At 62.4% G+C, this 111,998-nt stretch carries 98 protein-coding genes, 1 pseudogene and 1 riboswitch (1 of these 100 running past the window's edge); of the genes and pseudogenes, 67 read left to right on the top strand and 32 right to left on the bottom strand.

What is annotated here, in order from left to right:
* Positions 1–280: 280 nt before the first annotated feature.
* Positions 281–640, bottom strand: a complete 360-nt coding sequence (locus LNV09_RS19950; RefSeq protein ID WP_263558830.1) for a DUF2237 family protein — start codon at positions 638–640, stop codon at positions 281–283.
* A gap of 168 nt (positions 641–808) precedes the next feature.
* On the opposite strand from LNV09_RS19950, the gene LNV09_RS19945 reads away from it, so the two are divergent.
* Together LNV09_RS19945 and LNV09_RS19940 are read left to right on the top strand one after the other, a co-directional pair.
* Positions 809–2,218 (top strand): ABC1 kinase family protein, encoded by a 1,410-nt coding sequence (locus LNV09_RS19945; RefSeq protein ID WP_263558821.1) that lies wholly within the window; start codon positions 809–811, stop codon positions 2,216–2,218.
* 123 nt (positions 2,219–2,341) lie between these two features.
* Positions 2,342–3,442 carry a Gfo/Idh/MocA family protein gene (locus LNV09_RS19940; protein ID WP_263558820.1) on the top strand — a complete coding sequence of 367 codons (1,101 nt, stop codon included), beginning with the start codon at positions 2,342–2,344 and terminating at the stop codon, positions 3,440–3,442.
* Between the two features lie 174 nt (positions 3,443–3,616).
* Here the strand turns inward: LNV09_RS19940 and LNV09_RS19935 are convergent, their stop codons facing one another.
* Complete coding sequence (locus LNV09_RS19935) at positions 3,617–3,826, bottom strand: hypothetical protein (protein ID WP_263558819.1); 210 nt, start codon at positions 3,824–3,826, stop codon at positions 3,617–3,619.
* A 334-nt stretch (positions 3,827–4,160) separates the two neighbouring features.
* Here LNV09_RS19935 and LNV09_RS19930 point away from each other — a divergent pair, with 334 nt between their 5' ends.
* Genes LNV09_RS19930 through LNV09_RS19890 form a run of 9 tightly spaced genes read left to right on the top strand, consistent with a single transcriptional unit; the run spans position 4,161 to position 13,526 of the window.
* Positions 4,161–6,494, top strand: coding sequence for a bifunctional salicylyl-CoA 5-hydroxylase/oxidoreductase (locus tag LNV09_RS19930; protein WP_263558818.1), 2,334 nt, complete (start codon positions 4,161–4,163; stop codon positions 6,492–6,494).
* 5 nt (positions 6,495–6,499) lie between these two features.
* Positions 6,500–7,273 (top strand): SDR family NAD(P)-dependent oxidoreductase, encoded by a 774-nt coding sequence (locus LNV09_RS19925; RefSeq protein WP_263558817.1) that lies wholly within the window; start codon positions 6,500–6,502, stop codon positions 7,271–7,273.
* 5 nt (positions 7,274–7,278) lie between these two features.
* Complete coding sequence (locus tag LNV09_RS19920) at positions 7,279–7,827, top strand: MarR family winged helix-turn-helix transcriptional regulator (RefSeq protein ID WP_263558816.1); 549 nt, start codon at positions 7,279–7,281, stop codon at positions 7,825–7,827.
* A complete protein-coding gene (locus LNV09_RS19915) occupies positions 7,824–8,678 on the top strand; it encodes an enoyl-CoA hydratase family protein (RefSeq protein ID WP_263558815.1) in 855 nt (284 codons plus the stop codon). Before LNV09_RS19920 ends, LNV09_RS19915 begins: the two co-directional genes overlap by 4 nt.
* Entirely contained in the window at positions 8,678–9,832 is a 1,155-nt protein-coding gene (locus LNV09_RS19910) for an acyl-CoA dehydrogenase family protein (RefSeq protein ID WP_263558829.1), read from the top strand. Before LNV09_RS19915 ends, LNV09_RS19910 begins: the two co-directional genes overlap by 1 nt.
* Complete coding sequence (locus LNV09_RS19905) at positions 9,832–11,454, top strand: AMP-binding protein (protein WP_263558814.1); 1,623 nt, start codon at positions 9,832–9,834, stop codon at positions 11,452–11,454. Before LNV09_RS19910 ends, LNV09_RS19905 begins: the two co-directional genes overlap by 1 nt.
* A gap of 3 nt (positions 11,455–11,457) precedes the next feature.
* Positions 11,458–11,904 carry an acyl-CoA thioesterase gene (locus LNV09_RS19900; protein ID WP_263558813.1) on the top strand — a complete coding sequence of 149 codons (447 nt, stop codon included), beginning with the start codon at positions 11,458–11,460 and terminating at the stop codon, positions 11,902–11,904.
* Positions 11,901–12,311: a RidA family protein gene (locus tag LNV09_RS19895; RefSeq protein ID WP_263558812.1), complete on the top strand. Its 411-nt coding sequence runs from the start codon at positions 11,901–11,903 to the stop codon at positions 12,309–12,311. The genes LNV09_RS19900 and LNV09_RS19895 overlap by 4 nt, the downstream gene beginning before the upstream one ends.
* Positions 12,312–12,350: 39 nt before the next feature.
* Positions 12,351–13,526 (top strand): acyl-CoA dehydrogenase, encoded by a 1,176-nt coding sequence (locus tag LNV09_RS19890; RefSeq protein ID WP_263558811.1) that lies wholly within the window; start codon positions 12,351–12,353, stop codon positions 13,524–13,526.
* Positions 13,527–13,681: 155 nt separating this feature from the next.
* Here LNV09_RS19890 and LNV09_RS19885 read toward each other — a convergent pair whose 3' ends face one another.
* Positions 13,682–14,014, bottom strand: a complete 333-nt coding sequence (locus LNV09_RS19885) for a DUF6172 family protein (protein ID WP_263558810.1) — start codon at positions 14,012–14,014, stop codon at positions 13,682–13,684.
* Between the two features lie 247 nt (positions 14,015–14,261).
* Between LNV09_RS19885 and LNV09_RS19880 the strand changes: the two genes are divergently transcribed.
* Together LNV09_RS19880 and LNV09_RS19875 are read left to right on the top strand one after the other, a co-directional pair.
* The gene (locus LNV09_RS19880) at positions 14,262–16,376 is read left to right on the top strand and encodes a diguanylate cyclase domain-containing protein (RefSeq protein WP_263558809.1); all 2,115 of its coding nucleotides are present in this window, start codon (positions 14,262–14,264) and stop codon (positions 16,374–16,376) included.
* Positions 16,373–18,448, top strand: coding sequence for a GGDEF domain-containing protein (locus LNV09_RS19875; protein ID WP_263558808.1), 2,076 nt, complete (start codon positions 16,373–16,375; stop codon positions 18,446–18,448). Before LNV09_RS19880 ends, LNV09_RS19875 begins: the two co-directional genes overlap by 4 nt.
* Before the next feature lie 29 nt (positions 18,449–18,477).
* On the opposite strand, the gene LNV09_RS19870 is transcribed toward LNV09_RS19875, so the two are convergent.
* On the bottom strand, positions 18,478–18,759 hold the full coding sequence (locus tag LNV09_RS19870; RefSeq protein WP_263558807.1) for a hypothetical protein: 282 nt from the start codon (positions 18,757–18,759) through the stop codon (positions 18,478–18,480).
* Positions 18,760–19,573: 814 nt separating this feature from the next.
* Here LNV09_RS19870 and LNV09_RS19865 point away from each other — a divergent pair.
* The 3 genes from LNV09_RS19865 to LNV09_RS19855 all read left to right on the top strand — a co-directional run bounded on the left by LNV09_RS19865 (position 19,574) and on the right by LNV09_RS19855 (position 24,552).
* Positions 19,574–21,394, top strand: coding sequence for an FAD-dependent oxidoreductase (locus LNV09_RS19865; RefSeq protein ID WP_263558806.1), 1,821 nt, complete (start codon positions 19,574–19,576; stop codon positions 21,392–21,394).
* Positions 21,391–23,253, top strand: a complete 1,863-nt coding sequence (locus LNV09_RS19860; RefSeq protein ID WP_263558805.1) for a 2-oxoacid:acceptor oxidoreductase subunit alpha — start codon at positions 21,391–21,393, stop codon at positions 23,251–23,253. Before LNV09_RS19865 ends, LNV09_RS19860 begins: the two co-directional genes overlap by 4 nt.
* A gap of 243 nt (positions 23,254–23,496) precedes the next feature.
* Positions 23,497–24,552, top strand: coding sequence for a 2-oxoacid:ferredoxin oxidoreductase subunit beta (locus LNV09_RS19855; protein ID WP_263558804.1), 1,056 nt, complete (start codon positions 23,497–23,499; stop codon positions 24,550–24,552).
* A gap of 10 nt (positions 24,553–24,562) precedes the next feature.
* On the opposite strand, the gene LNV09_RS19850 is transcribed toward LNV09_RS19855, so the two are convergent.
* Together LNV09_RS19850 and hppD are read right to left on the bottom strand one after the other, a co-directional pair.
* Complete coding sequence (locus LNV09_RS19850; protein ID WP_263558803.1) at positions 24,563–25,108, bottom strand: VOC family protein; 546 nt, start codon at positions 25,106–25,108, stop codon at positions 24,563–24,565.
* 39 nt (positions 25,109–25,147) lie between these two features.
* Positions 25,148–26,197, bottom strand: coding sequence for a 4-hydroxyphenylpyruvate dioxygenase (gene hppD / locus LNV09_RS19845; RefSeq protein ID WP_263558802.1), 1,050 nt, complete (start codon positions 26,195–26,197; stop codon positions 25,148–25,150).
* A gap of 111 nt (positions 26,198–26,308) precedes the next feature.
* On the opposite strand from hppD, the gene LNV09_RS19840 reads away from it, so the two are divergent.
* Together LNV09_RS19840 and LNV09_RS19835 are read left to right on the top strand one after the other, a co-directional pair.
* Positions 26,309–27,199 carry a LysR family transcriptional regulator gene (locus LNV09_RS19840; protein ID WP_263558801.1) on the top strand — a complete coding sequence of 297 codons (891 nt, stop codon included), beginning with the start codon at positions 26,309–26,311 and terminating at the stop codon, positions 27,197–27,199.
* Positions 27,200–27,231: 32 nt separating this feature from the next.
* Positions 27,232–27,624, top strand: a complete 393-nt coding sequence (locus LNV09_RS19835; RefSeq protein ID WP_263558800.1) for a VOC family protein — start codon at positions 27,232–27,234, stop codon at positions 27,622–27,624.
* Between the two features lie 3 nt (positions 27,625–27,627).
* Here LNV09_RS19835 and LNV09_RS19830 read toward each other — a convergent pair whose 3' ends face one another.
* A complete protein-coding gene (locus LNV09_RS19830; RefSeq protein ID WP_263558799.1) occupies positions 27,628–28,068 on the bottom strand; it encodes a GyrI-like domain-containing protein in 441 nt (146 codons plus the stop codon).
* Between the two features lie 11 nt (positions 28,069–28,079).
* On the opposite strand from LNV09_RS19830, the gene LNV09_RS19825 reads away from it, so the two are divergent.
* Both LNV09_RS19825 and LNV09_RS19820 read left to right on the top strand, forming a co-directional pair.
* The gene (locus tag LNV09_RS19825; protein ID WP_263558798.1) at positions 28,080–28,265 is read left to right on the top strand and encodes a hypothetical protein; all 186 of its coding nucleotides are present in this window, start codon (positions 28,080–28,082) and stop codon (positions 28,263–28,265) included.
* Between the two features lie 155 nt (positions 28,266–28,420).
* On the top strand, positions 28,421–28,693 hold the full coding sequence (locus LNV09_RS19820) for a hypothetical protein (RefSeq protein ID WP_263558797.1): 273 nt from the start codon (positions 28,421–28,423) through the stop codon (positions 28,691–28,693).
* Positions 28,694–28,768: 75 nt separating this feature from the next.
* Here LNV09_RS19820 and LNV09_RS19815 read toward each other — a convergent pair whose 3' ends face one another.
* From LNV09_RS19815 to LNV09_RS19805, 3 genes are all read right to left on the bottom strand, one after another.
* Positions 28,769–30,358, bottom strand: a complete 1,590-nt coding sequence (locus LNV09_RS19815; RefSeq protein ID WP_263558796.1) for a methyl-accepting chemotaxis protein — start codon at positions 30,356–30,358, stop codon at positions 28,769–28,771.
* 215 nt (positions 30,359–30,573) lie between these two features.
* Positions 30,574–31,737, bottom strand: a complete 1,164-nt coding sequence (locus LNV09_RS19810) for an Acg family FMN-binding oxidoreductase (protein WP_263558795.1) — start codon at positions 31,735–31,737, stop codon at positions 30,574–30,576.
* Positions 31,738–31,747: 10 nt separating this feature from the next.
* A complete protein-coding gene (locus LNV09_RS19805) occupies positions 31,748–31,996 on the bottom strand; it encodes a DUF3562 domain-containing protein (protein WP_263558794.1) in 249 nt (82 codons plus the stop codon).
* Between the two features lie 203 nt (positions 31,997–32,199).
* Between LNV09_RS19805 and LNV09_RS19800 the strand changes: the two genes are divergently transcribed.
* Both LNV09_RS19800 and LNV09_RS19795 read left to right on the top strand, forming a co-directional pair.
* Positions 32,200–33,255, top strand: a complete 1,056-nt coding sequence (locus LNV09_RS19800) for an alkene reductase (RefSeq protein WP_263558793.1) — start codon at positions 32,200–32,202, stop codon at positions 33,253–33,255.
* A gap of 140 nt (positions 33,256–33,395) precedes the next feature.
* Positions 33,396–35,453, top strand: coding sequence for a M13 family metallopeptidase (locus LNV09_RS19795; RefSeq protein ID WP_263558792.1), 2,058 nt, complete (start codon positions 33,396–33,398; stop codon positions 35,451–35,453).
* A 25-nt stretch (positions 35,454–35,478) separates the two neighbouring features.
* Here LNV09_RS19795 and LNV09_RS19790 read toward each other — a convergent pair whose 3' ends face one another.
* Complete coding sequence (locus LNV09_RS19790; RefSeq protein WP_263558791.1) at positions 35,479–36,237, bottom strand: substrate-binding periplasmic protein; 759 nt, start codon at positions 36,235–36,237, stop codon at positions 35,479–35,481.
* A 335-nt stretch (positions 36,238–36,572) separates the two neighbouring features.
* Positions 36,573–36,677: riboswitch (cyclic di-GMP riboswitch) on the top strand.
* Positions 36,678–36,924: 247 nt separating this feature from the next.
* Between LNV09_RS19790 and LNV09_RS19785 the strand changes: the two genes are divergently transcribed.
* Complete coding sequence (locus LNV09_RS19785; RefSeq protein ID WP_263558790.1) at positions 36,925–38,952, top strand: methyl-accepting chemotaxis protein; 2,028 nt, start codon at positions 36,925–36,927, stop codon at positions 38,950–38,952.
* Between the two features lie 91 nt (positions 38,953–39,043).
* Here the strand turns inward: LNV09_RS19785 and LNV09_RS19775 are convergent, their stop codons facing one another.
* Positions 39,044–40,882, bottom strand: a complete 1,839-nt coding sequence (locus LNV09_RS19775; protein ID WP_318023310.1) for a M4 family metallopeptidase — start codon at positions 40,880–40,882, stop codon at positions 39,044–39,046.
* A 275-nt stretch (positions 40,883–41,157) separates the two neighbouring features.
* On the opposite strand from LNV09_RS19775, the gene LNV09_RS19770 reads away from it, so the two are divergent.
* Both LNV09_RS19770 and LNV09_RS19765 read left to right on the top strand, forming a co-directional pair.
* Positions 41,158–42,753, top strand: coding sequence for a M20/M25/M40 family metallo-hydrolase (locus tag LNV09_RS19770; RefSeq protein ID WP_263558789.1), 1,596 nt, complete (start codon positions 41,158–41,160; stop codon positions 42,751–42,753).
* Positions 42,754–42,865: 112 nt separating this feature from the next.
* Positions 42,866–44,251: an esterase-like activity of phytase family protein gene (locus LNV09_RS19765; RefSeq protein WP_263558788.1), complete on the top strand. Its 1,386-nt coding sequence runs from the start codon at positions 42,866–42,868 to the stop codon at positions 44,249–44,251.
* A gap of 82 nt (positions 44,252–44,333) precedes the next feature.
* Here the strand turns inward: LNV09_RS19765 and LNV09_RS19760 are convergent, their stop codons facing one another.
* Both LNV09_RS19760 and LNV09_RS19755 read right to left on the bottom strand, forming a co-directional pair.
* Positions 44,334–44,900 (bottom strand): GGDEF domain-containing protein, encoded by a 567-nt coding sequence (locus LNV09_RS19760; RefSeq protein ID WP_263558787.1) that lies wholly within the window; start codon positions 44,898–44,900, stop codon positions 44,334–44,336.
* Between the two features lie 101 nt (positions 44,901–45,001).
* On the bottom strand, positions 45,002–45,880 hold the full coding sequence (locus tag LNV09_RS19755; RefSeq protein WP_263558786.1) for a LysR substrate-binding domain-containing protein: 879 nt from the start codon (positions 45,878–45,880) through the stop codon (positions 45,002–45,004).
* Positions 45,881–46,071: 191 nt separating this feature from the next.
* Between LNV09_RS19755 and LNV09_RS19750 the strand changes: the two genes are divergently transcribed.
* The 20 genes from LNV09_RS19750 (at position 46,072) to LNV09_RS19655 (ending at position 69,909) form a co-directional block, all read left to right on the top strand.
* Positions 46,072–47,100: a putative 2-aminoethylphosphonate ABC transporter substrate-binding protein gene (locus LNV09_RS19750; RefSeq protein WP_411969326.1), complete on the top strand. Its 1,029-nt coding sequence runs from the start codon at positions 46,072–46,074 to the stop codon at positions 47,098–47,100.
* Between the two features lie 40 nt (positions 47,101–47,140).
* Complete coding sequence (locus LNV09_RS19745; RefSeq protein ID WP_263558785.1) at positions 47,141–48,238, top strand: ABC transporter ATP-binding protein; 1,098 nt, start codon at positions 47,141–47,143, stop codon at positions 48,236–48,238.
* Positions 48,235–49,905: a putative 2-aminoethylphosphonate ABC transporter permease subunit gene (locus LNV09_RS19740; RefSeq protein ID WP_263558784.1), complete on the top strand. Its 1,671-nt coding sequence runs from the start codon at positions 48,235–48,237 to the stop codon at positions 49,903–49,905. The genes LNV09_RS19745 and LNV09_RS19740 overlap by 4 nt, the downstream gene beginning before the upstream one ends.
* A gap of 32 nt (positions 49,906–49,937) precedes the next feature.
* Positions 49,938–51,050, top strand: a complete 1,113-nt coding sequence (locus LNV09_RS19735; RefSeq protein WP_263558783.1) for a TIGR03364 family FAD-dependent oxidoreductase — start codon at positions 49,938–49,940, stop codon at positions 51,048–51,050.
* Between the two features lie 6 nt (positions 51,051–51,056).
* Positions 51,057–51,878 carry a phosphonoacetaldehyde hydrolase gene (gene phnX / locus LNV09_RS19730; protein WP_263558782.1) on the top strand — a complete coding sequence of 274 codons (822 nt, stop codon included), beginning with the start codon at positions 51,057–51,059 and terminating at the stop codon, positions 51,876–51,878.
* A gap of 34 nt (positions 51,879–51,912) precedes the next feature.
* Complete coding sequence (locus tag LNV09_RS19725; protein ID WP_263558781.1) at positions 51,913–52,425, top strand: YbaK/EbsC family protein; 513 nt, start codon at positions 51,913–51,915, stop codon at positions 52,423–52,425.
* A complete protein-coding gene (locus LNV09_RS19720) occupies positions 52,422–52,658 on the top strand; it encodes a DUF1289 domain-containing protein (RefSeq protein ID WP_263558780.1) in 237 nt (78 codons plus the stop codon). Before LNV09_RS19725 ends, LNV09_RS19720 begins: the two co-directional genes overlap by 4 nt.
* A gap of 16 nt (positions 52,659–52,674) precedes the next feature.
* Positions 52,675–53,331: a 2-hydroxychromene-2-carboxylate isomerase gene (locus LNV09_RS19715; protein WP_263558779.1), complete on the top strand. Its 657-nt coding sequence runs from the start codon at positions 52,675–52,677 to the stop codon at positions 53,329–53,331.
* Positions 53,332–53,525: 194 nt separating this feature from the next.
* Positions 53,526–55,214 (top strand): MFS transporter, encoded by a 1,689-nt coding sequence (locus tag LNV09_RS19710; RefSeq protein ID WP_263558778.1) that lies wholly within the window; start codon positions 53,526–53,528, stop codon positions 55,212–55,214.
* Positions 55,215–55,374: 160 nt separating this feature from the next.
* A complete protein-coding gene (locus LNV09_RS19705) occupies positions 55,375–55,563 on the top strand; it encodes a hypothetical protein (RefSeq protein WP_263558777.1) in 189 nt (62 codons plus the stop codon).
* 79 nt (positions 55,564–55,642) lie between these two features.
* Positions 55,643–57,583 carry a type IV pili methyl-accepting chemotaxis transducer N-terminal domain-containing protein gene (locus tag LNV09_RS19700; RefSeq protein ID WP_263558776.1) on the top strand — a complete coding sequence of 647 codons (1,941 nt, stop codon included), beginning with the start codon at positions 55,643–55,645 and terminating at the stop codon, positions 57,581–57,583.
* Positions 57,584–57,601: 18 nt separating this feature from the next.
* Positions 57,602–58,261 (top strand): response regulator, encoded by a 660-nt coding sequence (locus LNV09_RS19695; protein ID WP_263558826.1) that lies wholly within the window; start codon positions 57,602–57,604, stop codon positions 58,259–58,261.
* 200 nt (positions 58,262–58,461) lie between these two features.
* Positions 58,462–59,775, top strand: coding sequence for an MFS transporter (locus tag LNV09_RS19690; protein ID WP_263558775.1), 1,314 nt, complete (start codon positions 58,462–58,464; stop codon positions 59,773–59,775).
* Between the two features lie 29 nt (positions 59,776–59,804).
* Positions 59,805–61,457, top strand: a complete 1,653-nt coding sequence (locus tag LNV09_RS19685; protein ID WP_263558774.1) for an MFS transporter — start codon at positions 59,805–59,807, stop codon at positions 61,455–61,457.
* Between the two features lie 43 nt (positions 61,458–61,500).
* Complete coding sequence (locus LNV09_RS19680; protein ID WP_263558773.1) at positions 61,501–65,289, top strand: nitrate reductase subunit alpha; 3,789 nt, start codon at positions 61,501–61,503, stop codon at positions 65,287–65,289.
* Between the two features lie 103 nt (positions 65,290–65,392).
* The gene (narH, locus tag LNV09_RS19675) at positions 65,393–66,916 is read left to right on the top strand and encodes a nitrate reductase subunit beta (RefSeq protein ID WP_263558772.1); all 1,524 of its coding nucleotides are present in this window, start codon (positions 65,393–65,395) and stop codon (positions 66,914–66,916) included.
* Positions 66,917–66,923: 7 nt separating this feature from the next.
* Complete coding sequence (gene narJ, locus LNV09_RS19670) at positions 66,924–67,610, top strand: nitrate reductase molybdenum cofactor assembly chaperone (RefSeq protein ID WP_263558771.1); 687 nt, start codon at positions 66,924–66,926, stop codon at positions 67,608–67,610.
* Positions 67,607–68,329 (top strand): respiratory nitrate reductase subunit gamma, encoded by a 723-nt coding sequence (gene narI / locus LNV09_RS19665; RefSeq protein ID WP_263558770.1) that lies wholly within the window; start codon positions 67,607–67,609, stop codon positions 68,327–68,329. Before narJ ends, narI begins: the two co-directional genes overlap by 4 nt.
* A gap of 14 nt (positions 68,330–68,343) precedes the next feature.
* Complete coding sequence (locus tag LNV09_RS19660) at positions 68,344–69,192, top strand: peptidylprolyl isomerase (protein WP_263558769.1); 849 nt, start codon at positions 68,344–68,346, stop codon at positions 69,190–69,192.
* Between the two features lie 15 nt (positions 69,193–69,207).
* Positions 69,208–69,909, top strand: a complete 702-nt coding sequence (locus tag LNV09_RS19655) for a carbonic anhydrase (RefSeq protein ID WP_263558768.1) — start codon at positions 69,208–69,210, stop codon at positions 69,907–69,909.
* Between the two features lie 12 nt (positions 69,910–69,921).
* On the opposite strand, the gene LNV09_RS19650 is transcribed toward LNV09_RS19655, so the two are convergent.
* Together LNV09_RS19650 and LNV09_RS19645 are read right to left on the bottom strand one after the other, a co-directional pair.
* Entirely contained in the window at positions 69,922–71,487 is a 1,566-nt protein-coding gene (locus tag LNV09_RS19650) for a sensor histidine kinase (RefSeq protein WP_263558767.1), read from the bottom strand.
* 175 nt (positions 71,488–71,662) lie between these two features.
* Entirely contained in the window at positions 71,663–72,775 is a 1,113-nt protein-coding gene (locus tag LNV09_RS19645; protein ID WP_263558766.1) for a GGDEF domain-containing protein, read from the bottom strand.
* A gap of 272 nt (positions 72,776–73,047) precedes the next feature.
* Here LNV09_RS19645 and LNV09_RS19640 point away from each other — a divergent pair, with 272 nt between their 5' ends.
* Positions 73,048–73,947 (top strand): DMT family transporter, encoded by a 900-nt coding sequence (locus LNV09_RS19640; protein ID WP_263558765.1) that lies wholly within the window; start codon positions 73,048–73,050, stop codon positions 73,945–73,947.
* A gap of 103 nt (positions 73,948–74,050) precedes the next feature.
* Complete coding sequence (locus tag LNV09_RS19635; RefSeq protein WP_263558764.1) at positions 74,051–74,839, top strand: SDR family oxidoreductase; 789 nt, start codon at positions 74,051–74,053, stop codon at positions 74,837–74,839.
* Here the strand turns inward: LNV09_RS19635 and LNV09_RS19630 are convergent.
* Positions 74,833–76,155, bottom strand: a complete 1,323-nt coding sequence (locus LNV09_RS19630) for a M1 family metallopeptidase (RefSeq protein ID WP_263558763.1) — start codon at positions 76,153–76,155, stop codon at positions 74,833–74,835. The two genes, LNV09_RS19635 and LNV09_RS19630, sit on opposite strands and share 7 nt — an antisense overlap.
* 32 nt (positions 76,156–76,187) lie before the next feature.
* A complete protein-coding gene (locus tag LNV09_RS19625) occupies positions 76,188–76,946 on the bottom strand; it encodes an MgtC/SapB family protein (RefSeq protein ID WP_263558762.1) in 759 nt (252 codons plus the stop codon).
* 208 nt (positions 76,947–77,154) lie between these two features.
* On the opposite strand from LNV09_RS19625, the gene gcvPA reads away from it, so the two are divergent.
* The 18 genes from gcvPA (at position 77,155) to LNV09_RS19535 (ending at position 100,057) form a co-directional block, all read left to right on the top strand.
* A complete protein-coding gene (gene gcvPA / locus LNV09_RS19620; RefSeq protein ID WP_263558761.1) occupies positions 77,155–78,558 on the top strand; it encodes an aminomethyl-transferring glycine dehydrogenase subunit GcvPA in 1,404 nt (467 codons plus the stop codon).
* On the top strand, positions 78,555–80,270 hold the full coding sequence (locus LNV09_RS19615; protein ID WP_263558760.1) for a glycine dehydrogenase subunit 2: 1,716 nt from the start codon (positions 78,555–78,557) through the stop codon (positions 80,268–80,270). Before gcvPA ends, LNV09_RS19615 begins: the two co-directional genes overlap by 4 nt.
* A 1-nt stretch (position 80,271) precedes the next feature.
* On the top strand, positions 80,272–81,414 hold the full coding sequence (locus tag LNV09_RS19610) for an ATP-NAD kinase family protein (RefSeq protein ID WP_263558759.1): 1,143 nt from the start codon (positions 80,272–80,274) through the stop codon (positions 81,412–81,414).
* A 64-nt stretch (positions 81,415–81,478) separates the two neighbouring features.
* Positions 81,479–82,279, top strand: coding sequence for an SDR family NAD(P)-dependent oxidoreductase (locus LNV09_RS19605; RefSeq protein WP_263558758.1), 801 nt, complete (start codon positions 81,479–81,481; stop codon positions 82,277–82,279).
* Between the two features lie 179 nt (positions 82,280–82,458).
* The gene (locus LNV09_RS19600; protein WP_263558757.1) at positions 82,459–84,501 is read left to right on the top strand and encodes an aldo/keto reductase; all 2,043 of its coding nucleotides are present in this window, start codon (positions 82,459–82,461) and stop codon (positions 84,499–84,501) included.
* On the top strand, positions 84,498–85,604 hold the full coding sequence (locus tag LNV09_RS19595) for a Gfo/Idh/MocA family protein (RefSeq protein ID WP_263558756.1): 1,107 nt from the start codon (positions 84,498–84,500) through the stop codon (positions 85,602–85,604). The genes LNV09_RS19600 and LNV09_RS19595 overlap by 4 nt, the downstream gene beginning before the upstream one ends.
* Positions 85,601–86,377: a sugar phosphate isomerase/epimerase family protein gene (locus tag LNV09_RS19590; protein WP_263558755.1), complete on the top strand. Its 777-nt coding sequence runs from the start codon at positions 85,601–85,603 to the stop codon at positions 86,375–86,377. Before LNV09_RS19595 ends, LNV09_RS19590 begins: the two co-directional genes overlap by 4 nt.
* Positions 86,378–86,401: 24 nt before the next feature.
* Positions 86,402–87,529: an ABC transporter ATP-binding protein gene (locus LNV09_RS19585; protein ID WP_263558754.1), complete on the top strand. Its 1,128-nt coding sequence runs from the start codon at positions 86,402–86,404 to the stop codon at positions 87,527–87,529.
* Positions 87,526–88,791, top strand: coding sequence for an ABC transporter substrate-binding protein (locus LNV09_RS19580; protein WP_263558753.1), 1,266 nt, complete (start codon positions 87,526–87,528; stop codon positions 88,789–88,791). Before LNV09_RS19585 ends, LNV09_RS19580 begins: the two co-directional genes overlap by 4 nt.
* Before the next feature lie 10 nt (positions 88,792–88,801).
* Positions 88,802–89,815 (top strand): carbohydrate ABC transporter permease, encoded by a 1,014-nt coding sequence (locus LNV09_RS19575; protein WP_263558752.1) that lies wholly within the window; start codon positions 88,802–88,804, stop codon positions 89,813–89,815.
* Positions 89,812–90,645: a carbohydrate ABC transporter permease gene (locus LNV09_RS19570; protein WP_263558751.1), complete on the top strand. Its 834-nt coding sequence runs from the start codon at positions 89,812–89,814 to the stop codon at positions 90,643–90,645. Before LNV09_RS19575 ends, LNV09_RS19570 begins: the two co-directional genes overlap by 4 nt.
* A gap of 5 nt (positions 90,646–90,650) precedes the next feature.
* Positions 90,651–92,363 carry an amylo-alpha-1,6-glucosidase gene (locus LNV09_RS19565; RefSeq protein WP_263558750.1) on the top strand — a complete coding sequence of 571 codons (1,713 nt, stop codon included), beginning with the start codon at positions 90,651–90,653 and terminating at the stop codon, positions 92,361–92,363.
* A 16-nt stretch (positions 92,364–92,379) separates the two neighbouring features.
* On the top strand, positions 92,380–93,450 hold the full coding sequence (locus LNV09_RS19560; protein ID WP_263558749.1) for a LacI family DNA-binding transcriptional regulator: 1,071 nt from the start codon (positions 92,380–92,382) through the stop codon (positions 93,448–93,450).
* A gap of 5 nt (positions 93,451–93,455) precedes the next feature.
* Positions 93,456–94,514, top strand: coding sequence for a sugar phosphate isomerase/epimerase family protein (locus LNV09_RS19555; protein WP_263558825.1), 1,059 nt, complete (start codon positions 93,456–93,458; stop codon positions 94,512–94,514).
* Complete coding sequence (locus tag LNV09_RS19550) at positions 94,511–95,728, top strand: Gfo/Idh/MocA family protein (protein WP_263558748.1); 1,218 nt, start codon at positions 94,511–94,513, stop codon at positions 95,726–95,728. The genes LNV09_RS19555 and LNV09_RS19550 overlap by 4 nt, the downstream gene beginning before the upstream one ends.
* Entirely contained in the window at positions 95,725–96,834 is a 1,110-nt protein-coding gene (glk, locus tag LNV09_RS19545; protein ID WP_263558747.1) for a glucokinase, read from the top strand. The genes LNV09_RS19550 and glk overlap by 4 nt, the downstream gene beginning before the upstream one ends.
* Before the next feature lie 188 nt (positions 96,835–97,022).
* Positions 97,023–99,662, top strand: a complete 2,640-nt coding sequence (locus LNV09_RS19540; RefSeq protein WP_263558746.1) for a TonB-dependent siderophore receptor — start codon at positions 97,023–97,025, stop codon at positions 99,660–99,662.
* An 11-nt stretch (positions 99,663–99,673) separates the two neighbouring features.
* Positions 99,674–100,057 (top strand): cupin domain-containing protein, encoded by a 384-nt coding sequence (locus LNV09_RS19535; protein ID WP_263558745.1) that lies wholly within the window; start codon positions 99,674–99,676, stop codon positions 100,055–100,057.
* A gap of 25 nt (positions 100,058–100,082) precedes the next feature.
* Here LNV09_RS19535 and LNV09_RS19530 read toward each other — a convergent pair whose 3' ends face one another.
* The 5 genes and pseudogenes from LNV09_RS19530 to LNV09_RS19510 form a co-directional block, all read right to left on the bottom strand.
* The gene (locus tag LNV09_RS19530) at positions 100,083–101,000 is read right to left on the bottom strand and encodes a LysR substrate-binding domain-containing protein (protein ID WP_263558744.1); all 918 of its coding nucleotides are present in this window, start codon (positions 100,998–101,000) and stop codon (positions 100,083–100,085) included.
* Between the two features lie 33 nt (positions 101,001–101,033).
* On the bottom strand, positions 101,034–101,381 hold the full coding sequence (locus tag LNV09_RS19525) for an FKBP-type peptidyl-prolyl cis-trans isomerase (protein WP_263558824.1): 348 nt from the start codon (positions 101,379–101,381) through the stop codon (positions 101,034–101,036).
* A gap of 30 nt (positions 101,382–101,411) precedes the next feature.
* Positions 101,412–101,756 (bottom strand): annotated as a pseudogene (locus tag LNV09_RS19520) (FKBP-type peptidyl-prolyl cis-trans isomerase); the annotation flags it as partial.
* Positions 101,757–101,775: 19 nt separating this feature from the next.
* Positions 101,776–102,705, bottom strand: coding sequence for a tRNA glutamyl-Q(34) synthetase GluQRS (gene gluQRS / locus LNV09_RS19515; RefSeq protein ID WP_263558823.1), 930 nt, complete (start codon positions 102,703–102,705; stop codon positions 101,776–101,778).
* A gap of 26 nt (positions 102,706–102,731) precedes the next feature.
* Positions 102,732–103,718 carry a LysR family transcriptional regulator gene (locus LNV09_RS19510; protein ID WP_263558743.1) on the bottom strand — a complete coding sequence of 329 codons (987 nt, stop codon included), beginning with the start codon at positions 103,716–103,718 and terminating at the stop codon, positions 102,732–102,734.
* A gap of 147 nt (positions 103,719–103,865) precedes the next feature.
* Between LNV09_RS19510 and LNV09_RS19505 the strand changes: the two genes are divergently transcribed.
* Both LNV09_RS19505 and LNV09_RS19500 read left to right on the top strand, forming a co-directional pair.
* Complete coding sequence (locus LNV09_RS19505) at positions 103,866–104,579, top strand: pirin family protein (RefSeq protein ID WP_263558742.1); 714 nt, start codon at positions 103,866–103,868, stop codon at positions 104,577–104,579.
* Between the two features lie 33 nt (positions 104,580–104,612).
* The gene (locus tag LNV09_RS19500; protein WP_263558741.1) at positions 104,613–105,332 is read left to right on the top strand and encodes a DUF599 domain-containing protein; all 720 of its coding nucleotides are present in this window, start codon (positions 104,613–104,615) and stop codon (positions 105,330–105,332) included.
* A gap of 16 nt (positions 105,333–105,348) precedes the next feature.
* Here LNV09_RS19500 and LNV09_RS19495 read toward each other — a convergent pair whose 3' ends face one another.
* The 9 genes from LNV09_RS19495 to LNV09_RS19455 form a co-directional block, all read right to left on the bottom strand.
* The gene (locus LNV09_RS19495) at positions 105,349–106,119 is read right to left on the bottom strand and encodes an ABC transporter ATP-binding protein (RefSeq protein WP_263558740.1); all 771 of its coding nucleotides are present in this window, start codon (positions 106,117–106,119) and stop codon (positions 105,349–105,351) included.
* A gap of 1 nt (position 106,120) precedes the next feature.
* The gene (locus LNV09_RS19490; RefSeq protein ID WP_263558739.1) at positions 106,121–107,236 is read right to left on the bottom strand and encodes a succinylglutamate desuccinylase/aspartoacylase family protein; all 1,116 of its coding nucleotides are present in this window, start codon (positions 107,234–107,236) and stop codon (positions 106,121–106,123) included.
* A 29-nt stretch (positions 107,237–107,265) separates the two neighbouring features.
* Positions 107,266–107,952, bottom strand: a complete 687-nt coding sequence (locus LNV09_RS19485) for an ABC transporter permease (protein WP_263558738.1) — start codon at positions 107,950–107,952, stop codon at positions 107,266–107,268.
* Positions 107,949–108,653: an ABC transporter permease gene (locus tag LNV09_RS19480; RefSeq protein WP_263558737.1), complete on the bottom strand. Its 705-nt coding sequence runs from the start codon at positions 108,651–108,653 to the stop codon at positions 107,949–107,951. The genes LNV09_RS19485 and LNV09_RS19480 overlap by 4 nt, the downstream gene beginning before the upstream one ends.
* Positions 108,654–108,706: 53 nt before the next feature.
* Complete coding sequence (locus LNV09_RS19475; protein WP_263558736.1) at positions 108,707–109,501, bottom strand: lysine/arginine/ornithine ABC transporter substrate-binding protein; 795 nt, start codon at positions 109,499–109,501, stop codon at positions 108,707–108,709.
* A gap of 73 nt (positions 109,502–109,574) precedes the next feature.
* Positions 109,575–110,531, bottom strand: coding sequence for an alpha/beta fold hydrolase (locus LNV09_RS19470; RefSeq protein ID WP_263558735.1), 957 nt, complete (start codon positions 110,529–110,531; stop codon positions 109,575–109,577).
* Positions 110,528–111,325 (bottom strand): sulfurtransferase, encoded by a 798-nt coding sequence (locus LNV09_RS19465; RefSeq protein ID WP_263558734.1) that lies wholly within the window; start codon positions 111,323–111,325, stop codon positions 110,528–110,530. Before LNV09_RS19465 ends, LNV09_RS19470 begins: the two co-directional genes overlap by 4 nt.
* A gap of 109 nt (positions 111,326–111,434) precedes the next feature.
* Complete coding sequence (locus tag LNV09_RS19460) at positions 111,435–111,713, bottom strand: hypothetical protein (protein ID WP_263558733.1); 279 nt, start codon at positions 111,711–111,713, stop codon at positions 111,435–111,437.
* Positions 111,714–111,909: 196 nt separating this feature from the next.
* On the bottom strand, positions 111,910–111,998 hold the final stretch of the coding sequence (locus LNV09_RS19455) for a DUF3667 domain-containing protein (RefSeq protein WP_263558732.1). It continues 352 nt past the right edge of the window; the window shows 89 of its 441 coding nt (coding positions 353–441); its start codon lies beyond the right edge, outside the window; the stop codon is at positions 111,910–111,912.

The following is a 111,998-nucleotide window of genomic DNA, read 5'->3' as shown; positions in this document are numbered from 1 at the left end:
TTCAGCCAATGTGTTGCATTGACCGGTTGAATCCGCCGCACTGAGTTGCCTCACAGTCAGTGCCCTCGAAATGTTCAGGCCTGTGCGAGGCTAAAAGTTCGAACAAGCGCCGATAGCTGAAGTTCGGTTCAACACCGCACCGGGAGACCTACTTGTGAATTAGTGGCCCTTGAGGTCGAGATCGCCCTGGGGTAGGGCGCCAAGGAAAGCCACTTGGGCGTAGTCCATGCCGCCGCGTCGCGCCCGTATGACGCGAAGTGATCCAACGACCCTGCACCCGCTACAGCGCGTGCAGTTGAAGCTGACTCAAAGCCAAAAAGTCCAACGCTTTTGCATGAGTTGCTTCCAGAATCACAGGCGGCGCCTTTCCGGCGGCCAACGCCTCCTTCCAACGCAGTGCGCACAGGCACCACCGATCACCCGGTTTCAGGCCAGCAAAACGATGCTCGGGTCTGGGTGTGGTCAGGTCATTGCCTTGCGATAGCGAGAAGTCTAAAAACTCGGCGGTCACCCTCGCGCAAACCACATGGGTACCTCGGTCGACTTCATCGGTATTGCAGCAGCCGTCACGAAAGTAGCCCGTCAATGGCGAATAGGAACAGGCCTCCAGAGTCCCTCCCAAAACGTTCAGCGCTGTCATTGTCATTGCAGTCAATATCTCCAAACCTAAGGACAAAAATCGCCGTTAACAACGGTCGTCAATCACTCGTGCATGATCATCGACCAAAGCATGTAAACGTGTCGGACTTCTATGCAATGGCCTCACCCACTGCCCACAAAACCGACAACCCCATCTACTTTGTGCACCATGACCGCCAAGATCAACCCCCGCCATAGCTCTGCCGTACCCAGTAGTCGCCTTGGACGTCTATTGCGTTTGGGGTCGATGGCCTCGGGTGTTGCCGGCAATATGCTGATAGCCGGCGCTCAGCAGCTCGTTCAGGGTAAGCGCCTGAAACTCAGTGATCTGCTGCTCACACCGGCCAACGCGCTCAAGATCACCCAGCAACTGTCTCAAATGCGTGGTGCGGCCATAAAGGTGGGTCAGCTCCTCTCCATGGACGCTGGAGATTTGTTACCGCCCGAATTGGGCGACATACTTGCGCGCTTGCGCTCCGATGCGCACGCCATGCCGCAGCGCCAAGTGCAAGCAGTGCTCTCGGCCAATTGGGGTGCAGGGTGGCAGCAGCGCTTCGAGTCGTTCTCTTTCGTACCGATCGCAGCGGCTTCCATCGGCCAAGTGCACCGAGCGACTACCAAGGATGGACGAGATCTGGCCATCAAGATTCAGTACCCGGGTGTGCGCAAGAGCATCAGCAGTGACGTGAACAATGTGGCATCGCTTTTGCGCATGTCGGGCTTGCTGCCCAAAACAATGGATATTGCGCCGCTGCTCTTAGAGGCCAAACGCCAATTGCGCGAAGAAGCTGACTACCATGCTGAAGCTGCGCACCTAGTGCGTTTTGGCCAACTGCTGGCCAATGACCCGAGGTTCGTCGTACCTGGTTTACACGCAGACTTTACGACCAAAAATGTCCTGGCTATGTCATACGTGGAGGGAGTAGCCGTGGAGTCCATGGACAGCGCTCCGCAGGCCGAACGCGACCAGATGCTCACTCGGCTCGTGGACCTCTTGGTTCGCGAGTTGTTTGAGTTTGGACTGATGCAAACAGACCCCAACTTTGCAAACTACCGCTATGACCCGTTGAGCCAGCAAATGATCCTGCTGGATTTTGGTGCCACCCGCAGCTTCACACCGCAATTTGGGCAGGCCTACAAAGACTTGATGGCAGCGACCATGGAAGGCAACCAAGAGGCCATGGCGCAGGCAGGGTTGGCGATAGGCTATTTTGATGGACACACGCAACAGCGGCACTCAGCTGCCGTGCTTGACCTGTTTACGATGGCACTGGAACCATTGTGTATTGACGGCGCCTTTGACTTTGGCTCCACCGACATGGCGCAACACCTGCGCGATGCTGGAATAGCCTTGGGATTGGATCCAGACTTCAGGCATATACCGCCCGTCGACAGCCTGTTCTTGCATCGCAAACTTGGCGGTCTGTTCTTGCTGGCATCGCGGCTGAGGGCGCGCGTCAATGTGCGGGAGTTAGCGTTGCCATATTTAACTGCTGTCGGTGCTTTGGGTGCCCGTGATGGGCACCCTGCAGCCGCCCACAAAGCGCATCCGATTGACAGGCTCAACCCGGAAGCGTGAGGCCGCAACATCACCAGTAAGCCGCCATTGATCAAAACGGTCGGCGAACCGAACTTCAGCAAGTTGGCGTTGGTTCTAACTGCCCGCTATGTCATGTTTCTATCCATCGAAAAGTAGACCGCCATGAAATTATTGAGAGTATTGCTGCCCTTGTTGCTCTGTTCATTCTCGGCTGTCGCCAGCGCCGCAAGTGCGGCGCCTGTGCCGCTGCGCATCGGCATCATCGGTTTGACCCACACCCATGTTCATTGGCTTCTTGATCGCGAGAAATTGGGCGATATTGAGATTGTCGGGATCGTTGAAAAAAACCGTGAACTGGCGCAGCGCTACACCCAGAAATATGGCATCAGCATGGCCATCGTGTTCGACACCATGGCGGAAATGCTGGACCAGAAAAAACCCACCGCTGTCGCCGCGTTCGGCAGTATTTTCGAGCACTTAGCCGTGGTCGAAGCAGCCGCGCCGCGCGGTATTCATGTGATGGTTGAAAAGCCGCTGGCCGTCAGTTTGAATCACGCCAAGAAGATGAAGCAGTTGGCCGACAGGCATCAAATTTCTTTGATGGTGAATTACGAAACCACTTGGTATCCGACTGTCTATCAGGCCTATGACTTGCTGCGCAGCGACCAAATTGGGGGGCTGCGCAAAGTGGTCGTGCACGACGGCCACAAGGGGCCGAAGAAAATCGGCGTCAACCAAGAGTTTCTCGATTGGTTGGGTGACCCAGTGCTCAACGGCGGTGGAGCCATGACCGATTTTGGCTGTTATGGCGCCAACTTGATGACTTATTTGATGCAGGGTATTCGGCCGACTTCAGTGACGGCAATTACCCAGCAGTTTCAAGCCCAGGACTATCCAAAGGTAGACGACGAGGCAACGATTATATTGACTTACCCCGGTAGCCAGGCCGTTATTCAAGCCTCCTGGAACTGGCCGATTGCTAGAAAGGATATGGAGATATATGGTGTGCGCGGCTATATCATGGCTGACAACCGCAACGATATTCGGGTTCGCCGCTCAGAAGCCGAGCCAGAGCGTGCGCAGTCCCTGGCAGAATTGGCCTATCCGTTCAACGACCCCTTTGCCTATTTCAAGGCCTTGATCGAAGGCAAGCTGAAACAGGGCAAGTTCGACCCTTCAGCGCTCGACAATAATATGATCGTGATGGAGATACTCGATGCTGCCGCCCGCAGCGCCAAGCTAGGTCACACCATCAAATTTTAGGCAAAGATCTTGAACGGGTGAGCGTTCCGTCAAAGTTCCAAACATGCGCAATTCACGCAGTCCGCTCCCACCATGAGTATTTGACGGCAAACCATGCGTCAGACATCGGATGAAGAATTCCTGGACGCGGCAAATGTCCCACCGTGCTCTTGTCCATGTGCTCGCGAATGGCTCTTAATCTTTGAGATCTATCCCGAGCTCTTTCAATTTCTTTGCATACGAATCCCTGCGCTTCGCAGCCTTTGTCGCTGTTTCTGCGGCCGCCTGAATGGCCTTGGGACCTTTATGGGACAAGGCTTTGATTAGTCCGAACTTGTGCGCCGCTTCTGCCTCCGCCCTTCGGAATGTGGCAATGAGTTCGGCATGTGCAGCGTATTGATTCACAGAAACCTCATTGTTAAAAGCCCTATTTTCTGCGCTTTCTTGATCTCAAAACCGTTGACGATAAATGTCATCTATAAATCGAGTTTGGCCACCTCGACGACGCCATGCCCTCAATCAGTCATCTGTTTCACCGCCTTGGCTTTGAACTCCGGGCCAAATTTAGCTCGACTCATTTTCTCTTCTCCGTTTCAAGTTCGACCGTGTTGGATGTCTACTGAAACGGATGCAGTCCATGGCCGATCGTTGAGCCCTTCGTGAATTTGATTGTTTGACATCTAAACTATTAAGGCCTAAAGTTGTACGCAGGCATGAAGCTCTATTTGGGAGGTGTGCAATGCGCATCAGCTGTATCGGTGGTGGCCCCGCCGGCCTGTATTTCGCGCTGCTGATGAAGCAGCAAAACCCGGCGCATGAGATTGAAGTGCTGGAACGCAACAAGCCCGGCGACACCTTTGGCTGGGGCGTGGTGTTCTCGGATCAGACGCTGACTGCCATGCGCGAAGCCGATGCCAAGACGGCTGAGCAGATCCTCGATGCATTCAATCATTGGGACGATATCGAGGTGCATATCAAGGGCCAAACGCTGCGCTCGGGCGGCCATGGCTTTTGCGGCATCGGCCGCATGAAGTTGCTGAATATCTTGCAGGCGCGCTGCCTTGAGCTTGGCGTCAATCTACGTTACGAGAGCGATGTGCAGGACGATGTGGGTCTGGACGCTGACCTGATCATCGCGGCCGATGGGCTCAATAGTCGCGTGCGCCAGAAGTACGCAGCGACCTATCAGCCCGATATCGATCTTCGCCAATGCCGTTTTGTCTGGCTCGGCTCGGCCAAATTGTTCGAGGCCTTTACCTTCGACTTTCAGCAGACGCAGTGGGGCTGGTTCCAGGCGCACGCCTATCGCTTTGATGACACGACCTCGACCTTTATCGTCGAGGCGCCCCAGTCGGTCTGGGAAGCGGCCGGCATCGAGGCAATGAGCAAGGAAGAAGGCATCGCTTTTTGCGAGCGCCTGTTCGCCAAGGTGCTGGATGGCCACAAGCTGATCTCTAATGCCGCGCATTTGCGCGGTTCGGCCCAGTGGATACGCTTTCCGCGCGTAGTCTGCAAGAACTGGATTCACCACAACGGCAAAGCGCCGGTGGTGTTGATGGGCGACGCCGCTCACACGGCGCATTTCTCCATCGGCTCCGGCACCAAGCTGGCGCTGGAGGACGCGATCGCTTTGGCGCGCGATATAGGCGAAGCCCAGGGGGACTTAGGTCTAGCTTTGCCGCGTTATGTCGCCAGCCGCTCCATCGAGGTCTTGCGAATCCAGAACGCAGCGCGCAACTCGACCGAGTGGTTCGAGAACATTGAGCGTCACGCCAAGCTGGAGCCTGAGCAGTTCGCCTACTCTTTGCTGACCCGCTCGCAGCGCATCTCGCATGAAAATCTGCGTCTGCGTGACTCTGCTTATGTGGATCGCTTTGAGGCCTGGCTGGCCGGAGGGCAAGCGGTGCCGCCAATGTTCACGCCATTCAAGCTGCGCGGCCTCACGCTGAAGAACCGTGTGGTCGTGTCGCCGATGGCGCAGTATTCCTGTGTGGACGGCCTGCCCGGCGACTATCACCTGATGCATCTGGGCGCGCGCGCTGCCGGCGGCGCGGGGCTGGTGTTTGCCGAGATGACCTGTACTTCGGCCGACGCGCGCATCACGCCGGGCTGCCCGGGTCTGTACACCGATGAGCAGGGCGCGGCTTGGGCCAGCATCGTCGGCTTTGTGCACGCGAACAGCAGCGCCAAGATCGCGATTCAGCTCGGCCATGCCGGCGCCAAGGGCTCGACCCGGCGGGCTTGGGAAGGCATTGATCAGCCGCTTGTCGACGCTGAACAAAACTGGCCCCTGATATCCGCCTCACCGCAGCAGTATCTGGCCGGGCTCAGTCAGGCCTCGCGGGCCATGACGCGCGCCGATATGGACCGCGTGCTGGCCGACTTCTGCGCCGCCACTGTGCGCGCGGCTGGCGCCGGATTTGACTGGCTGGAGCTGCACTGCGCGCATGGCTATTTGCTCTCGAGCTTTATCTCGCCGCTGACGAACCAGCGCAGCGACGAATATGGCGGCAGCTTGGAAAACCGTCTGCGCTATCCCTTGGAGGTCTTCAAGGCAATGCGGGCGCTTTGGCCGGCGGAAAAACCAATGTCGGTGCGGATTTCAGCGCATGACTGGGTCGAGGGCGGCACGACGTCGGATGACGCGGTGCTGATCGCGGCTGCCTTCAAAGCCGCCGGGGCGGACTTGATCGATGTGTCCTCGGGTCAAGTCAGCAAGCTGGAGAAGCCGACCTATGGGCGCATGTGGCAAACGCCGTTTTCGGAGAATATTCGCAATCGCGTCGGCATCGCCACGATTGCGGTCGGGGCGATCTCCGAGGCCGATCATGTCAACAGCATCATCGCTGCTGGCCGTGCCGACCTCTGCGCCGTTGCCCGGCCGCATTTGGCCAACCCGGCCTGGACGCTGAGCGAAGCGGCGCGGATTGGCTACAAAGGCCCGGCCGGCCTGGACTGGCCGCTCCAATACTTGTCGGCCAAGCCGCAACTGGAGAAGGAATTCGAGCGCCAGCGTGCGCAAGCGGGCCAGGGTGCGGCCAGCGAAGCAGCGAACAAGGCCTTGGGAGTTTGATGGCCATGGAGCAGCAAGGTCATGAATTGAAGGGCTTGCATGCGGCCGTGACCGGTGGCGGCAGCGGCATTGGTGCGGCGGTGGCGCGGCGTTTGGTGGTAGCGGGTGCGAGGGTCAGCTTGCTGGGGCGCAAGCTTGACAAGTTGCAGGGCCAAGCGGCGGCGCTGGCTCCACTGGGCCAAATCGATGTGTGCCAAGTGGATGTGGCAGACGAGACCAGCGTCAAGGCAGCGTTTGCGCAAATCGGGCGAGTTGACATCTTGATCAACAACGCCGGTCAGGTCGAAAGCGCGCCTTTGACCAGAACCTCGCTGGCGCTTTGGCAGGCGATGCTCAATGTCAACCTCACCGGCACCTTTTTGTGTTCACGCGAGGTGGTGGGTGGTATGAGCGAGCGCGGCTTCGGCCGCATCATCAATGTGGCCAGCACCGCAGCGCTAACAGGTTATGCCTATGTGGCTGCCTATTGCGCGGCCAAGCATGGCGTCTTGGGTCTGACGCGGGCGATGGCGCTGGAGTTTGCCAAGAAGGGCGTGACCATCAATGCCGTCTGCCCTGGCTATACCGAGACCGACATCGTCGCACAGGCGCTGGACAAGATCGCCGACAAGACTGGCCGCAGCCTTGATGAGGCACGCGCCGCGCTGGTGGCGGCCAATCCACAGGGCCGGCTCGTGCAGCCGCAGGAAGTGGCCGACACGGTCTTGTGGCTGGCCCAGCGTGGCAGCGGCGCGCTGACGGGCCAGGCCATTGCCGTTTGCGGCGGGGAGTTGATGTGATGGTGATGGACGCCAGCCCACTGCAGGACTTGGCCGCTGTGCCGCCCGACTTCGATCTGGAGTCGCGCGCCACGGCGGATGATCATCAGGCGCTGCGCCTTTGGCTGCGCTTGCTGGCTTGCACGACGCGGGTCGAGGGCGTGATCCGCAACCGTCTGCGCCAGGACTTTGCCACCACCTTGCCGCGCTTTGATTTGCTGGCGCAGCTGGAGCGTAATCCTGACGGACTGCCCATGCGCGAGCTGTCCAAGCGCTTGATGGTCACCGGCGGCAATATCACCGGCATCACCGATCAGCTGGAGAGCGAAGGCTTGGTCGTTCGCGAGGCACACGCGAGTGACCGGCGTTCCTTTACGGTCAAGTTGACGCCCTTGGGGAAACGCCAATTCAAGCGCATGGCGGCTACCCATGAGCAATGGGTGGTCGAGCTGCTGGCGGGCTGGTCCGTGGAGGAGAAGAGTCAGGTCTATGGCCTGCTGGCGGGCTTGAAATCGCATTTGACCGATCTTGGCGCCGCTGATGCGGCCACAGCAAACAAGGGGAAGAAGAAATGAATCAGCGCAAGATGGACAGCCACTTGGAGGCCGGCAACCGGCAAAGCCTGGCGGACTTCGCCCCCCAGCATTTCAGCTGGGCTCAGCATGGCGCGGTCGGTGTGATCACGCTGAACCGGCCCGAGCGCAAGAACCCCTTGACCTTTGCCTCCTATGCCGAGCTGCGTGATCTGTTCCGCAAGCTTGGATCTGTAGATGAAGTGCGGGCCATCGTCGTGCAAGGTGCGGGCGGCAACTTCTGTTCAGGCGGCGATGTGCATGAAATCATCGGCCCCTTGACGAAGATGAGCATGCCCGATCTCTTGGCTTTCACGCGCATGACGGGTGACTTGGTCAAGGCGATGCGGGCCTGCCCGCAGCCGGTTTTGTCGGCCATCGACGGCGTCTGCGCAGGCGCCGGCGCGATTGTGGCGATGGCCTCGGATCTGCGTGTCGGCACGGCCCGCTCCAAGACGGCCTTCTTGTTCACCCGGGTCGGCCTAGCGGGCTGCGATATGGGCGCTTGCGCGATTCTGCCGCGCATTATTGGCCAGGGCCGAGCCTCGGATCTGCTCTATAGCGGGCGCAGCCTGGGCGGCGAAGAGGGCCTCAATTGGGGCTTCTTGAACCGACTGGTGGAGCCGGATGCTTTGTTGCAAGAGACCCTCGATTGGGCGCAGCAGATTGCCAGCGGCCCCAGCTTTGGCCACGCGATGACCAAAAAAATGCTGCACCAGGAATGGGCCATGGGCGTCGACGAGGCGATCGAATCCGAGGCGCAGGCCCAGGCGATTTGCATGATGACGCAGGACTTTCACCGCGCTTATGAGGCTTTTGTGGCCAAGGAGCGGCCTGAGTTCAAGGGAGACTGATCGTGCATCTCAAACATCTCGAATGGCCATTTTTTGAGCCCAGACATCGGCAGCTGGCAACAGAGCTGGACGCCTGGTGCGCGGAGCATCTGCAGGCGGCGCATAGCCATGACGTCGATGCGGAATGCATTGGTCTGGTCAAGGCCCTTGGGGTAGCCGGCTGGTTGAGCCATGCTGTCGCTGGAAAGGCGCTGGGCGGTTCGGCCGAAGTGATCGACACACGCGCCATCTGCATCTTGCGTGAAACGCTGGCTCGCTACAACGGCTTGGCCGACTTTGCTTTTGCAATGCAGGGCTTGGGCTCGGGCGCGATTTCGCTTGCGGGTACTGACGCTCAACGTCAGCGTTACTTGCCGGCTGTGGCCAAAGGCGATGCGCTGGCCGCGTTTGCGCTCTCCGAGCCCGACGCCGGCTCCGATGTGGCGGCCCTGCAGTGTAGTGCCGTCGCTGACGGTGACAGCTATGTCTTGAATGGTGAAAAGACTTGGATTTCCAACGGAGGCATTGCCGATTTTTATGTGGTGTTCGCCAGAACCGGAGAAGCTCCGGGTTCGCGTGGCATTTCAGCCTTCATTGTTGATGCCGGCCTGCCCGGATTCGAGATTGCCGAGCGTATCCAGGTGATCGCGCCTCACCCCTTGGCCAGGTTGCGCTTCAACAATTGCCGTGTCGCCAAGAGCCAGATGATTGGCGCGCCCGGCGAAGGCTTTAAGGTGGCGATGCGCACGCTGGATGTGTTCCGCACCTCGGTGGCGGCGGCCGCTTTGGGCTTTGCACGGCGTGCCTTGCAAGAAGGCCTGCAGCAGGCGAAAAGCCGCCAGATGTTTGGTGGCACCTTGGCCGAGTTGCCGCTGACGCAGGCGAAGTTGGCCAAGATGGCCTGCACGGTCGACAGCTCGGCCTTGCTGGTTTACCGTGCCGCCTGGCAACGCGACCAGGGGCAGGTCGTGACCCGCGAGGCAGCCATGGCCAAGCTGATGGCGACCGAGGGCGCGCAGCGCGTCATCGATGCGGCCGTGCAGCTGTTTGGCGGGCGCGGCGTGCAAAGCGGCGAAATGGTGGAGTCGCTTTACCGCGAAATTCGTGCCTTGCGCATCTACGAAGGTGCGAGCGAGGTGCAGCAACTGATCATTGGACGGGACTTGCTCAAATGATGACTTCGGCTCACCTGGATACATTCACCCGCGACAACTTGCCTCCGCCCGAGCAATGGCCCGAGCTGATTTTCGAGCTGCCCGAGCTGCAGTTTCCGGATCGACTCAACTGCGCGACCGAGCTTTTGGACAGTTGGATCGCAAAGGGCGAAGGCGGGCGCCTGTGCCTGCAAGGCTCGGACGGCTCGCGCTGGACCTATGCCGATCTGCAAGCTCAGGCCAACCGCATCGCCCATGTGCTGGTATCCGAGATGGGCGTGGTGCCGGGCAACCGCGTCTTGCTGCGCGGCGCCAACACGCCAGAGATGGTGGCGTGCTGGTTTGCGGTGCAAAAGGCGGGCGCCGTCGCGGTGGCCACCATGCCTTTGCTGCGCGCCAAGGAATTGACCCAGGTGATCCAGAAGGCCGAGATCAGCCATGCGCTGTGCGATATCCGGCTGGCGGATGAGTTAGCGGCAGCTTTGCCGGCCTGCCCGCAGTTGCGCAGCCTGCTGCATTTTCATAGCGAGGCAAGCGATGGCCTGGAGGCGCACGCCGCTAGCCACAGCAGCGAGTTCAACAATGTCGATACCGCCGCCGATGACTGCTGCTTGATCGCCTTCACCTCCGGCACAACCGGCGCGCCCAAGGGCACCATGCATTTTCACCGCGATGTGTTGGCGATCTGCTGCTGCTGGCCGGCCCATGTGCTAAAACCGCAAGCGGACGACATATTTCTCGGCAGCCCGCCGCTGGCCTTCACCTTCGGTCTGGGCGGCTTGGTGCTATTCCCGATGAGCGTCGGCGCCTCGGCCGTGCTGCTGGAGAAAGCCTCGCCCGAGACCTTGTTGCCCGCAATTGCCAAATACGGCGCCACGATTTTGTTCACGGCGCCCACCTCGTACCGTGCAATGGCGCCGCTCGTCGGTCAGCATGACTTGAGCAGCCTGCGCAAATGCATCAGCGCCGGCGAGGCGCTGCCGGCAGCGACGCGCAAGCTGTGGAAAGACGTCAGCGGTATCGAATTGATTGACGGCATAGGCGCGACCGAGTTGTTGCACATCTTTATTTCGCATGACGAGCAGCATGCCAAGCCCGGCGCGACCGGCCTGCCGGTGCCCGGCTACCAAGCTTGCATCCTGGGCGACGAGGGTCAGGTCTTGCCCGCGGGTCAGGTGGGTCGGCTGGCGGTCAAGGGCCCGACTGGTTGCCGCTATCTGGCCGATGCGCGCCAAGCCGGCTATGTCTTGAACGGTTGGAACCTGACCGGCGACGCCTATCTGCAAGACGCCGAGGGATATTTTTTCTACCAGGCACGCACCGATGACATGATCATCTCGGGTGGCTACAACATCGCCGGTCCCGAGGTGGAGTCGGCCCTGCTGGCCCATCCGGCGGTGGCCGAATGCGGCGTGATCGGTGTCGCCGACGAGGAGCGCGGCCAGATCGTCAAGGCCGCGGTGGTACTGAGAATCGGCTTCGAGTCCGGCCCAGAGATGGCCAAAGAGCTGCAAGACTTCGTCAAGGCGAATATTGCGCCCTACAAATACCCGCGCGCGATCGAGTTCAGGTCTAGCTTGCCGCGCACCGAGACCGGCAAGCTGCAACGCTTTCGGCTGCGCACACAGCCAGGGGAGGGCTAAGCGATGACACATTGGGTGTTTGAACGCCAAGAGTTGGTGCGCTTTGGCCACTGCGACCCGGCCGGCATCGTGTTCTATCCGCGCTATTTCGAGATGCTCAATGCGCTGGTGGAGGACTGGTTCACGCAGGGTTTGGGTGTTGACTATGCCCAGCTCTTGGGCCCGCGCCGTGTTGGCATGCCCTCGGTGCGCCTGAGTGCCGACTTCAAACGCGTCAGCCGCATGGGTGATCAGCTGACGCAGCGCATTGCTATCAACAAGCTGGGCCGCAGCTCGCTGTGGCTGACGATACAGTTCGACGGGCCTGGCAGCAATGCAGACGACTGCCGGGTTGCCTTCGAGCAGGTCTTGGTCTGCACCTCGCTGGACACCCACAAGGCCGAGGCCTTCCCACCAGATTTACGCGCCGCCTTGGAGCGAGTAGCGGGAGTAGCAGGAGCAGCAGTATGAGCACAAGCAACAAACAAATTTTGCAGCCCGATGGCTGGGCGCAGCCACGCGGTTATGCCAATGGTGTGGCGGCGAGCGGGCGCACGGTCTTTGTGGCCGGCCAGATCGGTTGGAACAGCGCTTGCCAATTCGACAGCGATGATTTCATCGATCAGGTGCGCCAGACCTTGCTGAACATCAGGGCGGTCTTGCAGGAGGCCGGCGCCACGCCCGCGCACATGACGCGCATGACCTGGTACCTGCTGGACAAAAAAGAGTACCAGGCGCGTGGCCGCGAGGTCGGCCAGGTCTACCGCGAGGTGATGGGGGCCGAGTACGGTGTCGCCATGGCGGCGGTGGTGGTGGCCGGTTTGATGGAAGATAGGGCCAAGGTCGAGATCGAGGTGACGGCCGTTGTGCCGAACTGATCGCGCGTTAGCAATTCATTTTTGAAGTCGAGAACCATCATGAGCAAAGCCAATTTTCACTGGGATGACCCGCTGCTTTTGAACGAGCAACTCAGCGATGAGGAACGCATGATCCGCGACGCCGCGGCCGCGTATTGCCAAGAGCGTCTGGCGCCGCGCGTGCTGGAGGCCTTCCGGCACGAGCGCACCGATCTGGAAATCTTCCGCGAGATGGGTGCCATCGGCCTGCTCGGCCCCACCATTGCGCCCGAGTATGGCGGGCCTGGCCTGAGCTATGTGGCCTACGGCCTGATCGCCCGCGAGGTCGAACGGGTCGATTCGGGCTACCGCTCGATGATGAGCGTGCAGAGTTCTTTGGTGATGGTGCCCATCAATGACTTCGGCACGCAAGCGACCAAGCAGAAATACCTGCCCAAGCTGGCCTCGGGCGAGTGGATTGGCTGCTTCGGCCTGACCGAGCCCAACCACGGCTCCGACCCTGGCTCAATGATCACGCGGGCCAAGGCGGTCCCCGGCGGCTATTCACTCAGCGGCTCAAAGATGTGGATCACCAACAGCCCGGTGGCCGATGTTTTTGTGGTCTGGGCCAAGGACGATGGCGGGCAGATCCGCGGCTTCGTGCTGGAGAAGGGCTGGCAAGGCCTGACGGCGCCGGCCATTCACGGCAAGGTCGGCCTGCGCGCCTCCATCACCGGCGAGATCGTGATGGATGAGGTCTTCTGCCCCGAAGAAAACGCTTTTCCTGAGGTGCGCGGTCTCAAAGGCCCGTTCACTTGCTTGAACAGCGCCCGCTACGGTATCGCCTGGGGCGCCCTGGGTGCGGCCGAAGATTGCTGGCACAAGGCGCGCCAGTACGTGCTTGACCGCAAGCAATTTGGCAAGCCGCTGGCTGCCAATCAGCTGGTGCAGAAAAAGCTCGCCGATATGCAGACCGAGATCACCTTGGGCCTGCAGGGCTGCTTGCGACTGGGGCGCATGAAGGACGAGGGCACGGCTGCTGTCGAGATCACCTCGATCATGAAGCGCAATAGCTGCGGCAAGTCACTGGAGATTGCCCGTACGGCCCGCGACATGCTGGGCGGCAACGGCATCTCGGATGAGTTCGGCATCGCCCGCCATCTGGTCAACCTGGAGGTGGTCAACACCTATGAAGGCACGCATGACATCCATGCGCTGATCTTGGGCCGGGCGATGACGGGGATTGCCGCTTTCTAGGCACAGGGGTCAGACCTTGATTTTTGTATTCAAAAATCGAGTTCTGCCTTACCGCTTGCAGGCTGCAAGTCCTTGGCTTGGCACAAGTCAGGCCGCAGGGACTGCCTTGTGTCCGAGCCAAGACCCCTGCTGATTGAGCGGGTTTTGATCGGGTACTAGGCGTCCGACGTGTCGTCGGTTTCAGCGATGGGCGCTGGAGCCGGTGGCCGGGGCTTTTTCACTCCCGGCTTGGCCAGCAGTTCCAAGTAAAAAGCATCGGCCTTGTCGGCTGCATAGGCATTGATGCGTGCCGTGATGTCGGCAAATTCGATCACGGCGGCAGTGGCCTCGCTGCTGCCGAAGCGGCAATCAAAATCCCAGAAGTCCACGCCTTCGGGGCGGGCCTTGTTCTGCTCGCGCTTGATGTACTTACGGATCTCGTGCTTGATCGCTTCAAGCAGGCGGTCCGGGTGTTTGCCTTCAACTTGCAATTGGAATGTTTTTTTCATGTTTTGCCTTGGTGAGCGCAAGCGCTGTGGGCTGGATTATCCGGTGTTTGTGAAGCCGTGATGTAAGGCGCTGCCGCCGGCGCAAATATCAGGCGATACTGGCCTTCTTCCCTTGCGGTTTAAAGGGTCAAAAGGTATTGAACGATTGACATAGACAGCAGCCCAGCGAGCCTCGGCCATCTGGGGCTAGCGAGCCAACAATTAAATCCAGGACATGATCGCGCCTTTGCCTCCTGCCCAGACAACAATGTTGAAAAAGCTTGCTCGTGCCGCTTTGATTCAGCCGCAAGCTGTCCCGGTGCTGGCTTGGCTTTTGCTGGCTCTTTGTTCGGGCAGCTTTCAGGGGGCACAGGCCGCAATAGGCGAGCGTACTGCTGCGGAAATCAAGACCTCGCAAGACCCGGCGAAGCCGTCCTCCGCGCAGGTGTGGGCGGCTTTGGACCGCATCGAGCGCACCGGCAGCAGTCGTCCGGCGGAAAGTGACCTGGCCTTGCTGGCTTTGTTGGCGCAAGTCAAGCCAGGCAGCGCCGAGCATATCGAAGTGTTGGCGCTGCGCGGTAGCGTCAATGGGCGCTTGCCTGGCAAGCGTCGGCTGGTGGAAAAGCTGATCGCCGAGTTGGATGCTTGGCCGAACCCTGAGCAACGTGGTGCCGCACGGCTGGCCGCTGCCCATATGAGGGCGCAGATTTTGCTGCGCGAAGGCAAGGCCGCCCAGGCCATCAAAGAGCTGGAGTTGGTGGATAGCGTGGCCGAGAACGAAGCCAGCATCAGGGCGCGTCTGCGTAGCCTTGGCCTGTTGGCGAGCCTCTTGTCGGAATCTGGCGAAGTAGACGCAGGCATCAATACCGGTGCGATGGCGCTGAAGCTGGCCGAGCAAAGCGGCTCCGCTTGGCAACACGCGCAGGCCTTGTCCGGGCTGGCGTTCAACTACATGCGAGCGCAGCAGTTGGAGCGCGCCAAACAATTGATTGCCGAAGCCCAGCGTGTGGCCGCACTCGATCCCGACCCGATTTTGATGTCCATTCTTCAAAACAGCCGCGGCATGATTTATTCGGAGCTGGGGGATGTGCACACGTCGGTCGAGGCGATGCAGTTGGCCCTGGGCTATGCGCGCAAAACCGGCTCGCCAGCGATGCTGGCCCTGGCCTTGGGCAACGCGGCAGATTCCCAACTGCGCTTGGGGGAATTCCAGAAGGCGCGCAGTCTGTCCGAAGAGGCGCTTGCCTTGGCCCTGAGCAGCCAGGACTTGGACAGCGAAACCTTGGCGCGTCAGAACATTGGCATGGCCAAGATTGGCTTGAAGCAAATCGATGAGGGCAAACGCGAGGTTATCAACGCTATCAGCGTTGCCGAGAATCAGGGGCAATTGGCGCCGGCCTCGGATGGCTGGTTGGAATTGGCTCAGCTGTTGGAGAGAGTCGGGGACCTTGGCGGGTCGGTGCAGGCTTATCACCATTACCGCAAACTCAATGATCAAGTCCTGCGCGAGGACAGCCGCAAGGCAGTGTTGGAGGCGCAGGCCCGCTTTGACAATGAACGTCAGGCGAAGGAAATCAACCTGCTCAATCAAGGCAATCAACTCAAGTCTGAGCAGGTGCGAGCCGGGGATCTGAAGCTCAAGCTGTGGGCCGCCTTGGGGGGCTGTGTGCTCTTGTCAGGCGTCTTGATGGGCCTGGCCTATCAGCGCATTCGCAAGACCAATCGGGCGCTGGCGCTCAGCAATGCCGCCCTTAAAAGCCAAGGGGAGAGTGACCCGTTGACGGGCTTGGCCAATCGACGCCACTTTCAATCGGCGATCAAGCGACTGGCCGACAAGGGCAAGTTCAGCGGCACCGTGTTCTTGATCGATATTGATCACTTCAAACTGGTCAACGACAAGTATGGACATGCGGCCGGGGACAGCGTCTTGATCGAGGTGGCGCAACGATTGCGGGGGGTGTTGCGGGACGAAGATCTGGTGGTGCGCTGGGGCGGCGAGGAGTTCTTGATCGTCGTGGATGGCCGCCAAGCAGACGCGGCCAGCCTGCTTGCGCAGCGTTTGCTCGACCAGATAGCCCTAACACCTGTGCGACGCGGCGAGACATTGATCCCTGTTACCGCTTCGATTGGTTTTGCAAGCTTTCCCTTGGCTCCGCATGGGCTGGCCTTGGCCTGGGAGCGGGCTATCGACTTGGTCGACATCGTGATGTATATGGCCAAAGCTCATGGCCGCAACCGGGCATATGGAATAGTGTCGATGGACGCCCAAGACGAGGCGAGCTTGTTGGCCTTGGCTGGACGCCTGGAAGCTGCTTGGCACGAGGGCAAAGTCAGTTTGCTGGCGTTGCAGGGTAAAACTGCGGCGCAGGAGAGCGGTACATGATGGAGGGATGGAAGTTGCCCCTGCTGCTGTTGCGGACGTCGCTGCTGGCTTTGCTGCGGGCGCTGCTGTTGGCGAGCCTGGCTTCGAGCTTGGTCTCGATCCTTGGTTTGGCCTCATTGCGGGCAGCGGAGCCTGAGTTGGAGGCGCAGTTGGCTCAGCTGCTGCGCAGCGGTTTCGATCGGCCGCAGCAAGCCTTGCTGGCCTTGCAAAAATTGCCGGCAGCGCAAAGCCCGAGTGCCGCAACCCAGCTTAGGCTGCGTTTGACCGAGGGGCGCTTGCAAGTGATGGCCGCAGACATCGACGCGGCGCAGCGCTCGGCTGAGAAGCTGGCTGCGGACCCCAACGCGGCGCAGTTGCTGTTGTTGCTGCGTGCAGAAATCGCTGATCGCTTGGGCCAATCCGAGTTGGCCGCAGATTTTGCGAGCCAGACCCTGGAGGCCTTGGCGCAGGACTGCCCGAGGGATGGATTGACTCAGGCCGTGCAACAGCAGGGCTGCGATTACCGCGCTGCTTGGAGCGCCTTGCGTGTGTTGGGGCGAACCCAGTACAAGGAAGGCGCGCTGCCCTTGGCGCAGGCCTCCGCGCAATATGCGCTGGCGCTTGCTCAGGCCGGGCGCGATGCCAGCCTGTTGGCGCAGAGCCTGGGGCAACTGGCCTTGCTGGCGCAGGCCCAGGGTCTGAGTGAACAGGCCGATGCCTATTTGGCTCAAGCAATCAAGGCGGCGCAGGGCGACGTGCTCAACCAGGCCTTTGCGAAGAACTATCAGGGCGCGGTAGCGGGTTTGCGCGCTGATTCGGTGGCGCAGTTGCGGGCCTTGGAGGAGGGCCTGGCCTTGGCGAAGCTGGCCGATGCACCGCGACTGGCGGCGCATTTACAGGGCAATATCGCGGATGCCTATTTGCGCCTGGCCCAGCCGGCTCAAGCGCTGAAGGCAGCGAGGCAAGCGCTGCCGGTGGTGCTGGGCTTCAAGGATTTGCGCATCGAGCGCAGCGTGCGCCAGAACATTGCGATCGCGCTGATTCAGCTTGGGCTTTTCGACCAAGCCCGCCATGAGTTGGCGCGCACCAATGAGCTTCGCGGGGAGTCGGCCGACCAGGGTTTGCGCGCCGAAGAACTGCGTGAGCTGGGTGAGGCTTGGGCCCAGGCCGGCCAAGCCAAAGAGGCGATTACGCTCTTCCATGCCGAGCGCAAGCTCAGTGCCGAGCTGACCGCACGCAACCGCGAGGTCTCGTTGCAGCAACTCAAGATCAAGTACGACAGCGACCGCAAGCAGGCCGATCTGGACTTGCTGCAGCGTGAGCGCAACTTGGTCGATCAGCAACTGTCCAACCGTGGCCTGGCGCAGCAGGCCGGCGTGGCGGTGGCGGTTTTACTGGGGCTAACCTTAATTTTTGTGGTCTTGATGGTGCGCAAGGTGCGGGCCGCACGCCAGCACTTGCAAGCCAATGAGCTGCTGCTGCGCGCACAAAGTGAGCGTGATCCCTTGACCGATCTGGCCAACCGGCGTCATCTATTGGGCGTGATGGCCTTGCAGCCCAAAGCCGAGTTCACCGGCGCCTTGTTGATGATAGACATCGATCATTTCAAACACATCAACGATCAGCATGGCCACGGTGTCGGAGATCAAGTGATCTGCGAAGTGGCGCGTCGCATCAGCCACGCGGTGCGGGCCGAGGACTTGGTGGTGCGCTGGGGCGGCGAGGAGTTCTTGGTGTTTGCGCCCGATGTCGATCAGGCGGCGCTGCATCGCTTGGCCAAGCGCATCTTGATGGAAGTCGGCGCGCTGCCCGTGCAGGCGCAGGACGGGCCTTTGCGCGTCACCGTGTCGATCGGCTTTGCGCATTTTCCGCTGCCTCCGGCGATGCTGGATCTGCATTGGGAGCAGGCGGTCAATTGGGCCGATATGGCGCTCTACACCGCCAAATCGCGCGGCCGCAACCAAGCGATGGGCATCGCCACGGTTGATGCAGGAGACGCCGAAGCGCTGATGCAAATCGAAGCCGACTTCGACGCTGCCTGCTCCTCCGACCGGGTCAGCTTGCATCAGGTGCTAGGGCCGGCGGCGCTTTAGTCTAAAGCCCTGCAGCCCCAGCGGCTTTTTCAGTCGTTCTTCTTGGGGCGGCCGGCCTTGATGGGCGTCAGCGCCGTCAGAATCGCCGCCAATTGCTTGTCGGTCAAATCCATCAAGGCTTGCAGGCCGGCACGCAGCAACTCGCTCTTTTTGGTCGAACGCTTGAAGCCGATGGCACGGTCCTTCAGGCGTGCGATCAGTTCAAAGTCAGCGCGTGGCATGGTGAAGCTGTCACGTACCAGCTTGAGCTTGGGCTTGGCTTCGCTGCTGATGGCTGGCTTGGCAGCGACTGCCTTTGGCAGGGCGGGCACAGCCGGCTTGGCGCTAGGCTTGGCTGCAGCCTTGATCGGTGCTTTGGCGGCTGACTTGGGCGCTGGCTTGCTCGCTGGCTTTGCTGCAACTTGCGCGACTGCTTTGACTGCAGCTTTGATCGGCGCTTTTGCCACAGCCTTCACGGGCGCGCTGGCTGCAACTTTGGCGGTGGGCTTGGCGGGAGACTTAGCAACCGCTTTGACAGCTGATTTGGCTGGTGATTTGGCTGGTGATTTGGCTGGTGATTTTGCCGGAGCTGTGGCTGCAGCCTTAGCGAAAGGAGTCGCCGCTGCAGCTGAGATGCTTGTCGGTGCAGGCTTGGCAACTGACTTGGCTGCAGGCTTGGCGGCGGCTGTATCGGCAACGCGAGCGATCGGCCAAGCGGCGGCCTTGCTCAGCGCCTTGGGTGCGCGCGTTGCAGTAGCTTTGGCAGTCGGCTTCGTAGCAGGCTTCGCAGCAGGCTGAACCTCAGGCTCTGCGAGCGGCTTGGCCTCGATAGCGGCGGGCGTGGTTGCTACCGTGGGGGTGGTCTCTTGGCTTGTAGCTGCCGGGATGCTGGCTTCGCTGACTGGCGCGGATGGGTTGTTTTGCATGGTGCTCCTCTTGGTAAATCGTATAAACAATTTACATCTTAATCGCAGTGTGCGGCTGAGGCAAATCAGCGTCGTCGTTTCAAGCCGCTCCCAAGGGTCAGCGCCTATACCGATGGGCTTCAGCAAAGCGTAGGATTTTGTTGGCGATACATAAATCAAGGGTCTGGGCCGGCAGCTGAAAAAGCAAACCGCAGCCCAAGGTCCCACAAAGGAGACAGCCTTGCGCGCGACCGAAGCCAACCCCGGCTACTTTCACAAAGTAGTGGATTGCCAATGGGCATGCCCCGCCCACACCCCCGTGCCCGAATACATACGCATGATTGCGGCCGGGCGCTACGCCGATGCGTATATGGTCAACTGGACCTCTAACGTCTTCCCCGGTGTGCTCGGGCGCACTTGCGACCGGCCCTGCGAGCCGGCTTGCCGCAGGGGCCGGGTCGAGGAAAACAATGGTGAGAAGCCCGAACCGGTAGCGATTTGCCGACTCAAGCGCGTTGCCGCCGATCTCAAGGGCGACGTCAAAGCGCGCATGCCGGCGCTGCAGCCGCGCAACGGCAAACGCATTGCCTGCATTGGCGCCGGGCCGTCCTCGCTGACGGTCGCGCGCGACCTGGCTCCGCTCGGTTACGAGGTCACGGTGTTTGACGCCGAGGCCAAGGCGGGCGGCTTTATTCGCACGCAGATCCCGCGTTTTCGCCTGCCCGAAAGCGTCATCGACGAGGAGACCGGCTACATCCTCGACCTGGGTGTCAAGTTCCGCGCCGGAGAGCGTGTCGGTTCGATGGCGGCCTTGTTGGCCGAGGGCTTCGATGCGGTTTTTGTCGGCTGCGGTGCGCCGCGTGGGCGGGACTTGCAGATTCCGGGCAGGCTTGAAGCCGCCGCGCAAATTCACATCGGCATTGACTGGCTGGCCTCGGTGTCCTTCGGCCATGTGACGCAGGTCGCGCCGCGCGTGATTGTGCTGGGCGGCGGCAACACCGCGATGGATTGCTGTCGCTCGGCCAGACGCTTGGGCGCCAAAGAGGTCAAGGTGGTCGTGCGCAGCGGCTTCGATGAAATGAAGGCCTCGCCCTGGGAAAAAGAAGACGCCCAGCATGAGGGCATCCCCATCCTGAACTTCCATGTGCCCAAGGCCTTTGTCCATGTCGAGGGCCGGCTGGTCGGCATGAGTTTCGAGATTATTGAGGCGAAGCTGGACGAGCAGGGCCGGCGCCAGTTGCTGCCGACCGGCGCCCCCGATGTCTTCATCGATTGCGACGAGGTCTTGCTGGCGGTCGGCCAGGAGAATGCCTTCCCTTGGATCGAGGCCGACTGCGGCATTGACTTCAACCGCTGGGGCTTGCCGGTGCTGGATGAAAAAACCTTTCAGTCCAGCCGGCCCGAGGTCTTTTTTGGCGGCGATGCGGCCTTCGGCCCCAAGAACATCATCACAGCGGTGGCGCATGGCCATGAGGCGGCCGTGTCTATGGACCGTTACTTGCACGGCGAGACTTTGAGCCAGCGGCCGCCGCCGCAGTTCAATTTGTTGTCGCAGAAGATGGGCATCCATGAGTGGAGCTATGACAACGGGGTCTCCAATGACGAGCGCTTCAAGGTCCCATGGGCGGCAGCCGAAAAAGCGCTGGCCAGCATCAAGGTCGAGGTGGAGCTGGGCTTTGACGGGGCAACCGCTTTCAAGGAGGCGCAGCGCTGCCTGAACTGCGATGTGCAGACGGTGTTCAGCCCACCGGCCTGCATCGAGTGCGATGCCTGCGTGGACATCTGCCCGACCGATTGCATCACTTTTACCGGCAATGATGATGAAGCCGAGCTGCGGCACAAGCTCAAGGCCCCGGCGCTCAACCTAGAGCAGGAGCTCTATGTCTCGACCGAGCTGAAGACGGGCAGGGTGATGGTCAAGGACGAGGATGTTTGCCTGCACTGCGGCCTGTGCGCCGAGCGCTGCCCGACCGGTGCCTGGGATATGCAGAAGTTCTTGCTCAACACCACACAGGCGGGTCCGGCCTGCCGTGACTCTGCGAGCAAAGGAGTCTCAGCATGAAGCGCCTCGAAGCCCTGAATGATTTCGTCATCAAGTTCGCCAATGTCAACGGCTCCGGCTCGGCCTCGGCGAACGAGTTGTTTGCCAAGGCGATCCTGCGCATGGGCGTGCCGGTCAGCCCGCGCAATATCTTCCCCAGCAATATCCAGGGCCTGCCGACCTGGTACGAGGTGCGCGTCAGCGATGCCGGCCATCAGGGCCGCAGGGGCGGCATCGACATGATGGTCGCGATGAACCCGCAAACCTGGACGCAGGATGTGGCCGAGATCGAGCCCGGCGGCTATCTGTTTTACGACAGCAGCAAGCCGCTGCCGGCCAGCGCTTTTCGTGCCGATGTGCATGTGATCGGCATGCCCTTGACGACGATCTGCAACGAGAACTACAGCGACCCGCGCCAGCGCCAGTTGTTCAAGAACATCGTCTACGTCGGCGCCTTGTCAGTCTTGCTCGGCATCGATGCCGCGCAGATCGAGCGTTTGTTCGGCGAGCAATACGCGGGCAAGGAAAAGTTGCTGACGTCCAATCTGCGCGCGCTGCAGCTGGGGCGCGACTATGCGGCCCAGCACTTGAGTGGCAGCGTCGGTTTGCGGGTCGAGACGCGGGATGCCGTCGGGGACAAGATCTTTGTCGACGGCAATAGCGCGGTGGCCTTGGGGCTGGTTTACGGCGGCGCGACCGTGGCGGCCTGGTACCCGATCACGCCGTCGAGTTCGGTGGCCGAGGCCTTCCAGAAATACTGTGCCAAGTTCCGCGTCGACAAAGCCACCGGCGAGCAGCGTTATGCGATCGTGCAGGCAGAGGACGAAATCGCCTCGATCGGCATGGTCTTGGGTGCGGGCTGGAATGGCGCACGCGCCTTTACTGCGACCTCGGGGCCGGGCGTTTCGCTGATGACCGAGTTCATCGGCCTGGCCTACTTTGCCGAGATCCCGGTCACCATCGTCAATGTGCAGCGCGGTGGGCCGTCCACCGGCATGCCCACCCGCACGCAACAGGCCGACCTGATGTCTTGCGCCTACGCCTCGCACGGCGACACCAAGCATGTGCTCTTGTTCCCCGAGGACCCGACCGAATGCTTTGAGCACGCGGCCGCCGCGCTCGACCTGGCCGACCGCCTGCAGACGCCGATCTTCGTGATGACCGATCTGGACATCGGCATGAACCAGCGTCTGTGCGCTCCCTTCGCCTGGGATGACGCCCGGCAGATGGACCGCGGCAAGGTGATGACGGCGGCCGAGTTGGAGGCCGGGCGCGACTTTGGGCGCTACAAGGATGTGGACGGCGACGGCATCCCTTGGCGCACGCTGCCGGGCACGCACGCGAGCAAGGGTGCCTACTTCACGCGCGGCACCACCCGCGATGCCTATGCGCGCTACTCGGAAGCTGGAAGCGACTATCTCTACAACGTGCGCCGGCTGCTGGATAAATTCGCGACGGCCGCCAAGCTGGTGCCGCAGCCGATTCAGCGGGCGGCGGCCAAGCCGACCCGGCTGGGCGTGCTGTATTTCGGCTCCACCAGCCCGGCGATGAGCGAGGCGCTTGATTTGCTGGCCGCCGACGATATCCATCTCGACGCGATGCGCTTGCGCGCCTTTCCCTTCCCAGACTCGGTGGATGCCTTCATCAAGGCGCATGACGCCGTCTTTGTGGTTGAGCAAAATCGCGACGCGCAGTTGCGCTCAATGCTGGTCAACGAGTTGGAGATCGACCCGGCGCGGCTGCTGCCGGTCTTGCACTTCGACGGCACGCCGATCACCGCGCGTTTCATCACCGCAGCGATCACGCGCGCCGTGCACGCGATGGCGGTCAAGCCGCTGCGCGTGGTGGGGCAAGCCAGCCAAAGCGGACAGGATGATTGAGCCTAGATTCGGCAGTGGATCGCTCCCCAATGTGAATGGACATCGATGAAGACTAGGAACATTCATGTTTACAAGACTCACCAATTGGGTGAGAACGCTAATCGCCCGCCTGAGCCGCGCCGGAACTCGCTGAACTGCGTTGCTCCTCCTCGTGGGCAAGAGCCCACTTCGTCGTCGCGCCTTGCCAGCAAGCCCCGGCACGACTCCTTCGGGCGCTTTCAACTGCCGAATCTAGGCTGAGCCATGACTTACATCGCCAAACCCAAGCTACACCACCCCTCGCTGGCCCGCAACAAGGTCGGCTACACCCGGCGCGACTACGAGGGCCGGGTCTCGACGCTGTGCGCCGGCTGCGGCCACGATTCGATCTCGGCCGCCATCATCCAGGCATGCTGGGAGTTAGATATCGAGCCGCACCGCGTTGCCAAGCTCTCCGGCATTGGTTGCAGCAGCAAGACGCCGGACTACTTTTTAGGCGCCTCGCATGGCTTCAACACTGTGCATGGCCGCATGCCCTCGGTGCTGACCGGCGCCAACCTCGCCAACCGCGAGCTGCTCTATCTGGGCGTCTCCGGTGACGGCGACTCGGCCTCGATCGGACTGGGGCAGTTCGCCCATGTGATGCGGCGCGGCGTCAATATGGTCTACATCGTCGAGAACAACGGCGTTTATGGTTTGACCAAGGGGCAGTTTTCGGCCACCGCCGATCGTGGCTCCAAGTCCAAGAAGGGGGTCGTCAACCCGGATTCGCCGGTCGACCTGATAGGCCTGGCCTTGCAACTCGGCGCCACCTATGTGGCGCGCGGCTTCTCCGGCGACAAGGAGCAGCTGGTGCCACTGATCAAGGGCGCGATCGCGCATCAGGGTGCCGCTTTCATCGACGTGATCAGCCCCTGCGTCGCCTTCAACAACCATGCCGGCAGCACGCGCAGCTATGACTATGTGCGCGAGCATAACGAGGCAGTCAGTCGGATCGACTTCATCAGCCCAAGGGATGAAATCACGGCAAAAGTGGCACCGGGCGACTGTGTCGATGTCGAGCAGCATGACGGCACGGTCTTGCGCCTGCGCAAGCTGCATGCCGACTATGACCCCGGCAACCGGGTGGCGGCGATGGCCCATGTCCAAGCCCTGCAAGCCGAGGGTGAGGTGGTGACCGGCCTGCTCTATATCGAGCCCGACGCCGAGGACATGCATGCCGCCTTGCGCACGCCGCTGCAGGCCTTGAATCGGCTGGGCGAGGCGCAGCTGTGTCCGGGGTCGGCGCTGCTGGAGAAGGTCAACGCGGGTTTGCGTTGACTTGCTTGCTTCACTCGGCCGCTTGCGCGAACTCTTTCTCATGCAACCAGGCCGCATGTTTGACCGCGCGGTGTGTGCGGCCCCATTCCTCGATCATGGTCGGGGCCAGTTCCCGCAGGCGCTCCAGCTGACCGGGCTTGACGGTGTTGGCCGCTAATTCGATGCGGTGGCCGTTCGGGTCGTGCAAGTAGATGGACTGGAAAATCTCGTGATTGGTGGGGCCCAGCACTTCGATGCCCATGGCCTGCAACTTGGCCTTGCTGCGCTCCAGCGTCGCCACGTCCTCGACCTGAAAGGCCAGATGCTGGACCCAGGCCGGCGTGTTCTCGTCGCGGCCCTGGGCCGGCGAGTCAGGCAGCTCGAAGAAGGCCAGCACATTGCCGCGACCGGCGTCGAGAAAAATGTGCATATAGGGATTGGGCTCCTTGGTCGAGGGCACATGGTCCTCGGAGATTGCCAGAATCAGGTCCATATCGAGCGCGTCTTTGTAGAACTTAATCGTTTCCTGCACGTCGCGGCAGCGGTAGGCGACGTGGTGTATGCCTTGAACCAACATGATTGTTCTCCTGCTAGGTAAGTGTTTTTTGAGCTGCGCTTAAATCACGCCGCGGCGCTCTTGGTCTTTTTCAAGTGACCTGAACAGCGCACCGAAGTTGCCTTCGCCAAAGCCCAGGTTGTTGGCGCGCTGAATGATCTCGATGAAGATCGGGCCGATGATGTTCTTGGTGAAGATCTGCAGCAGATACCCTTGCTCATCGCCGTCAACCAGCACCTGATGCGCTTGCAGGCGGGCATGGTCCTCGCGCACACCTTGAACCCGCTCGAACACTTCGGCGTAATAGTCGTCGTCGATCTCCAGCGTCTCGATGCCGCTGCCTTGCAGCTGGTCCAGCGAGCTCAGAATGTCATGGGTGCTGAAGGCCAGATGCTGCACGCCCGGCCCCTTGTACTCGCGCAGGTATTCGGCGATCTGGTCCTTGTCATCCTTGGGCTGATTGATCGGGATGCAAAACGAGCCGTCGGGTGAGCGCAGCGCAAAGCTGGTCAGGCCGGTCTTGGCGCCCTGGATGTCGAAGTAGCGCACTTCCGTGAAGCCGAAGATGTTCTTGTAGAAATTGGCCCATTTGTCTTGCTCGCCGGGCGGCACGTTATTGGTCAGGTGATCAACGGCCAAAAAGCCTTTGTCCGCCTGGATCAGCGGGGCATCGAGCGCCACGAAGTCGCGCTCGTAGATGGTCTGTCCGTTGGCGGCCGGCTCGATGAAATAGATGATGCTCTCGCCAATGCCCCAGACCGCCGGGTAGGCGTGATCTTTCATGGCGTCTGCCACGGCGACGGCGCCGCGTGCCACGGCGGCAGTCAGTGCAGTTTGCGCGTTTTCGACCCGCCAACCCATGGCGCTGATCGCCGGCCCATGTTTGCGGGCGAACTGGGCCGAATGGCCGTCGCGCTCGCCATTGAGCAAGAAATGGATGTCGTTCTGGCGGTAATAACTGATCGCCTTGCTGGGATGACGGCGCAGCTTGGAGAAGCCGAAGGACCAGAACAAGCTGTCCAAATGTTCCAGCGACGGGCCACAGAATTCGGTGAATTCGATGCCGGTCAGGCCGACCGGGTTGTTGGCCGAATTGTTTGCATTTGTCATCTTGTCTCCGTCAGGGTTGATCGTTGTAAGAAGGAATGGCCGCAATTTTTATAGGGTTTAGTAATCAATAAAAGCGAAATTCATTGCCAATCTTGGTCAATAATTTCGAATATGAAATTGGATCTGGAAGCCCTCTCAGCATTCGATGCGGTGGTCAGCCACGGCAGCTTTGCGCGTGCCGCCGAGGCGCTGCACAAGGTCACCTCGGCCGTCAGCTACCAGGTCAAGAAGCTCGAGGAGCAATTGAGCTTGACCCTGCTGGACCGCAGCGCCTACCGGGTCAAGCTGACGCCGGCCGGTGAGGCCGTGCTGGCCGAAGGTAGGAGGCTCTTGCGCCAGGCCTATCAGCTGGAAGCCTTGGCGCAGCAATTGGCCAATGGCTGGGAAGCGCGGCTCTTGGTGGTGGTGGACGGCATCTTGCCGCTGGCCGACACCTTGAGTGCGCTCAAGACCTTGGCCGACGAGGGCGTGCCGACGCGGGTGCAACTGAAGATCGAATTCCTGCACGGCGTGCAATACCGTTTTGAAAAGGAGCAGGCCGATCTGATGTTGGTGAAGGCCTATGAGCCGTCCAACCAGATGCAGGCCGAGCCTTTGAAGGAGATCGAGTGCGTGTTGTGCGTGGCGCCAGCGCACCCCTTGGCGCTGCAAACCGGCCCGCTCAGCCTGGATGACTTGCAAGCCCATGTGGAATTGAGCGTGCAAGACAGCAGCGAGCGCGGGGAGGCTGATGGTGCTGGCGACAGCCACCGTTTTGGTGGCGAGCGGGTGTTTTACTTGTCCGGTTTCGTCGCCAAGCGTCAGGCTTTACTGATGGGCATGGGCTACGGCTGGATGCCGCGTTATCTGGTGGACGAAGCGCTAGCGGCCGGGCAGTTGCTGGAGTTGCCCTATGCTGGCGGGTCTCGTTTTCGCTTCACGCCATGCTTGGTGCAGAGCCTGGATCGCCCTCCCGGGCGGGCCAGACAGCGACTGATGCAGCTATTGGCTGGCTCCGCCTAATTTCCTACTTACACGCGCAGGATGGGACGCAATTGATCTCACATATCTATCTGGGTGTAGCTGACTTTGAGCGCAGCTTTGCCTTCTATTCGCCCTTGATGGCCGAACTCGGACTGCAGTGCAAGTTCAGCGACCCGGTCAAGGCCTGGGCCGGCTGGGTGGCGCCAGATGCTCCCCGGCCCTTGTTCCTGATCGGCAAGCCTTTTGATGGCGCAGCGGCTGCACCGGGCAATGGTCAGATGGTGGCGCTGCTGGCGCCCACGCGAGCCGCAGTTGAGCGCGTTCACGCCATCGCTTTGGCGCAAGGCGGTCAATGCGAGGGCGCGCCGGGCCTGCGCCCGCAGTACCACCCCGACTATTACGGCGCCTATTTCCGCGATCTGGACGGCAACAAGATTTGTATCTGCTGCCACCAGGCGGCTTAGGCTTTAGGCCTTCAAGCCGATGCAGATCTGCGCGTGGTCAAGGCCGAGATAACGCTCAAAGTCATGATCAAAAGCGCGTGCCGGCGCGTCGGCTTGGGAAAAATAAGCCCAGACCTGACCCCAACCCGCAATCAAGGCGGCCGGCATCGGCCCCTGGCAATCAAACACCAGGTATTCGCCGGCAGGAATCGTGACGCTGCGCTGCGTAGCGGCTTCTGATGGCGCCAACTTGACGCCCGCCATCACCGAATACTCGCCCAAATGGCGGTCTGCATATTCAAAATAGACGCCGAAGACCTGGCTCATTTCGGTGGCCAAGCCGCTGGCCGCAAAGCCCTGCCAAAGCGGGCCGATGCGCCCGTTCAGTGGGTTGAATTCAGCGGCGTTGCTGGTGCGGCATGTCGGGCCCTGGACTTGGAAGCTGGCAATTTGTTCGCGTTGCATGGAGCGTCTCCTTGTTCAATGATGAAAGTCAAAGCCTCGGCTTTGATCTGTACGGAGTGAGTGTAAATGGCGCGTCAGCGGTGCCGCGCCAGCGCGGGCCAGCCATGCAGGATGAGCAGAGTTGGCAGAGCGAGGGCCGCTTTCTTTTCATGCAATTTTCACGAACTACCCAACTATCTTCGGCGGGCAAGGGTTGACCCGCTTCCTTGCCGGACGATGACTCCACTACAAGACGGTGCTTGCTTTCGAAGAGCAGGCCACAAACAAATAATTAGAAAATTACAGGGAGTCAAAGCAGACGCATTGGGCCGTCGGGCCTGGTGAAGATCACGATGATCGAGGAGAGCTCCAATTGCTATTGGATCTTCATGACGAGATGGGCCGGGAGGCAGTCGCGCGCGCGGCTTTGCGCGCGCTTTTCTTTGCCCCCAAGTTGGTGCGCGCCGTGGTCGTGGCCGAGCCCGACGGCACAGTCCATGTGCGCGGTGAAAGCCGCCAATTGGAGTTCTCGATCGGTGTGGAGTTGCAGCCGCAACAGATGCCGGCTTTGTGCGAACGCCTGCGCCAACTTGGTGTGGCGGTGTTTGCTGCCGAGTCTGACTACGCCAAGTCCCTGGCGGCTTAGCTGGTCGGTTCGAGCGGGGGTGGGGGCGCGCGGGGGCTCTATGCCCAAGATGCTGCGCGCCAATCCCAGCGCGTTTCAGCGCTTGCTGAAGTCGGCTTGCTGGCCGAGCTTGAAGATGCCGACCACGCCGGCGAGGTGAGCGGCCTGTTGCTTCAGGCTCTCGGCTGCGGCCGCACTTTGTTCCACCAGCGCCGCGTTTTGCTGTGTTGAATTGTCGAGCTGCGTTACAGCGGTGCTGACTTGCCCAATGCCGGTGGTTTGCGCCAGTGTCGACGAGCTGATCTCGCCGATCAGCACAGACACGCGCTTGACCTGGGTCACGATGTCATCCATCGATGCGCCGGCTTCACCGACGAGCTTGGACCCGGCCTCCACCTTGTCCACACTGCTGCCAATCAGAGCTTTGATTTCTTTGGCGGCTTCGGCACTGCGTTGGGCCAGGCTGCGCACTTCACTGGCCACGACCGCGAAGCCGCGCCCCTGCTCGCCAGCCCGCGCGGCCTCCACCGCCGCATTCAGCGCCAGAATATTGGTCTGAAAGGCAATGCCGTCGATGACGCCAATGATGTCACCGATTTTTTTCGAGCTGGTGGTGATGTCGTCCATGGTCGCGACAACCCGATTGACCACTTGTCCGCCCCGTTCGGCAGCGGCGCTGGCCGATATGGCCAATTGCGTGGCCTGGCGCGCGGTTTCGGCATTGGACTTCACGGTCGCGTTCATTTCCTCCATGGACGCAGCGGTCCGTTGCAGGTTGCTGGCCTGCTCCTCGGTACGCTGCGACAAGTCCAGATTGCCGCTGGCGATTTGTACCGACCCCGTGGCGATCGAATCAGAAGCTTGGCGAACCTGCCCCACGACACGCGCCAAGCTGGCCTGCATGGCTGCGAGTGAGGCGAGCACGCTGCCGCCGGGAGCCTGTGCGGCGCCGGGTACTTCGCTCAGATCGCCTTCAGACACGCGCCGAGCGGCCTCACTCAGCACGACGGGTTCGGCGCCGAGTTGCCTGACAATGCTGCGGGCAATGATCAAAGCCAAGCCGATGCCGCCCGCCATGGCCAGCGCCAAGGCCGTCAGCATCACCGCCCGAAAGCTGCCAGCCTGCGCTATCGCGAGCTTGTTCTTCTCCTGGATGCGGCCTTCTTCGAAATCGATCAGCTTGTTGATCGCGGCCAGCCATTGCACGTATTGCGGCTTCGCTTGCGACCACAGCAGTGCTTGCGCTTCGGCGGTGTCGCCCTTGTCAACCGCTCCGATGACGGCGTTGGTGGTGGCGACCGACCGGTTCTCGATGTCCTTGATGGCGCCATACAGGCGACCCAGTTCGGCGGCATCGCCGGCGCTGCCGATCAGTTTTTCCAGCGGGCCGGCGGAGTCGGCGTAAAACTTGGCGAGGCTGTCTATGGCGGCCACCTCTTTTTGCCGGTCGGAGGCCGTCCCGGCGAGCACGACGTCGCGCGTGGCGATTGAGCGGTCATGTGCGGAGCCCCGGAAATTGATGGCGTAGCGCTGGATCGCCGCATGTTCTTCGCTGTTGGCGCGCAAGGCAGTCTCGATGGCCTGCACCTTGAACATCGCCAGCACCGTGACGATCGCCATGACGACCAAAATCAGGCCGAAACCTGCATACAAGCGCTTGCCAAGAGTCATGCGAGAAAAGTCCATGGGAGTCCTTGTGCTGGGTCTGATTTTCTTGACGCCTTGGCCGGGGGAATTGCTGCCGCGAGGACCAAGGCGGGCCTCGAACATGTAAAGGCTTTGCCTACGGGTGCTTTATTGCGGCTGCCTGGACGCCATCAAATCGCAATCTCGCCCCGCTGTCTGTGCGCTGTCGAACATAGTTCAGCTTGCGGCTCGCCTGCCAAGGGATCGCCCCGGTGTCAGACCAGCACATCCCGGACCGGTCGGCGCATGGACAGCGGCATGGCTGCCCCACGGCCAAAGCGCACGATCAGATCCGGCCGCAGCTTGCCCAGGCCAAGTGCCGAGGCGAGCTGTGGCCGGATCGCTCCGACCTCGACGGCTTGATTCAGGAAGGCGTTGCGCAGGCCGAGTGCCGTGGCCTGCAGCGCAAAGCGCTCGTAGCAGCGGCCGGTCTCTATCCAATGCGCTTTGTCGTCAGCTTCGGATACAAACACGGCGATGCCCGATGCGTTGCGGACTTGCTTGGCGTAGCGCTCGTTCTCGGATTTCGGGGTGAAGAACATGCCCATCAGCGGGCTGGCCAGCCAGCGTGGCAGCACCGGCGAGCCTGTCGTGCCGGCGAACAGACCGTCTGCCCTGGCCTGCGCCTCGGCCGCGCTGAAGCGGATCCAGCTCTTCAGCTCGGCGACGAAGGCCGGGTCGCCCATCTGCACGGTGTTGGCCGCCAGCACATATGCCAGAACCTTCTCGGTCGCTGAGCGCTCGGTCAGCAGCATCACCCGCACGCCATTGCCGCTTGCGGCGCGCTCCAGCAGCCGCAGGTCGGCGTTGGAAACAGCGCTGCCGTCATAGTCAGCGCGGGTGCATTGGCGCCTGGTGATGGCCTGGAACAGCGGGGTCACCACGGTTTTGGTGGGCTCCAATTGCACGGTGATGGCGCCCGCACCAGCCGGGTCCCAGCGAGCATGGGCTTGCAGGCCTACGGCGAGCGCGGCATGAGCCAGGTTTTCGACGGCGCAGCCCAGGGAGACGTGCAGATGGTGGTCATCGGGGTCAACGGAGGGGCAGCGCCGCGAGAGATCGGGCGCGATCACGATGGCCCGCTCCAGCAGTTGGAAGGTCCAGCACTGCGTGTTGTGACTGGACGGGGCGAGCGTTGCGTAGCGCACCAATTCCTGCTGCAGTTGCGAGCCCGCAGCCGCTGTGTTTGCGCCTTCAGCGCCGCCGACCTCAAGTGGGCGCCGCAGGGCGCGTGCGGCATCTTGCTCGCCCGCAGCCGAAGAACATGCGAGCAAGGCCGGCGACAATGCGCCGCAGGCGACCCCGCCCAAGATGAGTTGCCTGCGCTTGAGCAGCGCAGCAACGCTTGCCTGGCACGGCAAAGTGAGCAGGTTTGGCATTCAAACGGCCTCATACAAGCAGCCCGGCCGGCCTGCTCGGAGCCGCGATCGGCTGGGCTAGGGCTCGCCGTCGCAGGATTTCCTGGACATTGCGGGCCGCGAAGATGTGCAGATATTTGGTAATGTGTGCGCCCAGCGCCAACTCGGCGCGTTCATGTTCGTACAGCGTCGCCATCTCTGCGACCGGTACATGGCATTCCGAGGCCAAAGTGGCGACGATCCGCTTCTGGTCGGGCTGCTTCTCGGTCAAGGCGGGCATGGTGAGGCTCTCAAGATGCTTTTGTCCCCTCGACCGTAGCACCCGCGTCAGCTGCCTCACCGTGCGACGGAGCACATAGCCGCTATCCAGGAGTTGGTGCGGCACAAGAATGTCTGTTTTTGTTGCGCAAAGCCCCCGGCCAGGCGTGCATGCCGACTTGGTGTTATCTTCATTAGCCCTGCCTAACTTCCTCTTCACACACCATGCTATTTACCCCCTTGCAAGCTGGCGCGCTGAGCCTGCCCAATCGCATCCTGATGGCGCCGCTGACCCGTGCGCGCGCCAGTGAGGGGCACCTGCCGAATGATTTGATGGCCGAGTACTATGCCCAGCGCGCCAGCGCAGGGCTGATCGTGACCGAGTGCACCATGATTGCCGCCGGCACCTCGGCCTTTGCCAGCGAGCCGGGCATCTACAACGCCGAGCAGATCGAGGCTTGGAAGAAAGTCACCGCCGCTGTCCATGCCCAGGGCGGCCGCATCGTGCTGCAAATCTGGCATGCCGGGCGGGCCGCTCATCCAGCCTACAACCAGGGCGCGCAGACGGTTTCCTCCAGCGCTGTTGGCCTCAGTGGCGAGGTGCATACGGCCGCAGGCAAGGTCGCCCATGTGGCCCCGCGCGAGTTGCGCAGCGATGAAATTCCGGCCCTGGTGCAGGCCTTTGCCGATGCGGCCAAGCATGCCCGTGCGGCCGGCTTCGACGGTGTTGAGGTGCATGGCGCCAACGGCTATTTGATCGACCAATTCCTGCGCGACAGTGCCAATCAGCGCAGTGACGCCTATGGCGGCAGCCTGGAAAACCGCGCGCGCTTCTTGTTTGAAGTTTTGACGGCCGTTTGCGCGGCCATAGGCTCGGAGCGTGTGGGTCTGCGCCTGTCGCCGCTCAATAGTTACAACGATATGAAGGACAGCGACCCGCTGGCCCTGATCAGCTTTTTGGCCGAACGCTTGAACGCCTTCAACTTGGCCTATCTGCATCTGATGCGGGCCGACTTCTTCCAGGCGCAAACAGGCGATGTGATGACACCGGCGCGGGCGCACTACAAGGGCGTGCTGATCGGCAATATGGGCTATAGCGGCGCCGAGGCCGAACAGGCGATCAGCGCCGGCAAGCTGGACGCGGTGGCCTTCGGCACCGCCTTCCTGGCCAACCCGGATTTGCCGGCGCGGCTCAAGGCGGGTGCGAGCTTGAATGCGCCCGACGCCAGCACCTTCTATACCCCTGGCCCCAAGGGGTATACGGACTACCCGAGCTTGTAGCTCAAGCGCCGGCAAGGCGTGGCGCCTCCTTGCCGGGTGAGTTCGGGAATGCCCTAGGATGAAAACTTTCGGCCAAACGCCCTTGAGCCGCTAGCCTTGCGCTATCTCTATCCAAGCCCTTCTTGGCGGCTTAGCCCTCTATGAAATCTCTGACAAAACTCCGACTCTTGCCCGGTCTGCTGATGCAAGCCGCCTTCTTGGCGACGGCAGCCCACGCGGGCAGCGCCGCACCATTGGGCGCAGGTCTTGACACCAGCGCCTTTGATGCCCAGGTGCGCCCGCAAGATGACCTGTTTCGCGCCGTCAACGGCCATTGGCTGGCGACCTACGAGCTGCCCGCCGACAAGGCGCGGGTCGGCAGCTTCATCCAGCTGCGCGATTTGTCGGACGAGCGCGTGCGCGTCATCGTCGAAGAACTGGTGGCCAAGCCCTTGGCGCGCAAGCCGGTGATTGGCAGCTTGGAACAAAAGATTGCCGACACTTACGCCAGCTACCTCGACACAGACGCGATCGACCGCGCCGGCCTCAAGGCGATAGCGCCGCAACTGGCGCGGCTGGACGCGGTCAAGGACCTGAAGGAGCTGGCGCAGTGGCAAGGAACGGTGCAGGGGCAGCTGTCCTTGCCCATCAATTTGAATGTGTCGGCCGACTACAAGGAGCCGACCCTCAACCAGGTGTCGGCCTTCCAGGGCGGCTTGGGCCTACCCGACCGCGATTACTACCTGAACAGCAAGACCGATGCCCGTTTGGCCAAGGCATTTGCAGCCTATGAGCAATACCTGCGCACGCTGGCCCAGCTCAGCGGTGAAGCTGAGCCTTTGCAAGCGGCGCAGCGGGTCTTGGGCCTTGAGCAGGCTTTGGCCCTTGCGCATTGGGACCGGGTGCAAAACCGCAATCCGGCCAAGCGCTACAACCCGATGAGTGTGGCCGAACTGCAAGCCTTGGCGCCCGGCTTTGATTGGGCCGCTTTCATGCAGGCGGCCGGTTTGGGCGGCCAATCGCGCCTGTCGGTCGCGCAACCTAGCACGGCCACGGCCACGGCCAAGCTCTACACCGAAGTGTCCCTGGCCGACTGGAAGCTGTACTTCAAGCTGCGCAGCCTGGATGCAGCGGCCGCCGTGTTGCCCAAGGACTTCCGCGAAGCTCGCTTTGCCTTCAGGGATCAGGCCCTGAGCGGTACTTCGGCCGAGATGCCGCGCTGGCAGCGCAGCATTGCCGAGCTGAACGGGGCTTTGGGTGAGGGCGTCGGCCAGCTCTATGTGGCGCGGCATTTCTCGCCCGAGCACAAGGCGCGCATGCAGAGCCTGGTCGCCAATTTGATGCTGGCCTATCGCGAATCGATTGACGGCTTGACCTGGATGAGCCCGGCCACCAAGGCCAGCGCGCAGCAAAAGCTCGCCAAGTTCATCACCAAAATCGGCTACCCCGAGCAGTGGCGCGACTACAGCGGCTTGAAGGTGATTGCCGGTGACGCTTTGGGCAATGCCGAGCGCGCGGCAGCGTTCAGGTGGCAGCGCCAAGTTGCCAAAGCCGGCCAGCCGGTGGACCGCAAGGAGTGGGGCATGACGCCGCAGACGGTCAACGCGTCTTACAGCCCGAGCTTCAATGCGATCACCTTTCCGGCCGCGATCCTGCAGCCGCCGTTCTTTGACATCAATGCTGACGATGCAGTCAATTACGGCGCCATCGGCGCGGTGATCGGGCACGAGATCAGCCATGGTTTTGATGACAGCGGCAGCCAGTTTGACGGCGACGGCACGCTGCGCAACTGGTGGGGCGAGGCCGACCGCAAGGCCTTCGAGGCGATTGCCGCCAAGCTGGCGGCACAGTTCGACGGCTACGCGCCCATTCCCGGCAAACAGGTCAACGGCAAACTGACGCTGGGTGAGAACATTGCCGATCTGTCCGGCCTGCAAATCGCCTACAAGGCCTATAAACATTCGCTGCAAGGCCAGCCGGCGCCGGTGATTGACGGGCGCAGCGGCGAGCAGCGCTTCTTCTATGGTTTCGCCCAAGTCTGGCGCGGCAAGACGCGTGAAGAGCAGACGCTGCAGCAGTTGCTGTCAGACCCGCACTCGCCGGCCGAATTCCGCGCCAACGGCACGCCCATCAACCACGATGGCTTTCACGAAGCCTTTGCGACCAAGCCGGGCGACAAGATGTTCAAGCCCGAAGCCGAGCGGATTCGGATTTGGTGATGCAAAGCGATGCGTGGGGGCTGAGCTACTGATAATTGCGCAAAATCCGCTCGATTTGGCCAGATTTTTGCAGCGCCTCCACCGCGCGCTGCAGGCGCCGCACCGTCTCGGCGCCGAGGTCCTTGCTGGCGTACAGAACATAGCTTTTTTCATTGACGGCAAATGGGCTGTCGAACTGAGTCGCGTCGACGCCACTTTGCTTCAAGGCATAACTGAGCAAGTAGTCGGACGAAATCACCGCGTCGAGTCGGTCCAGCACCAGCATGCGAACACCTTGAAATGGGTCGCTGACACCGAATTTGCGGATGCTGTCGTCCTTGTTGATGGCATCGTCATAGAAGGCGCCGCGCGCCACGCCCAAGAGCTTGCCTTTGAGCTGGGCGACGCTGCGGATGCCGGAGGTCTTCTTCGCCAGCACGACGAACTTGAAGGCGTGCAAGGGCGCGACCCGTTGCGCCAGGGCCTCCCACTCGGGACCTTCGACGCCAACGACCAGATCCGAGCTGCCGTCCTTCAAACCCAAGGCCAAGCGCACATAGACCGCCGAGGAGAGCGCTACCGGCAAGTCGGCCTGGCGCGCCAGAGCCAGCATGATTTCATGGTGCATGCCGGGCCGACCTGCCTCGCCGTGCAGGGTGTAGGGCGCCACATCATTGAGCAAGATGCGCAGCATTGAGCCTGGGGCCGATGAGGCGCCCCGTGCGCTGCCACTCGGGCTTTGCTGCGCCCGTGCACCTGTGGTGGGCAGCAGCAGCAGCAGCAGCAGCAGCAGCAGCGCAAGCATGCCCAGACAAACAAGTGCTGAGCGCCTGGCGAGCCTCGCGCGCGCACGCTGACGCGGCGCAAGGACTGGGCTGGCATGGAGCATGAACGCAGTTTAGCCACTCGCCGAGATGGGCGTCAGCAAGGTCTTTGGCAAAGGGCGGGGGCAGGGCCGGGCGCCTAGGGCACTTGCTTGGCGAACTCATACCTGTTTGATGCCAATCTTGCGAATCCTCCGAACCGAAGCTTGTGATCAATCGCACGATCCGGCTTTTTGAACAGGGTTTACCCTTGCAAATTTGATAATCATCAAAGATACTTCAATACCAGTTGCGAACCAGTGTTGATCTGCTCGCAGCGCCAAATCGGCACACCCGCTTGAAAAACGGGGTCGCAAAGCTTCCGGTCTACCGTTCAGGCGAGCCTCCAACTCGCCCGGGCCAAGATAGCGGGGTTGCCAGGCAAGTTCAGCTCAAGCCGCCGTTTTCACGGTGTTGCTGAGCAGGATTTGCCCGTCAAGCAGTTCACGCCGCGGTGGCCGTTCACCGCAGCCGTGGCTGCTAGCGCGACTCTCTTCTCGCTTTCTCCCTTGCAGGGCGTGCCAGTGGTTTCACCTATCCATTGACCCCTGCGCGCTAGGCCCTGGCTGAACGCGCGGCCATGTCGGCTGCGATGAGCCAGCATGCCAACCCAGAGAATTGCTTTGAAGATGACGAACTCGACCCACTCCGCCCCAGCCGCCATGGCCAAGCCGCATGCCAGTCTTGCTCGCCGCGTGGCCCTTGCCGGTGGTCTGAGCCTTGCCGCGCTGATCGGCTTGACCAGCCTGGGCTTGAGCTACCAAGCTACCGGCGCAGAGCGCGAGCGCGCAGCTTTGCTGGCAGCCAGCGAAGCCAGTTCGGTGGCTCGCATGGCCGACGCCTTTGACAATAGCGCCCGCTTGATGGTGGAACGCTTCTACAACACCTTTGCCGGCGATTTCAAGGGCAGTTTCAGCCTGCAGGCCGATGCAGCTGATCTGCTGTTTGAAGGCAGCAAGCTGGCCGGTGATTTCGAGGCCGTTGATCGCTTCAGCCGTAATACCGGCGGTGCAGCCACCATCTTCATGCGCAAGGGTGATGATTTCCAACGCATCACGACTTCGCTGAAAAAGGAGAACGGCGAGCGCGCGGTCGGCACCACGCTGGGCAAGGCGCATCCGGCCTATGCCAAGATGATGGAAGGCCAGCCCTATGTCGGCAAGGCGGTGCTGTTCGGCCGGCCTTTCATGAATCACTACCAGCCGATCAAGGACGCCAGCGGCGCCGTCATTGGCATCTTGTTTGTGGGCTTTGACACCTCGGAATTCCAGCGCTCGCTCGAGCAAATGGCGCAAGGCGTCAAGTTGTTCGAAACCGGCGGCGTCTATCTGGTTGACCCGGCAGGCGCCAAGGGCAAGCCGATGTTCCGCGCGCACCCGACTCAAACCGGCAAGCCCGTGGCCGAGGTCGACCCGGCGGCGGCTGAGTTTTTGACCGAGCTGTTCCGCAAGTCCGAGGGTCTGGGTGTAAACGCAGCCTCAAACGCAGCCTCAAACGCAGCCGCAATAACTCCAGCCAAGGCGCCTGCCCTGCTCAACAAGGCCAATGATGACGCCTGGGTGGTCGCCAAGCACAGCGAAGCGACGGGCATGTGGGTGGTGGCGGAGGTGTCGGATCGTCAGGCGCTGCGCGAGCATTGGGTGGCCCAGCGCAATCTGTGGTTGACCCTGGGTCTGGTCAGCCTGAGTTTGGCGATGGGCTTGCTGTGCTTGTTAAGACGCTGGGTCGGCGCGCCCTTGACCGCGCTGAATACAGCGGTGGCGCGCTTTGCCAATGGCGATTTGTCGGTGCCGGTGCGCGCGCAGCGTGATGATGACCTGGGTGTGCTGGCCGCTAACGTCGAGCTGATGCGTCAGCAGCTGGCCCAGACCATAGGCTCGGTGCGCATGGCCACCGACGGCATCTCCACCGCCAGCTCGCAAGTGGCGGCGGGCAGCCAGGACTTGTCCGGCCGCACCGAGAGTGGTGCGAGCAGCCTGCAGCAAATCGCCAGCTCGGTCGAGCAACTGACCGGTGCGGTGGCGCAGACGGCCGAAGCAGCGCGCTCGGCCACGGCCTTGGCGGGCAGCGCCAATCAAGCCGCCCATCAGGGCGGCGAGGAAATGCAGCAAGTCCTGATGACCATGGACGACATCAGCACGGCCAGCCGCAAGATCGTCGAGGTCATCGGCACGATTGACGCGATCGCTTTTCAGACCAATATCCTGGCGCTGAACGCGGCGGTTGAGGCGGCGCGGGCCGGCGAACAGGGCCGAGGCTTCGCGGTGGTGGCCAAGGAGGTGCGCAGCCTGGCCCAGCATTGCGCCGAGTCGGCGCGTGAAATCAAGGGCTTGATCGGCGGCAGCGTGATTTGCGTGGACGCCGGCCTCAAACAGGTACAGGCCGCTGGCCGCTCGATGAACGAGATCCTCAGCAGCATTGGTCGCGTCAATGCGGTGGTGTCGCAGATCAGCACCGCCGCCAGCGAACAGCGTGCCGGCATCAGCCAGGTCAACACGGCCATCACGCACCTGGACGCCAGCACGCAGCAAAACGCAGCGCTGGTGGAGGAGAGCACGGCCGCAGCCGAAAGCCTGCAGTCGCAGGCTCAGCAGCTGGCCGAGATGGTCGGCGGCTTCCGCCTCGCTGGCGGGCAGGGCGCGCTGGCCACGGCTTGAGGGCTGATTTGATCTGCAAAAAAAGGAGCAGCGCCGGAGCTTGAATGCCTCCGGCGCTGCCTGAGCTTGGGCTCGGTTGGGCTGGGCCTGATCAGTTGTGATTCGCCACCAAGCTGGCCCCGCTGACGCTAGCATAGGCGCTCAGCAGCAGGTAGTAGATGCCGGCCTTGGGTGCGGCCACCGTGATGGTCTCGGTGTTGGTGCTGCCGTCAGACTTCAGCTCGAACGATGTGGTGGTGGGTGCGGCGCCAAACTTCAGATAGATGTCACCGTCGCCCGTGCCCCCGCTGAGCTTGAACGTCAGATTGCTGGCACCGGCGGGCACGGTGAGCTTGTAGAGCTTGCTGGCACCCTTGGCCAGCGCGATGCCGGTCACGGCCACGCCCTTGCTCAGCGCCGTGGCCGCCGGCGTTGTGGTGGCGCAGCTCACGCCCACGGCGGCAAACGCAGCCGTCACATCGGCGACGGCATAGCTGCGGTTGGCGGCGGCTTTCTCGACCCCGCAAGCGCCTTGATTGAAGGTGCTGCCCGAGGTCCAGTAGAGGCGATTGGCATCGACCATCACTTCGAAAGCCTTGCGGGTGTTCCAGCCGGCGCTGCTGGCCAACAGGTAATAGGCCTTGTTATAGACGCCGCTGCTGAGGTGAACGTCCAGGCTGCTGGTGTAGTCCTTGGCGTGGCCGATCGAGCGGCCATCTTGTGGTGGGTTCTTCATATAGCGCAAGGCACCACTCCCCTTGAAGATCTCGGCGCCGACCAGCCAATCATTCGTGCCCTTCATGAAGAATTCGGCCGCCTCGCCGGCCATGTCCGAGAAGGCTTCGTTCATGCCGCCGGACATGCCCGTGTAGGCCAGGCCGGAGTTCTGCTCGGTGAAGCCGTGGCTCACCTCGTGCGCCGAGACGTCCAGCGAAACCAGCGGATAAAAAGTACTGGCGCCGTCACCGAAGTGCATGGCCGTGCCGTCCCAGAAGGCGTTCTCGTAATTGCTGCCGTAATGCACGCGCATATAGAGCGTTTGGCTGATCGGGCGCAGGCTGAACCAGCTCTGGTAGAGGTTGAAGACCACATTGCCGAAGTAATGCGCGTCATTCAAGGGCGAGTAGGCGCCATTGGTCAGTTTGTATTCATTGCGCGAGCAGGTGAACTTGAACGGCGTGCTGCCGGTGGTGCCGCCGTTCAGGTTGACGGTGATCACATTGCCGCTGTTCATCTGGCAGTCATTGGTGACAACCAAGGGCCCGTAGGTCGTGCCATATTCGTATTTGCCGGTTTTGGCGTTGCCGCCGGGGCCGGTCGCGTTGGCATGGGTCAGGCCTTCCCATTGCTCCAGCACCGCGCCGCTATTGGCATCGATGATGAAGTGCGGCCGGCTCGGATGATCGCCCTGGGCGGTAAGGAAGGACACCAGATAGACCAGTTGAGCGATGCCTTTGTCGTTCAGGCGCACATAGAGCTGGGTCTGATCGTTGGCGATTTTTGCGCCGAGCAAAGCAGCTTTCACCAAGCCTTTGGCCTGCGCCAGCACGGCGGCAGCAGAAAGGCTGGGCTGGGTGTGGGCCAGGTCTTGTTCAATGTTGCGGATCAGGGCACCGGTGAAGGTCGGGGCGGCTCGTGAGGCAGCATCTGCGGCAACACTGTGTTCCACCACGGCCTCGTTCCAGATCGGCACGCCCAGATACAGCTGCTGGTGGCGCGTGACGACCAAGCCATTGGCATAGTTTTGGCTGCGCAAGGATTTGAGCTCCTCCTTGGCCAGGCCCAGAGCGGCAGCGGAGTCAGATGCGCCTTTTTTGGCCGTTAGGCCTATGCTTGCGGGGTCCAGTCCATCGAGTTGAATCCGGTCGGCGGCCAGGGCCTGGCAGGCCAGAGCCGCAGCGCTGAGCAAGAGCGCGCCCCGCCCCAAATGTTTGAAGCCGATGTGTTGCATGGTGAAACTCCAGCGTGTGGGCCTGTAGCCCGGTTTGGTTGGTCCGGCCAGCCATATGTGGTGCCGGGATCTGCAATTTGCGGCCTGGATCACAGGTCTGCCAAGCTGCCCCGTGACTGTTCAGGTCACTGGGATGCAATCCTAGGCAAGGGCGCTGAGCGCACAAGCTGTCAGAGTTGACATCCGCATTTGCACGCATTGAGGCCGCAGCGACGGCCGCCCTAGGATTGCCCGCCCGGATGTGCCCAAACCCCAAAACCATGGAGTCATTCATCATGCGCCTTGCTTTTTGCCCCGCCTCCCTCACGCTCACTGCGCTGCTCTTGGGGCTGACTGGCCTCAGTCCCGCTGCCCGAGCTGCCGACAAGGTCTGGATCAGCCTGGGCGACGCCGCCTGGAGCGAGTTGCAAAAGCTGCAGCCCACCGCGCGGGCCAGTGCCAGCATCGAGGTCAAGCAAGCACCAAGTGAGCCGGGGCCAGATGCTCGCGGTATTGCCAAGACCGAACAAGTGCATTTGGTGGAGGTCGATGAGGCGGCTCTGCTGGCCTTGTCGGCCTCGGTGCATGAAAAATTGAAACGTTGCGGCGGCTATATGTTTCATGCCAACAAGGCCGAGGGCTTGAAGGCGCTGCAAAGCCAGCAAAGCGGCCGGACTGCGCTGCTGGCCGTCAGCCGGCCGAGCTATGTGATCGATCAGCAGGCCTTGATCAATCCGATGTTGGCGCAGATGCAAGCCAGCAATATTGGCCAAACGATGCTGGATCTATCCGCCAATACCAACCGTTACTACACGACCTCCGGTGGCGTGGCCGCGTCCAATTGGCTCAAAAGCCGCTGGAGCAATCTGGTGGCCGGCCGCAGCGATGTCTCGGTCGAGCAGTTCAGCCATCCCAACTGGGCCCAGAAGTCGGTAATTGCCACCTTCAAGGGTTCGGACAATGCCGCAGAAATCGTGGTGCTGGGCGCTCACCTGGATTCGATCAATGCCCAAGGCACGAGTGAAACCACGCGTGCGCCCGGTGCCGACGACGACGCCTCGGGTGTAGCCAGCTTGACCGAAATCATCCGCACCCTGGTCGCCGGCGGCTTCAAGCCGCGTCGCACGATCAAGTTCATGGCTTATGCGGCCGAGGAGGTGGGCCTGCGCGGCTCGCAAGAAATCGCCAACAGCTTCGCGGCGGCCAACGCCAATGTGGTCGGGGTGATGCAACTGGACATGACCAATTACAAGGGCGCTGCCAACGACATCTACATCTTCACCGACTACACCGACAGCGCGCAGAACAGCTTTGTGACGAACTTGATCAAGACTTATTTGCCGACGCTGAAGATCGGCAGCGACCGCTGCGGCTACGCTTGCTCGGACCATGCCTCTTGGAACGCGAAGGGCTACTACGCATCGATGCCATTTGAGTCCTCGTTTGCCGCCGACAACCCCTATATTCACAGCGCCAACGACACTTATGCCAACACCGGCAGCCAAGCCGAGCACTCCCTGAAATTTGCGCGCATGGCCTTGGCCTATGCGGTGGAACTGGGCGCCGACGGTGTGGGCACGCCGCCGGTGGACAAGACCGAGAACTTCAGCGGCAGCTTGAGCCTGAATCAAACCCAGTCTTTCGGGCCGTTCAAACTCAAGGCCGGCGGCACGCTGAAGGCCAGCACCACCGGCACCGGCGATATCGATTTGTTTGTCAAAAAGGGCGGCCCCGCCAGCGCCAGCGTCTACGACTGCAAGAGCGACGGCAGCACGGCCACCGAGAGTTGCAGCGTCAGCGCCTCCGCCACAGCCAATACCGATGTCTACGTCTTGCTCAAGGGCTATAGCGCGGGCACATTCAAGTTGGCCGTTAGCTACACGCCGCAATAGCGGATGAGCCGTTTGGCTCTATCGGCAAAATTTGACGTCATCAGGGTATCACCTAGGTCGCAAAGAATACGGCTCCATGGCGCAGGCAGTCTGCGCATAGGGAGCAGTAAAGATGAAGACGACGTCATTTGAAATCAACAAGGCCGGCGGCAAGTCCCTGCGTTTGATTGCAGTCGCTTGCGGTCTGGCTTTCGCCGCCCCCGCTTTCGCGGCCGGCGCATCGCTGGAAGGCTGGGCCATCATGCCCGCCAATACCTTTGCCGAAGGCCCGACGACCGGCCAATTCGCCAGCGGTGCGGGGGGTAATCCTTTGCCTTTGTTGAACAAGCAGTCAGTTCAAGGCTTCTCGGCCGTGCTGAACGGCCCGGTCGCCGGCAGCTATTTGTTCATGCCCGATAACGGCTTCGGCACCAAGGGCAATTCGGCCGATGCCTTGCTGCGCATGTACGCGGTGACGCCTGATTTCAAGACTTCCAGCGGCGGCACAGGCAGCGTCAAAGCGGCCAACTACAACAGCGGCGCGGCGATGGCCGGCTTCAATGCCGGCAGCTACATCAACCTGGCCGACCCGGACAAAAAGATCGGCTTCGCGATCCAAGCCGATTACACCCACTACTACAACAATGCGGCCAATCCGCTCGTCGATGCCAGCATCCGTTCGGGCCGCTTGCTGACCGGCGCTGATTTTGACGTCGAGTCGGTGCGCAAAGACAAGAACGGCAACCTGTGGTTTGGCGATGAATTTGGTCCATTCCTGGTCAAGGCCGATGCCAGCGGCAAGGTACTGCGCGGCGAGGTCGGCTTGCCCGGCGTGATGTCGCCGCAAAACCCCTATCTGAATGGCGGTACGCCGAACTTGAACGGCTCCAACGGCTTTGAAGGCATGGCCATCAACCGAGCCGGTGACAAGTTGTTCACGCTGCTGGAAGGCACGGTCGCGGGCGACGACGCTAACCGTAAGACGCTGCGCATCAACGAGTTCAGCATCGACACCGAGTCCTACACCGGCCAGCAATGGAAGTACAAGCTCGACGCCGCCGGCACCAATATCGGCGATATGACGGCGCTCAATGACCATGAATTCCTGGTCATCGAACGCAACGGCGTGACCGCCACCTCAGCTTCGGGTACCCCGTTCAAGAAGATCTTCCGCATCGACATCAACAAGGTCGATGCGGCCGGCTATGTGGACAAGTCCGAAGCGGTCGATCTGATGAATATCGCCGACCCGGATGATCTCAACGGCGACGGCAAAACCAGCTTCACCTTCCCCTTCGTGACGATCGAAAGCGTGCTGGTGCTGGACGAGAACACCTTGCTGGTGGCGAACGACAACAACTACCCCGGCGTCGGTGGCCGTGATCTGGGTTCGGACAACACCGAGTTCCTGAAGATCCACCTGACCAGCGCAGTGCCTGAGCCCAGCACCTATGCGCTGCTGCTGGCGGGTCTGGGCGGGATCGGCTTCTTTGTGGCCGGGCGCCGCAAGCGTGACTGATTGCTGAGCTAAGTCGCTCAAAAAGGAAGAAGGCCCGCGCTGTGAAGTTCGGGCCTTCTGGTTTTTGCTCCGGTGACCTTGCTTACAAGCTTGGCCAGACCTCGGCCTGCACATCAAAGCGTGGATACCAGTCCGAGGGCAGGGTGCCCGACCAGACGCGGTTGTGATGCGGCAGCAAGCGCTTTTTGCCGAAGGTCATGCGTGCATCGGCCAGGGCCAGCAGGCTGCGTGCGGTCCAGTCAGAGCCGGGCGGACTGGCGGCGGCACCCAGAGTAACGGTCAGGGGCGTGGGGCCGGCGAGAGTGGCGAACTCCGCCTCTACCGCAAGGCGCAGCGTCTCGGCCGTGGCAACGGCGGCCGCAAGGTCGGTGGCCGGCAGCAGCATCACGAATTCATCGCCGCCCAGATGAGCCAGGCTGGCTCCGGCCGGCTGCAGCGAGCTCAACAAGGTAGCGGCGCGCGTCAGCACGGTTTGGGCTTGCGCGTGACCTTGGTCTTCCAGATAGGCCTTGAAGTGGTCGAGATCCAGCGTTAGCACGGCCAGCGACTGGCCGCCAGCGCGGGCCGCAGCGGCCGCTTGCTCCATCAGGGTCTGCAGAGCCTGGCGATCCATCAGGCCGTTCAATTGGTCAGCAATCAGATTGGGCATTGAGCACTCCATTCAGGAACATGAGTCCATAGTATGCAGGCCGGCCGGCTTTGACACCCTCCAAATCCCGATGTTTTTGCCCTCAGTTTCAAAAAAGAAGCTCAGGCCTTCGGCAAGCATTCCAGCAAAAAGCTGTCAATCAAACGCGAAGCGCGCCGGTCCTTCAGGCAGTAAAGATATTCGCGCACCAGCGGCGCGGCCTCGTCATTGGCCATGCCGATCAGGGGGATGACGCGCAGATCCGGGTGTTCGCAGACCTCGTTGGCGGCGAAGATGCACACGCCCATTTGCCGGATCACCGCCTCGCGCAGGGCCTCGCGGCTGGCGATCTCCATGCAGCTGAGCGGCTGCACCTTGGCGTCCATCAGCATTTGCTCGGTCAGCTGGCGCGTCATGGAGCCGCGTTCGCGCATCAAGAGATGGCAGCCGGCCAAGGCATTCAAGCGCACCTGGGCGAGGCGGGCGAGCGGATGATCGCGGTGCGCGACCAGGGCCAGCGGGTCGGCGCCGAGTTCGAGGCGGTGCAGGCGCGGGTCTTCTTCCAAGTGTGAGGAGGTGGCAATGTCGACCCGGTATTCCTGCAGCGCATCAATCATCTGACGTGAATTGCCGGCCGCCAAGGTGATCTCCACTTGCGGGAAGCGCTGCCGGTAGCGCTGCACGATGTCGAGCACGTAATAGGGCGCGGTGGCGCCAATGCGCAGGCTGCCGCGCTGCAATTCGCCGGCATTGCGCAGCGCAAACTCTAGGTCGATTTCTTGCTGCAAGAGCTGATCGACGCGCGGCATCAAGAGCACGCCGGCATCGCTGATCAAGAGCCGGCCGCCCTCGCGGCGGAACAGCTCGACCCCGTACAGATCCTCCAGCGCGCGAATCTGCGTGGTGACGGTCGGCTGACTCAAGCGCAGATGCTTGGCCGCCAGCGTCACGCTGCCCAGGCGTGCGACGGTGAAAAACGCCTTCAACTGGCTCACCAGCATGGCCGGCCTCGAAAGTCACCCGGGCTCAGGGGTGCAAAACCTGCCAATAGTTGCTTTGTCAAATTTGCGTCATTTGACGCGCTGTGTTCATCCGCCATCCCTACAGTTTCGCCGATCCGCAGTGCTGGCTCTTGTAAGTCGTGCGCTGCGTGAGCTGCCTGCAAACTTTCGTCGAACCATCTGGAGTTGAAATGCGTCAAACCTTCGTGAAACTGGCCTTGTTGAGCCTGACCGCCTTGATGGCTGGCCAAGCATTTGCCCAAGCCAAGACCGAGTTGCTGGTCTATTCAGCGCTGGAAGCCGATCAAATCAAGGCCTACAAGGCCGCCTTCGAGGCCGACAACCCCAGCATCGAGCTGAAGTTCGTGCGCGAGTCCACCGGCATCATCACCGCCCGCTTGCTGGCCGAAAGAGCCAACCCGCAGGCCGATATGGTGTGGGGCCTGGCCGCCACGTCCTTGATGCTGCTGGACAAGGACGGCCTCCTGCAGCCCTATGCGCCCAAGGGTCTGGAGCAGGTGCGCGCCACGATGCGTGACCCGCGCGTTCAGCCGACCTGGGTCGGCATGGACCTGTGGTCGTCGGCGGTTTGCTTCAATACGGTCGAGGCCGAAAAGCGCCATCTGCCCAAGCCCGCGAGCTGGGCCGATCTGACGCTGCCGGTCTACAAAGGCACGGTGACGATGCCGCATCCTGCCTCCAGCGGCACCGGGTTTTTGATGGTGTCGGCCTGGTTGCAGACCATGGGCGAGGCCAAGGGCTGGGCCTATATGGATGCACTGCACCAGAATGTCGGCGTCTACACGCACAGCGGCTCCAAGCCTTGCCGCCAGGCCGGTGCCGGCGAATTCCCGGTCGGACTGTCCTTTGATTACCGCGCCAACAAGACCAAGAAAGACGGCGCGCCTATCGACATCATCTTCCCCAAAGAAGGCTTGGGTTGGGATGTTGAAGCGACCGCCATCTTCAAGAGCAGCAAGAAGCAAGAAGCGGCGCGTGCGCTGGCCGACTGGGCAGTGACCAAGAAGGCCAATGAGCTGTATGCCGGCAACTTCGCCGTGCTGGCGCTGCCGCAGGTGCAGGAACGTCTGGAATTCGTGCCGTCCGACATCGAAAAACTCTTGATCAAGAACGACTTCGCCTGGGCCGCCGCCAACCGCGATCGCATCCTGACCGAGTGGGCCAAGCGTTACGAAGGTAAGGCTGAGCCCAAGAAGTGATCTTGCTCAAGCCTCTGCACAAAGAATAGAAACCGTCTCCATGCTTTCGGTACAACACATCACCAAGCGTTACGGCACGCAGTCGGTGCTGCGCGGCATCGCGCTGGACGTGGCGCAGGGCGAGTTCATAAGCTTGCTGGGGCCTTCGGGCTGCGGCAAGACCACGCTCTTGCGCATTCTCTGCGGCATCGAGACGCCCGACAGCGGCAGCATTCATCTGCGCGGCCAAGACATCACTGCGCTGGAAGCTTCGCAGCGCCGCTTTGGCGTCGTCTTCCAGTCCTATGCCTTGTTCCCGAACTTGAGCGTGGCGGCCAATGTCGCTTATGGGCTTCAGGGCATGAAGCGTGCGCAGCAGCAGACGCGGGCGCTGGAGATGCTGGACCTGGTCGGCCTGGCCGATCAGGCGCACAAGTTCCCATCCCAGCTGTCCGGCGGTCAGCAGCAGCGGGTGGCCTTGGCGCGCGCCCTGGCGCCGCAGCCGCCGCTGCTCTTGCTGGATGAGCCACTGTCGGCCTTGGACGCGCAGGTGCGCGTCAGCCTGCGGGCCGAGATCCGCCGCTTGCAAAAGCAGTTAGGTATCACCACGCTGATGGTGACCCATGACCAGGATGAGGCGCTGTCGATGTCGGACCGCGTCGTCGTCATGCACAAGGGGCAGATTGAGCAGACCGGCACGCCGCAGCAGCTCTATGCGCGGCCAGCGAGCGAGTTTGTGGCCGGTTTTGTCGGCAAGATGAACTTGATGCCGGCGCTGGTGGTGGCGCGCAATCGGGCGCGTGTTGGGGCGCATGACTTGCACTGCGATATCGATACCTTCAAGACCGGCAGCCCGCTGCTGCTGGGGCTGCGGCCCGAGGCGATCAGGCTACGTGCTTTCAATGCGGACGAGGTCTTGCCGACCACGGAGAGCCTCAATAGCTTGCAGGCCGAAGTGCTGGAGACGGTGTTTCTGGGTCCTTGCACCTTGGTGCGCCTGCGCTGCGCGGCTTTAGGCGGAGTCGTGATCGAGGCCGAAGTGCCGACTTCGAACGACGCCAGCCTGCCGGCCTGGCTGCAGGGTCAGGTCTTGATGGAGTTGCCGGCGAGCAGCATTCGCGGCCTGATGCAGCCACTCTCCATGCTGCGAGTCGCATGAGCCGGGTCCAACAGATGAATGAGCGCGGCCCACTGCTGCTGCTCTTGGTTGTCGGTCTTTTGGCCTTGGTGCTGGGCATTGCCTTGCCAGTGGGCAGCCTGCTGGCAATGAGCTTTTACGCGGCCGATGGCAGCTTCGCGGGCTTGAGCAACTTCAGCAGTTATTTTGGCAGCCCCAATGTCGGGCGCTCGCTCTTCAACAGCCTGTATTTGTCGGCCTTGAGCGCGCTCATCAGCGTGGGCTTGGCTTACGGCTATGCCTATGCGCTGACGCAGACCTGCATGCCGGGACGGCGCTTCTTTCGCGCGGTGGCCTTGCTGCCCATCCTTGCGCCGTCGCTGTTGATGGCGATCAGCTTGATCTATCTGTTTGGAAATCAAGGCCTGCTTAGAGGCTGGCTGGGCGGGCACAGCATTTACGGGCCGCTGGGCATCGTCATCGGCTCGGTCTTGTGGACCTTGCCGCACGCCTTGCTGATTATGTTGACGGCTTTGGCCACCAGTGACGGGCGCTTGCATGAGGCCGCGGCCAGTCTGGGCGCTGGGCGCTGGCGCATTTTTCGCACCGTCACGTTGCCGGCCAGCCGCTACGGGCTGCTGATTTCACTGGTGGTGGTGTTCGTGATGGTCCTGACCGACTTTGGCGTGCCCAAGGTGATTGGCGGCAATACCCAAGTGCTGGCCACCGATATCTACAAACAGGTGATAGGCCAGCAGCGCCTGCAAATGGGCGCGGTCGTGGCTTTGCTGTTGCTGCTGCCTGCGTTGCTGGCCTTTTGGGTCGAGCAGCGCCTGCGGCGAGCGCAGGGCGCCGCCTTGACCGTGCGCGCCGTGCCTTATCAGCCAAAAGCCTGGGGCCGCCTGGACGGTGCCATGCTGCTCTATTGCAGCCTGATCGCTTTGCTCTTGATCGCCGTGATGGGCGTGGCCATGTTTGCGGCCTTGGCGACCTACTGGCCTTATAACTTGACGCCGTCTTTCAATAACTTTCGTTTCGACATGATGGACGGCGGCGGCTGGGCCAGCTACGGCAATTCGATCAAGCTGGCCTTGGGCTGCGCGGTCTTGGGTGCAGGCTTGACCTTCTTGAGCGCCTATCTGGTCGAGAAGCCCCGCCGCTTTGAGGCTGGTCGCGGTCTCTTGAACGCCATCGCCAGCCTGCCCATGGCGGTGCCGGGTCTGGCGCTGGGCCTGGGCTATATCTTGTTCTTCAATGCCGGCTGGAATCCGCTGCATGGCCTCTATGGCACTTTGAGCTTACTTGTCATTTGCACGGTCGCGCATTTCTACTCGGTCGCGCATATCACCCAACTGGCCGCACTGCGCCAGCTGGACCCGGAGTATGAGCTGGTGGCCGCGTCCTTGGGCGTGCCGTTTTGGACCACGCTGTGGCGGGTTCATTTGCCGGTCAGCTTGCCGGCCATGATGCAAGTGGCTGCGTATTTCTTCATCAACGCGATGACGACGGTGTCGGCCGTGGTGTTCTTGTATTCGCCCGAAACCACGCTGGCCTCGGTGGCGGTGCTGGCCATGGACGACGCCGGTGATATCGGCCCGGCCGCGGCGATGGCGGTGCTGATCTTTTTGACCGCAGCCTTGGGCCGCTTTTTGATCGCGCTGCTGGAGCGCATGCTGATCAAGCGCACACAGGCCTGGCGTGCACGCTGACGAATTCACATCCCATCTTCTTCAACATGACTATGAAATATGACCTTTTGGTGGTCGGCGCCGGCATCGTCGGCCTGGCCCATGCCTATACCGCCGCTCGGCGCGGTTTGAAGGTGCTGGTCTTGGAGCGCGACGCGGCCTGCGTCGGCGCTTCGATCCGCAATTTCGGCTTTGTCACGGTGACCGGCCAAAAATCCGGCGCCAGCCATGCAAGAGCGCGTCGTTCGCGCCAGGTCTGGGCCGAAGTGGCGCCGCTGGCCGGCATCGATGTGGTGCACACCGGGCTCTTTCTGGCGGCCGAGCGCCCCGAGGCTCAAGCGGTGCTGGAAGCCTTTATGGCGACCGAGATGGCCGAGGGCTGCGAGCTCTTGAGTCCGGACGCCGCCGCCGCGCGCGCGCCCGCGCTGCGCACCGAACAGCTGCAAAGCGTGCTTTACAGCCCGCATGAGCTGCGGGTCGAATCGCGCACGGCGATCCCGCGTTTGACGACTTGGTTGGCGACGGCGCATGGCGTCGAGTTCCGCTTCGGCGAGGCAGTGCTGGCGGTGGACACGCCGCATGTGCAGACGGCGCGCGCTAACTACCAAGCCGAGCGCGTCGTGGTCTGCGGCGGCGCTGAATTGAACGGCTTGTTCGCCAACAGCTGGCTGCCGCATCGTCTGCGCCTGTGTCAGTTGCAAATGTTGCGGGTGCGGCCAGAGGCCGGCTTCAAGCTGCCCGGCTCGGTGATGGGGGATCTGAGTTTGATTCGCTATGAAGGCTACTCCGAGTTGCCGCAAGCGCAAGCCTTGCGGGCGCGGCTAGAAAAAGAAGAAGCCGCCAGCCTGGCGCATGGCATCCATCTGATCGTGGTGCAAAGCGCTGACGGCTCCCTGGTCGTGGGTGACTCGCACCATTACGGCCCGGTCTTGCCGCCTTTCGCTTCGGAAGAGGTGGATGCCTTGATCCTGCGGCATTTGCATCAAAGCCTGCGTCTCGAAAAGGCGGTGGTGACCGAGCGCTGGGTCGGCACCTATCCCTCCTCAGCCACCGAGCCTTGCCTGGTCGAAGCACCCGCGGCCAACACCCGGCTGGTCACGGTGACCAGCGGCACCGGCGCCAGCACGGCCTTTGGGCTGGCCGAAGAAGTTTTCAGAGATTGGTAATCAGCAATGAATGACAAGACGAAGCAGCATTTGCAAGCGGTAGTGTTTGATTGGGCCGGCACCATCATCGACTTTGGCAGTCAGGCGCCGATGGGTGCTTTTGTCCAGCTGTTTGCCCGCTACGGCGTGGTGATCAGCATCGCTGAAGCAAGAGTGCCGATGGGCTTGGCCAAGTGGGATCACATTCATGCGCTGGGCAATCAGCCAGAAATTGCGCAGCGTTGGCGTATGGCGCACGACCGCGATTTCACCGACGCTGACTGTGATGAGCTTTACGAGGTCTTCACACCGATGAATATGGCCAGCGTCACCCAGCATGCAGCGCTGATTCCGGGGGCGCTTGAAACCGTCGCCGGCCTGCGCGCGAGGGGTCTGAAAATTGGCTCGACCACCGGCTACAACCGCCCCATCATGGAAGTCGTCGCCCCCTTGGCCGAGGCGCAGGGCTACAAGCCCGACAACCTAGTCTGCGCCGGCGATATGGCCAGCGCAAGACCTGGCCCTTTGATGATGGTGCGCACGCTGTCGGATCTGGGCGTTTGGCCGCCGGCTGCGGTGGTCAAGGTGGATGACACGGTGCCGGGCTTGCAAGAGGGCAGGGCGGTCGGCGCTTGGGTGGTGGGTCTGGCCGTGACGGGCAATTCCTTGGGCCTGAGTGAAGCCGAGTGGCTGGCCACACCGCCCGCGCAACAAGTGCTGCTGCTTGAGCAGGCGCGCCAATTGCTGTTGGAGGGCGGCGCGCATTTTGTCATCGACGGCGTGGCCGATCTGCTGCCGCTGATAGACGAGATCGAGCGTCGCATGGCGGCGGGTGAATTACCCGCCTGAACAGGGGCGTTTGCCGGCCTGAGACAATGCCGACATGAATGATATTCAAAGTAGCAGCGAGCGCCCGGACGGCTTTGTGCGCGTGCAAGCCGCGCTGGCGCGAGCCCGCCATGCCCATGCGCCGCAATGGTTGGAGGTGGCCGCACGCACCTCGCAAGAAGCGGCCGATGCCCTGGGCGTGAGCCTGGGCCAGATCGCCAAGTCTGTGGTCTTCAAGCGCAAATCGGACGAGGCCGCCGTGTTGGTGATCACCTCGGGCGACAAACGCGTGGACGAGAAAAAACTCGCTCCGCACACCGGGCCGCTGGGCCGCGCCGATGCGGACTATGTCAAGGCACGCACAGGCTTTTCCATCGGCGGGGTTTCGCCCTTGGGTTTTTTGCCCAGCGCTGATGCGCCGCAGCCCTTGCTCTTTGTCGATCAGGAGCTGTTTCGTTTTGAGGTGATCTGGGCTGCGGCCGGCCACCCTAACGGCGTGTTCAAGATGTCGCCGGCCGAGCTGGCCGCCATGACCGGCGCGCCGGTGATCGATGTGGTGCAAGCATGACGACGAGTGCTTTGGTTAGCTCGGCGGTCAAGTCGCCTTGCAGCAATGTTTGCAAGATCCATCAGCCGACCGGCTGGTGCGAGGGTTGCGCGCGCACGATTCCTGAAATCACCGTCTGGTCCAAGTCCGATGACGCTGCCCGTCTGGAGATTTTGAGCCGCTTGCCGCCGCGCCGCGAGCACCTGCTCGACCTCGGCATTTTCACTGCCGCTGAACAAACCCACGAGCCCTGAAAGGCCTAGCAGCACCATGAAGCAATTGCGTTTTTACTTCGACCCAATCTCGCCTTACGCGGCCCTGGCTTTCGAGCGCCTGCCCGAAGCCTTGAGCGGCATCAGCTATAGCGTCGAGTACCGCCCGATTCTGTTTGCGGCACTGCTGCACGCCTTGGGCCAGAAAGGCCCGGCCGAGATCGAGCCCAAGCGGCAATGGACCTTCCGCCAAGTGGCCTGGGCCGCGCATCAGTTCAACATTCCCTTGCAGGTGCCGGCACAGCACCCGTTCAACCCCTTGCCCTTGCTGCGCCTGGCTTGGGCCTGCGCGCCGGCCGGTGGCACGCCGAACCGTCTGCAGGTCGAAAAGATCCTGCACCATGTCTGGCGCGGCGAAGGCGCCGACGCGAATCAGGCGGAGCGTCTGGCTCAACTGACGCAAGACCTGGCCCCGGTGCGCGAGGTGGCCAGCGAGGAGATCAAGGAGACTTTGCGCAACGCCACCGAACAAGCGCTGGAGCTGGGTGTGTTCGGTGTGCCAACGATTGAAGTGGACGGCCGCCTGTTCTGGGGTTTGGATTCGCTCGAAATGCTAGCGGCTTATCTGCGCGGAGACCCTTGGTTTGAGCAAGGCGCATGGGATGCAGCCGCCAAATCTCGACCGGGTGTGCGCCGGGCCAGCGCTGCTAAATGATCCAAGAATGGCGACCCAGGACTTACCCTTGATCTTGGATAAATTTCACATTAAGAAATAAAAGCCAAGGGTTGCAACCGGGTTTGTAAGCAAGCGTTCAGCGCGGCGTCAGAGTGGGGTCAGAGGCTGCTTCCATAGTTGCGCCAAGAGCTGCCGGTCGGTGGTTCTCAGGCAAATATTTGGAGACATCCACCATGGCAACTGCAACAGCAGTCTCCACGACGAACACGCCAATGACGGGTGAAGAGAAGAAAGTGATCTTCGCCTCCTCGCTGGGCACCGTGTTCGAGTGGTACGACTTTTACCTCTACGGTTCTTTGGCGCCAATTATCGCCAAGCAATTCTTCTCGGGCCTGGACCCGCAAGCGGCGTTCATCGCGTCCTTGCTGGCCTTTGCCGCCGGCTTCATCGTGCGCCCCTTCGGCGCCTTGGTGTTCGGTCGTTTGGGCGACATGATCGGTCGCAAGTACACCTTCTTGGTGACGATTCTGATCATGGGTTTGTCGACCTTCATCGTCGGCGTGCTGCCCAATTACGCGACCATAGGCGCGGCCGCTCCGGTCATCTTGATCGGCCTGCGCATGCTGCAAGGCTTGGCCTTGGGTGGTGAGTATGGCGGCGCCGCAACCTATGTGGCCGAACATGCCCCCGCCAACAAGCGCGGTGCCTACACGTCCTGGATTCAAACCACCGCAACGCTGGGTCTGTTCCTGTCCTTGATGGTGATTCTGGGCACCCGCACGCTGATCGGCGAGACCGCCTTCGGTGAGTGGGGCTGGCGCGTGCCGTTCATCGTGTCGATCTTGCTGCTGGCTGTCAGCGTCTGGATCCGCTTGTCGATGAACGAGAGCCCGGCCTTCCAGAAGATGAAGTCCGAAGGCAAGACTTCCAAGGCACCGCTGTCCGAGTCCTTCGGCCAGTGGAAAAACCTGAAGATTGTCATGCTGGCGCTGTTCGGTCTGGTTGCCGGCCAAGGTGTGGTCTGGTACACGGGCCAGTTCTATGCGTTGTTCTTCCTGACCAGCGTGTTGAAGGTGGAAATGTCGGCCGCCAACATCATGGTTGCGATCTCGCTGCTCTTGGGCACACCGTTCTTCGTGATCTTCGGCACCCTGTCGGACAAGATCGGCCGCAAGCCGATCATCATGGCCGGCTTGCTGCTCGCCATCGTGACCTACTTCCCATTGTTCAAGGCGCTGACCAATGCGGCCAACCCTGACTTGGCCAAGGCACAAGCGAGCGCCCAGATCACGCTGACCGTGGATACATCGACCTGCTCCTTCCAGGGCAGCCCGATTGCTCGTGAAGTCGACTTCACCAGCAGCTGCGACATTGCCAAGCGTGCCTTGGCTCAGTCCTCGGCCAGCTACGAGACTTTGCCCGGCCCAGCCGGCTCGGTGGCGGTGATCAAGGTCGGCGAGAAGGTCATCAATGGCCTCAACGCCACGGTGATGCCAGGTGGCTTCAAGTTCGACGAAGCCAGCGCCAAGGGTATTGCCGCCTTCAAGAAGGAATTGAGCGAAGCGATGAAGGCCGCCGGCTACCCCGCCAAGGCCGACCCCGCCAAGATCAACCAGCCTTTGGTGGTGGCCATCCTGTTCGTCTTGGTCTTGTACGTGACCATGGTCTACGGCCCGATCGCCGCGATGCTGGTGGAGTTGTTCCCAACCCGTATCCGTTACACCTCGATGAGCTTGCCTTATCACATCGGTAACGGCTGGTTCGGTGGACTGCTGCCTTCCATCACCTTCGCGATGGTGGCGCAAAACGGCAACATCTATCACGGCCTGTGGTACCCAATCGGCGTCGCTGCCATGACGCTGGTGATCGGCCTGCTGTTTGTGCGTGAAACCAAGGATGTGGATATTTACGCTAACGACTAAGCCCAAGCTCCTCAGCGAGCCAAACGCTTGAATTGCACGGGGCGGCCTTAGGGTCGCCCTTTTTCAATTGGGCTTTGCCAAAGCGCTCTCAGGCTGGAGTCAGCAAGCTCGGTGACAATAAAAGTTGCTGCTAACCTTTTCTTTGAACTGGAACCAAATCATGTGGAAATTACTCGTCGGCTTTGCCGTTTTTGCTGCCCTGGCCATCTTTATCTTGATGAAGAGCGGCGGAAACGTTGATATGAGCGGAGAAAAGCACGACGTGGCCGCACCGCATGTCGAAGAGTCAGCTTCGGCCGCCTCGGCCGCTTTGGTCGCGCCAGCCCCCGCTTCCGCCGCATCCAATTAAAGGCTGCTGCAAGATTCTCGAAACGCGGCTGCTTGACTTAGGTCAATAGTCGCCCCATGCCGCAGGCCTACCCTGCGGCATGCGCAAGCTCTATCGAACATTGGCGGGCAAGCTCGCCCTGATTCAAACCACATTTTTGGTCGTGGCGCTGGCCTCGATCGCCTTCACGCTTTGGGTGTCATGGCAGTTGGAGGGCGGCGCGGGCGCCATCAACGAGGCCGGCCGCATGCGCATGCTGACCTACAAGCTGACACTGATGCAGCAGGCCGGCGAGCGTGTCGAGTTGAAGCAAGGCGTGGCCGACTTCGACTCCATGGTCCTGAGCCTGCGTCGCGGCGACCCCAGTCGCCCGCTGTTCATCCCCGACAACCGGGCCAGTCTTGACCGCTTTGCGGATGTTGAACAGGCTTGGTTGCCGCTGCGCCAGCAACTCCTGGAGTCCAGCGACGGAGCGCAGCTGCGCCGCCAGGCCGATCAATTTGTCAACACGGTCGATGCCTTTGTTTCGGCCATCGAGAATGCCATCGCCACCCGCACCGCCTTGCTCGGCGGCCTGTGTTTCGGCTTGGTGGTGCTGGTGGCTGCCGCCTCGGTGGTGTTTGTGTCGGGCACTTTTGTCTGGATCATTCAGCCCTTGCAGCGCTTGCGTGATGGCCTGAAGCAGATGGCGGCGCGCGACTTTTCGCTTCGCATCGATGAAAGCAACACCGTCGAAGAGTTCAGTTCACTGGCCTTGGGCTTCAACGCCATGGCCGACGCGCTGGAGGGTTCTTACCGGGGCTTGGAACACAAAGTGGCCGAGAAGACGGCGGATCTGGCACGCCAGAACGAGCGTTTGGCCGCACTGTATGACGTCGCCCTGATGGCGGTGCAAAGCCAGCCCAGCACCCAGGACTTGGCACAAGAGTTTGCCGCGAAGATCTGCCGCATCTCAGGTGCCGATGCGGCCGCCGTGCGTTTGGCGGCCGAGGACGGCGAACGCCTGTTGATGTTGGGGCATCACCGGCTGCCGGCCAGCATGGTCGAGGCCGAAGCCTGCGTGCGCAGGGGCGACTGTGCTTGCGGCGAGCATCTGGAGACCGTGGCCGGCGCGCGCATCATTCCGATTCGGGCCTTGGGCCAGCGCAAGCTCAAGCATTGCGAGGCGGCCGGCTATCAGACCGTGGTCGCGATTCCGATGCGTACGCCCAACCGCACGGTCGGCGAGGTTGAGCTGTTTTTTTACGGCGAGCGACTCATCTCTGAAGAAGAGCGCCATTTGCTGGACGCCTTGGCGGGCCAGGTCGCGACGCAGCTGGACAATCTGCGCCTGGCCTCACGCATGCGCGAGATGGCGGTCAGCGAGGAGCGCAATTTGATGGCGCAGGAGCTGCACGACTCGATCGCGCAGTCGCTTGCCTTCTTGAAAATCCAGGTGCAACTGTTGCGCCGTGGGATCAAGGAGGGGCACTCGCAGGAAGTGGAGGCGAGCTTGGCCGAAATTGATGCCGGTGTGAAGGAAAGTTATGCCGATGTGCGCGAGTTGCTCTTGCACTTTCGCACCCGGCCCGACCAAGAGGATATTGCGCACGCGCTGCGCAGCACCTTGTCTAAATTCGAGCTGCAAAGCGGGCTCAGCACGCAGCTGACGATGGCCGGGCAGGGCGTGCCCTTGCCGCCTGACCAGCAGGTGCAGGTCTTGCATGTGTTGCAAGAAGCGCTCTCCAATGTGCGCAAACATGCCGGTGCAAGCTCGGTGGAGTTGCGCGTCACGCAGTCGCCGCAGTGGCGTTTTGAGGTGCGCGATGATGGCGCCGGCTTCGACGCGCTTGCCGGGCGTTTCGATGAGACCCATGTCGGCCTGCACATCATGCGCGAGCGTGCCCAGCGCATCGGCGCCACCTTGCAGGTGAGCAGTCAGGCGGGGCAGGGCACGCAGATCAGCCTGACGCTGCCGCCGCAGGGCCGCAGTTCAGTGCCCGACATCAGCCTTGTGGCCGATGTTGCCCCGGATCCCGGACTTGCCGCTAGGTCCGTTTAAGTTAACCGTTTGCGTGCCATGACTATTCGCGTGATGGTGGTCGATGACCACAGCCTGTTTCGCCGCGGCCTGACCGCTCTGTTGACCCATGAGCCAGGGCTGGAGGTGGTGGGGGAGGCGGCAGACGGCGTCGAGGCCTTGCGTCGGGTCAAGGAACTGCAACCTGCCGTCGTGTTGCTGGACAACCATATGCCCGGTGTGCGCGGTGTTGATTTGCTGCCCGGCTTGTTGGAGGTGGCGCCCGACACCCAGTTCATCATGTTGACAGTCAGCGAGGACGAAGAAGATCTGGCCGCTGCCTTGCGCGCTGGTGCGGCCGGCTATTTGCTCAAGACCATTGACGGGCAAGACCTGGCGGCAGCGATCCGCCGTGCCGTCGGCGGAGAGTCGGTGGTCAGCGCCGAGATGACGCACAAGCTGGTGCGTGCCTTCAAGGCGTCCACTGCGGCTGCGCCGCCCCCTTGTGCAGCCAGCGCGGCCGAGGAGTCTTTGCTGTCGCCGCGCGAGCAAGAGCTGTTGCGCGAAATCGCACGCGGCGCCAGCAACAAGGAAATTGCCCGCACGCTGGGCATTGCCGAGACGACGGTGAAGATCCACGTCCAGCATATTCTGCGCAAGTTGAACCTGAGTTCGCGCGTGCAGGTGGCGGTCTGGGCGAGCGAGCGGGGCCTGGGTTAGCCAAGGCTGGCTTTTTGCGGGCCGGGCTTCATGAGGCCGGCACCTTGATCAAACGCAAACTTAAGCGCCGGCTAGTTCGAAGGAACTATGGCCGGCGTGGTGTCATCGTCCTTATGGCGGCCTGGCGCCTACCCTTGGAAGGATGTTCGCCGCGACGCTGATCCGGGACAGTCACAGACATAGAAAAGAGGAGAACCTCCATGTCTGTGAACCCCGCAAGTCCTGTTGGCGCCAGCGTCGATGCATCAAGCCAAGGCCGCAAGGCGCTCAGCGTCTTGGTCGTCAGCACGCTGGCTTTTACCGTTTGCTTTATGGTCTGGATGATGTTTGGCGTGATCGGCATCCCGATCAAGAAAGCGTTGAACCTGAATTCGACCGAGTTCGGCCTGCTGACCGCGATGCCGGTCTTGAGTGGCTCGCTGATCCGTGTGCCGCTGGGTATCTGGACCGACAAGTTCGGCGGCCGCATCGTCTTCTTCTGTCTGATGATGGCTTGCGTCTTGCCCATCTGGCTGATGAGTTATGCCACCGCTTACTGGCATTTCCTCGTGATCGGTCTGTTTGTCGGCCTGGCCGGCGGCTCGTTCTCGGTCGGCACGCCTTATGTAGCGCGCTGGTTCCCGAAGAATCGGCAGGGTTTTGCGATGGGCGTGTTCGGTGCCGGCAACTCCGGCGCGGCGGTCAACAAATTCGTCGCCCCTGGCCTGGTCGTGGCCTTCGGCTGGACCATGGTGCCGCATGTCTATGCCGCCGTGCTGCTCGGCACCGCCATCCTTTTCTGGTTCTTCAGCCATTCGGACGACAAACATCTGGTCGCCAGCAATGCCAGCTTCGTGTCGCAGCTGAAGGCCTTGAAGGACCCACGGGTCTTGAAGTACTGCCAGTACTACTCCATCGTGTTCGGCGGTTATGTGGCCTTGAGCCTGTGGATGGTGCAGTACTACGTCGGTGAATACGGCCTCGACATTCGCGTCGCCGCCTTGCTGGCCGCCTGCTTTTCCTTGCCCGGGGGTGTGTTGCGTGCGGTGGGGGGCTGGATGTCGGACAAGCATGGCGCACACAACGTCACCTGGTGGGTGCTGTGGGTGAGCTGGATTTGCCTCTTTATCTTGTCCTACCCGCAGACCGACTTCACCGTGATGACGGTCAATGGCCCCAAGACCTTCCACATCGGCCTCAATGTCTATGCTTTCACCGGCCTGATGTTCACGCTGGGCATCGCCTGGGCTTTCGGCAAGGCCAGCGTCTTCAAGTACATCAGCGATGACTACGGCGCCAATATCGGCACCATCTCCGGCATCGTGGGCCTGGCCGGTGGCCTTGGCGGCTTTGTGCTGCCCATCATGTTCGGCGCCTTGATGGACCTGACCGGCATCCGCTCCAGCGCTTTCATGCTGATGTATGCGGTGGTCTGGGTCTCCTTGATCTGGATGTATTGGACCGAAGTACGAAAAACCGAACTGATGGGCAAGAACGCCCCCGCTTCGCCAATTTCGCAGTCCTTCGCTCGCTAAGTCGAGCGTCAACAAAGGAACACATAGCTATGAACACCATGAGCAAGGCCGGCGCACCGGTCGCCGATGGCGGCACGGCAGATATTGCCGACTGGCGCCCCGAGGACGAAAAATTCTGGGAATCCACCGGCAAGAAAATCGCCTACCGCAATCTCTGGATCTCGATTCCTGCGTTGCTCTGCGGTTTCGCGGTCTGGGGCATGTGGGGCATCATCACGGTGCAGATGCTCAACCTGGGCTTTCCCTTCAGCAAGGATGAGCTGTTCACGCTGACGGCGATTGCCGGCATCTCGGGCGCCACCATGCGCATCCCGGCCTCCTTCCTGATCCGCATGGCCGGTGGGCGCAACACCATATTTCTGACCACAGCGATGCTCTTGGCTCCTGCTATCGGCACCGGTGTGGCGCTGCAGCATCCCGAGTGGCCGCTGTGGGTGTTCCAGCTGATGGCGCTGTGGTCGGGTGTGGGCGGCGGCAACTTTGCCTCCTCGATGTCCAATATCAGCCCCTTCTTTCCCAAGCGCTTGCAGGGCACGGCGCTAGGCTTGAATGCCGGCCTGGGTAATTTCGGCGTCACGACGATGCAGATCGTGATCCCGCTGGTGATGACGGTGGGCCTGTTCGGCGCCTTGGGTGGCGAGTCGCGGCCGCTGATCAAGGACAGTGGTTGGATTCTCGGCAAGATTCTGGCCGGCACGCCTACCTGGATTCAAAACGCCGGTTTCGCCTGGGTCTTGTCGCTGGTGCCACTGTCGATTCTTTGCTGGTTCGGCATGAGCAATCTGAAGACGGTGTCTCCCGATACTGGCTCGCCCTTGACCGCTTTCGGCAAGATCATCTATCTGTATTCGCTCGCCTTCGTACCTTCGATCGCGATGCTCTATCTCTACCTGCCGGCGCCTACCGGCTTGGGTCTGCTGAATATGTGGGTGGCGATCCCGCTCGACATCATCGCCGCGCTTGTGGTGATGAAGCTGGCCGCCTTTGGCACGATGAAAGAGGGCGTTACAAAGCAGTTCGCGATCTTCAAGAACAAGCACACCTGGGCGATGACGGCGCTGTATGTGGTGACCTTCGGCAGCTTCATCGGCTTCTCGATGGCCTTGCCACTGGCGATCACGGTGATCTTCGGCTTCATCCATGCGCCCGATGCGGCCGGCGTGCTGCAACACACCTTGAAGAACCCTAACGCACCGTCGGCACTGACCTATGCCTGGATTGGCCCTTTCGTTGGCGCAGCGGTGCGGCCGATCGGCGGCTGGATCGCCGACAAGGTAGGCGGATCCATCGTCACCCAGGTGATCTCGGCCATCATGGTGTTCGCTTCCGCAGCGGTCGGCTACGTGATGATGCAGGCCTACCAATCAAGCACGCCCGAGCAGTACTTCCAGCTCTTCATGGGGCTGTTCATCCTGCTGTTTGCCGCCACCGGCGTGGGCAATGGCTCGACCTTCCGCAGCGTTGGCTTCATCTTCGACAAGGCCCAAGCCGGCCCAGTGTTGGGCTGGACCTCGGCCGTCGCCGCCTACGGCGCCTTCATCGCCCCTGTGCTGATCGGGCAGCAGATCAAGGCCGGTACGCCGCAATACGCCTTCTACGGCTTCGCGGTTTTTTACGCCGTCTGCCTGATTTTGAACTGGTGGTTCTATCTGCGCGCCAACGCGTATGTCAAGAACCCATGAACTTAGAGCAAACGAAGAACAAACGAAAAACAAGGAATAGACCATGAGCCACTTCCTCGACCGATTGAATTACTTCGCTCTGCCGAAGGAAACGTTCTCCAATGAACACGGCGTCACTACCGCCGAAGACCGCACCTGGGAAGAAGCCTACCGCGCCCGTTGGCAGCATGACAAGATCGTGCGCTCCACCCATGGCACCAATTGCACGGGCTCCTGCTCCTGGAAGATCTACGTCAAGGGCGGCATCGTCACCTGGGAAACCCAGCAGACCGATTACCCGCGCACGCGGCCCGATCTGCCCAACCACGAGCCACGCGGTTGCGCTCGAGGTGCGAGTTACTCCTGGTATCTGTACAGCGCCAACCGGGTCAAGTACCCGATGGTGCGCGGCTCGCTGCTCAAGCATTGGCGCGCCGCACGAGGCGTGGCCAAGAGCCCGGTCGATGCCTGGACCAACCTGGTCGAAAACCAGGAACAGCGTACGGAATGGCAAAAAGACCGAGGCCTGGGCGGCTTTGTGCGCTCGACCTGGGATGAGGTCAACGAGATCATCGCTTCGGCCAATATCTACACGGTCAAGAAGCATGGGCCCGATCGCGTGATCGGCTTCTCGCCGATCCCTGCCATGTCGATGATCAGTTATGCCGCCGGCAGCCGCTATCTGAGTCTGATGGGCGGCGTCTGCATGAGCTTCTATGACTGGTATTGCGACCTGCCACCGGCCAGCCCGCAGGTCTGGGGTGAGCAGACCGATGTGCCCGAGAGCGCCGACTGGTACAACAGCAACTACATCATCGCCTGGGGCTCCAACGTGCCGCAGACGCGCACGCCGGACGCTCACTTCTTCACCGAGGTGCGCTACAAGGGCGCCAAGACGGTGGCGGTGACGCCGGACTATTCCGAGGTCGCCAAGCTGGCCGACATCTGGATGCACCCGAAGCAGGGCACCGACGCCGCGATCGCGATGGCGATGGGTCATGTGATCTTGAAGGAGTTCTACTTCAAGGATGGCGGCAAAGGGCGCTCCACCTATTTCGACGATTACGCCCGCCGCTACACCGACCTGCCGCTGCTGGTGAAGATGAAGAAAACCACCACCGCCGATGGTCGTGAGCTGCTGGTGCCCGACCGCTATCTGCGCGCCAGCGACTTCGGTAGCAAGCTCGGCCAGGACAACAACCCCGACTGGAAGACGCTGGCCTTTGACACGGCCGGTAAGGTCGTGCTGCCGAATGGCTCGATCGGCTTTCGCTGGGGTGCGGGCGACAGGCCGGACCTGGGCAAGTGGAACCTCGAATCCAAAGAGGCTGTGCATGACAGCGATGTGAAGCTGAAGCTGTCGGTGCTGGAGGATGGTGATCAGGCGCATGAGATCGCCACCGTCGGTTTCCCTTATTTCGGCGGCATCGACACGCCGAACTTCCAATCCAACAAGCAGCAAGACGTGCTGAGCCGGAACGTGCCGGTGGTGCGCATGAAGCTGGGCAAGCATGCCGACGCGGCCGAATGCCTGGTCGCCACCGTGTTTGACCTGCAAGTCGCGCAGTACGGCATCAACCGTGGCCTGGTCGATGACTGCCCGACCAGCTATGACGACAACCTGCCCTACACGCCAGCCTGGGCGGAGTCCATCACCGGCGTGAAGCGTGAGCAGATCATCACCGTTGGCCGTGAATTCGGCGACAACGCCGACAAGACCCGTGGCAAATCGATGGTCATCATCGGTGCGGCGATGAATCACTGGTACCACTGCGATATGAACTACCGCGGCATCATCAATATGCTGATGATGTGCGGCTGTATTGGGCAGTCGGGCGGCGGCTGGGCCCATTACGTCGGCCAGGAAAAGCTGCGTCCGCAGACCGGCTGGACGGCGCTGGCCTTCGCACTCGACTGGATCCGCCCACCACGGCAGATGAACTCGACCAGTTTCTTCTACGCCCACACCGACCAATGGCGCTACGAGAAGCTGGATGTGTCCGAGATCTTGTCGCCGCTGGCCGACAAGGCCAAGTACGGCGGCAGCCTGATCGACTACAACGTGCGCGCCGAGCGCATGGGCTGGTTGCCCTCCGCCCCGCAGCTGCAGACCAACCCGATGCAAGTCGTCAAGGACGCGGCCGCTGCCGGCATGGATGCCAAGGACTATGCGGTCAAGAGCCTGAAGGACGGCTCGCTGCGCATGAGCTGCGAGGACCCGGACCACCCGTCTAACTGGCCGCGCAATATGTTCGTCTGGCGCTCCAACATCCTGGGCTCCTCGGGCAAAGGCCATGAGTACTTCCTGAAGCATCTCTTGGGCACGACCCACGGTGTGCAGGGCAAGGATCTGGGCAAGGATGATGTCAAGCCGGAAGAAGTGGAATGGCACGCCAAGGCGCCCGAGGGCAAGCTGGACTTGCTCGTGACGCTGGACTTCCGCATGAGCACGACCTGTCTGTACTCGGACATCGTCTTGCCCACCGCGACCTGGTATGAGAAGAACGACCTCAATACCTCGGACATGCATCCCTTCATCCACCCGCTGTCCACCGCCGTGGACCCGGCCTGGCAGGCACGCAGCGATTGGGAGATCTACAAGGGTTTTGCCAAGACCTTCAGCGAACTCTGCGTCGGTCATTTGGGCGTCGAGAAAGAGCTGGTCTTGACGCCGTTGATGCACGACACGCCGGCCGAATTGGCCCAGCCTTTCGGGGTGCAAGAGTGGAAGAAGGGCGAGATCGATCTGATCCCCGGCAAGACCGCGCCGCAGATCGCCGTGGTCGAGCGCGACTACCCGAATCTGTACAAGCGCTTCACCGCACTCGGCCCCTTGATGAACAAGGTCGGCAATGGCGGCAAGGGCATCAGCTGGAACACCGACACCGAGGTTGAACAACTCGGCGACTTGAACGGCCGTGTGCGCGATGAAGGCGTCACCAAAGGCATGCCGAGAATCGAGACCGACATCGATGCGGCCGAGGTTGTGCTGCAACTTGCCCCCGAGACCAACGGCCATGTGGCGGTCAAGGCCTGGGAGGCTTTGTCCAAGCAGACCGGCCGCGAGCATGCCCACTTGGCGCTGCACCGCGAGGACGAAAAGATCCGCTTCCGCGACATCCAGGCGCAGCCGCGCAAAATCATCTCCAGCCCGACCTGGTCGGGGCTTGAGAGCGAAAAAGTCAGCTACAACGCCGGCTACACCAATGTGCACGAGCTGATCCCATGGCGCACGCTGACGGGCCGCCAGCAGTTTTACCAGGACCACCCCTGGATGCAGGCCTTCGGCGAGGGCTTCAGCAGCTATAGACCGCCGGTTGATTTGAAGACGCTGGTGGAAGTACAAGGTCTCAAGCCGAATGGGCATACGGAGATTGCGCTCAACTTCATCACGCCGCACCAGAAATGGGGTATCCACTCGACCTATAGCGACAACATCATGATGCTGACGCTGAACCGGGGCGGCTCGGTGATCTGGATCAGCGAGGACGACGCGACAAAGGCCGGCATCGTCGACAACGACTGGGTCGAGTTGTTCAACGCCAATGGTGCGATTGCGGCGCGCGCCGTGGTCAGCCAGCGAGTCAAGAACGGCATGGTGATGATGTACCACTCGCAAGAGAAGATCATCAACACCCCGGGCTCGGAGATCACCGGCACGCGCGGCGGCATCCACAACTCGGTCACTCGCATCGTCACAAAGCCGACCCACATGATTGGCGGTTATGCGCAGCTGAGCTATGGCTTCAACTACTACGGCACGATTGGTACCAACCGCGATGAGTTCGTGCTGGTGCGCAAGATGGCCAAGGTGGATTGGCTGGAAGAAGAAACAAAAGGAGCAACAGCATGAGATACAAGCACCAGCGGGCCGAGCGCCGGGCCGCTCCCAAGTCGGCCCGCATCCCCTCGGGGGATCGATTGATGTACTCATCAAACGAGGGGAGGTCATCCCTATGAAAGTACGCGCTCAAATCGGCATGGTGCTGAACCTAGACAAGTGCATTGGTTGCCACACTTGTTCGGTCACCTGCAAGAACGTCTGGACCAATCGCCCCGGCGTCGAATACGCCTGGTTCAACAATGTTGAGACCAAGCCTGGCATCGGCTACCCGAAGGAATGGGAGAACCAGGACCGCTGGAACGGCGGCTGGCACCGCAAGGCCAATGGCGCGATCGAACCGCGCCAGGGCGGCAAGTGGAAGTTGTTGATGCGCATCTTCTCCAACCCCAATCTGCCCGAGATCGACGACTATTACGAGCCCTTCACCTTCGACTACGACCATCTGCAGTCGGCGCCTAAGTCGAAGGCGCCGCCGACCGCCCGCCCGCGCAGCCTGATCACTGGCAAGCGCATGGAGAAGATCGAATGGGGTCCGAACTGGGAAGAAATTCTCGGCGGCGAGTTCGCCAAGCGCAGCAAGGATCAGAACTTCGAGAATGTACAGAAGGAGATGTACGGTCAGTTCGAAAACACCTTCATGATGTATTTGCCGCGTCTGTGCGAGCATTGCCTGAACCCGGCCTGCGTGGCGTCTTGCCCCTCGGGCTCGATCTACAAGCGCGAGGAAGACGGCATCGTGCTGATCGACCAGGACAAATGCCGTGGCTGGCGCATGTGCGTGTCGGGCTGCCCTTACAAGAAGATTTACTACAACTGGCAGTCGGGCAAGGCCGAGAAATGCATCTTCTGCTATCCGCGCATCGAAGCCGGTCAGCCGACCGTCTGCTCGGAAACCTGCGTCGGACGAATTCGTTACCTGGGCGTGCTGCTGTATGACGCGGACCGCATTCAAGAAGCCGCCAGCGTCGTCAACGACAAGGATCTGTACCAGGCGCAGCTGGATATCTTCCTCGACCCGAACGATCCCAAGGTGATCGAACAGGCCCGCAAGGACGGCATCCCCGACGCCTGGATGGCATCCGCCCGCAAGAGCCCGGTCTACAAGATGGCGGTCGAGTGGAAGGTAGCACTCCCCTTGCACCCCGAGTACCGCACGCTGCCTATGGTCTGGTATGTGCCACCGCTCTCTCCAATCAGCGCTGCCGCCAATTCGGGTCAGCTCGGTATCAATGGGCAGATCCCGGACGTTAAGCAACTGCGCATCCCGGTGCAATACCTGGCCAATCTGCTGACCGCCGGCAATGTGCCGCCGGTCGAACGGGCGCTCGAGCGCATGCTGGCGATGCGCGCCTATCAGCGCAGCAAGCATGTCGACGGCGTCGAGAACAAGGCGGTGCTGGATCAGGTCGGCTTGCTCAAGCACGAGGTCGAGGACATGTACCAGACCATGGCGATTGCCAATTACGAGGATCGCTTCGTGATCCCGACCACGCACCGTGAATATGCGGAGAACACCTTTGATGTACGAGGCGGCTGCGGCTTCAGCTTCGGCAATGGCTGCTCCGACGGGCAGACCGAGACCAGCCTTTTCGGTGGGGCCAAGAAGCGCACGATCTCCATAAAGTCGACGGTGTGAGGCGACCATGAAATCAACTAGTTTCTCTAAATCCTGCTGTGTGCTGGCCCGCTTACTCGACTACCCCCGCGCCGAAATGCGCGCGGCCTTGCCCGAACTGTTTGCTGTCTTGACGGCGGAAGGCGCCTTGAGCCCCGCCCGCTTGGCAGAGATGAAGGCGCTGAGCCGGACGCTGCAGCAAGGCGATGCCTACGAGGTCGAAGCCCGCTATGTCGAGAGTTTTGATCGCGGCCGCGCGACCAGCCTGCATATGTTCGAGCATGTACACGGCGACTCGCGCGACCGTGGGCCGGCCTTGATCGACCTGCAGCAGACCTACGCGGCCGGCGGCATGTTCTTTGAAGCTAGTGAGCTACCGGATTACTTGCCGGTGGTCTTGGAGTTCGCGTCCACCCAGCTGCCCGAGACGGCCAAGGCTTTTCTGGCCGAGATGGCGCATATCTTGAACGCCATCCACAGCGGCCTGATCAAGCGTGACAACCCCTATGCCGCTGCGATTGGCGCGGTCTTGGAGTTGGCCGGTGAGAAGCCGCAGGCGGTGCAGATCACCGTTGACGAGTCGCTCGATGAGGCTTGGCAAGAACCGGCTGCCTTTGATGGCTGCTCGTCCAAAGGTCAGAGCAAGCCCGGTGCGCCACAGCCAATTCATATCGTCAGAAAAACAGCCCCCCATCAGGAAGGAGTGCGACCATGAATTCACTCGACTTTGCCCTCTTTGGCATCTACCCCTATATCTGCCTGGCCGTCTTTTTGGTCGGCAGCCTCTTGCGCTTTGATCGCGACCAGTACAGCTGGAAGAGCGATTCCTCGCAGCTGCTGCGCGCGGGCTCGCTGCGCTGGGGCAGCAATCTGTTCCATGTCGGCGTGCTGTTCCTGTTCTTCGGCCACACCTTCGGCATGTTGACGCCGCACTTCATGTACGAGCATTTCATCAGCGCCGGCAACAAGCAGCTGATGGCGATGATCAGCGGCGGCATCGCCGGTGTGCTGGGCTTTGCCGGCGTCTCCATCCTCCTGCACCGGCGACTGAGCGATGAGCGCATCCGTATCAACTCCAAGACCAGCGACATATTGTTGTTGGTGTTGCTGTGGATTCAGCTGGCCCTGGGCCTTGCGACCATCCCGCTGTCGGCGCAACATCTAGACGGCGGCATGATGATGAACCTGGCCGCTTGGGCCCAGCGTATCGTGACCTTTCAGTCCGGCGGCGTCGAGTTTTTGGCCCATGCCTCTTGGGTCTTCAAGCTGCATATGTTCTTGGGGATGACGGTGTTCCTGGTCTTCCCCTTCACCCGCTTGGTGCATGTGTGGAGTGGCTTCGGCACGGTGGCCTATTTGTTCAGGCCTTACCAGATGGTGCGCAGCCGGCGTTTGTCGCTGCCGCCTGGCCACAATCAACCGCAACAACATTGATAGAGGAGGTCAGCATGAGCCAAGAACAAGGATGTGGCAGCGGGAGCTGCGGCTGCGCCAGCAAGGCACCGACTGTTGACGATGTCAAAGTGGCCGTGGCGATGGTCAACGGCGTGCCCTTGCATGGCGAAGGCGAGTCGCCCTACCCGGAGGCGCTGCGCCAACGAGCCTATAGCGAGCTGTTGCGCCAGGCTGCGCAGCGTGAGGGCTTGCTGGCGGTTGGTGATCTGCCTTCGCTGGACGGCGTGCTGAGCGAGGCGGCGTCCGACGCTACCTTGGCCCTGCTGGAGCGCGAGCTGCAATTGCCCGAGCCCGACGAGGCCAGTTGCCGGCGCTATTTCGACGCCCATCCGGCCCGCTACCATGTCGGCGAAAAAGTGCAGGCCAAGCATATTCTGTTTGCTGTAACGCCGGGTGTCGACGTGCCGGCCTTGCGCCAGCGGGCCGAAGCTCTGTTGGTGTCATTGCGCTGCGAAGCCTTGGACAGCCCCGCGTTTGCCAAGGCCGCCGCCGACAACTCCAATTGCCCGAGCGGTGCTGAGGGTGGCGAACTGGGCTGGCTGGAGGCTCAGGACTGCGCGCCCGAGTTCGCCTCAGCCTTGTTTGCGCAAGACGAAGCTAACGCCCATATCGGCGTGCTGCCGCGCCTGATCACCACGCGCTTTGGCTTTCATATCATCCAGGTGCTGGCCCGCGAGGCCGGGGTGGCCCAGCAGTTCGAGTCCGTCAAGGGCGCGATCGGGCAGGTCTTGCGTCAGCAGGCCTATATGACGGCGCTGCGCCAGTATTTGAGCTTGCTGGCAGGTGAGGCGGAGCTGCAGGGGCTAGAGCTGGAAACGGCGGATTCACCGCTGTTGCAGTGAACTCGGCATCAGGCTATGAGCGACGAATTGCTGAGGCGCCTGCGTCGTTTCAACACCGACTACTTCCCGCAGTACCAGGCGCAGTTCAAGGATCTGGTTGTTCAAGGCCAACATCCGACCACGCTCTTCATCGGCTGCTCCGACTCGCGTCTGGTGCCCTATATGCTGACCGGCGCCGGGCCGGGCGAGTTGTTCATGGTCAGGAACGTTGGCGCGTTCGTGCCGCCTTATGACGGCTCCAGCGGCCTGCACGGCACCGCCGCCGCGATCGAATACGCGGTGCTGGCGCTGCATGTCCAGCACATCATCGTCTGCGGCCACAGCCATTGCGGCGGTATCCGCGCCTTGTACGGAGAGGTACCCGCCGAGGCCACCAATTTGAAGTCCTGGCTGGAACTGGGCCGCGAGGCGACCTTGCCGGTGCAGCTCAGCGATGAGGCGCTGCGGCGCACCGAGGAGCGCTCGGTGGTGCTGCAGTTGGAGCGGCTGATGGACTACCCGATGGTGCGCTCGCGTGTCGAGGCGGGGCAGATCGCCTTGCACGGTTGGCACTGCGTGATCGAGGCCGGCGAGGTCAATGTGTTTGACGTCAATCTGGGGCGCTTTGTGCCGGCCTCTAGCGCCGAACACAGCGGCACCGGTCCCTACCGTGCGCACGCCGAAGACCCCGGCGCCTTGTTCAACGAGATCAACGACGCCTGGGCGCCGAGGACCTAAACTATTAAGCGATCAGTGCAGCGACGCTTCGGCGCCGCCGCGCTCAGGCGCCACCGTCGGCAGGCGAATCATCATGCGCGCACCGTTGCCGGGTGAACTGATCACTTCGATCTGACCGCCCAAGACATTGGTGACGATGTTGTGCACGATGTGCATACCAAGCCCAGAGCCGCCGGTGCCCAGCTTGGTCGTGAAGAAGGGGTCAAAGATGCGTCTGCGTACCGATTCGTCCATGCCCCGGCCGTCATCGCTGATGCTCAGTTCCACTTCGTCGCGGCTGAGTTGCGCGCAGCGAATCATGACCAGGCCTTTGGTCTTGCCCTCGAATCCATGTACCAAGGCATTGATCAGTAAATTAGTCAGCACCTGACCCAGGGACCCAGGGTAGCTGTTCATCTTGAGGCCCGCGTCGAGCTCGGTCTTGATGATGAAAGGCGTGTGTTTGAAGCTGGGCTCCACCATGATCAACACGTCTTCGACCACGCGTGCTAACTCGAAATCTCGGCGCAGGTCGGTGGTCTGGTCGATGGCAACTTGCTTGAAGTCGCGCACCAGATCGGCGGCCTTTTGCACATTGCGCTGCAAGATGTCCTGGCCGCGCCGGGTATCGCGCACCAGGTCTTCCAGCAAGCTGCGCCGCATCGGCGTATTGCCTTGCAGCATTTCCTCCAAGGCCTTGTAGCGGTCCTCCAGCGAAGACACCACCGTCAGCGAATTGCCCAGCGGCGTATTCAACTCATGCGCAACGCCGGCCACCAAGCGGCCCAGCGAGGCCAGCTTCTCGGACTCCACCAGCTCATGTTGTGCGGTCTTCAGATGGGACAGCGCCTCGGTCAATTCGCCATTGCTGGCGGTCAGTTCGGTCGTGCGCTGCTCGACTTGTTCTTCCAATGTGTTGGCGTGTTGGCGCAATGCTTCAAAGGCGGTGAGCAAGGATTGCCGCATGCGCTCCATGGCCAGGCCCACGCGCGCGATTTCGTCGTGGCCGCCCAAGGCCAGCGGCTTTTCCAACTTGCCGGCGGCGAGTTCCTCGGCGGCCTGCGTCAGTTGTGTCATCGGGGCCAGCACGCGGCGGCGCATCACCCAAAGAATCAGGATCGACGAGGAGGTCAGGGTCAGCACGCTGCGCCAAATGGTGCGCAGCATATCGGCCTGCTTGGCCGCCACCAGTGGTGCCGCACTCATTTCAATGGTCAGCTCAGCGATCTGGCGGCCGTCGCGTTTGACGGCCAAGGTCTTGCTCAGGGTCAGGTCGGGATCACCGGCTCGCTCAGGCCAGCGCTGCTCTTGAAAGGGGGCGGCTGTGGACTGCTCGCGTACCACCACCGAGATGAAGCGGGGGTCGTCACCTTGCGCCTTGATCATGGGTTCGGCCAAATCGGGCGAAACCTGCCAGACCGGTTCCGCCAGCGACAGCGCCATCACCTGTGTGATGCGCTCAAGGTCTTTGTGCAAAATCTCCTTGGCCGTGCTGCGGGTCGATTGAGCGTCCAAGAACAGCGCCACAGCGGTGGGCACCAGCAGACCAATCAACAGAGCGATGACCACCGCATAGCGAAGCGAAGCGCGCTCAAACATCAGCTTCGTCCCTTGGGCTTAGGCCGGAGTCTTTGGGCATTGCTTTTCGTCCACAAGGCGCTGATGGGCATGGTGCTGAGGCGAATTCCGGAGGCCTCAGTGTAGAGGTAACTTGGATCCGCTGGAACAGACTGTTGTCAGGAATTTCCCCGCGTTGCATCGCTTTGAGTACGCGCTAAGCAGCGGCCAGCACGGTGACACAGTTGCGTCCCGTGTGTTTAGAAGCGTAGAGGGCGCGGTCAGCGCGTTTGAAGAAGGTCTCGGCACATTCGCCAACGCGCATCTGCGTGACGCCCAGGGAAATCGTTACGCGCTTGATGTCTTGTTCGGTGTCGCCGCGTCTGATGCGGCTGGCCGCCACGCAACTGCGCATGGTTTCGGCCATCGCCTGGGCCTGTTGCAAATTACCGCTGGGCAGCAACATCGCAAATTCTTCGCCCCCGACGCGTGCGGCGATCGTGACCTCGCCCCCGTTGCCTCCATTTGCCTGCTTGTCCCGATTGTCCTGATTGTCCCGATGGCTGCCTTTGCCGCCCTTGTCGGCCTGCGCTGCCACGCCCTTCAGGGTTTGCGCCACCGCCCGCAGCACGCGGTCGCCGAAGGCGTGGCCGTAGCTGTCATTGACCTGTTTGAAGAAGTCGATGTCTCCCAGCACCAGACAAGGGGCCAATTCGCCATCGGCCGGGGGATTGCTGGTGCATTGCTGCAAATGCAGATCAAAAGCCCGCCGATTGGCCAGGCCAGTCAGGGCATCAAGCAAGGCCTCGCCGCGGGCGCGCTGCACTTCTTCGCGCAGGCTGTGGATTTCGCCCTGGCTGCTGTCCAGGCGTTGCTGCAACTCGCTTAAAGCGCCGCGAATTTCGCGTGTGCCGCTGAGCAGCTCCTGCAGTACGTCGGCCTGTGTCTGGGCCGGCGGATTGCTCAAAAGCTGCTCGACCCAGCTCGTCAGCGAGCTGTCAAAGCGGGCGGACTCCTGGCCCGCCTGGCTGGCCGAGGCGGCCATGGAATCAAGCACCTGGCTGAAGCCGTCGGCGATCTTGCCGCCTAGCGAAGGGTCCAAGTCACAAACATGTTCGCGGTACAAGGCCCAGGTTTGCGCCTCGTCCAGCGTATGGCCTGCGGCGGTATGGATCTGCAGCGCCTGGTTCAGTTTGGGGTTGCTGCCGCTGACGAACTCATACCAGACGGCATAACTGGCCGGATGCAGGGCGGCCCGCTGCTTGGTCATCAAAGGCAGTGCGGCACGCAGGTGTTCGGCACTGCGTGCCATGCTGTCGTTGTATCTCATGCTCAATTCCCTCATTCCCGGCGCTGTTGCGATGGGTCATTCTTGAAGCCGAACCCGGTCAAAGATGCTTTTGGCCAAGCGCGCAGGTTCGACTCTCGCTTGTGGCTTTGCCGTCGCACTGCAAATCAAACAGCTAGGCCGGCACCCGCTGGTATCGGCAGCAGCCTCGGCCGGCATAAGGGTGAATTGATCGTTAGGCATAAGTCGCCCGGTGATGTGCCAATTAATGCACGCAAGGCTTGCGAGACGGTGCGGAAACTAGAATCGCAGCAATGTCTGCGCACAACCCCCCTAAACCGCTCTGGCCCGGCCTGATCTTGGCCATGCTCGGCGCGGTGGCCTTTTCCGGCAAAGCCATCATCGTCAAGCTGGCCTACCGTCATGGTGTTGATGCCGTCACCCTGATCATGTTGCGCATGCTGTTCGCGCTGCCCTTGTTTGTGGCCTTGGCGCTGTGGGCCGGGCGGGGCAAGCCGGCGCTGACCCGGCGCGATTGGATAGCCGTCATGGGTCTGGGCTTCAGCGGCTACTACCTGGCCAGCTTTTTGGATTTCGCAGGGCTGGCCTTTATCAGTGCCAGTTTTGAGCGCCTGATTCTTTACCTGAATCCCACCATTGTGTTACTGCTCGGATGGCTCTTGTTCAAGCGCCGGGTGACGGCGCGCCAACTCACGGCTTTGGCCATCAGCTATGCCGGCGTGCTGCTGGTGTTTGGCCAGGAACTGCATCTTCAGGGGGCCGATGCGCTGCTCGGCGCAGCCTTGGTGTTCGGCAGCGCGATCAGCTATGCGGTCTACTTGCTCTACAGCGGTGAGGAGGTCAAGCGCTTGGGTGCTCTGCGCCTGACCGGCCTGGCCACCACGGTCGCATGTCTGTTGTGCATTGCGCAGTTCTTGGTCTTGCGGCCCTTGAGTTCTGCCTTCGCGGTGGCGCCGCAGGTCTTGTGGTTGTCGGTGCTGAATGCCACCCTGTGCACCTTCGCGCCGGTGCTGATGGTGATGATGGCGATCGAGCGTCTGGGTGCCACCTTGGCGGCACAGACCGGCATGATTGGGCCGATGTCGACGATTTTGATGGGTGTGGTGATACTGGGGGAGCCCTTCACGCCCTGGGTGGCGGCGGGTACGCTGCTGGTCTTGAGCGGGGTTTGGTTGTTGACGAAATGGCGTTGATAGGACTTTCGCAAAACCGCCCCGGTGTCGTACAGGGTGTGCTGCTTACGGGGTCATGCCCAGCCGGAATAGTTTTGCGCAAGTCCTGGTTAAGGAGAAAGCAATGGATCTAGGACTGAAGGGCCGCTGGGCCTTGGTGTGTGCGGCGAGCAAGGGCTTGGGGGCGGGCTGCGCCGAGGCGCTGGTGGGTGAGGGCTGTCATGTCGTGATCACCGCGCGCGGCAGCGAAGCTTTGGCCGCGACGGCCGCGCGGCTGCGCCTGCTCAATCCAGCCGTGCAGGTCTTGACCGTGGCCGGCGACATTGCCACGCCCGAGGCGCGTGCAGCCGCGCTGGCGGCCTGCCCGCAAATCGACATCCTGATCAATAACGCTGGCGGTCCGCCGCCAGGCGACTTCCGCGACTGGGACCGGGCCGCATGGCTGGCTGCCATCGATGCCAATATGCTGACGCCGATCGAGTTGATCAAGGCGACCGTGGACGCGATGGCGGCGCGCGGCTTTGGCCGTGTGATCAACATCACCTCGGGCGCGGTCAAGGCACCGATCGATGTCTTGGGCTTGAGCAATGGTGCGCGTTCTGGCCTCACCGGCTTTGTCGCCGGGCTGGCGCGCCAGCCGGCCTTGGCGGGGCGCAACGTGACGATCAACAATCTGCTGCCCGGGGCTTTCGAGACCGAACGCTTGCACAAGACCTTTGCCGCAGGCGCCGCCAAGACGGGTCTTTCCAGTCAGGATTTCGCCGCCAAACGCCGCGCCGGCATTCCGGCTCAGCGCTTCGGCAGCGCCGCCGAGTTCGGCGCCATTTGCGCAATGCTTTGCAGCGAGCAGGCCGGCTACCTGACCGGGCAAAACATCTTGCTGGATGGTGGCGCCTATCCCGGCGTCTATTGACCGCTTGAGGCGGCGTAAACCCAAGCATCGAAAAGCGGCTGCAAGCTGCGCCCGGCAGCCGCTTCCATCGCGGTCTGCAAATCAGCGGCGCGCACCTGCCGGCCGGCGCTGGCTTGGCTGTAACGCTTGAAGCCGGCCCAAAAGGCGTCCTCCCCCAAGTCCTGGCGCAGCGCGTGCATGAAGAGGGCGCCCTTGCTGTAGTGGATGGACCGCTTCAGGCTCAGGCTGGGGTAGTCTCCGGGCCAGCTCAGTGGCTTGTCGAAGTTGGCGTCCTTGGCGCGCTGCCAGCCGCGCGCAGCAATGTCGAGTTCGCGCTGGTAGGCGGCCTCGCCCCAGCGTTGCTGCTTCCAGGCGGCGGTCATGAAGACGGTGATGCCTTCATTGAGCCAGAACTCGCTCCATTGCTCGCAGCTGATCCAAGTGCCCCACCATTGATGGGCCAATTCATGCGCGATTACCCAGTCCTCTTGCTCGTTTTCCAGGATGGGGTCCAGCATCTTGTGCCCAATGGCCGCATAACTGCTCATTTCCTGGGCGACACCACCGGGCAGCAGCAATTGGCTGTAGCTGGGGTGCGGCAGGGCCAAGCCGGCCTTGGCGCTGAAGAAGGCCAGCATCGCGGGCGTGGCTTTGAACTTGGCTTGCAGCGCGGCGACTTCGTCACTGACGCCTAAATAGTGCAGCTGTTTGTCACCCGCACTTTCGCTGCTTTGTGTGAAGCGGCCTGCCGCAAAGCCCAGCGTATAGCGCGGGTAGGGCGCAGCTTCCAGCCATTGCTGCGCTCTTGCAGCTTGCGGCACGGGCGGCGCGAGCGGCACGCCGCTGGCCAAGGAACTGAAGCCGGCGGGCAGATCCAGCGTGGTCTTCAGACTTGCTCGCCCCAGATCGGAGCCCACACAGGGCAGCCAGCGGCAGGTGTGAAAGGCGGTGTAGACATAGTCGGCCCCAAACACCAGCCCCTCGCCGGCGCGGGCTAGATAGTCCAGCTGTAGAGTCATCTCCAGCCTTGCGGCCAGCAGCGGGGGCAGTTTGATCAGCCAATAGCCCTCGCGTTTTTCGGGGCTCAGGGCGAGGCCTTCGATGCTGGCGCTGCGAATCTCCAGGTCCGGCGCGCTCAGGCGCAACTCGTCTTGAAGCTGGGCCCCACGGCGCAGGCTGATAGCGGCCTGCGCCGTCACGGTCTTGGCCTCGAAGTCGGGATGCAGCCTGAGCTCATAAGCAGGGGCCAGCCACTGGGCTTGTGATGCTGTGCCACTCAATGCCAAGGTCAAGCTGGCAGCGGCGAAAACGGGACGGTCCCAAGAGAATAGGCGCATGCGTCCAGTTTAAAGCTTAGGGCAGCATCACATCAGTTTCTGGCATGCGTCACGCGGTACTCGACCACGCCCGGAATCTCGGTCACGCGGCTGGCAAAACGCGTCAGCGTTTGGCCGCCAAAATTTTGCTTGGCGGTGCAGACAAAGCGCCATTCTTCCTGCTCGCCCACCATCACGACACTGAGGGAGCCGGGCGCAAAGCGAAAGCCCAAGCTATTGCTGAACTCGGCCAGTTCTTGCTGGGCAAATCTGCGCTGGGGCTCGCCGCGCAACATCACCGCGATGGCAGGATGCGAGGGCAAGTGCGATTCCAGCTTGGCGCCCCACATCATCAAGCTGGCGCAGAGCAGCGTCAGCATGATGGCGGCGAAATAAAAGCCCATGCCGAGCAAAATGCCGATCGAAGATGCCGCCCAAAGCGAGGCGGCGGTCGTCAGGCCGCTGATATTCATGCCCTCTCGCATGATCACGCCGGCGCATAGGAAACCGATCCCGGTCACGATGCCTTGGATGACCCGGGTCGGGTCGGCCAACAGCGGGGCGACGTTGCCGCCTTGCAGGCCGCCATACCATTGCTGCGGGTAGGCGAGCAGGATGATCACGCCGGTCGAGGCCATGCAGACCAGTGCATAGGTGCGCATGCCGGCGGCGCGGCCGTGATAGGCCCGCTCATAGCCCAAGACCAGGCCCAAGGCCATCGCGCCGAGCAGGTGAAACAGCATCAGCACATTGGCCTGCCATTGCTCGGCGGTCCAGTAGCGCAAGAGGTGATCGAGGTCGAGTAGGTTCAAGGCGAATCCCCTGCTGTTGTGGATTCGATGCTACCCCGCTTCTGGCCAAGCTCGGGGCGAGCTGCGGCCCGGACTGTTGCCGGCCTCTAACCTGGCTTTTATGAATTAGCTCAACTAATGCGTTGAAAAAATTTCCTCGTTTGTCAGCCGGCAGACATCGGCGTGAAATGCGGGCTCGCCAACGAACTCTGCAGCAGGCAACGCGAACATGACAAGCAAGCCCCAGGTCTACCCCTATATTCCGAACTCTGTGCCTGCGGTCAAGGCCGCGATGCTGGCCGCCACCGGCGCCACCTCGGTCGAGGAGTTCTATGCCGATGTGCCGACCGAGCTGCGCATGGACAGGCCGTTGAATCTGCCGGCGCCGCTCTTGTCCGAGGCGCGCCTGAAGCGCCATGTGCAGGCCATCCTGGCGCGCAATACCCATTGCGGTGAGGTCTTGAGTTTTCTGGGTGGCGGCTGCTACCAGCACCATGTGCCCGCTATTTGCGACGAGATCAACGGGCGCAGCGAATTCCTGACCGCCTATGCGGGTGAGCCCTATGACGACCATGGCCGCTTCCAGGCGTTGTGGGAGTATTGCTCGATGATGGGCGAGCTGCTGAACTTGGACGTAGTCAGCGTGCCGACCTATGACGGCATGCAGGCGGCAGCCACCGCCTGCTGCATGGCGGCGCGCTACAGCGGACCTAGCAACAGAAAGCGTGTGCTGCTGGCCGCCAACACCAGCGCCGACAAACGCTCGCATATCAAGACCTACGGCCGCAGCGAGATCGAATTCGTCGAGGTCGCGTTTGACCCTATCACCGGCCTCTTGGACCGGGGCGATTTGCGCGCCAAGTTGAGCCAGCAGGTGGCGGCGCTCTATCTGGATGTACCGAATTACTTCGGCGGCATTGACGAGGGGCAGGCGATCGCCGGGTTGGTAAAGTCGGCCGGCGCGATGCTGATCGTCGGGGTTGATCCGCTCTCGCTCGGGGTGCTGGCGCCGCCCGGCGACTATGGCGCCGACATCGTCTGTGGCGACATCCAGACCCTGGGCATGCATATGAGCTACGGCGGCGGGCATGGCGGCTTTATCGCCAGCCGCGACGAGGAAGCCTTGCTGATGCAATACCCATCGCGCTTGTTCGGCATCGCGCCGACCTCGGTGCCGGGACAATACGGCTTTGGGGACGTGGCCTACCAGCGCACCTCTTTCGACAAGCGTGAGCAGGGCAACGAGTTTGTCGGCACGGCCGCGGCCTTGTGGGGCATCACCGCCGGGGTCTTTCTGGCCAGCCAGGGGCCGCAAGGCATGGTGGAGTTGGGAGAGGGCATCATGAAACGAGTTGCCTATGCGCGCCAACGCTTAAGCGCCTTGCCTGGCCTGCGCCTGGCCCATCCCGGCCCGGTGCATTTCAAGGAGTTCGTGCTCGACTTCTCCCCCAGCTGCAAAACAGTGGCCGAGGTCAACGCGGGTTTGCGCGAGCGCGCCATCTTCGGCGGCCATGATTTGTCCGAGGCCTTCCCCGCACTCGGCCAGTCCGCGCTTTATGCCTTCACCGAGGTCCACAGCCAGGCCGATATCGATGCCTTGGTGGATGCGCTGCGCGAGGTCCTCTCCTCATGAATCACGTCAATATGGAAAACATCTCCGCCCACCGCTTCACCGATGGCAAACCCAATCTGCGCCGCTACCAGCAAGCCCGCTGGGACGAGCCGGTGATCTTCGAGCTCAGTCAGCCGGGGGAGCGTGCCTTGCTGACGCCCGAGCTGGAGCCGGCCATCGAGGCCGCCGCGCATGATGTGCTGTTCACGCTGCCGCCCGGCATGCGCCGCAAGAAGCCGCCGGCGCTGCCGGAGCTGAGCCAGAACCGCGTGCTGCGCCACTATCTGCGCTTGTCGCAAGAGACCTTGGGTGCCGACTTCAATGTCGACGTCGGCCAGGGCACTTGCACGATGAAGTACAACCCCAAGGTCAACGAGCATTTGGCCCGCGATGCGCGCATGAGCGAGCTGCATCCGCTGCAAGACGAGAGCACGGTGCAGGGCATTCTGCATGTGATGTATGAGATGGAGCAGGTGCTGAAGGAGGTCTCCGGCATGGACGCCGTCAGCCTGCAGCCACGCTCGGGCTCGCAAGCGATCTATGCCAATCTGGCGATGATCCGGGCCTGGTTCGAGGCGCGCGGTGAGGCTGCCGAGTTGTCGCCGGGCCGCTCCCAAGACAGCTCGCCCCCCTCGGGGGGGCTGGCGCGAAGCGACAGCTCAGGGGGCGCAAATGTGCGCGACGAGATCATCACGACCATCTTCAGCCACCCGTCCGACGCGGCCTGCGCCAAGGTCTTGGGCTACAAGGTCATCACGCTCTACCCGGATGCCCAGGGCTACCCCGATCTGGCGGCGATGCAGGCGGCGGTCGGCCCGCGCACCGCGGCGCTGATCATCACCAACCCGGAAGACACCGGCATCTTCAACGCCAAGATTCGCGAGTTCGTGGCCGCCGCCCACTCGGTCGGCGCGCTGGCCTGTTATGACCAGGCCAATGCCAATGGCCTGCTGGGCATCACCCGGGCGCGCGAGGCCGGCTTTGATCTCTGCCATTTCAATCTGCACAAGACTTTTTCGACCCCGCACGCCTGTGGCGGACCAGCAGTCGGTGCCTGCGCGGTGACGGCGGCCTTGGCGCCGTTTCTGCCCCGACCTGTGATCGTCAAAGATCCAGGTGGCGACTACCGCATAGAGCAGGGCGGCGAGCGCTCAATCGGCAAGGTGGCGGCCTTTATGGGCACGGCCAGCATCGTCTTGCGCGCCTATGCCTGGGTAATGAATCTGGGCGCGGCGGGTCTGCGCGAGGTGGCCGAGATCGCGGTGCTGAATAACAACTACATGATGAGCCAATTGCTGAAGATTCGAGGTCTGTCGGCGCCTTATGCGCCGGGCAAACGGCGCATCGAGCAGGTGCGCTACAGCTGGGCCGAGCTGTGCGCCGAGACCGGCGTGCACTCGGGTGACATCGGCCTGCGCGCCGCCGACTACGGCGTGCATTACTGGACCAGCCATCACCCCTATGTGGTGCCGGAGCCCGCCACCATCGAGCCGACCGAGTCTTACTCGCGTGCCGATCTGGATGAGTTTGCGCAGATCATGAGCCGCGTGGCCGACGAGGCGAGAAGCCAGCCGGAGCTTTTGCGCAGCGCACCGCATAACTGCCCGACGCGGCGGGTTGATGAGTCTTATCTGGATGACCCCAAGCGCTGGGCGATCACCTGGCGCGGTTGGCAGCGTAAGCTGGCCGAGAATGGCGTGACCACGCCCACTGCGATGGACCGGGCGCTTTGAGATGCGGCCACGCGTCGGCCTGATCATCAACCCGCTGGCGGGCGCCGGCGGCAAGCTGGGCCTGCATGGCAGCGATGGCTTGGGCTGTGCGGCATCCGTTTGGTCCAGTGACAGGGCGGCCATCGCTTTGGCCAGTTTTTGTGAACTTGGGTCGAGCATCGATTGGATCAGCGGACCCGGCGCCATGGGCGAGGATTTGCTGCGCAGCCGGGGCGCAGCACCTCAGGTCTTGGCGCTCAAGCACCCGGGGCCGAGCAGCGCTGCCGATACGCGGGCCTTGGCGCGCCGGATGCGCGAGCTTGGGGTCGATCTGCTCTTGTTTGCCGGCGGCGACGGCACGGCGCGCGATGTGCAGGCCGGCGTGCTGGCGGCCGCCTTGTCCGGTGGGGACGGTGATCAGGCGCTGCCGGTGCTGGGCATCCCGGCCGGGGTGAAGATGCAGTCGGCTTGTTTTGGTGTCAGTCCGGCTGCGGCCGGGCGGCTGGCGCGTGCATTCTTGGCGACGCGAGCGCGCCGTACCGAGCCGCGCGAAGTGATGGATATGGATGAGGCGGCGCTGCGGGAGGGTCGGGTCTTGCCTCAGCTGCATGGCTACTTGGCCACGCCCACCGATCCGCGCCTCTTGCAGGGCCGCAAGACACGCAGTCTGCCGTGCGACTCGGAAGCGGCCACTGCGCTGGCGCAGAGCTTGGTGGCCGAGCTGAGTCGCGGCGTCCATGTGATCGGGCCGGGCTCCACCACCTGGGCTTTGAAGCAGGCATTGAAGCTTGCGGGCAGCTTGATCGGTGTGGACCTTGTGATTGACGGGAAGCTGTGGCTGCGTGATGCCACGGAGCAAGAGTTGCATGACTTCTTGCTTGCGACGCCGCGTCGGGCGGGCCTGTGGTTGACGGCGATCGGTGGCCAAGGGCATGTGATTGGGCGCGGCAATGCGCCGCTGAGCGCGCGGGTCTTGCGGGCGATCGGGCCGGCCGCCATGACGGTCTTGATCACGCCGGCCAAGTTGCAAGCATTGGCGGGTCAATGTGCCGGCTTGTTGCGCATGGACAGTGCCTGCGCCGAAGTGGACGCGCTGTTCAGCGGCCCGGTGCGCGTGCTGAGCGGCCCGCGTGACCGGGCGATGCTGAATTTGGTGGCAGAGTAGCGAGCCGCTCTTGAACAGGGCAGATCAAACAACGAGGCAAGCGAGGGAACGAGAGATGATCACGATGCAAGCAACAACGATGGGTGAGCGCAGTTCGGGTGAGTTGCGTGGCAAGGTGGCCTTGATCACCGGCGCCGGCTCCGGCATTGGCCGCGCCACCGCGCTGCTGTTCGCCGCGGAAGGCGCGCGCGTGGTGGTCTGTGATCTGAACGTCGAGGGCGCGGCGGCGACCGTGCGGGAGATCGAGGCGGCGGGCGGCCAAGCCTTGCTGGTACAGGCGAATGTGGCGTTGGCCGCCGATTGCCAGCGCAGCGTACAAGAGACGCTGGCCGCCTACGGCCGCCTCGATGTGCTGTTCAATAACGCCGGCATTACGCGGCGCGCCAATGTGGTGGATACCAGCGAGGCCGATTGGGATGCGGTGATGGCCGTCAACGTCAAGTCGATTTTCCTGATGAGCAAGTACGCGGTGCCGGTGATGGCGGAACAGGGCGGCGGCAGCATCATCAATTCGGGCTCCGGCTGGGGCCTGGTCGGCGGCAAGGATGCGGTGTCCTACTGCGCCTCCAAGGGCGCCGTGGTGAATATGACGCGGGCGATGGCGGTCGACCATGGGCCGCAGCAGATCCGTGTCAACAGCGTTTGCCCTGGCGACACCGACACCGCGATGCTGCGCAACGAGGCGCAGCAGCTCGGCCTGGCCGACATGGCGCTGGTTGAGGCCGGCAATGCGCGGCCGCTGATGCGGGTCGGGCAGGCGCGCGAGATCGCGCAGGTGGTGCTGTTTCTGGCCAGTGATCGCTCGTCTTTTGTCACCGGTTCCGCTTATGTAGTGGACGGCGGCGGGCTGGCGGGCTCGGCTTGATGGGTCATTTGATGCGCCTTGCCAATGGCTTCGCAGGTTGCGGCGTTTGGCCTCAGCTGCTTCGTGTGAGCTCGCCTTGGCGTGACCTCCGACACAGCGGGTTTTCACTGTTGTTCTGAGTTGCATGCCGGAAATATATTTGTCACATTCATAAATCATAACGTTTCAATTTATACATCATGCTCAATTGGGGAATCATCGGCGCCGGGAACATCTCGGGCGCTTTCGCACAGGGTTTGACACAGACCGACAGTGGCGCGCTGGTGGCAGTGGCCAGTCGTGAGCTGGCCAAGGCTGAGGCCTTTGTCGATAGACATGGCTCGCTGGCCTATCCGGCCCAGGCGCATGGCAGCTACGAGGCCTTGTTGGCCGATCCTGCCGTGCAGGCGGTCTATATCGGCCTGCCGCATACCGAACATCTGCACTGGACCGTGCGGGCGCTGCGTGCCGGCAAGCATGTGCTGTGCGAGAAGCCGCTGGGTCTGAATCATGCCGAGGCGATGATCGCCTTCGACGAAGCCGAGCGGGCCGGTCGGGTGCTGATGGAAGCCTTTATGTACCGCTGCCTGCCGCAAACAGCCAAGCTGGTGGAGTTGCTGCGTGCCGGCACCATCGGTGAGGTGCGCCACATCCAGGCTTCGTTTTGCTACAGCTCGACGCCGCGTGTCGGCTCGCGCACCTGGGAGGCCTCGCTGGCCGGTGGCGCGATTCTGGATGTCGGCTGCTATCCAGTCTCGATGGCGCGCTTGATCGCAGGCGTGGCCCAGGGTCTGCCCTTTGCCGAGCCGCTCAAGCTGACGGCCATGGGCAAGCTGCACGAGGGTGCCAGCGGTCCGGTTGATGAATGGGCTACGGCCACCTTGCTGTTCCCCGGCGACATCGTCGCACAGCTGAGCACGGCGGTGCGCTTCGAGCAGGAAGAGTCGCTGCGCATCGGCGGCACGCAAGGCGCGTTGGTCGTGCCCAAGCCCTGGTACGGTGCCGGCGCAGAAGCGGGCGAAAGCCGCATCGAGCTCTATGTGGATGAAGCGCTGGCGCAAAGCTGGACCATCTCAAGCGACCGTGGCCTCTACGCCTATGAGGCGGATGCGTTTGCGAAGGCCGTGAAGACGGCGTCCGTTCCCCATCCGGCCATGAACGCTGCGGATTCGCTAGCCAATCTGGCCGTGATGGACCGCTGGCGTCAGGCCATCGGCCTGTCCTATCCCAAGGAGGCCGAAGCCGCCATGCAGGGCCGCCAGACGCTGGCCGGCTTGCCGCTCGCCCGCCGCGCCGATGCGGTGATGAGTTACGGCCAGGTCTCCGGCCTGGAGGGCAAGCCGGTGTCGCGCTTGATCATGGGTGTCGACAACCAGGAAAACCTCAGCCATGCCGCGGCCCTGTTCGATGACTACATCGAGCGCGGCGGCAATGCTTTCGACACCGCCTGGGTCTATGACTTCGAGGGTGGCCACAGCGAGGCGATTCTGGGTCAGTGGCTGCGCGCCCGCGGCATCCGCGACGAGATCGTCTTGATCGCCAAGGGTGCCCACACCCCTAACTGCACACCCGAAGGCATGCGCAGTGAGCTGGCCGAGAGTCTGGAGCGCCTGCAAACCGATCATGCCGACCTCTACATCCTGCACCGCGACAACCCCGAGGTGCCGGTGGGCGAGTTTGTCGAGGCGCTCAATGAGCAGCGCCGCTTGGGACGCTTCAAAGCTTTTGGTGGCTCTAACTGGTCATTGGAGCGGGTGGCGCAGGCCAATGCCTACGCGGCGGCCAAGGGTCTGCAAGGTTTCTCCTTGGTCAATAACCAGCTCAGCCTTGCGCGCATGCAGGCGCCGATCTGGCGCGGTTGCGTGTCGGCCGGCGACCCGGCCTCGCGCCGGCAGCTGGCCGAGCAGGGGCTGGCCTTGTTTGCCTGGTCCTCGCAGGCGCGTGGTTTCTTCACCGACCGCGCCGGCCCGGATCGCCTTGAGGACGAGGAGCTGGTGCGTTGCTGGTACAGCGTCGCCAACTTCGAGCGCCGCGTCCGTGCTCAGCAGTTGGCCGCCGAGAAAGGCGTGCAGGCGATCAATATCGCGCTGGCCTGGGTGCTGGCGCAGGCCTTCCCGGCCTTCAGCCTGATCGGCCCGCGCAGCATCGCCGAGACCGCCAGTTCGATGCGGGCCTTGAGCGTGCAGCTGACGCCTGAAGAAATGGCCTGGCTGGACCTGGCCGAACAGGGGGCACCGGCATGACCCGAGCTACTTCGATCGGCATCATCGGCGCCGGCGACATCTTCCCGGCCTATGCCAAAGGCCTGGCCCAGTTCGGCAATCTGCAACTGATAGGCGTGGCCGACGCCAAGCTTGAGGCCGCGCAGAGCCGCGCCGCCGAATTTGATCTGCCAGCGATGAGCCTGGATCAGTTGCTCGGCAGCGAGGCCGAGATCATCATCAATCTGACCCCGCCGCTTGCCCACCGGGCGGTTGGCGAGGCGGTGCTGAAGGCCGGCAAGCATCTCTATACCGAGAAGCCGCTGGCCGGCAGCTTTGCCGACGGAGCCGCGCTGCTGGAGCTGGCCCAGTCGCAGCGCCTGCGCATCGGCTGCGCGCCCGATACCTTTCTGGGCGGCGCCGGCCAAGCTGCACGTGCGCTGGTTGACGCCCTTCGCATTGGCCGCATCGTCGCCGGCCAAGCCTCGATGATGGAGCGCGGCCCCGATGATTGGCATCCCAACCCCGAGTTCTTCTATCGACCCGGCGCCGGGCCGCTGATGGACATGGGCGTCTACTACCTGACCCAGCTGGTGCAATTGCTGGGCCCGATCACGCGCGTCAGCGGCATGGCTCACACGAGTTGGCCGGCGCGGCAGATTCCGCGTGGCCCGCGCCAGGGCGAGCACATCAAGGTCGAAACGCCGACCCATCTGGTCGCCGGCCTGACCTTTGAGCAGGGTGCCTTCATCACGCTGAGCACCAGCTTCGATGTCTGGAAGCACAAGAGCAGCCATATCGAGTTGTTCGGCGAGCTGGGCAGCCTGGTGTTGCCGGACCCGAACCAGTTCGGCGGCGAACTCGAGCTCTGTGTGGCCGATGGTGACTGGGTGGCGCAAGCGCCGCTGGCCTTCACCGGCCGGCACCGGGGCCTGGGCGTAGCCGATATGGCCGATGCCTTGCGCAGCGGCCGCCCGCACCGCGCGAGCGGCGAGATGGCGCTGCATGTGCTGGAGGCGATGGACGCGATTCTGCGGTCGGCCGAGCAGCAATCCCCGCTGGCGCTGCAGACCCGCTGCACAAGACCCGAGCCCGTGCCGGCCGGCTTTGCCGCCAGCCTTCAGGTACAGGAGCAATGCGCATGACTTCGAAGCAAGACGGGCTGCGTATCGCGTTACAGCTCTATACCGTGCGCAGTGCAGGCGATCTGGCGGCCCGCCTGGAACTCGCTAAACAGGCCGGCTATGCCTGGGTCGAGACCGAGGCCTTGCATGGCTTGAGCCGCAGCGACTTTGTTGCCGCGCTGCAGGCCGCTGGCCTGAGGCTGGCTTCTATGCATGTGGAGATGAGCGATCTGGCCGAGCGCCTGGACGAGATCGTTGCGGCGCTCAAGGCTTGCGCCTGCACGCAGCTGGTGATGCCCTGGTTGGATGAGTCCGAGCGGCCGCAGGACAGCGCCGGCTGGCTGGCCTTGGCCGCCAGCTTGGAGGCCCATGCGCAGGCATTGCAGGGCCAAGGCATCACGCTGGCCTATCACAACCATGCCTTCGAGTTCGAGCGGCTGGCAGATGATGGCCGCACGGTCTTGGAGACCTTGCTGGAGGCCGCGCCGGCTTTGCGCTGGCAGGCGGATGTGGCCTGGGTGGCGCGGGCGGGTGAGGCACCGATGGCATGGCTGGAGCGCTACGGCTTGCGCCTGCAGTCGGTGCATGTGAAGGATCTGGCCAAGCCTGGAGCCGAGTTGGCCGAGATCGAACAAGGCTGGGCCACGCTAGGCGAGGGGCGGCTGGATTGGCCGGCCTGGCTGCCTTGGCTGAGTCAGCATGTGAACACCTTCATCGTCGAGCATGACCAACCCAGCCAGCCTGCGCGCACGGCGGCATTGGGCCTGAGCTATCTGAATGGCCATTTGGCTTGAAGACATTGGGGAACACCTGACACCATGGCAGATCTATCGCTGCGCGGCCTGCGCAAAAGTTACGGCTCGGTCGATGTCTTGAAAGGCATTGACCTGGAGATCGCCGACCGCGAGTTTGTCTGCTTTCTGGGCCCCTCGGGTTGCGGCAAGTCGACACTCTTGCGCTGCATTGCCGGGCTGGAGCCGGTGCAGAGCGGCGAGTTGATGATTGGCGGCGAGCGCATGAACGAGGTGCCACCGGCCGAGCGCGACCTGGCCATGGTGTTCCAGAACTACGCGCTCTACCCGCATATGACGGTACGCAAGAACCTGTCGTTTGGCCTGTCGCTGCGGCGCTTTTCCAAGGCCGAGATCGACACGCGCATTGCCGAGGCGGCACGTATGCTGCAGCTTGAAGCGCTGCTGGAGCGCAAGCCCAAAGCCTTGTCGGGCGGGCAGCGGCAACGCGTGGCGATAGGGCGCGCCATTGTGCGCAACCCGCGTGTCTTTTTGTTCGACGAGCCCTTGTCGAATCTGGACGCAGCGCTGCGCGAGAACACCCGCATGGAGCTGGCGCGTCTGCACCAGGCCTTGCAGGCCACGATGATCTATGTCACGCATGATCAGGTCGAGGCGATGACGCTGGCCGACAAGGTGGTGGTCTTGAATCAGGGCCGCATCGCGCAGGTCGGCCGTCCTTTGGAGCTGTACCACCGGCCGGCTGACCTGTTTGTCGCCGGCTTCATCGGCACACCGCGGATGAACTTTTTGTCGGTCGAGTTGCAAGCGATGGTGGACGGGCTGCTGCAGCTGCGTTTGCCTGCTTGCGCAACGATTGCGAGCCTGGCCGAAGGCGACCTGGCGCCGCTCGGTGCTGCGCTGACCCTGGGTGTGCGGCCCGAACATATTCGCCTGCTGGCCGGCGCTGACCGGGCCGCCCATTTGCAAGGCAAGGTGCTGGCGGTGGAGCGCCTGGGCGCGCAAAGCATGGTGCATGTGAGCGCCGGCCTGGATCAAAACCTGACGGTCTGCGTCGACGGTGCACAACTGGTGCAGCGCGGTGATGCTGTGGGCTTGCAGTTCGAGCTGGAGCATATGCATGTTTTCGCGGCCGACGGTCGCGCCTTGCCGAGGCGCTTGAGCGCAGCGGTGCAAGAGGCGCTGGCGCAATGAAGCGCATCAGCTTCCATAGGCGCTTGCTGGGGGCCTTGTGTCTGTTCGGCGCCTGCACTGCTGCCGGCGCAGCCGAGCCGCAACTGCTGCGCTTCGCCACCTGGGACGGCAGTGAGAGCCTCTTGATCCAGCAGCGCATTGCGGCCGCCTTCGAGGCCAGGCATCCGGGCGTGAAGGTGCAAGTAGAGGCCTATGGCGGCGGCTACAACCAGAAGCTGTCGGCTGCTTTCGGGGCCAAGAACCCACCCGATGTGATGTATATGTGGAACTTCCCGCAATACCACCGGGTGCTGGAACCGCTGGATGACTATCTGGCCCGTGATGCCCGCATAGATCGCAGCGACTTTGTGCCCGGCCTATTTCGCTTCGCCACGGTTGCCGATGCTGACGGCAAGACCCAGCCCCTCTCGATGCGAATCTACGGCGTGCCGGCTGGCTTCACGGCCCAAGTGATCTATTACAACAAAGACATGTTTGACCGCGCCGGCCTGGCCTATCCGCAGGAGGGTTGGAGCTGGGACGATCTGCGCCACATGGCGATTCAGTTGCGCAAGCCGGCAACCAAGGCCTTCGGTTTCGGCCTCGATGTGAACCCCGACCCCTACGACTTTCAGAGTTTTCTCTGGAGCGCGGGCGGGCGCATGTTGGGCCCGGACGGCGTGAGCGTGCAGGGCCATCTGAACGGTGCGCCGTCCAAGGCCATGTTCGAGATGTTGCTGGCGCTGCTGCAGCAGGATGTTGCGGCCACCTTGGGTGTCGGCGATGGCCGTAACCAGCGCCAGATGTTCACCTCCGACAAGGTCGCGATGCTGCTGGACGGCGCGGCCTTCCGGGTCGAGTTGGGGCAAGACGGCAAGCGCTACGGCGTGGTCGGGTTGCCGAGCTTTCAGGGCCGGCCGGCGCAGAGCGTGGTCAGTGTGTCGGCGCTGGCGATGGCGCGTGAGTCCAAGCAAAAGGCGCTGGCCTGGGACTTCATCCAATTCTTCAGCAGCGCCGAGGCGGTGCGTCTGCGCAGCAATGATTTGCCGGTGCTGCTGAGCGTGGCGGCGCAGCAGGGCTTGCGAGACGACCCTTTGGTGAGGCCTTTTTACGCGATGGTGGACAGCATGAAGGAGACGCCCGCGCACCTGCTGAACCCGCGCTGGATGCGTGCGCAAGATGTTGTGCGCGACGCCATCCAGGAGGTCTTTCTGAGCAAGCAGGGCGACAGCGGCGCCATTCTGGACCGAGCCGCCATCAAGGCCGAGCGCAAGCTGCGCTGAGGACGGGACCATGCATAAATCTCAATTGATGGACGCCCAGAGCGAGATGCTGATGCCAATCTCCGAGCCAGTTCCTGGCAAGGCCAAAACGGCTGGCAAGCTGCGCGCCCGCTCTTGGTCGGCCTGGCTGCCCTATCTTTTCATCGCCCCCTGGGCGATCGGCTTTCTCGCCTTCACCGTCGGCCCCTTGCTGTATTCGCTCTATATGAGCTTTTTCGATTGGCCGCTGATGGGCGGCGAGCGCTTTGTCGGCCTGCAGAACTACCAGCGCGTGCTGTTCCAAGATGACGATTTCTGGGAGGCGCTGGGCGTGACGGCGCGCTTCGCGCTGCTCTATGTGCCGACTCATCTGGCCGCATCCCTGGGCCTGGCGCTGCTCTTGAATCGGCGCTGCCTCGGCGAGGGCTTGTTCCGCACGATCTTCTATCTGCCCTCGATGCTGTCGGGTGTGGCGCTGGTCAGCATCTGGTCCTGGATCTATAGCCGCGAGTACGGGCTCTTGAACTACGCGCTGTCGCTGCTGGGCCTGCCGGCGGTTGATTGGCTGGGCAGCCCGGACTGTGCGATGAGCGCGGTGGTGATCGCCAGTCTGTGGAGTCTGGGCGGCACGATGCTGGTCTTTCTGGCGGGGCTGAAGGGCATCTCGGTCGAGCTCTATGAGGCGGCCGAGATGAGCGGCGTTTCCAAGCTCAAGCAGTTCTCCCACATCACGCTGCCGCTGCTCTCGCCGGTGATTTTGTTCAATCTGGTCACCACCTTGATTGCCGCGTTTCAACAGTTGACCATGGCCCTGCTCTTGACCGGCGGCGGCCCGATGAAATCGACCACTATGTTGGCCATGTATATCTACGACACCGCGTTCAAATACTTCGACATGGGCTATGCGGCGGCGATGTCCTGGTTGCTGTTCGCGTTGATTCTGTTGTTGTCCGCCTCGGTGATGCGCTTCTCCAGCCTGTGGGTGTTTTACGAGAATGAAGTGAAGTCCGATGCCGGGCCAAACCAGCAAGGGGACAAGCCATGATCAGCCTTGCCGCCCGCAGCCGCCAGCTGGCTTTTTACAGCCTGATGTTGCTGCTGGTCTTTGCCTTTGCAGCGCCGCTTTACTGGACGCTGCTGACCGCCCTGAAGGCGAAGACGGAGCTCTATGCCTGGCCGCCGATCTGGTGGCCGGCCGAGCCGCGCTGGAGCAATTTTGCCGAGGCCTGGGGCGCCCAGCCTTTTGCGCTCTTCCTGCGCAATTCCCTCTGGGTCGCCTTGCTGTCCACCGTGGGGCAGATTTTTTCTTCCAGCCTGGTGGCCTACGGCTTTGCGCGCTTTGACTTCAAGGGCCGCAATGCCTTGTTCATGATCGTGCTCGGCTCAATGATGATCCCCTGGGACGTGAGCATGATCCCGCTCTATATGGAGTTCAACGCGCTGGGCTGGATCAACACGCTCAAGCCGCTGATCGTGCCGTCCTTTTTCGCCGCACCGTTCTTCATCTTCTTGTTGCGCCAATTCATCATGAGCATCCCGCGCGAGCTGGACGAAGCGGCGCGCATGGACGGCGCCAATGCCTGGCAGATTTACTGGCGCATTCACCTGCCGTTGATGGCACCGGCCTTGGTGCTGGTCGGCACCTTCCAGTTCCTCGGCAGCTGGAACGACTACCTCGGCCCGCTGATCTTTCTGAATGATCAGAGCCTTTACACGCTGGCCTTGGGCCTGGCCCAGTTCAAGGGCCTGCATTCGAACAATGTGACGGCGATCGCCGCGATGACGGTGCTTTTGTGCCTGCCGCCGCTGCTGCTGTTCTTCCTGGCCCAGCGCCACATCATGGACGGCGCTACCAGCGCGGCGGTCAAAGGTTGAGTCGCGTGAACCCTCTATTGTTCGACCCCTACAAAGTTCCGTTCTCGCGACGCGAGAGTTGGCTGTGCGTTTCCTGGCTGGCCGAGGACCAGTCCTTTTGGCTGCGCAATCTGCGCGGCGGCGATGAACACACCGACCTGGGCCGGCTCTTTCGCCTGACGCCGATCGACGCGGCGGGCTTGCCACTGCAAGGCGAGTGGACGCTGCGGCCCGAGGCCCTGAGCTTTCGCTGTGAGCAGGGCTCCATCGATCTGGTTTTCGCCGACGCCGACACGCTCGCCTTGACGGCCCAAGGGATTGGCCTGCGTCTGTCCCTGCAAAGCAGGCGTTATGACTATGCGCAGCGCCTGGCCGCTGCCGTGCATATCAGCTGCGCCACGCAAGACCTGTCGGCGCGCCTGATGCTGGGTGAGGGTGACTTGCAGCTGGACGCACCCTGGCAGGGCCAGCGCGCCGAGCGCATGGCCTGCGAGCTCAAGCCTAACGAGCAGGGGCGGCTGACGGCGGCGCTGCATCTCTACCGGGTGCGGCCGCTGCGCCTGGACCGGGCCGAGTTCGAGGTGGCGCAAGCCTCGGCCACCGCCGACTTTGCCGCTTGGCTGGCGCTGACCCTGGGCGTGACGCCGGAGCTTGGGGCGGCGCGCGAATTGGCCGCCTACATCACTTGGTCCTGCCTGGTGCCGGCCGAGGGGCAGCTGAAGCACCCGGCCATGTATATGTCCAAGAACTGGATGACGAATATCTGGAGCTGGGACCATTGCTTCAACGCCTTGGCGCTGGGCGCGGCGCAGCCCGAGCTGGCCTGGCAGCAATTGGCGCTGCTGTTCGAGCATCAGCATGTCAGTGGGCGCCTGCCCGATTTCGTCAATGACCGTTTCGCTTACTGGCGCTTCACCAAGCCGCCGGTGCATGGCTGGACGGTTGCGCAGCTGCGTCGCATGGCGCCGGCCGCCTGGCCTGCTGAGCGCTGCGCGCAGGCCTATGCCTGGCTCGCCGCGCAGGCCAACAGCTGGATGGATGAAACAGGGGAGGGCCTGCCCGCCTATGACCATGGCAATGACGCCGGCTGGGACAACGCCACTACTTTTTTGCCCGGCACGCCGCTGCAAAGCCCCGACCTCAGCAGCTTTTTGATTCTGCAGATGGAGGAGCTGGCGGCTTTGGCCGAATTGCTGGAGCGGCAGGATGAGGCTCGCCGTTGGCGCCAGCGCGCCGATGCCTTGTTTGAGCGTCTGATGGCCAGGCTTTGGGACGGCGAGCGCTTTGTGGCGATCTGCGCAGGCGGGCTGCCAAGTCAGCTAGGCGCCGACAGCCTGATCGCCTTCATGCCGCTGCTCTTGGGCCAGCGCATGGGCGAGCCGCAACGCCGGGCCTTGCTGCAGGGCTTGTTCGAGCTGGGCCGTTTTTTCACCTCACATGGCCTGGCGACCGAATCGCAGCGCAGCCCCTTCTATCAGGCCGATGGCTATTGGCGCGGCCCGATCTGGGCGCCGACCATGCTGCTGTTTGTCGACGCGATGGACCGCTGCGGCCGCGCCGACTTGGGCGACGAGCTGGCGCGGCGCTTCACCGCGATGGCGGCGCGCAGCGGCATGGCCGAAAACTATGACGCACAAAGCGGCGCCGGTCTGCGTGACCCCGCCTTCACCTGGACCTCGAGCGTCTTCTTGCTGCTCGGCCATCGCCTGAAAGATTGCGCCCATGTCGAATCCGTTTGAGCCAATGCCAATGCCAATGCCAATGACAACGCCAACGCCAACGCCAACGCCGGCCGTGACTCTGAAGACGCTGGTGCGCCATACCGGCCTGTCGCTGGGCACCGTGTCCAAGGCCTTGAAAAATGCGCCCGAGGTCAAGCCGGAAACCCGCGCGCGCGTGCAGCGCGCCGCCGCCGAGCTGGGCTATAGCGTCAACTTGGCCGGCGTCAAGCTGCGCACCGGCAAGACTTATACCTTGTGCATCGTGTTGCCGGTCGAAGACGCCGAGCAGGACTTCAGCGACAGCGGCTATATGGCGCTGGTGTCGGGCCTGTATGCCGCGCTGGCGGGCAGTTACTACAGTCTGGTCGTGCATCCGCAGCTGCCCGGTGAGAGCCCGCTGGAGGGCCTGCGCCAGTTGGTCGAGTCGCGCCGCGTCGACGGTCTGATCCTGACCCAGACCCGGCCGCAGGACGAGCGCATCCGCTATCTGCTGCAACAGGACCTGCCTTTCGTCAGTTATGGCCGCAGCGAGTTGGCGCAGGCGCATGCCTGGTTCGACACCGATCACGAGGACATGGCCTACCAAGCCACCCGCCGGCTGATCGAGCGCGGCCACCGCCTGATTGCGATGCTCAACCCGAGCCCGGAGCTGATGTATGCGCAGCACCGTGAGCAGGGCTACCGGCGCGCGCTGGCCGAGGCGGGCTTGAGCTTCGATACGGCGCTGCTGCGCAGCTCGGCCCTGTCCGCCGGTGACGGACGGCGCATCGTGCTCGAGTTGGCTGAGCGAGCGCAGCGGCCGACGGCCTTTGTCTGCGCGAATGAATTCACCGCGCTGGGCGCCTTGTCGGCCTTTGCGGAACTAGGCTGGCAGGCGGGGCGCGAAGCGGTCGTGGTGGCCACCGACGACAGCAATATCAGCGCCTACTTTGTCCCGCCGATCAGCACCTACTTTGCCTCGCTGCACCATGCCGGCCGGCAGCTGGGCAGCCTCTTGCTGCGCCGCTTGGGCGGCGAGGCGGCCGAACGTTTGCAAATCCTGGAATGCGCCGAATTGATCGAGCGCCAGAGCGACCTGGCAGCTGTGAGCGGAGCCACACGATGATGAATATGAAAACCATGCAAGGACCGGGACTCTTTCTGGCTCAGTTTGCCGGCGACGCGGCGCCCTTCAACAGTCTGGACGGCATCGCCGCCTGGGCCGCCGGCCTGGGTTTCAAGGCCGTCCAAATTCCGAGTTGGGACGCGCGCCTGTTCGACTTGGCGCTTGCGGCCGAGAGCCAGAGCTATTGCGACGATCTGCGCGGGCGCTTGGCGGCACATGGCTTGCAGATCAGCGAGCTGTCCAGCCATCTGCAAGGCCAGTTGCTTGCAGTGCATCCAACCTATGACCGACCCTTTGATCGCTTTGCCGCGCCGGCGGTGGCGGGCAATCCGGCAGCCCGTCAGGCCTGGGCGGCCGAGCAGCTGCGGCTGGCGGCCAAGGCCTCGGCACGGCTGGGCCTGAAGGCGCACGCAACCTTTTCCGGCGCCTTGGCCTGGCCGTTTCTCTACCCCTGGCCGCCGCGCCCGGCCGGCCTGATTGATAAGGCCTTTGCCGAATTGGCGCGGCGCTGGACACCCGTCCTCGATGCCTTCGATGAGGCCGGCGTTGATGTCTGCTATGAGCTGCATCCGGGGGAAGACCTGTTCGATGGGGTGAGCTTCGAGCGCTTTTTGGACGCCGTGGGCCAGCACACGCGCGCCTGCATTCTTTACGACCCCAGCCACTTTCTCTTGCAGCAGCTCGACTACCTGGCCTTCATTGATATCTATCACCCGCGCATCCGCGCCTTTCACGTCAAGGATGCCGAGTTCAGGCCCAACGGGCGCCAAGGTGTTTACGGCGGCTATGCCGACTGGATCGACAGGGCCGGGCGCTTTCGCTCGCTCGGCGATGGGCAGATCGACTTCGGCGCGATCTTTTCCAAGTTGACCCGTTACGGCTACCCCGGCTGGGCGGTGCTGGAGTGGGAATGCTGCCTGAAGCATCAGGAGGACGGCGCGCGCGAGGGCGCGGCCTTTATCGAGCGGCAAATCATTCGCGTGGCCGAGAAGTCCTTTGATGATTTCGCTAACGCTGCAAGCGATCGTGGAGAAGTCCGCAACATGTTGGGCTTGCAAGCATGAGCACTTATCAAGGCCATCAACGCCCCTTGCGGCTGGGCATGGTCGGCGGCGGCGAGGGCGCTTTCATCGGCGCGGTGCACCGGATTGCGGCGCGGCTGGACGGTGAGTTCGAGTTGGTGGCCGGCGCGCTGTCCAGCCAGCCGGAGCGGGCCGCTGCCAGTGGCGCGGCGCTGGGTCTGGCGCCCGAGCGTTGCTATGCCGATTGGCGCGAAATGGCGCGGCGTGAGGCCGATCGACCCGACGGCATCGAGCTGGTGGCCATCGTCACGCCGAATCATCTGCATGCTCCCGTGGCGCGAGCCTTTTTGGAGGCCGGCATCGATGTGATCTGTGACAAGCCGCTGGCCATCTCGGTGCAGGAGGGGCGCGAGCTAGCCGTTTTGGCGCAGGCGCGTAAGCGGCTGCTGGCGGTCAGCTATAACTACAGCGCCTATCCAATGTTGCGCCATGCGCGCGAGTTGGTGCGCGCCGGCGAGTTGGGCCCGCTGCGCCTGATCCAGGTCGAATATGCACAGGACTGGCTGGCCTTGCCGATCGAGAAGGAAGGGCAAAAGCAAGCCAGCTGGCGCTGCGACCCCGCCTTGGCCGGACCGGCCGGCGCGCTGGGTGATATCGGCACGCATGCCTATCAATTGGCCTGCTTTGTCAGTGGGCTGCGGGCGGCGGCCGTCTGCGCTGAATTGAGCAGCTTCGTGCCGGGGCGCCGGCTGGACGATAACGCGCAGCTGATGCTGCGCTTTGAGGGCGGCGTGCGCGGCGCGCTCTGGGCCAGCCAGGTGGCGAGCGGCTGCGAGAACGGCCTGCGTCTGCGCATCTATGGCGCCAAGGCGGGGCTGGAGTTCGACCAGGAGCAGCCCAACCAGCTGCGCCTGCGTCGCCTGGGCGGCAGCACCGAGTTGCTCAGCCGTGGCCGCGTCGACAGTGCTGCGGCAAGAGCCGCCACGCGCTTGCCGCCCGGCCACCCCGAGGGCTATCTGGAGGCCTTCGCGCAGCTCTACCGGGAGGCGGCCGAGCATATTCGGGCGCGCCAGCAAGGGCGCGAGCCGGCGCAGGAGAGCCTAGCCTTGCCGCAAGTCGGCGACGGGCTGGCGGGGCTGCTGTTCGTCGACGCCGCGCTGCGCAGCCACCGCGCGGGCGGCATCTGGACCCGGCTCGACGCATTGACCAACGAAGACGCGGGCTGCGTGCCCGCCCATGAGGAGACGGCGAAATGATAGAAATTGGTTGTGAGCGGCAGAGCCAGTCCGGCCCCAGCTTGCTGGGCGATGTGGGCGGCAGCAATGTGCGACTGGCCTGGCAGCGCGAGGCCGGCGCGGCGATCGAGCGCGTGCAGGTGATGCCTTGCGCGGACTATCCGAACCTGACCGCTTGTATACAGAATTACCTGAGCGGTATCAAGCATGCGGGATTGGCTGCGCCAAGGCGGGCTGCCTTGGGCGTTGCGACACCGGTGTTGCAGGATCAAATCAGCCTGACCAACCGCGACTGGGCCTTTTCGGCCCGCCAAATGTTGGGCGATCTGGGCCTGCAGCGCCTGGTGGTGATGAACGACTTCACCGCGCTGGCCTTGGCAATTCCGGCCCTGCCGCAGGCGGATTTTTGGCATTGCGGCGGGCCAGAGTCTGAGTTTGCCGGCATTTCCGGCGCGGCCACGCAGACGATCGCGGTGCTCGGGCCCGGCACCGGCCTGGGCGTCTCAGGCTTGGTCTCCACCGGAGACAGGCAATGGACGGCGCTGCAAACCGAAGGCGGGCATGTCAGCTTGTCCGCCCACAGCGAGCGCGAATGCCGCTTGATCGCCAAATTGGCGTGTCGCTTTGGCCATGTGTCGGCGGAGCGGGTGTTGTCGGGGCCGGGCCTGGTCAATATGGTGGAGGCCCTGTGCGACTTGGACGGCGTGGCCTCGCCTGAGCAGCTGACGCCGGCGGCGGTGATTGCGGCGGCGCTGGGCTCACAAGAAAGAGTAGGGCCGCCCCGAGCTTCCTTGACCCCCTCGGGGGGCGGACGACGTAGGTCGTCGGCCTGGGGGTGCTCAGATGCTCATCCCACGCAGGCGCAATGCGCCGAGGCGCTGGACCTGTTTGCGGCCTTCCTGGGCGACGTGGCCGGCGATCTGGTGCTCTCGCTCGGGGCGCGCGGTGGCGCCTATATCGGTGGCGGCATCGTGCCTCGCTTGGGGGCAGAGTGGCTGCGGGCCTCGCGCTTTCGAGCGCGTTTTGAAGCCAAGGGCCGCATGGCCGGCTATCTGGCAAGCGTCAGCAGCTATGTGATTGCCGCCCAAGAGCCACCTGCCTTGTTGGGGGCGAGCCGCGCGCTATGAAAGCCCAGCGCAGCAACCAAGCCTCGGGCTTGCCTAAATGCTTCTTGCCGCCCCCGCAAGGCGGTTGACGCAGGCCAGTTTCATCCACGCCCATCAAGCCAGCACGCATTGCTTTGCACCGCGTGGTGGGTGGCCTTTTCCGTTCGTTTTTTCAGCCCTTCCCAAAAGCAAAAGCTCTGGAGATCATGATGAACAAGAGAATCAAGACCGGTCTATCCCCAATCATCCCACTGCCGCAGCGCCTGCGCCTCAAGCCCGTCTGGATGGCCTGCGCACTGATGCTGCTGGGTGCCTTGCCGCCTATGTCGGCCATGGCCCAGCAGACCCCGGTAGCCGCAGCGGAGGACGCCAGCGTCGAGAAGAAGGAGGCCGCCAGCCAACTCGACCGGGTCGTGGTGACCGGCAACACCGGCTTGAACCGCACGGTGCGCAACAGCTCGGTGGCCATCACGGTGGCCGACCGGGATGATCTCGACCGCAAGGCGCCGCGCTCGACCGCCGAGGCGATGGAGCTGATTCCGGGCATGTATGTGGAGGCCTCCGGCGGCGAGATGTCGAACAACTACTCGGTGCGCGGCATGTCCGGCGGCAACCAGCGCTGGGTGCAGTTGCAAGAAGACGGCCTGCCGGTCTTCTACTACCCGAGCTGGACGGCCGACGGCCTCGTCAAGCAGGAGATCGGCATCGACCGGCTGGAGGCCGTGCGCGGCGGTACCTCGGCGATTCTCACCACCAATGGCGCGGGTGCTACGGTCAACTTCCTGACCTACCGCAACAAGGGTGCGCCTGAGGGCGCTGTGCGCCTAACGACCTCGGACTACGGCACCAAGCGCATCGATCTGCGCTATGCCGGCGGTTTGGGGGACGGCTGGTTTGCCGGTGCCTCGGGCTTCTATCGCCGCGACGACGGCATCCGTAACCCCGAATTCACCGCCAACTTCGGCGGCACGCTGCGTGCCCATCTGGGCAAGAAGATCGAAGGCGGCGAGTGGAGCATCAACGCCAAGCTGGTCGATGACCACAACACTTTCTATCTGCCCATCCCCGTCCAGGGCAAGGACAATCCGCGCAGCCTGCCGGGCATCGATGCGAACTACGGCACCATGATTGGCCTGGACTCGGGTGTGCAAAACGTGCGCACCTCGCTGGTGCCGGGCACTTTCAGCCAGCTCAACGATTCTCGCGACGGCTATCACGTCAAAGCCAGCGCCATCGGCTACAGCTTCGAGAAGGCACTGAACAAGGAGTTGACCCTGCGCTCCAAGGGCCGCTACACCGACAGCGATGTGACGGCCAGCGTGGTCTTCTCTTCCAGCAACAACAGCCTGCGCCCGGCCGTCAACCGGCTCGACCCCAAGCAGTTCGGCTATGTCGGGGAGATGCTCGATCGATTTGCGGCGGCCTGCGGCGGCCAATGCACGCCGGCCTTGCGGGTGGTGTCTACAGGCGAGATTCTCTCCACGCCGGCCCAGCTCAACGCGCTGAATGGCAACGGGCTTTTGTCCGACAACGTCTTGCAGGCCGACAAGCAGGCGCAGCGCGAGGCGGTGAATGATTTGTCGCTGACCTGGAACACGGCCAACAACAGCCTGACCGTCGGCCTGTTGGCCTTTGATACCCGCATCGGACCCAGTGGCAGCCCCGCCACCGCGCGCTTCGTGACCGATGTGCGTACGCATGCACGGCGCATGGACATCGTGGCGCTGGACCCTTCCGGCAAGGTCGTCGGCGCGCATACCGAGAACGGCGTACGCGAGTACTCGACCTGGGGTGACGGCAACTCAAACCTGCACAACACCTCGACCTCGCTCTATGTGAACAACGAGTTCAAGCTCAATGAGCGCTTGCGCCTGGACGCCGGCCTGCGCATCGAGCAGTACAAATACCGCGAGCAACGTGGCGGCTACAACGAATACACGGCCATTCCCGGCGCCTTCAAGCCCGGCTGCGATGTCGACAAGCTCGGCGACGCGGCCTGTGACGTGGACAACATCATCTCCAACAACCGCTGGGCCTTTCCGACCAACGGCCAGTACGAATCGATCCACAACGATTGGCGCGAACCGTCCTGGACCTTGGGCGGCAACTACCTGCTCAATGACCATATGGCGGTCTATGGTCGCTTTGCCAAGAGCTATCAAGCGACCGGCGATTTGCCGGTGACGAAAATTCAGTTTGCCGAGGCCGGCTTGCGCTACCAGGGCCATGGCTTCACCGGCACCTTCACCTTCTACAAAGCCGACTTCAAGGGCGACCCCAACTCGGCCGAAGTGGACAACGCACAGATCGAAATGCTGCAAGGCGTGAAGTCGCATGGCCTGGAGTTCGAGCTGAACTGGCGGCCGGTCAAATGGGCGCAACTGAACGCCGTCGGCGTGGTGCAGCGCTCCAAGTTCAGTGTTAATGACCTGCGTGTATTGCGCGGCTCGGGCGCGGATCTGGAGGACTTGCGCAAAGAGGCGACCAGCTGGAACGGCAACCGGCCCGAGCGCACGCCCGAGCTGAACTACACGATTGCTCCGAGCGTCTTCTTTAATGACAACAAGGGCGAGCTGACACTGAGCTATCGCTACACCGGCATGCGTTTCGCCGACATCTCAAATTCGGTGAAGCTGCCGGCCTACAGCACCTGGGACCTGAGCGTGCGCTATGAGCTGACGCCAAAGTTGACGCTCAATGCCAGCGTGCAGAATCTCAGCAACGCGATCGGCCTGACCGAAGGCAACCCGCGCTCGGGCTTTGTGCAGGCGCCGGGCGGCAGCGACTACTACTACGCCCGGCCGATCCTGGGGCGTAACGTCGCTTTGTCACTGACAATGAACTTCTAAAGGGGATCTCCATGTCGAACAAACATTCAAGCACGCTTTGGGACCACCATAGCGCCGTGGCCGGCGCGCCGGCCGGCTTCACGATGCGCGGCTGCGTGCCGGCCAATCCGGACGGTGTCGAGGTGATGCTGGAGCGCTGGCAGGCCGGCAGCAGCGAGCCGCCGCACAGCCATCCCGGCAACGATATGACGGTGGTGGTGGAGGGGCAAATGCGCATCCAGTTCTTCAGGCGCGGCGAGGGCGGGGCATTGCTTCCGGATGGCGCGCCGCTGACCCTCAATGCGGGCGAGACCGGCTATGTCAGCGCCGGGCGCATCCACGATGCTCAATATCTGCAAGACTGCAAGCTGGTCTATGTGCATGAGCGGGCTTTCGGCTTCCAAGACGAGGCTTGAGCTGATGCGCTCAGGAGGCTTGGGCTCAGTCTGACTGGCTTGCAGCTTGGGCCTGGGCCTGGGCTTGTGACTGTAGAAAAGCCGCCAGTGCCTTGAATCGCGGCTGCTCGGCGATGGCGCTGGAGGTGATCAACCAGTAGGCACCGTCGGCTTCGATGCTCTGCGCAAACGGGCGGATCAATCGGCCGCTGCGCAAATCGTCCTCGACCAGGGCCAGCCGGCCCAGGGCGACGCCGCGCCCGCCCATCGCGGCCATCAACAAGGCATTGCTGTCATCGATGACCGGGCCGCTCTCGACTCGCGCGGCCTTGACCTGGGCGGCGTTCATCCAGCGCTGCCAGTCAACAAAGCTGTCTTCATGCAGCAAGGGGTAATGCGCCAGCGCCTGCGGCTCGCTCAGTGGGTGCTCGGGCCGCGCCAGGCCCGGCGCACACACCGGGCTCAGCCGCGTGCCGAACAAGCGCTGTGCCCAGCCGCGCTCCGGTTTGTTGGGTGTTGCGCTGGTCCAGACAATGGCCGCGTCCACCATACCGCGCGCCAGCGCATCGCCTTGCGCCGTGTGGTGCAGATGCAGCTCGATCTCGGGGTGGGCGTCCCAGAAAGTGGGCAGCCTGGGCATCAGCCAGCGGCTCGAAAAAGACGGCGTCACGGCCAGTTGAAGGCTGCTGCTTTGCTGCTTCAACTCTGCCAAGACCTGCTCAATGCGGTCAAAGCTGCTGGACAAAACGTCCAGCAAACGGGTGCCGGCAGCGGTCAAGCTGACTTGGCGCGGGCGCCGCTCGAACAGCTGCAGGGCCAAGGCCGCCTCCAGCGCGCGCACCTGATGGCTGACCGCAGCCTGCGTCACGCATAACTCCTGCGCCGCGCGGGTAAAGGACAGCTGACGTGCAGCCGCCTCGAAAAAACGCAGGCCGCTCAGATGATGTTGAAGATTTCTGCGCATGAAACGGCCTCGCGCTGGGCGAGGCCAGGGCGCTTAGACCGCCAGCAATTCCACTTCAAACAGCAGCGTCGCGTTGGGCGGAATCACGCCGCCGGCGCCGCGTGCGCCGTAGCCCATATCGGCCGGGATCACCAGCATGCGCGTGCCGCCGACCTTCATGCCTTGCACGCCTTCGTCCCAGCCGCGAATCACTTCGCCGCCGCCCAGCGCAAAGCGGAAGGGGTCGCCGCGGTCCTTGCTGGAGTCGAACTTCTTGCCCTTGTTGCCATTCTTGAACAACCAGCCGGTGTAATGCACGGTGACGCGCTGGCCGGCCTTGGCCTCCAGGCCTGTGCCGACTTCGGTGTCCTCAAACTGCAGACCGCTTGGATTGGTCGTCAGGTTCAGCTCGACGGCAGTTTCGCCGCCGCTTAAGCCCAGCAGCTCGACTTCGAAAATCAGCGTGGCATTGGGCGGAATCGCGCCACCGGCGCCACGTGCGCCATAGCCCAGCTCGGGAGGAATGACCAAGGTGCGGCTGCCGCCAATCTTCATGCCTTGTACGCCTTCGTCCCAGCCCCGGATGACCATACCGCCGTCGAGTTCGAACTTGAAGGGCTGACCGCGGTCCTTGCTGGAGTCGAACTTGACGCCTTTGACGCCGTCTTTGAACAACCAGCCGGTGTAATGCACCGACACATCGTGTCCGGACTTGGCGACCGCGCCTGTGCCCTCAACGGTGTCGTCGATCTGCAGGCCGCTTGGGGTGGTGATCATGTTGAAAATCCTTCCTGTGTTAATGCCGTGCCGGTAAATTCGCCGGTTCCGTGGCCGGCATCATGCCACCAAATGCGACTCGCCAGCCCGTGACGGCCTGCGCCAAGACCTCGGCCACGGTCTGGCCCTCGATCGCCAAACCGAGCGAGCTTGCTGCCAAACGCAGGGCCAATGCAGCATCCCGGAGCTCAAGCGCTGCCGCGCCATTTTGTTTGGACAGCTTGTTGCCGTCGGCGCCCAGCACCAGCGGCGTGTGCAGATAGCGCGGGGTGGGCAGGCCGAGCAACTGCTGCAGCCTGATCTGGCGCGGTGTGTTGTCGGCCAGGTCGGCGCCGCGCACGATGTCGGTAACGTCCTGGGCTGCGTCGTCAACAACGACGGCGAGCTGATAGGCCCACAGGCCGTCGGCGCGTTTGAGCACAAAGTCGCCGACCTCCCGGCTCAGGTTCTGCGTCTGCGCGCCCAGGCGCCGGTCATGCCAGGTTAGGGTCAGGTCTTGCGTGCCAGCCAACTCGGCCGTGCTGCGCAGGCGCCAGGCCCGGGCTGTGCGGCCTTGCAGGCCAGCGCGGCAAGTGCCGGGGTAGACCAGTTCGCCATGGCGTTCGCTGCTCACGCCCAGCGCCTGCAGCGCATCGCTGATTTGTTTGCGTGAGCAGGCGCAGCCGTAAGCCCAGCCGCTGTTCTGCAGCGTGGCCAGGGCCTGCTCATACAGCGCGCCGCGCGCGGACTGCCAGAGCGGCGGCTCATCGGGGTGCAGGCCACATTGCGCCAGTTGATCGAGGATCACGCGGTCAAGGCCGGGCGGGCAACGCGGCCCGTCCACATCCTCAATGCGGATCAACCAACGCCCGCCGTGCGCGCGTGCATCCAGCCAGCTGGCCAAGGCAGCAACCAAGGAGCCGGCGTGCAGCGGGCCGGTAGGCGAGGGGGCAAAGCGGCCGACGTACATGCCCAATGCATCGCTCTGCAGCGCGCTCACAAGATCAAACCGGCATGCTGCTCCAGCAAAGCGCGCCGCGTGGTCGGACTTTGCAATTGCTCCAACCACCAAGCCAAGGCTCGGCCAGGCGGCTGACCGCCGGCGGCCGAGGTGTTACGCCAGGAGTAATGCAGCGGAAAGATGCGCCGGCCCGTCGCGAGCTCTTTGATGACGAGGCGGCCGGCCTCGACATGGCGGCGCACCATCTCCAGCGGCATGCTGCCGCAGCCCATGCCGCGCAACAAGGCTTCAAGCTTGGCGGCCATCGAGGGCAGGGTCAGCACCTCCTGGCCGGGCATCACGCCTATGGTCATTGGCGTGAGGCTGCGCGCGGTGTCGGCCACGGCAATGATGCGGTGGCTGGCCATGGTGGTCGCGGGCAGGGGCTCCGCAGCACCAGCCAAGGGGTGATGGGGTGCGACGCAGAAGACCATTTCCATCTCGCCCATCGCTTCGCAATGCACGGCAGCACCGGGCGGCTGGGCCGAGGTGCCTATGGCCAGGTCAGCCTGGCCCGAGATCAAGGCCTCCCAGGTGCCGGATAGAACTTCGACACGCAGCTTCAGCCGGGTCGGTGGCCCCTTTTCGCTGCCTTCCAGCCCAGCCGGCAATTGGTAGAAAGCCTCCATCAAATCGAACAAGGCGCGGCGGGCAACGGCGTCATCGACGGCAATGGTCAACTCGCTCTCCCAGCCGGTGGCGATGCGGCGCACCCGGTTGGCGACGGCGTCAATTTCCACCAGCAAGCGCCGGCCTTCCAGCAGCAGCTCTTGGCCGGCTGCGGTCAACTCGGCTTGGCGCGAGCGGCGGTCGAACAGCAGTACATCCAGCGCCTCCTCCAACTGCCGCACGCTATAGGTCAGCGCCGAAGGCACCTTGCCCATTTCGCGCGCGGCCGCCGCGAAGCTGCCGCTGCGGGCGATGGTGTCCATCATGATCAGCGCCTCGGGCGTCAGCGCACGGCGTTTTTCGGAAGTCTGCATGCGGTACTTAGGTTTGGATTCGAGCGTGGAGCTTCATCTTATTTGAATGGTGGCATCAAGCGGGCTGGGCGATGGCCTGGCTCGTCGCTTTTACAGTGAAGACCTGCCTACCAATGCGGTGGGTTAAGCCTCAGGAGTCGAATCAAAATGCTTGAACTGATCAAATCATCACAACGCGGTTATGCCGATCATGGCTGGTTGAAGTCGTTCCACAGCTTCTCCTTTGCCGACTATGTGAACGAGAAACGCATGGGCTTTGGCGCGTTGCGTGTCATCAACGAAGACCGCATCGCGGCAGGCACCGGCTTTGGCACTCACGGCCACCGTGATATGGAAATCATCAGCTATGTGCTGTCCGGTGAGCTGGCGCACAAGGACAGCATTGGCGATGCACCATCTGGCCCAGGTGTGATCAAGCCCGGTGATGTGCAGCGCATGAGCGCGGGCAGCGGCGTGCGCCATAGCGAGTTCAACCATGCCCAGGGGCAGACCACGCATTTTTTGCAGATCTGGATTCAACCGGACCGGCTCGGCGTGGCGCCCAGCTATGAACAATTGCATTTCGCGCCGAGTGAGAAGCGGGGTCGCTTGCGCCTGATTGCCTCGGACAATGGCGAGCAGGGTTCGGTGACACTGAATGCCGACGCCAGGCTTTATGCCGGCTTGTTTGACGCGCAGGAGCAGGCCGAGTTGGCGCTGGCGACCGGACGCATCGCCTATGTGCATCTGGTGCGTGGCAGCTTGAGCGTCAATGGCCAGCGGCTACAGGCGGGCGATGCCTTGCAACTGACTCAAGAAAGCAAGCTGCTGATTGAAGCCGGCGAGGACGCCGAGTTGCTGGTGTTTGATTTAGCGGCTTAATATGCGCAGCTCCGAGACCCCAATTTGCCACCCATGAAAGAGATGCTGAAAGTCCTTGCCTTCTTGCCCTTGATCGATTGGTTGGCCTTGCTGGGGTTTTTCACTTGCTGGCTGGCCTATGTCAAGTTCGCGAGCCGGCGCTCGCACTTTGATGGCTCGCTGCTGGCTGCCACCAACCGGGAACGTTGGCGCTGGATGTACAGGGCCACGTTCCGTGAGGTGCGGGTGGTGGACGGCGTGGTGGTGCAGAACTTGTCCACTAGCCCGTCCTTCTTTGCGTCCACGACGATTCTGATCATCGGCGGCTTGCTGGCCATGTTGGGCGCGGGTGAAAAAGCCTCCGCGATGGTGGCCGATTTGCCCTTCGCAGCGCGCACTTCGGAGCTGGTTTTCGAGCTCAAGCTGGTGTTGCTGACGGCGATCTTTGTCTACGCTTTTTTTCGCTTCACCTGGAGCATGCGGCAATACACCTTCGGCGCGCTGCTGGTGGGTGCAGCGCCGGATTACCTTATCTTTGAGCGCGGCGAGGCCTCGCGCGAGGATTTCGCCGACCGCGCCGGCCGCGTGATGGGCCTGGCGGCCGAAACCTTCAACGATGGCCTGCGCTCTTACTACCTGTCATTCGCCGTCGTCGCCTGGTTCTTCTCGCCCTGGGCTTTCTTGGCAGCGACCGGCGGCGTGATCTTCATCCTCTACCAGCGCGAGTTTCGCTCCGAGGTGCTGGAGGTCTTGCGCTCAGACGGCAAGAACTGAAGAGCCGGCAGCAGCGCTATTTGAGCCCGCCGCTGAGGAACTGCTGCAGACGCGGGCTTTGTGGCCTGACCAGAACTTCACGCGGGTCACCTTCTTCTTCGACCCGGCCCTGGTGCAAGAACATCGTGTAGTTCGAGACCTCGCGGGCAAAACCCATCTCATGCGTGACGACGATCATCGTGCGGCCCTCGGCCGCCAGGTCGCGCATCACCTTGAGTACCTCGCCGACCAACTCGGGGTCCAGCGCCGAGGTCGGCTCGTCAAACAGCATCACCTCGGGCTCGACCGCCAAGGCACGCGCAATCGCCACGCGCTGCTGTTCGCCGCCAGACAGCTGCGCCGGGTAAGCGTCTTTGCGGTGCGACACGCCAACCCGCGCCAGCAAGGCCTCGGCCTTGGCAATCGCCTCCGCCTTGGGCACACCCAGCACGTAAACCGGCGCCTCGATGACGTTCTCCAGCACCGTGCGGTGGCCCCAGAGGTTGAAGTTCTGGAACACCATGGCCAAGCGCGAGCGCCAGCGCTGCAGCTGTTTGGCGTCAGCGGCCTTCAGGCTGCCGTCACGGTCAGGTATGAGCTTTAGCTCCTCGCCGGCGAGTGAAAGCTTGCCCTCAAACGGCTGCTCCAGCAAATTCAAGCAGCGCAAAAAAGTGCTTTTGCCCGAGCCGCTTGACCCGATCAAGGTGATCACATCGCCGGTCTTTGCCGACAGGGAGACGCCTTTGAGCACCACCCGGTCGCCGTAGCGTTTGTGCAGGTTTTCGACAATCAGACTGGCTTCGGACATCTCATGCACCCAATAATTTGCCGGTACGCAAGGCCTCGCGCCCAGCGACCTTGCCGACCTTCATGCCGGCGCTGGCGAAGCGCACGAAATCGCGTGCAAAAAACAGGCCGTCGACGGGGCTTTTGAGCTCGCTCACCTGCGCCGTCAGCGGGCAGATCACATGCGCCAACACATCGCCGGCGGCGACCGTCTCACCGGCCTGGCGCAGGAAGGTCAGCAAGCCGGCCGTCTCCGCTTTGATCGGCATGCAGCCGGCCAGCGGGCGGGCGTCGCCCACGGCTGCCGGCATGGCGGGCACATCGCCGCTGATCAGACCGCGGTGGGCCAGGAAGTCGATGATGTTTTGCGCATCCGCCTCGGCCATGCCATGCTCGACATCGGCTGCGCCGCGCAACTCCACCGTGACCGCCAGGCAAGCTTGCGGGATGGGGAAGCGGCCTTGGAAGCGCTGGGCCCATTTCCACCAGACCTGCGAACAGGCCTCGTCAAAGGGGTTGTCGCCCGAGTCTTGCGCCAGCAGCGTCACGCGAGCGCCGAGGTAAGCGGCCAGCGCCTCGCATTCGGGCCAGCAAGGGGTCTCGGTATACAGATGCATCACGGCCTGCGCGTCGCAATGCAGGTCGAGCACGATGTCGGCGTCGCAGGACAGCGCCATCAGCGTGCGGCGCAGCGACTTCAGCTCGGTATCGGCCAGCGCTGCGTTGACGGCTTTTTTCAACTCCTGCCGCAAAATCTGCACGTTATGGGCCGCATCGGCGTTCAGCTGAGGCTCTGCCGCCAGCGCTGCGGCTTCGATCTGGTCGGGGTAGTGGCGGTTGAAGTTCTCTCCGCTGGTGGCCTCAAAACGGCCCAGATGCATATGCAAAGCATATTGGGACAGACCGATCGGGTTGGCCATCGGCACCAAGATGATTTCGCCCGCGATGCGGCCGGCTGCTTGCAGCGCGTTCAGCTTCAGGCGCAGATGATGAGCGACCAACATGCCGGGCAATTCATCGGCATGCAGCGATGCTTGGATGTAGGCCTTGGGGCCGCCGGCATGGCCGTAATGCAGCGAAATCAGTTCGCGTTGGGTGCCGGGCGTCGGCGAAAGCAGCAGGTGTTTTTGGATTTGCATCGGAATCAAGAAAAGTTTGTGTCGGCGCTTCAACGCGGCATCAAGGGCTTGAGCCAGCGCGCCTCGGCCTTGTGGAACAGGCCCACCAGCGTCAGCGTCATCAAGAAATAAAAGACCGCCGCCGTGATGAAGGCCGAGAAGGGAATGTAGTGGGCCGAATTGACCACTCTGGCCGCACCGGTCAGGTCAAGAATGGTGACGATGCTGGCCAGCGAAGTGCCGTGCAGCATGAAGATCGCTTCATTGCTATAGGCCGGCAGCGAGCGGCGCAGCGCCGAGGGCAGGATGATGCGGCGAAACATCACCCAGCGGCTCATGCCTATGGATTTGGCCGCTTCGATCTCGCCGGACGGCAGCGCCTTGATCGAGCCCGCAATGATTTCGGTCGTGTACGCGCAGGTGTTGAGCACGAAGGTCAGACAGGCGCAAAACCAGGCCGAACTCAGCAGTGGCCACAGCGAGCTTTGCTGCACCCACTCGAATTGGGCCAGGCCGTAATAGATCAGGAACAGTTGCACCAGCATCGGCGTGCCGCGAAACACATAGGTATAGACCCAGACCGCGCGCGAGACAAGGCTGCCTCGAAAGCTGCGCAAGACGCCCAGCGGCACCGCAAACAGCAGGCCCAGCAGCAGCGATACCAGCAGCAACTGAAAAGTCGTCCAGGCGCCGCTCAAATAAAGCGGCAGGTTCTCGAAAATGATGTCCAGGCTCATAGCGCGTTCTTTCGCACGCCGATCGAGAAGCGCCGCTCCAGCCAGCTGAACAAGAACTCGGACGCGGTCGTGAAGAGCAAATAGATCAAGGCCACTGCCAGATAAAACATGAACGGCTGACGAGTGGAGCCGGCCGCTTGCTGGCCGCGCGTCATCAAATCAGATAGGCCGATCACCGACACGATGGCCGTGCTTTTGATCAGCACCAACCAGTTGTTGGACAAGCCCGGCAGCGCGTGGCGAAACATCTGCGGCAAGGTAATGCGATAGGCAATCTGCCAATTGCTCAGGCCAAAGGCCAGGCCAGCCTCACGCTGGCCCGGTGGCACGGCCAAAAAGGCACCGCGAAAGGCCTCGGTCAGGTAGGCACCGAAGATGAAGCCAATCGTCAGCACGCCGGCCACATAGGGGTTGATGTCCACGTATTCTTCGTGGCCCAGCGCCATCAAGGCGTCGTTCAAGGCGATCTGGCCGCCGTAGAAGATCAACAACATCAAGACCAGATCGGGTACGCCGCGAATCAAAGTGGTGTAGAGATAGGCCAGGCCGCGCGCCCAGCGCCATTTGGATAATTTAGCCAGGGCGCCCATCAGGCCCAGCGTCATCGCCATCGTCATCGAGGTCAGGGCCACGCTGAGCGTGACCCCGGCCCCTTCGAGCAGGCTGGGCAGGAAGTCAATCAACAAACCGTGCAAAGCCATCGGCGCTATCTCAATCTCAAACTAACTAACTATCTAACAAACAAACTAAGCAATTACTTCTTCGGCGCCAGGTCGTAGGGGAAGTATTTGTCGTTGAGCTTCTTGAAGGTACCGTTGGCGGCAATCGTCGCAATCGCGTCATTGAACTTCTTGCCCAAGACTTTTTCGTCCGCCTTGCGCATGCCCACACCCGAGCCGGTGCCGAAATACTTCGGATCGTCGTAGCTTGGGCCAATCAGCGCGAAGCCCTTGCCGTCCGGCTTGGCCAAAAAGCCTTGATCAATCGCCACCAAGTCGGCCAGGGTCAGGTCGATACGGCCAGACTTCAGGTCCAAAAAGGCCTGGTCCTGGGTCGCGTAGCGCACGATCTCGCTTTGCTTGAAGATCGCAGAGGCGTAGGTCTCATGGATGGTGCCACGCTGCACACCGATCTTCTTGCCCTTCAGGCCGGCAGGGGTGAAGTCCAGCTTGGCGTCGGCCTTGCCGGCAAAGCGGGCCGGTGTGTTGTAGTAGGCGTTGGAGAAAGCGATAGCCTTCTGGCGATCGGGGGTGATCGATAGCGAGGCAATGATGGCGTCGATCTTGCGCGCTTGCAGGGCGGGGATCAGGCCGTCAAAGTCCACCTGCACCATTTCGCAGGCGAGCTTCATCTCGGCGCAATAGGCATTGGCCAGGTCGATTTCGAAGCCCATTACCTTGCCGTCCTTGCCCACTTCGGAGAAGGGCGGGTAGGCGCCCTCGACACCAATGCGGATTTTCTTGATGTCGGCGGCTTGCGCTTGTGCGCTAAAACCCGCGATGGCGCTGCAGGCGATGGCCGCGATGGCGATCAGGTGACGTCTTTGCATGGCTACTCCAAAAGTGTGAAAGAGAGATGGGAACTAAAGCCGATATCTTGCAATGGATATGGCTGTTTCAGTCCTAGGGTTTGAGCGTAGTTAAAAATTCTTGCACCGGGGCCAGGCTGGTGAGTGGGTCCTCTTCCTGAGGCACATGTCCCAAATCGGGAAAGCTCACCAAATGGCTGCCGGCAATATCGCGTGCAAAGGCTTGGCCATTGCTGGGCGGGATCAAGCGGTCTTTGGCTCCCCAAAGAATCAAAGTGGGCAGGCGCAAGCTCTTGATGCGGCCAGCTTGGTCGCCCAAGACCATTTGGTTGATGCGCTGACGCAGCGCCTCGCGGTTGCCGGCGCGCAGGGTAATCTCGTAGTAACGCTCCACCAGTTCGGGGCTGACCTTGGACGGGTCGCCGTAGACGTTTTTGACGCTGCGCTCGATCACGCTGCGCGGCAAGGCATATTCGCTCAAGACGCCCAAGCCCGGCAGACGTGCCAGCGCAAAGCCCAGGGGCACAGACTCGGGCGTGAAAGCATAGCCGCCGGCATCGACCAGGATCAAGCCCGCCACCCGCTCAGGCGCAGCGGCGGCCACCATCCAGGCGATCTCGCCGCCCAGCGAATTGCCGCCCAGCACCACGCGCTCGAGCTGCAAATGGTCGAGCAGCGCATGCACTGTTTTGACGTAGGCGTCGGCGCTGTAATCGCCGGAAATGGCCGGTCCGGTCAAGCCGAAACCGGGCAGATCAAAGCTGATCACGCGGCGGGTTTTTGAGAGCTCTTTGACCCAGCCTTCCCAGGTGTGCAGGCTGGACGAAGTGCCGTGGATCAGCACGATGGGCAGCTTGTCTGCGCTGGGCCCCTGGTCGCGCAGATGCAGCAACTGGCCGTTCAGATCAATGAACTCGGACGGCGGCGGGGCCCAGCGCTGGATCAGGCTTTCCAGCGTGCGGTCGGGTGCCTTGGTGGCCGCAAAGCCAAAAGCGCCCAGCAGCAAGAGCAGGCCCAGTGCACGCAGCAGGCTCTCGGCCAGACGACTCATCCTGCTGCTGGTGCGCGGTGCGCTTCGCTGGCGGGGCGGCAGATTTCGGTCGACGCATGCAGACCGGCGTCGAGGGCTTCGCGCTGGTCAAATACAAAGCAATCGCCCTGGTAATGGGCGCCGCCGGCTTCCTCAAAATACTTCAGGATGCCGCCCTCCAACTGGTAGACCGGGCCATCCAGGCCTTGCTGTTCCAGGTAGATGGCGGCCTTCTCGCAGCGGATGCCGCCGGTGCAAAAGCTGACAATGGTCTTGCCCATCAGCTCGGCGCGGTGATCCTGCACCGCCTGCGGGAACTCGCTGAACTTGTGGATGCGCCAGTCGATGGCGCCCTCAAACGTGCCGTAGTCGATCTCGAAGGCGTTGCGGGTGTCGAGTGTCACGACCGGCCGGCCATCGTCGTCATGGCCTTGGCTCAACCAGCGTGCCAGCGTGACGGGTGCCAGCGCCGGCGCACGCGGCAGCGCGTCTGGACGAATGGCCGGGTGGTTCATGCGGATGATCTCAGCCTTGACTTTGACCAGCAACTTCTTGAACGGAACTGCTGCGCTCCAGCTTTCCTTGGGGGCGAGGTCGGCAAATCTTTCGTCCTGCTGCAGCGCCGTCACCCAAGCACGCACGTTTTCGGCGCTGCCTGCCAGGAACAGGTTGATGCCTTCTTCGGCCAGCAGCACGGTGCCTTTGAGTTCAAGCGCCACGGCGCGTTCGAACAGCAACTCGCGCAAGGCGTGGCAATCGGGCAGGCCGACAAACTTGTAGGACGAGATATTGAGAACGGGGAGGCTTGTTTGCATGATCGGGTGCAATTGTAGGCAAGCGCGGCCAAGCGCATTGAACTGGGCCAATCGAATCTGCCGGCCGACTCTGTTTGCGCTCGCCTTGCAATGGCTGTGAAGTCGGTACTCAGAAAAGCAAAGGGCCCAGCGTGACCGCCAGGGTGGTGATAGCCACCGAATAGCTGTGAACGACAAAGAGCGGCAGGCCCTTCAAAGCGTGCTGCCAATAGGGGCCGCCGAAGACCCGCTTCACCGTCATGGTCTGGTAGACAAAGCCCAGCAACAGGCACAGCCCGCCAAGATAGTCGGCCCGCGTCAACTGAAGCAGCGGCAGCAGCATGATGAGGACGCAGTGCAGATGCAGCGCCAGGACCAAATGTTCGGTGTTCGGTGTAATAGCGGCCACTGCGCCAGTACAAGAGTTTGAGCCAGAGCGCCAACAGCGGCACCAGCACAAACATGGCGTAGCCCATCCGGGTTCCCATTTCGGCGATGGCGTGGCTCAGCTTTGGCGCTAGCTGTAGCGAGGGGACTTGCATCCTGCTCTGAAGCCGATCGCAAATCCAATTGACCTTGATCTCGCAGATGAAGCGCCCCTGGCCCTAGACCTTGATCGAAAAGGAGTTGGCGCTGAGCGTGAGGTCCGGCGTGAACTGCAACTGCGCGTTCAGCGCGGCATCGTCGATGCCGT

It is taken from the genome of Paucibacter sp. B2R-40 (assembly GCF_025717555.1).
Lineage (GTDB): Bacteria > Pseudomonadota > Gammaproteobacteria > Burkholderiales > Burkholderiaceae_C > Paucibacter_A.
Note: the sequence above shows the minus strand (reverse complement) of the source record. Positions and strands in the feature narration are given on the sequence as shown.

Bases quoted from the DNA above. Each gene is read 5' to 3' on its own strand.
- LNV09_RS19950 (WP_263558830.1), bottom strand. From the start codon at position 640: ATGACAGCGCTGAACGTTTTGGGAGGGACTCTGGAGGCCTGTTCCTAT.
- LNV09_RS19945 (WP_263558821.1), top strand. From the start codon at position 809: ATGACCGCCAAGATCAACCCCCGCCATAGCTCTGCCGTACCCAGTAGT.
- LNV09_RS19940 (WP_263558820.1), top strand. From the start codon at position 2,342: ATGAAATTATTGAGAGTATTGCTGCCCTTGTTGCTCTGTTCATTCTCG.
- LNV09_RS19930 (WP_263558818.1), top strand. From the start codon at position 4,161: ATGCGCATCAGCTGTATCGGTGGTGGCCCCGCCGGCCTGTATTTCGCG.
- LNV09_RS19925 (WP_263558817.1), top strand. From the start codon at position 6,500: ATGGAGCAGCAAGGTCATGAATTGAAGGGCTTGCATGCGGCCGTGACC.
- LNV09_RS19920 (WP_263558816.1), top strand. From the start codon at position 7,279: ATGGACGCCAGCCCACTGCAGGACTTGGCCGCTGTGCCGCCCGACTTC.
- LNV09_RS19915 (WP_263558815.1), top strand. From the start codon at position 7,824: ATGAATCAGCGCAAGATGGACAGCCACTTGGAGGCCGGCAACCGGCAA.
- LNV09_RS19905 (WP_263558814.1), top strand. From the start codon at position 9,832: ATGACTTCGGCTCACCTGGATACATTCACCCGCGACAACTTGCCTCCG.
- LNV09_RS19900 (WP_263558813.1), top strand. From the start codon at position 11,458: ATGACACATTGGGTGTTTGAACGCCAAGAGTTGGTGCGCTTTGGCCAC.
- LNV09_RS19895 (WP_263558812.1), top strand. From the start codon at position 11,901: ATGAGCACAAGCAACAAACAAATTTTGCAGCCCGATGGCTGGGCGCAG.
- LNV09_RS19890 (WP_263558811.1), top strand. From the start codon at position 12,351: ATGAGCAAAGCCAATTTTCACTGGGATGACCCGCTGCTTTTGAACGAG.
- LNV09_RS19885 (WP_263558810.1), bottom strand. From the start codon at position 14,014: ATGAAAAAAACATTCCAATTGCAAGTTGAAGGCAAACACCCGGACCGC.
- LNV09_RS19880 (WP_263558809.1), top strand. From the start codon at position 14,262: ATGTTGAAAAAGCTTGCTCGTGCCGCTTTGATTCAGCCGCAAGCTGTC.
- LNV09_RS19875 (WP_263558808.1), top strand. From the start codon at position 16,373: ATGATGGAGGGATGGAAGTTGCCCCTGCTGCTGTTGCGGACGTCGCTG.
- LNV09_RS19860 (WP_263558805.1), top strand. From the start codon at position 21,391: ATGAAGCGCCTCGAAGCCCTGAATGATTTCGTCATCAAGTTCGCCAAT.
- LNV09_RS19855 (WP_263558804.1), top strand. From the start codon at position 23,497: ATGACTTACATCGCCAAACCCAAGCTACACCACCCCTCGCTGGCCCGC.
- LNV09_RS19850 (WP_263558803.1), bottom strand. From the start codon at position 25,108: ATGTTGGTTCAAGGCATACACCACGTCGCCTACCGCTGCCGCGACGTG.
- hppD (WP_263558802.1), bottom strand. From the start codon at position 26,197: ATGACAAATGCAAACAATTCGGCCAACAACCCGGTCGGCCTGACCGGC.
- LNV09_RS19840 (WP_263558801.1), top strand. From the start codon at position 26,309: ATGAAATTGGATCTGGAAGCCCTCTCAGCATTCGATGCGGTGGTCAGC.
- LNV09_RS19830 (WP_263558799.1), bottom strand. From the start codon at position 28,068: ATGCAACGCGAACAAATTGCCAGCTTCCAAGTCCAGGGCCCGACATGC.
- LNV09_RS19815 (WP_263558796.1), bottom strand. From the start codon at position 30,358: ATGGACTTTTCTCGCATGACTCTTGGCAAGCGCTTGTATGCAGGTTTC.
- LNV09_RS19810 (WP_263558795.1), bottom strand. From the start codon at position 31,737: ATGCCAAACCTGCTCACTTTGCCGTGCCAGGCAAGCGTTGCTGCGCTG.
- LNV09_RS19805 (WP_263558794.1), bottom strand. From the start codon at position 31,996: ATGCCCGCCTTGACCGAGAAGCAGCCCGACCAGAAGCGGATCGTCGCC.
- LNV09_RS19800 (WP_263558793.1), top strand. From the start codon at position 32,200: ATGCTATTTACCCCCTTGCAAGCTGGCGCGCTGAGCCTGCCCAATCGC.
- LNV09_RS19795 (WP_263558792.1), top strand. From the start codon at position 33,396: ATGAAATCTCTGACAAAACTCCGACTCTTGCCCGGTCTGCTGATGCAA.
- LNV09_RS19790 (WP_263558791.1), bottom strand. From the start codon at position 36,237: ATGCTTGCGCTGCTGCTGCTGCTGCTGCTGCTGCTGCTGCCCACCACA.
- LNV09_RS19785 (WP_263558790.1), top strand. From the start codon at position 36,925: ATGACGAACTCGACCCACTCCGCCCCAGCCGCCATGGCCAAGCCGCAT.
- LNV09_RS19775 (WP_318023310.1), bottom strand. From the start codon at position 40,882: ATGCAACACATCGGCTTCAAACATTTGGGGCGGGGCGCGCTCTTGCTC.
- LNV09_RS19770 (WP_263558789.1), top strand. From the start codon at position 41,158: ATGCGCCTTGCTTTTTGCCCCGCCTCCCTCACGCTCACTGCGCTGCTC.
- LNV09_RS19765 (WP_263558788.1), top strand. From the start codon at position 42,866: ATGAAGACGACGTCATTTGAAATCAACAAGGCCGGCGGCAAGTCCCTG.
- LNV09_RS19760 (WP_263558787.1), bottom strand. From the start codon at position 44,900: ATGCCCAATCTGATTGCTGACCAATTGAACGGCCTGATGGATCGCCAG.
- LNV09_RS19755 (WP_263558786.1), bottom strand. From the start codon at position 45,880: ATGCTGGTGAGCCAGTTGAAGGCGTTTTTCACCGTCGCACGCCTGGGC.
- LNV09_RS19750 (WP_411969326.1), top strand. From the start codon at position 46,072: ATGCGTCAAACCTTCGTGAAACTGGCCTTGTTGAGCCTGACCGCCTTG.
- LNV09_RS19745 (WP_263558785.1), top strand. From the start codon at position 47,141: ATGCTTTCGGTACAACACATCACCAAGCGTTACGGCACGCAGTCGGTG.
- LNV09_RS19740 (WP_263558784.1), top strand. From the start codon at position 48,235: ATGAGCCGGGTCCAACAGATGAATGAGCGCGGCCCACTGCTGCTGCTC.
- LNV09_RS19735 (WP_263558783.1), top strand. From the start codon at position 49,938: ATGAAATATGACCTTTTGGTGGTCGGCGCCGGCATCGTCGGCCTGGCC.
- phnX (WP_263558782.1), top strand. From the start codon at position 51,057: ATGAATGACAAGACGAAGCAGCATTTGCAAGCGGTAGTGTTTGATTGG.
- LNV09_RS19725 (WP_263558781.1), top strand. From the start codon at position 51,913: ATGAATGATATTCAAAGTAGCAGCGAGCGCCCGGACGGCTTTGTGCGC.
- LNV09_RS19720 (WP_263558780.1), top strand. From the start codon at position 52,422: ATGACGACGAGTGCTTTGGTTAGCTCGGCGGTCAAGTCGCCTTGCAGC.
- LNV09_RS19715 (WP_263558779.1), top strand. From the start codon at position 52,675: ATGAAGCAATTGCGTTTTTACTTCGACCCAATCTCGCCTTACGCGGCC.
- LNV09_RS19710 (WP_263558778.1), top strand. From the start codon at position 53,526: ATGGCAACTGCAACAGCAGTCTCCACGACGAACACGCCAATGACGGGT.
- LNV09_RS19705 (WP_263558777.1), top strand. From the start codon at position 55,375: ATGTGGAAATTACTCGTCGGCTTTGCCGTTTTTGCTGCCCTGGCCATC.
- LNV09_RS19700 (WP_263558776.1), top strand. From the start codon at position 55,643: ATGCGCAAGCTCTATCGAACATTGGCGGGCAAGCTCGCCCTGATTCAA.
- LNV09_RS19695 (WP_263558826.1), top strand. From the start codon at position 57,602: ATGACTATTCGCGTGATGGTGGTCGATGACCACAGCCTGTTTCGCCGC.
- LNV09_RS19690 (WP_263558775.1), top strand. From the start codon at position 58,462: ATGTCTGTGAACCCCGCAAGTCCTGTTGGCGCCAGCGTCGATGCATCA.
- LNV09_RS19685 (WP_263558774.1), top strand. From the start codon at position 59,805: ATGAACACCATGAGCAAGGCCGGCGCACCGGTCGCCGATGGCGGCACG.
- LNV09_RS19680 (WP_263558773.1), top strand. From the start codon at position 61,501: ATGAGCCACTTCCTCGACCGATTGAATTACTTCGCTCTGCCGAAGGAA.
- narH (WP_263558772.1), top strand. From the start codon at position 65,393: ATGAAAGTACGCGCTCAAATCGGCATGGTGCTGAACCTAGACAAGTGC.
- narJ (WP_263558771.1), top strand. From the start codon at position 66,924: ATGAAATCAACTAGTTTCTCTAAATCCTGCTGTGTGCTGGCCCGCTTA.
- narI (WP_263558770.1), top strand. From the start codon at position 67,607: ATGAATTCACTCGACTTTGCCCTCTTTGGCATCTACCCCTATATCTGC.
- LNV09_RS19660 (WP_263558769.1), top strand. From the start codon at position 68,344: ATGAGCCAAGAACAAGGATGTGGCAGCGGGAGCTGCGGCTGCGCCAGC.
- LNV09_RS19655 (WP_263558768.1), top strand. From the start codon at position 69,208: ATGAGCGACGAATTGCTGAGGCGCCTGCGTCGTTTCAACACCGACTAC.
- LNV09_RS19650 (WP_263558767.1), bottom strand. From the start codon at position 71,487: ATGTTTGAGCGCGCTTCGCTTCGCTATGCGGTGGTCATCGCTCTGTTG.
- LNV09_RS19645 (WP_263558766.1), bottom strand. From the start codon at position 72,775: ATGAGATACAACGACAGCATGGCACGCAGTGCCGAACACCTGCGTGCC.
- LNV09_RS19640 (WP_263558765.1), top strand. From the start codon at position 73,048: ATGTCTGCGCACAACCCCCCTAAACCGCTCTGGCCCGGCCTGATCTTG.
- LNV09_RS19635 (WP_263558764.1), top strand. From the start codon at position 74,051: ATGGATCTAGGACTGAAGGGCCGCTGGGCCTTGGTGTGTGCGGCGAGC.
- LNV09_RS19630 (WP_263558763.1), bottom strand. From the start codon at position 76,155: ATGCGCCTATTCTCTTGGGACCGTCCCGTTTTCGCCGCTGCCAGCTTG.
- gcvPA (WP_263558761.1), top strand. From the start codon at position 77,155: ATGACAAGCAAGCCCCAGGTCTACCCCTATATTCCGAACTCTGTGCCT.
- LNV09_RS19615 (WP_263558760.1), top strand. From the start codon at position 78,555: ATGAATCACGTCAATATGGAAAACATCTCCGCCCACCGCTTCACCGAT.
- LNV09_RS19610 (WP_263558759.1), top strand. From the start codon at position 80,272: ATGCGGCCACGCGTCGGCCTGATCATCAACCCGCTGGCGGGCGCCGGC.
- LNV09_RS19605 (WP_263558758.1), top strand. From the start codon at position 81,479: ATGCAAGCAACAACGATGGGTGAGCGCAGTTCGGGTGAGTTGCGTGGC.
- LNV09_RS19600 (WP_263558757.1), top strand. From the start codon at position 82,459: ATGCTCAATTGGGGAATCATCGGCGCCGGGAACATCTCGGGCGCTTTC.
- LNV09_RS19595 (WP_263558756.1), top strand. From the start codon at position 84,498: ATGACCCGAGCTACTTCGATCGGCATCATCGGCGCCGGCGACATCTTC.
- LNV09_RS19590 (WP_263558755.1), top strand. From the start codon at position 85,601: ATGACTTCGAAGCAAGACGGGCTGCGTATCGCGTTACAGCTCTATACC.
- LNV09_RS19585 (WP_263558754.1), top strand. From the start codon at position 86,402: ATGGCAGATCTATCGCTGCGCGGCCTGCGCAAAAGTTACGGCTCGGTC.
- LNV09_RS19580 (WP_263558753.1), top strand. From the start codon at position 87,526: ATGAAGCGCATCAGCTTCCATAGGCGCTTGCTGGGGGCCTTGTGTCTG.
- LNV09_RS19575 (WP_263558752.1), top strand. From the start codon at position 88,802: ATGCATAAATCTCAATTGATGGACGCCCAGAGCGAGATGCTGATGCCA.
- LNV09_RS19570 (WP_263558751.1), top strand. From the start codon at position 89,812: ATGATCAGCCTTGCCGCCCGCAGCCGCCAGCTGGCTTTTTACAGCCTG.
- LNV09_RS19560 (WP_263558749.1), top strand. From the start codon at position 92,380: ATGCCAATGACAACGCCAACGCCAACGCCAACGCCGGCCGTGACTCTG.
- LNV09_RS19555 (WP_263558825.1), top strand. From the start codon at position 93,456: ATGAAAACCATGCAAGGACCGGGACTCTTTCTGGCTCAGTTTGCCGGC.
- LNV09_RS19550 (WP_263558748.1), top strand. From the start codon at position 94,511: ATGAGCACTTATCAAGGCCATCAACGCCCCTTGCGGCTGGGCATGGTC.
- glk (WP_263558747.1), top strand. From the start codon at position 95,725: ATGATAGAAATTGGTTGTGAGCGGCAGAGCCAGTCCGGCCCCAGCTTG.
- LNV09_RS19540 (WP_263558746.1), top strand. From the start codon at position 97,023: ATGAACAAGAGAATCAAGACCGGTCTATCCCCAATCATCCCACTGCCG.
- LNV09_RS19535 (WP_263558745.1), top strand. From the start codon at position 99,674: ATGTCGAACAAACATTCAAGCACGCTTTGGGACCACCATAGCGCCGTG.
- LNV09_RS19530 (WP_263558744.1), bottom strand. From the start codon at position 101,000: ATGCGCAGAAATCTTCAACATCATCTGAGCGGCCTGCGTTTTTTCGAG.
- gluQRS (WP_263558823.1), bottom strand. From the start codon at position 102,705: ATGTACGTCGGCCGCTTTGCCCCCTCGCCTACCGGCCCGCTGCACGCC.
- LNV09_RS19510 (WP_263558743.1), bottom strand. From the start codon at position 103,718: ATGCAGACTTCCGAAAAACGCCGTGCGCTGACGCCCGAGGCGCTGATC.
- LNV09_RS19505 (WP_263558742.1), top strand. From the start codon at position 103,866: ATGCTTGAACTGATCAAATCATCACAACGCGGTTATGCCGATCATGGC.
- LNV09_RS19500 (WP_263558741.1), top strand. From the start codon at position 104,613: ATGAAAGAGATGCTGAAAGTCCTTGCCTTCTTGCCCTTGATCGATTGG.
- LNV09_RS19495 (WP_263558740.1), bottom strand. From the start codon at position 106,119: ATGTCCGAAGCCAGTCTGATTGTCGAAAACCTGCACAAACGCTACGGC.
- LNV09_RS19490 (WP_263558739.1), bottom strand. From the start codon at position 107,236: ATGCAAATCCAAAAACACCTGCTGCTTTCGCCGACGCCCGGCACCCAA.
- LNV09_RS19485 (WP_263558738.1), bottom strand. From the start codon at position 107,952: ATGAGCCTGGACATCATTTTCGAGAACCTGCCGCTTTATTTGAGCGGC.
- LNV09_RS19480 (WP_263558737.1), bottom strand. From the start codon at position 108,653: ATGGCTTTGCACGGTTTGTTGATTGACTTCCTGCCCAGCCTGCTCGAA.
- LNV09_RS19475 (WP_263558736.1), bottom strand. From the start codon at position 109,501: ATGCAAAGACGTCACCTGATCGCCATCGCGGCCATCGCCTGCAGCGCC.
- LNV09_RS19470 (WP_263558735.1), bottom strand. From the start codon at position 110,531: ATGAGTCGTCTGGCCGAGAGCCTGCTGCGTGCACTGGGCCTGCTCTTG.
- LNV09_RS19465 (WP_263558734.1), bottom strand. From the start codon at position 111,325: ATGCAAACAAGCCTCCCCGTTCTCAATATCTCGTCCTACAAGTTTGTC.